The 92,853-nt window shown below is 51.7% G+C and carries 71 protein-coding genes and 1 tRNA gene; 25 read left to right on the top strand and 47 right to left on the bottom strand.

What is annotated here, in order from left to right:
• Positions 1–72 precede the first annotated feature (72 nt).
• Positions 73–384, top strand: a complete 312-nt coding sequence (locus tag IB286_RS15465; protein WP_450097557.1) for a JAB domain-containing protein — start codon at positions 73–75, stop codon at positions 382–384.
• A 307-nt stretch (positions 385–691) separates the two neighbouring features.
• Here the strand turns inward: IB286_RS15465 and IB286_RS10890 are convergent.
• From IB286_RS10890 to greB, 7 genes are all read right to left on the bottom strand, one after another.
• Positions 692–784 (bottom strand) — tRNA-Ser (locus IB286_RS10890).
• A 112-nt stretch (positions 785–896) separates the two neighbouring features.
• Entirely contained in the window at positions 897–1,079 is a 183-nt protein-coding gene (gene csrA, locus IB286_RS10885) for a carbon storage regulator CsrA (RefSeq protein WP_190765412.1), read from the bottom strand.
• Between the two features lie 82 nt (positions 1,080–1,161).
• A complete protein-coding gene (locus tag IB286_RS10880) occupies positions 1,162–2,391 on the bottom strand; it encodes an aspartate kinase (protein ID WP_190765410.1) in 1,230 nt (409 codons plus the stop codon).
• A gap of 97 nt (positions 2,392–2,488) precedes the next feature.
• Positions 2,489–5,113, bottom strand: a complete 2,625-nt coding sequence (gene alaS, locus IB286_RS10875; RefSeq protein ID WP_190765408.1) for an alanine--tRNA ligase — start codon at positions 5,111–5,113, stop codon at positions 2,489–2,491.
• 119 nt (positions 5,114–5,232) lie between these two features.
• The gene (locus IB286_RS10870; RefSeq protein WP_190765406.1) at positions 5,233–5,418 is read right to left on the bottom strand and encodes a Trm112 family protein; all 186 of its coding nucleotides are present in this window, start codon (positions 5,416–5,418) and stop codon (positions 5,233–5,235) included.
• 33 nt (positions 5,419–5,451) lie between these two features.
• On the bottom strand, positions 5,452–6,303 hold the full coding sequence (locus tag IB286_RS10865; protein ID WP_190765404.1) for a M23 family metallopeptidase: 852 nt from the start codon (positions 6,301–6,303) through the stop codon (positions 5,452–5,454).
• Between the two features lie 4 nt (positions 6,304–6,307).
• Positions 6,308–6,790, bottom strand: a complete 483-nt coding sequence (gene greB, locus IB286_RS10860) for a transcription elongation factor GreB (RefSeq protein WP_190765403.1) — start codon at positions 6,788–6,790, stop codon at positions 6,308–6,310.
• Between the two features lie 75 nt (positions 6,791–6,865).
• Here greB and IB286_RS10855 point away from each other — a divergent pair, with 75 nt between their 5' ends.
• Together IB286_RS10855 and IB286_RS10850 are read left to right on the top strand one after the other, a co-directional pair.
• Positions 6,866–7,186, top strand: a complete 321-nt coding sequence (locus tag IB286_RS10855) for a 2Fe-2S iron-sulfur cluster-binding protein (RefSeq protein ID WP_190765401.1) — start codon at positions 6,866–6,868, stop codon at positions 7,184–7,186.
• A 94-nt stretch (positions 7,187–7,280) separates the two neighbouring features.
• On the top strand, positions 7,281–8,525 hold the full coding sequence (locus tag IB286_RS10850) for an alpha/beta hydrolase (RefSeq protein ID WP_190765399.1): 1,245 nt from the start codon (positions 7,281–7,283) through the stop codon (positions 8,523–8,525).
• On the opposite strand, the gene IB286_RS10845 is transcribed toward IB286_RS10850, so the two are convergent.
• Together IB286_RS10845 and IB286_RS10840 are read right to left on the bottom strand one after the other, a co-directional pair.
• Positions 8,497–8,955 carry a DUF1134 domain-containing protein gene (locus IB286_RS10845; RefSeq protein WP_398285040.1) on the bottom strand — a complete coding sequence of 153 codons (459 nt, stop codon included), beginning with the start codon at positions 8,953–8,955 and terminating at the stop codon, positions 8,497–8,499. The genes IB286_RS10850 and IB286_RS10845 overlap by 29 nt on opposite strands.
• Before the next feature lie 165 nt (positions 8,956–9,120).
• Complete coding sequence (locus IB286_RS10840; protein WP_190765396.1) at positions 9,121–9,717, bottom strand: uracil-DNA glycosylase family protein; 597 nt, start codon at positions 9,715–9,717, stop codon at positions 9,121–9,123.
• Positions 9,718–9,881: 164 nt separating this feature from the next.
• Between IB286_RS10840 and gcvP the strand changes: the two genes are divergently transcribed.
• Complete coding sequence (gene gcvP, locus IB286_RS10835; protein WP_190765394.1) at positions 9,882–12,755, top strand: aminomethyl-transferring glycine dehydrogenase; 2,874 nt, start codon at positions 9,882–9,884, stop codon at positions 12,753–12,755.
• 51 nt (positions 12,756–12,806) lie between these two features.
• Here the strand turns inward: gcvP and rdgC are convergent, their stop codons facing one another.
• The 4 genes from rdgC to rluD all read right to left on the bottom strand — a co-directional run bounded on the left by rdgC (position 12,807) and on the right by rluD (position 18,426).
• The gene (gene rdgC / locus IB286_RS10830; RefSeq protein ID WP_190765393.1) at positions 12,807–13,733 is read right to left on the bottom strand and encodes a recombination-associated protein RdgC; all 927 of its coding nucleotides are present in this window, start codon (positions 13,731–13,733) and stop codon (positions 12,807–12,809) included.
• 171 nt (positions 13,734–13,904) lie between these two features.
• Positions 13,905–16,493, bottom strand: a complete 2,589-nt coding sequence (gene clpB / locus IB286_RS10825) for an ATP-dependent chaperone ClpB (RefSeq protein ID WP_190765391.1) — start codon at positions 16,491–16,493, stop codon at positions 13,905–13,907.
• Between the two features lie 195 nt (positions 16,494–16,688).
• Positions 16,689–17,453 carry a peptidoglycan editing factor PgeF gene (gene pgeF, locus IB286_RS10820; RefSeq protein ID WP_317889743.1) on the bottom strand — a complete coding sequence of 255 codons (765 nt, stop codon included), beginning with the start codon at positions 17,451–17,453 and terminating at the stop codon, positions 16,689–16,691.
• Between the two features lie 4 nt (positions 17,454–17,457).
• Positions 17,458–18,426 carry a 23S rRNA pseudouridine(1911/1915/1917) synthase RluD gene (gene rluD / locus IB286_RS10815; RefSeq protein ID WP_190765387.1) on the bottom strand — a complete coding sequence of 323 codons (969 nt, stop codon included), beginning with the start codon at positions 18,424–18,426 and terminating at the stop codon, positions 17,458–17,460.
• Between the two features lie 187 nt (positions 18,427–18,613).
• Here rluD and IB286_RS10810 point away from each other — a divergent pair, with 187 nt between their 5' ends.
• Entirely contained in the window at positions 18,614–19,429 is an 816-nt protein-coding gene (locus IB286_RS10810; protein WP_190765385.1) for an outer membrane protein assembly factor BamD, read from the top strand.
• Between the two features lie 147 nt (positions 19,430–19,576).
• Here the strand turns inward: IB286_RS10810 and IB286_RS10805 are convergent, their stop codons facing one another.
• The 3 genes from IB286_RS10805 to IB286_RS10795 all read right to left on the bottom strand — a co-directional run bounded on the left by IB286_RS10805 (position 19,577) and on the right by IB286_RS10795 (position 22,084).
• Positions 19,577–19,873 carry a type II toxin-antitoxin system RelE/ParE family toxin gene (locus IB286_RS10805; RefSeq protein ID WP_190765383.1) on the bottom strand — a complete coding sequence of 99 codons (297 nt, stop codon included), beginning with the start codon at positions 19,871–19,873 and terminating at the stop codon, positions 19,577–19,579.
• Complete coding sequence (locus IB286_RS10800; protein ID WP_190765381.1) at positions 19,873–20,127, bottom strand: type II toxin-antitoxin system ParD family antitoxin; 255 nt, start codon at positions 20,125–20,127, stop codon at positions 19,873–19,875. Before IB286_RS10800 ends, IB286_RS10805 begins: the two co-directional genes overlap by 1 nt.
• Before the next feature lie 328 nt (positions 20,128–20,455).
• Complete coding sequence (locus IB286_RS10795; protein ID WP_190765379.1) at positions 20,456–22,084, bottom strand: NAD+ synthase; 1,629 nt, start codon at positions 22,082–22,084, stop codon at positions 20,456–20,458.
• Positions 22,085–22,185: 101 nt separating this feature from the next.
• Between IB286_RS10795 and IB286_RS10790 the strand changes: the two genes are divergently transcribed.
• The 8 genes from IB286_RS10790 (at position 22,186) to IB286_RS10755 (ending at position 32,438) form a co-directional block, all read left to right on the top strand.
• Positions 22,186–23,781, top strand: a complete 1,596-nt coding sequence (locus IB286_RS10790; RefSeq protein ID WP_190765377.1) for a two-component system sensor histidine kinase NtrB — start codon at positions 22,186–22,188, stop codon at positions 23,779–23,781.
• An 18-nt stretch (positions 23,782–23,799) separates the two neighbouring features.
• Complete coding sequence (locus tag IB286_RS10785; protein ID WP_190765375.1) at positions 23,800–25,170, top strand: sigma-54-dependent transcriptional regulator; 1,371 nt, start codon at positions 23,800–23,802, stop codon at positions 25,168–25,170.
• A 271-nt stretch (positions 25,171–25,441) separates the two neighbouring features.
• Positions 25,442–27,466 carry an AarF/UbiB family protein gene (locus IB286_RS10780; protein WP_190765374.1) on the top strand — a complete coding sequence of 675 codons (2,025 nt, stop codon included), beginning with the start codon at positions 25,442–25,444 and terminating at the stop codon, positions 27,464–27,466.
• A gap of 55 nt (positions 27,467–27,521) precedes the next feature.
• Entirely contained in the window at positions 27,522–28,679 is a 1,158-nt protein-coding gene (locus IB286_RS10775; protein WP_190765371.1) for an iron-containing alcohol dehydrogenase, read from the top strand.
• Positions 28,680–28,707: 28 nt separating this feature from the next.
• On the top strand, positions 28,708–29,163 hold the full coding sequence (locus IB286_RS10770; protein WP_190765369.1) for an acyl-CoA thioesterase: 456 nt from the start codon (positions 28,708–28,710) through the stop codon (positions 29,161–29,163).
• 46 nt (positions 29,164–29,209) lie between these two features.
• The gene (gene nhaC, locus IB286_RS10765) at positions 29,210–30,643 is read left to right on the top strand and encodes a Na+/H+ antiporter NhaC (RefSeq protein WP_190765367.1); all 1,434 of its coding nucleotides are present in this window, start codon (positions 29,210–29,212) and stop codon (positions 30,641–30,643) included.
• A complete protein-coding gene (locus IB286_RS10760) occupies positions 30,640–31,458 on the top strand; it encodes an alpha/beta fold hydrolase (RefSeq protein ID WP_190765365.1) in 819 nt (272 codons plus the stop codon). The genes nhaC and IB286_RS10760 overlap by 4 nt, the downstream gene beginning before the upstream one ends.
• A 68-nt stretch (positions 31,459–31,526) precedes the next feature.
• Positions 31,527–32,438 carry a nuclease-related domain-containing protein gene (locus tag IB286_RS10755; protein ID WP_190765363.1) on the top strand — a complete coding sequence of 304 codons (912 nt, stop codon included), beginning with the start codon at positions 31,527–31,529 and terminating at the stop codon, positions 32,436–32,438.
• 133 nt (positions 32,439–32,571) lie between these two features.
• Here the strand turns inward: IB286_RS10755 and katG are convergent, their stop codons facing one another.
• The 11 genes from katG to cyoA form a co-directional block, all read right to left on the bottom strand.
• Positions 32,572–34,767, bottom strand: coding sequence for a catalase/peroxidase HPI (gene katG / locus IB286_RS10750; protein WP_190765361.1), 2,196 nt, complete (start codon positions 34,765–34,767; stop codon positions 32,572–32,574).
• Between the two features lie 176 nt (positions 34,768–34,943).
• Positions 34,944–36,410 (bottom strand): M20 family peptidase, encoded by a 1,467-nt coding sequence (locus tag IB286_RS10745; protein ID WP_190765359.1) that lies wholly within the window; start codon positions 36,408–36,410, stop codon positions 34,944–34,946.
• A gap of 255 nt (positions 36,411–36,665) precedes the next feature.
• A complete protein-coding gene (locus tag IB286_RS10740) occupies positions 36,666–39,185 on the bottom strand; it encodes a TonB-dependent receptor (RefSeq protein ID WP_190765357.1) in 2,520 nt (839 codons plus the stop codon).
• Positions 39,186–39,290: 105 nt separating this feature from the next.
• On the bottom strand, positions 39,291–39,806 hold the full coding sequence (locus IB286_RS10735) for a DUF1993 domain-containing protein (protein ID WP_190765356.1): 516 nt from the start codon (positions 39,804–39,806) through the stop codon (positions 39,291–39,293).
• An 82-nt stretch (positions 39,807–39,888) separates the two neighbouring features.
• Positions 39,889–40,434 carry a response regulator transcription factor gene (locus tag IB286_RS10730; protein ID WP_190765354.1) on the bottom strand — a complete coding sequence of 182 codons (546 nt, stop codon included), beginning with the start codon at positions 40,432–40,434 and terminating at the stop codon, positions 39,889–39,891.
• Positions 40,435–40,437: 3 nt separating this feature from the next.
• On the bottom strand, positions 40,438–41,772 hold the full coding sequence (locus IB286_RS10725; RefSeq protein ID WP_223826306.1) for an ATP-binding protein: 1,335 nt from the start codon (positions 41,770–41,772) through the stop codon (positions 40,438–40,440).
• A 60-nt stretch (positions 41,773–41,832) separates the two neighbouring features.
• Positions 41,833–42,588: an SURF1 family protein gene (locus IB286_RS10720; RefSeq protein ID WP_317889742.1), complete on the bottom strand. Its 756-nt coding sequence runs from the start codon at positions 42,586–42,588 to the stop codon at positions 41,833–41,835.
• A gap of 176 nt (positions 42,589–42,764) precedes the next feature.
• Entirely contained in the window at positions 42,765–43,118 is a 354-nt protein-coding gene (gene cyoD, locus IB286_RS10715) for a cytochrome o ubiquinol oxidase subunit IV (RefSeq protein WP_190765352.1), read from the bottom strand.
• Positions 43,115–43,744: a cytochrome o ubiquinol oxidase subunit III gene (cyoC, locus tag IB286_RS10710; protein ID WP_190765350.1), complete on the bottom strand. Its 630-nt coding sequence runs from the start codon at positions 43,742–43,744 to the stop codon at positions 43,115–43,117. Before cyoC ends, cyoD begins: the two co-directional genes overlap by 4 nt.
• On the bottom strand, positions 43,744–45,738 hold the full coding sequence (gene cyoB / locus IB286_RS10705; RefSeq protein ID WP_190765348.1) for a cytochrome o ubiquinol oxidase subunit I: 1,995 nt from the start codon (positions 45,736–45,738) through the stop codon (positions 43,744–43,746). The genes cyoC and cyoB overlap by 1 nt, the downstream gene beginning before the upstream one ends.
• Before the next feature lie 75 nt (positions 45,739–45,813).
• Complete coding sequence (gene cyoA / locus IB286_RS10700) at positions 45,814–46,800, bottom strand: ubiquinol oxidase subunit II (protein ID WP_190765440.1); 987 nt, start codon at positions 46,798–46,800, stop codon at positions 45,814–45,816.
• 152 nt (positions 46,801–46,952) lie between these two features.
• On the opposite strand from cyoA, the gene IB286_RS10695 reads away from it, so the two are divergent.
• Positions 46,953–48,269, top strand: a complete 1,317-nt coding sequence (locus IB286_RS10695; protein WP_223826305.1) for an MFS transporter — start codon at positions 46,953–46,955, stop codon at positions 48,267–48,269.
• 39 nt (positions 48,270–48,308) lie between these two features.
• Complete coding sequence (locus IB286_RS10690) at positions 48,309–49,268, top strand: SGNH/GDSL hydrolase family protein (RefSeq protein ID WP_190765346.1); 960 nt, start codon at positions 48,309–48,311, stop codon at positions 49,266–49,268.
• A 29-nt stretch (positions 49,269–49,297) separates the two neighbouring features.
• Here the strand turns inward: IB286_RS10690 and IB286_RS10685 are convergent, their stop codons facing one another.
• Both IB286_RS10685 and IB286_RS10680 read right to left on the bottom strand, forming a co-directional pair.
• Positions 49,298–49,954 carry a hypothetical protein gene (locus IB286_RS10685; RefSeq protein ID WP_190765344.1) on the bottom strand — a complete coding sequence of 219 codons (657 nt, stop codon included), beginning with the start codon at positions 49,952–49,954 and terminating at the stop codon, positions 49,298–49,300.
• Positions 49,955–50,018: 64 nt separating this feature from the next.
• A complete protein-coding gene (locus IB286_RS10680; protein WP_190765342.1) occupies positions 50,019–53,324 on the bottom strand; it encodes a thrombospondin type 3 repeat-containing protein in 3,306 nt (1,101 codons plus the stop codon).
• Between the two features lie 388 nt (positions 53,325–53,712).
• Between IB286_RS10680 and IB286_RS10675 the strand changes: the two genes are divergently transcribed.
• Complete coding sequence (locus IB286_RS10675) at positions 53,713–54,567, top strand: carotenoid biosynthesis protein (RefSeq protein WP_190765340.1); 855 nt, start codon at positions 53,713–53,715, stop codon at positions 54,565–54,567.
• A gap of 26 nt (positions 54,568–54,593) precedes the next feature.
• Here the strand turns inward: IB286_RS10675 and IB286_RS10670 are convergent, their stop codons facing one another.
• The 9 genes from IB286_RS10670 to IB286_RS10630 all read right to left on the bottom strand — a co-directional run bounded on the left by IB286_RS10670 (position 54,594) and on the right by IB286_RS10630 (position 63,581).
• Entirely contained in the window at positions 54,594–54,836 is a 243-nt protein-coding gene (locus tag IB286_RS10670; RefSeq protein WP_190765338.1) for a phage regulatory CII family protein, read from the bottom strand.
• A 184-nt stretch (positions 54,837–55,020) separates the two neighbouring features.
• Positions 55,021–55,713 (bottom strand): hypothetical protein, encoded by a 693-nt coding sequence (locus IB286_RS10665; protein ID WP_190765336.1) that lies wholly within the window; start codon positions 55,711–55,713, stop codon positions 55,021–55,023.
• A 24-nt stretch (positions 55,714–55,737) separates the two neighbouring features.
• Positions 55,738–56,820, bottom strand: a complete 1,083-nt coding sequence (locus IB286_RS10660; protein ID WP_190765334.1) for an ELM1/GtrOC1 family putative glycosyltransferase — start codon at positions 56,818–56,820, stop codon at positions 55,738–55,740.
• A 330-nt stretch (positions 56,821–57,150) separates the two neighbouring features.
• The gene (locus tag IB286_RS10655) at positions 57,151–58,230 is read right to left on the bottom strand and encodes a PepSY-associated TM helix domain-containing protein (protein ID WP_190765332.1); all 1,080 of its coding nucleotides are present in this window, start codon (positions 58,228–58,230) and stop codon (positions 57,151–57,153) included.
• Positions 58,230–60,359 (bottom strand): TonB-dependent receptor, encoded by a 2,130-nt coding sequence (locus tag IB286_RS10650; protein ID WP_190765330.1) that lies wholly within the window; start codon positions 60,357–60,359, stop codon positions 58,230–58,232. Before IB286_RS10650 ends, IB286_RS10655 begins: the two co-directional genes overlap by 1 nt.
• A 109-nt stretch (positions 60,360–60,468) precedes the next feature.
• Positions 60,469–61,068, bottom strand: a complete 600-nt coding sequence (locus tag IB286_RS10645) for a DUF6134 family protein (RefSeq protein WP_190765328.1) — start codon at positions 61,066–61,068, stop codon at positions 60,469–60,471.
• A gap of 98 nt (positions 61,069–61,166) precedes the next feature.
• Positions 61,167–61,967, bottom strand: coding sequence for a DUF1295 domain-containing protein (locus IB286_RS10640; RefSeq protein ID WP_190765326.1), 801 nt, complete (start codon positions 61,965–61,967; stop codon positions 61,167–61,169).
• Complete coding sequence (locus IB286_RS10635; protein ID WP_190765324.1) at positions 61,964–62,497, bottom strand: DUF2878 domain-containing protein; 534 nt, start codon at positions 62,495–62,497, stop codon at positions 61,964–61,966. The genes IB286_RS10640 and IB286_RS10635 overlap by 4 nt, the downstream gene beginning before the upstream one ends.
• Positions 62,481–63,581 (bottom strand): SAM-dependent methyltransferase, encoded by a 1,101-nt coding sequence (locus IB286_RS10630; protein WP_190765322.1) that lies wholly within the window; start codon positions 63,579–63,581, stop codon positions 62,481–62,483. Before IB286_RS10630 ends, IB286_RS10635 begins: the two co-directional genes overlap by 17 nt.
• A 223-nt stretch (positions 63,582–63,804) precedes the next feature.
• On the opposite strand from IB286_RS10630, the gene IB286_RS10625 reads away from it, so the two are divergent.
• A complete protein-coding gene (locus IB286_RS10625) occupies positions 63,805–65,139 on the top strand; it encodes an MFS transporter (protein ID WP_190765320.1) in 1,335 nt (444 codons plus the stop codon).
• A gap of 3 nt (positions 65,140–65,142) precedes the next feature.
• On the opposite strand, the gene IB286_RS10620 is transcribed toward IB286_RS10625, so the two are convergent.
• The 3 genes from IB286_RS10620 to IB286_RS10610 all read right to left on the bottom strand — a co-directional run bounded on the left by IB286_RS10620 (position 65,143) and on the right by IB286_RS10610 (position 70,489).
• On the bottom strand, positions 65,143–68,238 hold the full coding sequence (locus IB286_RS10620; protein WP_190765318.1) for an efflux RND transporter permease subunit: 3,096 nt from the start codon (positions 68,236–68,238) through the stop codon (positions 65,143–65,145).
• Positions 68,231–69,364 carry an efflux RND transporter periplasmic adaptor subunit gene (locus IB286_RS10615; protein WP_190765316.1) on the bottom strand — a complete coding sequence of 378 codons (1,134 nt, stop codon included), beginning with the start codon at positions 69,362–69,364 and terminating at the stop codon, positions 68,231–68,233. Before IB286_RS10615 ends, IB286_RS10620 begins: the two co-directional genes overlap by 8 nt.
• 105 nt (positions 69,365–69,469) lie before the next feature.
• Positions 69,470–70,489, bottom strand: a complete 1,020-nt coding sequence (locus IB286_RS10610) for an AraC family transcriptional regulator (RefSeq protein WP_190765314.1) — start codon at positions 70,487–70,489, stop codon at positions 69,470–69,472.
• Positions 70,490–70,754: 265 nt separating this feature from the next.
• On the opposite strand from IB286_RS10610, the gene IB286_RS10605 reads away from it, so the two are divergent.
• Genes IB286_RS10605 through IB286_RS10595 form a run of 3 tightly spaced genes read left to right on the top strand, consistent with a single transcriptional unit; the run spans position 70,755 to position 74,028 of the window.
• Positions 70,755–71,525, top strand: a complete 771-nt coding sequence (locus tag IB286_RS10605; protein WP_223826303.1) for a glucose 1-dehydrogenase — start codon at positions 70,755–70,757, stop codon at positions 71,523–71,525.
• Between the two features lie 39 nt (positions 71,526–71,564).
• On the top strand, positions 71,565–72,554 hold the full coding sequence (locus IB286_RS10600) for an alpha/beta hydrolase (protein ID WP_190765313.1): 990 nt from the start codon (positions 71,565–71,567) through the stop codon (positions 72,552–72,554).
• 10 nt (positions 72,555–72,564) lie between these two features.
• Positions 72,565–74,028 carry a flavin-containing monooxygenase gene (locus IB286_RS10595; RefSeq protein WP_190765311.1) on the top strand — a complete coding sequence of 488 codons (1,464 nt, stop codon included), beginning with the start codon at positions 72,565–72,567 and terminating at the stop codon, positions 74,026–74,028.
• A 125-nt stretch (positions 74,029–74,153) separates the two neighbouring features.
• Here IB286_RS10595 and IB286_RS10590 read toward each other — a convergent pair whose 3' ends face one another.
• The 4 genes from IB286_RS10590 to IB286_RS10575 form a co-directional block, all read right to left on the bottom strand.
• Positions 74,154–75,605, bottom strand: a complete 1,452-nt coding sequence (locus tag IB286_RS10590; protein WP_190765309.1) for a coniferyl aldehyde dehydrogenase — start codon at positions 75,603–75,605, stop codon at positions 74,154–74,156.
• Between the two features lie 211 nt (positions 75,606–75,816).
• Positions 75,817–76,128, bottom strand: coding sequence for a hypothetical protein (locus tag IB286_RS10585; protein WP_190765307.1), 312 nt, complete (start codon positions 76,126–76,128; stop codon positions 75,817–75,819).
• An 88-nt stretch (positions 76,129–76,216) separates the two neighbouring features.
• Positions 76,217–78,718, bottom strand: coding sequence for a TonB-dependent receptor (locus IB286_RS10580; RefSeq protein ID WP_190765305.1), 2,502 nt, complete (start codon positions 78,716–78,718; stop codon positions 76,217–76,219).
• Between the two features lie 80 nt (positions 78,719–78,798).
• Positions 78,799–79,608 (bottom strand): SDR family NAD(P)-dependent oxidoreductase, encoded by an 810-nt coding sequence (locus IB286_RS10575; RefSeq protein ID WP_190765303.1) that lies wholly within the window; start codon positions 79,606–79,608, stop codon positions 78,799–78,801.
• Positions 79,609–79,777: 169 nt separating this feature from the next.
• Here IB286_RS10575 and IB286_RS10570 point away from each other — a divergent pair, with 169 nt between their 5' ends.
• The 5 genes from IB286_RS10570 to fusA all read left to right on the top strand — a co-directional run bounded on the left by IB286_RS10570 (position 79,778) and on the right by fusA (position 89,884).
• Positions 79,778–81,898, top strand: coding sequence for a PQQ-dependent dehydrogenase, methanol/ethanol family (locus IB286_RS10570; RefSeq protein WP_190765301.1), 2,121 nt, complete (start codon positions 79,778–79,780; stop codon positions 81,896–81,898).
• A gap of 189 nt (positions 81,899–82,087) precedes the next feature.
• Complete coding sequence (locus IB286_RS10565) at positions 82,088–84,808, top strand: LuxR C-terminal-related transcriptional regulator (protein WP_190765299.1); 2,721 nt, start codon at positions 82,088–82,090, stop codon at positions 84,806–84,808.
• Between the two features lie 123 nt (positions 84,809–84,931).
• Positions 84,932–86,410: a flavin-containing monooxygenase gene (locus IB286_RS10560; RefSeq protein ID WP_190765297.1), complete on the top strand. Its 1,479-nt coding sequence runs from the start codon at positions 84,932–84,934 to the stop codon at positions 86,408–86,410.
• A 33-nt stretch (positions 86,411–86,443) separates the two neighbouring features.
• Positions 86,444–87,586 carry a DUF3047 domain-containing protein gene (locus IB286_RS15720; protein WP_190765295.1) on the top strand — a complete coding sequence of 381 codons (1,143 nt, stop codon included), beginning with the start codon at positions 86,444–86,446 and terminating at the stop codon, positions 87,584–87,586.
• Positions 87,587–87,799: 213 nt separating this feature from the next.
• Positions 87,800–89,884, top strand: a complete 2,085-nt coding sequence (fusA, locus tag IB286_RS10550; RefSeq protein ID WP_190765293.1) for an elongation factor G — start codon at positions 87,800–87,802, stop codon at positions 89,882–89,884.
• A gap of 76 nt (positions 89,885–89,960) precedes the next feature.
• On the opposite strand, the gene IB286_RS15715 is transcribed toward fusA, so the two are convergent.
• Positions 89,961–91,388 carry a DUF4384 domain-containing protein gene (locus IB286_RS15715; protein ID WP_190765291.1) on the bottom strand — a complete coding sequence of 476 codons (1,428 nt, stop codon included), beginning with the start codon at positions 91,386–91,388 and terminating at the stop codon, positions 89,961–89,963.
• Positions 91,389–91,415: 27 nt separating this feature from the next.
• Positions 91,416–92,729: a malonyl-CoA decarboxylase gene (locus IB286_RS10540; RefSeq protein WP_190765289.1), complete on the bottom strand. Its 1,314-nt coding sequence runs from the start codon at positions 92,727–92,729 to the stop codon at positions 91,416–91,418.
• Between the last annotated feature and the right edge of the window lie 124 nt (positions 92,730–92,853).

Here is a 92,853-nt window from a genome sequence, read left to right as displayed (position 1 = left end):
ACTGTCGAATCGTCGCCTTACAACGTTTCCCAAGCTGCAAATAGAGTTTTACGGCCCGAAGGCGATCTTCATATGAGTACATGGACTACCTCCAAAGTAGTCCAAGATTTTGTCCGCACCCTCGCCGGGTCAGTTTTAAATGCAAATCAACATTCGGCTGCAGTACATCCAAGAGTACTGGTTAGACGTGCCTTAGAGCACAATGCTGCCGCTATTATCTTGGCGCATAACCACCCATCTGGAGTTCTTGATCCCAGTGAGGCAGATAAGCGGATTACCAATCGCTTGAAGGAAGCTCTTCAGCTTATTGATGTAAGAACCCTAGATCACATCATTGTCACTTCTAATGGCTGCAAGTCCTTTGCCGAAGAAGGCTTGCTTTGATGGTTTACCCAGCACCTATCGGTGCTGGTGTTATTTTGTTCAATGAGGAAGTCGCCAAAATATACATAAGACGGATTATGCGAAGCACAAGTGCTTTCCGCTCCCACCGCATAATCTGATCTTATGTAAAATTTGCTCCTTGTATCATTCGGGTGAGGCATCGGCCTACTGCGCTGACGCTGCGAGGCCGGCCTCACCCTCAATCAAGGAATCAAAGGTAAAAATAAAAATGACGGTCTAATTGACGGCCTTAGCAGACCCCAGAAACAAGAAAGCCCCTGAAAATCAGGGGCTTATCTCTTTTTGATGGCGGAGAAGGAGGGATTCGAACCCTCGATGAAGCTATAAACCCCATACTCCCTTAGCAGGGGAGCGCCTTCAGCCACTCGGCCACCTCTCCGGCACTCTTGATGACCTAACATGTTGTTTCAACAACAATATGCCAAGTCTTAAAACGCGCGGCATAATACCACACTGAGCGAATAAACAAAGACCTAAGGTCAGGTTTTTGCCTATTCTTTGTCTTCAACTTTTTCGTGTTGAATGCGATCGTAGATCTCTTCACGGTGCACAGAAACGTCTTTAGGGGCGTTAACACCCAAACGCACCTGATTGCCTTTTACACCTAATACCGTAACGGTAACTTCGTCTCCGATCATCAGGGTTTCACCGATGCGACGAGTAAGTATCAACATGTGATTGCTTCTCCAAACTATGAGCGTGATGCCCTGCTCGTTGCATATCCCTGTGCACGCAGTGCGTCTTAGGCTTTACTTGTTAAGACGCAGCTTTCTGATCCAATTCGAAAGCAGCGTGGAGCGCGCGTACCGCTAACTCCAAGTATTTTTCTTCAATTACGACGGAAATTTTAATTTCAGAAGTGGTAATCAACTGAATATTAATCGACTCATCCGCCAAGGTCTTAAACATTTTGCTTGCGATACCCGCGTGTGAGCGCATACCCACACCAACCAGACTCACCTTGCAAATGCGATTATCAGTTTTGACTTCACGCGCGCCGGTTTTCTCCACCAAGTCGCGCACAATTGCCTCTGCCTTAAGCATATCACCTCGACTGACGGTAAAGGTCAGATCGGTGGTGTTATCTTCTGCAACGTTTTGAACAATAACGTCGACTTCAATATTGGCATCGCTGACCGGGCCAAGGATCTGGTAAGCCAGTCCGGGGGTATCAGGCACACCCAATACAGTAATTTTGGCTTCATCGCGAGTGAAGGCGATGCCCGAAATAGCCGGGTTTTCCATTGCTTGCTCATCCTCTAGGCTGATCAGAGTGCCGGGGCCGTCTTGGAAGGCATGCAACACTCGCAGGGGCACATTGTATTTTCCAGCAAATTCAACCGAGCGAATTTGCAAAACCTTGGAGCCAAGGCTGGCCATTTCCAGCATTTCTTCAAAGGTAATTCGGTCTAAACGGCGCGCATCTTCTACCACTCGAGGGTCGGTGGTGTATACGCCATCAACGTCAGTATAGATCTGACATTCATCCGCATTCAGTGCTGCAGCCAAAGCAACACCGGTAGTATCTGATCCGCCGCGCCCGAGCGTAGTGATATTGCCGCTTTCATCTACGCCTTGGAACCCGGCAACCACCACGACATTTCCGGCGGTGAGATCGGCACGAATGCTCTGATCATCAATCTCTTTGATCCGCGCTTTGGTGTGCGACTCATCCGTTAGAATCCGGACTTGGCTACCGGTATAAGACCGTGCGCCATAACCGAGGTCGTGCAGCGCCATACAAAGCAGCGCAATGGTGACCTGCTCACCAGTAGAAACCAATACATCCATCTCGCGTGGAGTGGGCTGGTTTTGCATGGCTTTGGCCAACTCAATCAGGCGATTGGTTTCGCCGCTCATGGCCGACACGACTACGACAACGTCATGGCCTTCATCGCGGAAGCGAGCGACTTTCTTCGCTACTTCTTTAATGCGCTCTACGCTGCCTACCGAGGTGCCGCCGAATTTTTGAACAATCAGACTCATGGTGTGCGAATCTTCACTACAAACGCCAGTTATCAAGGCCGCACATTAAACACTAGTTCGGCTGTAATGAAAATGTCTTACAGCGCTAAAACCCGCATTATTGCTGGGACTGAACGTAAGTTGCCGCACAGGCCAGTGCCTGATCGATAGCCGCAACATCTGTACCACCACCCTGGGCCATATCCGGGCGACCACCGCCTTTACCGCCCACAGCTGCCGCCGCCAGCTTCATAATGTCACCCGCCTTATAGCTGCCGGTGAGATCTTTAGTGACACCCGCTGCAAGAACGACTTTACCCTCGTCTTCGGTCGCCAGCAGTACAATACCGCTAACCAGCTTGTTTTTAAGCTGATCGAGGCTGTCGCGCAGGGCTTTGGCATCGACACCATCCACCCGTGTGGCCAGTACTTTAACGCCACCGATTTCAACAACTTCACCCAGCAGATCACGGCTACCCGCCGTTGCCAGCTTGGCTTTGAGACGATCCACTTCTTTTTGCAACTCGCGCTGACTACTAATCAGCTGAGCGAGTTTGCTATCGAAATTATCAGGAGTCGCTTTGAGGGTCGCCACAGCTTGTTGCAACAGGCCGCTATCGGCATTTACTGCATCCAGCGCGCCTTGCCCGGTTACCGCCTCAATACGGCGAACACCGGCGGCAATACCAGACTCCGCAACAATGCGCATCAAACCAATATCGCCGGTGCGTTTTGCGTGCGTACCGCCGCAAAGCTCTATAGAGAAATCACCACCCATGCTGAGAACCCGCACGGAATCGCCATACTTCTCACCGAACAACATCATGGCACCGCGCTTACGCGCGCTGTCGATATCCATTTCGGCAACTTCAACCGGCGTATTACGGCGAATCTCGGCGTTCACAATGCCCTCAATTTCGCGCAACTGAGCGGGAGTTACTGCTTCCGGCTGAGAGAAGTCGAAGCGCAGACGCTCGGCAGTAACCAGTGAACCTTTCTGACTAACATGACTGCCTAGTACTTGACGCAGAGCGGCGTGCAACAAGTGAGTCGCAGAGTGATTCAGTACCGTCGCCTGACGAATTGTGGGATCAACCTTGGCTTCAAGCTTGTCGCCTACCGCCAAAGCACCTTCAACCAACACCCCATAATGCAGGAAGTGATCACCACTCTTTTGAGTATCAGCCACTTCAAAGCGCAGGCCATTTGCCAGCAGCAAACCAGAATCGCCGGCTTGGCCGCCAGACTCGGCGTAAAAAGGCGTATCCGCCAGAATGACCGCACCGCGTTCACCGACTGACAAGCCGTCAACCACCTCGCCGTCACGCACCAAGCCGCGAACCTCGACCTCGGCGGCCAACTGGGTATAACCGCAGAATTGGGTTGAACCCTCAATATCTAGCTTCAGACCGGCATCCATTTTAAAGTTAGATGCACTGCGAGCGCGCTCGCGCTGAGCTTCCATAGCCGCTTCAAAGCCGTCCATATCCAAAGTCAGCTCTTGCTCGCGGGCAATATCCGCCGTCAGGTCAACGGGGAAACCATAGGTATCGTACAAACGGAACACGGTTTCGCCGGGAATTTGCTTGCCCTCAAGGCCAGCCAAGTCCTGTTCCAGAATTTTCATACCCTGATCAAGGGTTTTCGCGAACTGCTCTTCCTCTTGCAGCAAGGCTTTTTCAATCTGAGCCTGCAACTCGCGCAACTCGGGGTAGGCCTCGCCCATTTCCACGGCCAGCGGTGCAACCAGTTTATGGAAGAACGGCGCAGTCGCACCGAGCTTGTTACCGTGGCGTGCAGCGCGTCGAATAATACGGCGCAACACATAACCACGGCCTTCATTGCTCGGCAAAACGCCATCGGCAATCAGGAATGCACAGGAGCGAATATGGTCGGCAATGACGCGCAGCGAGCTGTTTTCCAGATCACTAACACCGAGTACCTTTGCAGTGGCACCAATCAAGGCTTGAAACAGGTCGATTTCGTAGTTGCTGTGAACGTGCTGCATAACCGCAGAAATGCGCTCAAGCCCCATACCGGTATCAACCGAAGGCGCGGGCAGTGGCTCCATGCTGCCATCGGCATCACGGTTAAACTGCATAAATACGTTGTTCCAGATTTCGATATAGCGGTCGCCGTCTTCTTCAGGGCTGCCCGGAGGGCCACCCCAAATATCGGGGCCGTGATCGTAGAAAATTTCAGTACAGGGTCCACAAGGGCCGGTATCACCCATTGACCAGAAGTTATCCGAAGCGTACTTGGCACCTTTATTATCGCCAATGCGAATCAAGCGCTCAGCGGGAATCCCCACTTCCTCATTCCAAATCTGGTAGGCCTCATCATCATCTGCATAAACAGTGACCCACAGCTTGTCTTTGGGAATAGCCAGATAGTCTGAAGAGGTCAGAAACTCCCAAGCGTAATTAATGGCTTCACGCTTGAAGTAATCGCCAAAGCTGAAGTTACCCAGCATTTCAAAGAAGGTATGGTGACGCGCGGTATAACCCACATTCTCCAGGTCATTGTGCTTGCCACCGGCGCGAACACAGCGCTGACTGCTAACCGCGCGAGTGTAAGGGCGCTTGTCCTGACCGAGGAACACATCTTTAAACTGAACCATGCCGGCATTGGTAAACAGCAGGGTCGGATCATTGCCCGGTACCAGCGAACTACTGGCCACAGGGGTGTGCCCTTTGCTTTCAAAGAAACGGATAAAGGCTTCGCGAATCGCGGCGCTTTTCATTGACCTGAATTCTCCACAACAGATTTTTACTGCCAAAACGGCGAACGCCGGGAAAGCCCCGGCGAAACTGGAAAGTATAGCGAAATGTTAGCGCCGTGTATTTAGTCAGCGCCTTGGGATTAACCGAGCTTCTCTTCCGTGGTCAGAGCGCGAGCCTCGGATTCCAGCATGACCGGAATGCCATCTCGAACGGGATAAGCCAGACCACTGGCACGACAGATCAGCTCATTAGTTTTGGGCTCGTATTCAAGGGGAGCCTTGCTGACCGGACAGACCAGAATTTCCAGCAATTTTTTATCAATCATTGTTGTTCTCTTATCTTTTAAAAACGACGAATTCTATTCTTGAGCGGCATATTCGGGCATCGGCCCAACTAATAATTCGGGATCGAGGCGCTGCCCAAACCAATTCATCCGCCAATCCAGATGCGGACCGGTGGCGCGACCACTAGCACCGACCTCGGCAATCAATTGCCCCTGCTCAATATGCTGACCTTCCTCAACCAACACCTTACTCAGATGAATAAAGGTCGAAGAAATACCCTGCCCATGATCAATAATGAGCGTCCCCCCCGAATAAAACATATCCGGATGCACCAGTGTAACCACGCCACTTTGGGGAGCCACCACCGGCGTCCCCGTGGGCTGCGCCACATCTACGCCATAGTGGGGGCGACCGGGCTGGCCATTATAGACACGCTGACTACCGAATACACCTGTCACCGGCCCCAGCAGCGGCCACTGAAAGGTTTGTAAAAAATCCTGCCGCGCTAAAAATTGCTTGCGCGCCTGCCCCACCTGCGCTGACTCACGCCGAATACGCTCCAATACCTCTGCCGGTGGCGTCACGGTTTTTTGCGGCACCCCGTTTACGCGCTGAACAGCATACTCACGCTGTTTGATCTTGAGCTGCTGCGTTTCACACTGATGTTGCCTGCACATTTCAAGCGGGACGATTGCCGCAGCATCGCGATCAAAACCCGCTGCAAACACACCATTTTCCGCCACTTTCACTGAATATGGCCCGAGTTTTACCTTGGTATCAGGCGCAACCTGCCCCCAGATCATCCCGCCCTGAATTAACTCACCGTGCAACTCAAACAACTCGACCTCGTTGGCAAAGGCCGTTAACGAGTACAACGCCCCCATAAGCACATAGAGTTTGGCGAAAAAAATAGATCTTAGGGTCATTAACTCACTGCTCCGGAGTTTTGTATTCAATACGATTGATGTACCAGATAAATTCGCCCGCCTCAGTGCGGACTACCGCCTCATCATCCACTTCCTTGCCCAATAGTGCGCGCGCCATCGGCGAATCAATCGAGATATAGTCTTTGCGATCAAAGATCTCATCGTATCCGACAACCCGAAACCGCAGTTGTTCGCCGTCGTCGTTTTCAACTTCCACCCACGCACCGAAATACACCTTACCCTCCTGTTGAGGGCTGTATTCCACTACTTTAAGGCGCTCCATAGCTTTGCGAAGGTAACGCACCCGGCGATCAATTTCTCGTAAGCGCTTCTTATTATATTGATAATCCGCGTTTTCGCTGCGATCCCCCAAGCTGGCGGCCCACGCGACTTTCTGGGTTACGTCCCGGCGCTCAATCCGCCACAGCTGATCCAGCTCCGCTTTTAACGCCACCATGCCTTCCGTGGTAATTAGATTTGCGGCCATACCTTACTCATTACGCCAAATCGCTTATTATCAACAGGCTTTTTATGACTGACAACGCCAATTAAGGATACCGCAATGCTACTCATCAATTTCATTACCCACGATGGCAACGCCTACGAAGCCGAGGTGGAGCCGGGCACAACAGTAATGGAAGCCGCGATTAATAACGGCATTGATGCCATTCTTGGCGACTGCGGCGGCGTGTGTAGCTGCGCCACCTGCCACTGCTATGTAGATGAGGCTTGGCAGAGCAAAACCGGCGAACCCAATGAAGTTGAAAAAGATATGCTCACCTGTGTTTTAGAACCACAGGACAATAGCCGGCTGGGCTGCCAGATCACCATTACCGAAGAAATGAACGGCCTCACCATTCACCTGCCAGCCTCCCAGTATTAGGGAGAGATCGCTTAAGTGCGAACTGGCTAAAACTCTATCGCTATTCTAAGCTCTACCGCTTTCGCTAGTCCGATTTGAAACAGGAGAAAATCATATGTTGCTGTTATCGCTGCTCTGGGTATGGATTGCCTGGAACGCCTACCACCCTTGGAAGGGCCGCCCGGCGTTTATGAGCATCGCCAGCTTTATTTTTGGTTTTCTCGCCGGCGAAATGGGCCTGCACCTGATCGCCACTCAGCTTGCACTGACCCTATTGATTGTTTGGTTTGGCGAACTCAGCGGGTTTACCGATGCTCTGGCCTTAACCATTTCTATGTTTAGCTGGTTGGCTTTAGGCCTGTTTTATTTCCGCGCCCAACGGGCCGAACCGATTATGGCGCAGGCAGTGAATTATGCCTTGGGGCGCTCAGCAGACAGCCCAATCTCCTTCGATGGGCTTGTAAGCTACGAGCCCGACCTGCAACGACTAAAAAACCCCTTTGCCTTTAAGCGCCCCGGCATTCAGTGCGAGCGAGACATTGTCTACCACGCTGGCGAAAGCGGTGATCTGCATCTGGATATTTATTCGCCCAAAACCCCAACCGCCAATGCCCCGGTTTTACTGCAAATTCACGGCGGCGCCTGGATTATCGGCAAGCGCGGCCAACAAGCTCAACCCTTAATTGGCCAACTGACAGAAAACGGCTGGATCTGTGTTGATGTGCAATATCGCCTTAGCCCAGCCGCCACTTTTCCCGACCACATTATCGACTGCAAACGCGCTCTGCGCTGGGTAAAAGAGCATATCCGCGAGTTTGGCGGCGACCCAGAATTTATTGTGGTAACGGGCGGCTCCGCCGGTGGCCACCTAAGCAGCCTGCTTTGCCTCAGCGCCAACTCGCCGGAATATCAGCCCGGCTTTGAAGATGCCGACACAACGGTACAAGGCTGCGTCCCGTTCTACGGTGTTTACGACTTTTTAAACAGCCAAGGTCAGCGTCAGGATTCCGGGCTTGAAGAACTAGTCGCCGACAAAGTCTTCAAGAAAACCATCAGCGAAGACGAACAGGCTTGGCAATTGGCCTCACCGCTGTTTCGGGTACGTAAAGATGCGCCACCATTTCTAATACTGCACGGCGAAGCCGATACCTTGGTGGGTGTAGAAGAAGGGCAACTGCTTTATAAAGCAATGCGGGAAACGTCAGAACAAGCTGTTGGCTATGCCGAGTTTCCCGATGCGCAACATGCGTTTGATTTAGTGATTTCGCTGCGCAGCCAGATAGTGGCGAACTATCTGACTTACTACCTCAGCGAATTACATAAGGGATTCCTTAGAAAGGAATCCACGACTTCTTCTTAGTGAAGTGCAGATAGCCAATATTCGCCCCAGTCCGCATACCCACACCGGTACGGATCGGGGCGATAATCACATTGCCACTTTGCAGGTAGTTCACACCGACACCAGCAACAAAATAAAAGCTGCCCTCAACACCGGGAAAACGCTGAAAAATTTGTTCGGGATTTTTCAGGTTATACACCAACGTAAAGGTTTTAGAGGCATTACCACCGGCATCAAAACCCACTGAGGGGCCCTGCCAAAAAATATCGCGGGCGCTACCATTGGGAAGCTGGATTTCACCTTGGCCGTAACGCACACCAATACCAATTGCCCCGGAAATTTCCTCACCGGTGATAATAGCGTTGGGCTCACCTTGGTCTTCAAACACTTTGCTTATGGCTTTGGCCAAACCTTCGCTAACATCACCAAAGAAACCTTCAGCCTTGGCCATAACTTCCTTTTGATCAAAGCTAGCGGTCGATTTTGATTCCCCATTTACGCCGTTGCTTTCCCCGGCAAACGCTCCCTGAGCAAAGGAAAGCATCATTACCAGAGCAAGAGTAAAAAGTCGCATCATCATATTCCCCGTAATTGCTATATTTATCGCTGATCGAGTTTAAGCCCGTAAGCATTTTGACACCCTATCCCGAAGCAGCGCTAGGGTTTCGACCTCGAACCACGGATTTTGTTTCAACCAGATTCGGTTGCGCGGCGAAGGGTGTGGCAACGGAAAAAAGCGCCCACTCGCATCACCAGACTCAGTAAAGGCCTTCAATCTCGGCGTTAGCTGTTTATGGTGATCGTTTAAATAATAGCGCTGGGCGTACTGGCCAATCAGCAAAACTAATTCAATCCCGGGCATACGATCCAGCAATTGAGCATGCCATTGAGGCGCACATTCCGGGCGCGGCGGCAAATCGCCGGAACGCCCCTTGCCGGGGTAGCAAAAGCCCATAGGCATAATCGCAATTCGGGGGTCGCTATAAAATTGCTCCCGATCGATCTGCAACCACTCTCGCAAGCGATCGCCAGAAGGATCATTCCACGGAATACCCGTTTCGTGCACCCGCGTGCCCGGCGCCTGACCAATAATCAGTAACCTAGCCTGCGCATTTGCCACCACTACTGGCCTTGCACCCAAGGCCAGGGCCGGCTCACAAATTGTGCAGGCAGCAACTTGTTGGAGTAAATCTGAGAGAGGAATCTGCGTCATCGATTCTCATTCCGCAAGAACACCGACATAAATACCAGCTATAGTGAACGTTCACCGAAGATATGCAATTTTTTGCCAATTTTCCCGGCTCGCCACCCAAGAAAAATGAGCGCCAATATGCTTTAATACACGCCTTTTTTTCGACCAGACGGACGCCGCTACGCATGTCTCATTCTCTGTCTCAATTCAGCTCCGAAAACGACTTTATTACCCGGCACATCGGCCCCACCGCCGAGCAGACTCAAACCATGCTCAGCAAGCTGGGCGTGCAATCAGTCGAGGAGCTAATCGGACAGACCGTGCCCGCCGCCATTCAACGTGGCCCCATGCCACTGCCCGGCGCCGTAACCGAACAGCAAGCCTTAGCTGAATTAAAAGCCATTGCCAGCAAAAACAAAATTGCGCGCTCATTTATCGGCATGGGCTATCACGACACCTTCACCCCCGGCGTTATTCAGCGCAATGTTTTGGAAAACCCCGGTTGGTATACCGCTTATACACCCTACCAACCTGAAATTGCCCAAGGTCGCCTTGAAGCCCTGCTGAACTTCCAGCAAATGGTGATTGACCTCACCGGCATGGATTTGGCCAACGCCTCGCTGTTGGATGAAGCCACCGCTGCCGCTGAAGCCATGGCCATGTGTAAGCGTCTGGTGCGTAAAAATCGCAGCAATGTATTTCTGGTGGATGAAAACTGTCACCCGCAAACCATCGCGGTTTTGCAAACCCGTGCTCGCCCTATGGATCTGGAGATTCAGGTTGGCAATGTCGCCGAACTGATCGACACCGCCGAGTGCTTTGGCGTACTGGTGCAATATCCCGGCAGCAATGGCGATGTGACCGATCTTCGCCAGCTCTGCGCCACGGCCAGCAGCCGCGATATTATGAGCGTGGTTGCCACTGACTTGCTCAGCCTGTTATTGCTGACCCCTCCGGGTGAACAAGGCGCCGACATTGTGGTGGGCTGCGCTCAGCGCTTTGGTGTACCAATGGGTTTTGGCGGCCCTCACGCGGCCTTCTTTGCCACCCGCGACAAATACAAGCGCTCGGTGCCCGGTCGCATTATCGGCGTTTCTGTAGATGCCCGTGGCAATCCCGCGCTGCGTATGGCCATGCAAACCCGCGAACAACATATTCGCCGCGAGAAAGCGACCTCCAATATTTGTACCTCTCAAGCGCTATTGGCCATCATGGCGGTGTTTTACGCTATTTATCACGGTCCCAAAGGCTTGAAGAAAATCGCTTCGCGCACCAATCGCCTAGCCGGGATTCTGGTGGCGGGTCTGCAGCAACTCGGCTACCAAACCAACAGCGCATTTTTTGACACGGTGACTGTCGCCACCGGCGATAAAACCGCAGCCATTTTTAAAGCGGCCCAAAGCCAGCTCCTCAACCTGCGCAATAACGGCCAAAGCCTGGGTATCAGTCTGGACGAAACCACCAGCGCAGCAGATATTGAAGCGCTGTGGGCGGTATTTGCCGAAGGCCAAACGCTGCCTTCTATTACTGAGATTGATGCCAAGCTGGGCGACTACCCAGGCATCCCCGCCGAGCTGCAACGCCAGAGCGAATACCTCGATCACCCGGTATTTAATCAGTACCACTCTGAAACCGAAATGCTGCGCTATATGCACCGCTTGGAGCGCAAAGATATCGCCCTCAATCACTCGATGATTGCCCTGGGCTCCTGCACCATGAAACTGAACGCCACCAGCGAGATGGTGCCAGTGACTTGGCCAGAGTTTGGCCGCATTCACCCCTTTGCCCCACGCGAGCAAATTCAGGGATATCTGCAATTGGTCGATGAGCTGGAGCAACAACTGGTTGGTTGTACCGGCTACGACAAATTCTCCATGCAGCCCAATGCCGGTTCACAGGGTGAATATGCCGGTTTGCTGGCGATTAAGCGTTATCACGAAAGCCGTGGCGACACCCAGCGCGATATCTGCTTGATTCCAAGCTCTGCCCACGGCACCAACCCCGCTTCTGCGGCCATGGCCGGAATGCGCGTGGTCATTGTTGGCTGCGACGAAAAAGGCAATGTAGATATCGAAGACCTGCGCGCCAAGGCTCAACAGCACAGCGAAGAAGTGGCCGCGCTGATGGTGACCTACCCCTCGACCCACGGTGTATTTGAAGAAGGTATTCGCGAAATCTGCGATATCACCCATCAGTTTGGTGGTCAGGTTTATATTGATGGCGCCAATATGAACGCCCTCGTTGGCTTGGCGGCGCCCGGTGAATTTGGTGCGGACGTGTCCCACCTTAACCTGCACAAAACCTTCTGTATTCCACACGGTGGCGGCGGCCCCGGCATGGGCCCCATTGGTGTTAAAGCGCACCTTGCGCCGTTCCTGCCCAGCCACCCGGTTTTACCTGTGGAAGGTCTGAGCGCCGATAACGACACCGTATCTGCAGCGACTTATGGTAGCGCCAGCATTCTGCCCATCTCGTGGATGTATATTCGCATGATGGGTGCGGAAGGCTTAAAGCAAGCCACCTCAATGGCGATTGTAAATGCCAACTACGTGGCCAAGCGCCTAAGCGACAGCTATCCCGTGCTGTACACTGGCCGCAATAACCGCGTAGCCCACGAGTGTATTATCGACCTGCGCCCACTCAAGGAAGCCAGCGGTATTTCCGAAGAAGACATTGCCAAGCGCTTGATGGACTACGGCTTCCATGCGCCGACTATGTCGTTCCCGGTTCCAGGCACGCTGATGATTGAACCCACCGAGAGTGAATCGCTGCTGGAGTTGGATCGTTTCTGTGATGCCATGATCAGCATCCGCGCAGAGATCGCCAAGGTAGAAGCCGGACAATTGCCACTGGATAACAACCCACTGGTGAATGCCCCTCACACCCAACGCGATATTGCCGATGCCAACTGGGAGCGAGCCTACTCAAAACAGGAAGCCGCCTTCCCCGCCGCTGAACTGTTTGGCAGCAAGTGCTGGCCAGCGGTTAACCGCATCGACAATGTGTACGGCGACCGCAACCTGATTTGCTCTTGCCCACCGATCAGTGCCTATCAGTAAGCTAACGCTGGGAAGCAAAAACGCACTAAGCAAAGCGCCTCATTGAGGCGCTTAAACCGCAACCTCTTCCTCTGTGCCGAGTTCCTCGCCCCCAAACGCTGACAGCAACGCGGGGATAAACTGAGCCAGCTCGGCATTCAGAATCGCAAAATCCACATCGAACTTTTCCGCAGCGGTTTCGGCTTGGCTGTCTTCGGTTTTATCGGTAATCAAATCGGCAAAACGCAGGCCGCGCACCGTAAGCTGCTCGTCGATAGTGAAATCAATGCCGCCGGTCCAACTCAACGACAGCTTTTTCACAAACATGCCGCCGTCGATATGGTTGAGGATTTCCGGCGAGCTGAGATTCTGATTTTTACATTTGATGGCGGCAGATTCATCGGCCCCATCAATCAGCTCACACTCACCACCCAGCTCAAAACTCGTGGGTGCATGGGTTTTGAGCCAGCTGGTCATGCAGTGCTGGGTCGTGTTTTTTGCCGCCAGCGGAATCACCGGCAAACTGCCGATACATTCGCGCAGCAACACCATTATTTCTTCTGCGCGTTTGTGGCTGGCGGTATCAAAAATCAGCCAGCCATTGGCCGGATCGATATAGGCAAATTGTTTGCGGGATTTAGAAAACGCGCGCGGCAGCATTTCAAAGATAATATCTTCTTTCATCTGCATGCGTTCTTTGCGGCCAACCGCGCGGTCCTCACCTTCGCGAATATCTTGCACGCGTTCTTCCAGCACATCTTTCACCGCCGCGGCCGGCAACACTTTTTCTTGCCGCTGACAGCAGAGCATAATGCAGCCATTGCTGGTATGGATCAGCTCGCCATCCTGCTTACCCAGCGGCGACACCCAGCCGATGCTCGCCATATCCTGACTGCCACAACTGACAAATGCCTTAACGGCAAGCTGCTCATTTAATTCTTCAGGGCTAAGGGAAAACGGGCGGGTAAAGCGGTAAATCAAGAGGTTTCTAAACCACATAAAGCATTTCCAACATCTTATCGGCGAGTAACAGATGGGCATTGTAGACACTGCTCAGCCGCAACGGCAGACTTGACAAACCACTTGCTGAAATTAAGCACTCACACGCATAAAAAAAGCGCCCCAGATCACTCTGAGGCGCTCACAGAAAAAACAGTGCAAAGGCTTACACTATTCCGGTGTGGCGGCCGTAAACGTGAGTTGCTCAGCGTCTACATCGGCCACGATCCGTTGCCCAGCCGAAAACTCACCACGCAACAGCTTTTGCGCCAGCGGGTTTTCAAACTGCTGCTGAATAGCCCGCTTCAGTGGTCGCGCGCCAAACACCGGATCAAATCCCACTTCTGCCAGCATGTCCATCGCCGCATCGCTGACCTCTAGTTGCAACTCGCGCTCGCGCAAACGGCGTCCGAGAATGTCCAACTGAATATTGGCAATGGCCCGCACCTGCTCTTTCGCCAGTGGTTCAAACACCACCAGTTCATCGATTCGGTTAATAAACTCGGGGCGGAAGTGACCCGACACCACATCCAGAACCGCATCGCGAATCACCGGATACTCGCTGCCCGCACGGGTCATTTCCTGAATCACATCGGAACCGAGGTTCGAGGTCATCACAATAACCGTATTACGGAAGTCCACGGTGCGACCTTGGCCATCGGTCAGACGGCCATCATCAAGCACTTGCAGCAGGATATTAAACACATCGGGATGCGCCTTCTCCACTTCATCCAACAGCAGCAGGGAATAAGGGCGGCGGCGCACCGCCTCGGTGAGATAACCGCCCTCTTCATAACCGACATAGCCCGGAGGCGCACCAATCAAACGGGCGACGGAATGCTTCTCCATAAACTCCGACATATCAATGCGCACCATGGCGTCTTCACTGTCGTACAGGAAATTCGCCAGCGCCTTACACAGCTCGGTCTTACCCACCCCGGTTGGGCCAAGAAACAGGAAGGAACCATTGGGGCGATTGGGGTCGCTCAGTCCGGCACGGCTGCGCCGCACCGCATTGGAAACCGCATCTACCGCCTCGCTCTGCCCCACAACGCGCTTGTGCAATTCCTCTTCCATTCGCAGCAATTTATCGCGTTCGCCTTCCAGCATTTTGCTGATCGGAATCCCGGTCCAGCGCGACACGACTTCGGCCACTTCTTCCTCGGAGACTTTATTGCGCAGCAATTGCATCTCGCCCTGCTCGGCGGCATCCGCCGAGGCCAGTTTTTTCTCCAAATCTGGAATTACGCCGTACTGCAGCTCAGACATACGACTCAAATCATTGGCGCGGCGCGCCACATCCAAGTCTAATTTGGCTTGTTCAAGATCACTTTTAATCTGCGCAGAACCCTGCAGCGCCGCTTTTTCTGCGCGCCAGATTTCGTCCAGATCGGCAAATTCTTTCTCGGCCTTATCAATATCCGCATTCAATTTTTCCAACTGTTTGCGAGCCGATTCATCCTCGTCTTTTTTCACCGCCTCGCGTTGAATTTTCAACTGAATCAAACGGCGCTCCAGTTTATCCATCACCTCCGGTTTGGAGTCAATTTCCATACGAATACGGCTGGCAGCCTCGTCAATCAGGTCGATGGCCTTGTCCGGCAATTGGCGATCGGTGATATAGCGCTGCGACAATTTAGTCGCCGCGATAATCGCCGAATCAGTAATATCCACGCTGTGGTGAATTTCATAGCGCTCTTTCAAGCCGCGCAGAATGGCAATGGTGTCTTCTTCCGAGGGCTCATCCACCAGTACTTTTTGAAAGCGGCGCTCAAGGGCGGCGTCTTTCTCAATGTATTGGCGATACTCATCCAAGGTGGTAGCGCCCACACAGTGCAGCTCGCCCCGCGCCAGCGCAGGCTTGAGCATATTGCCCGCATCCATCGCGCCGTCGGCCTTACCTGCACCCACCATGGTGTGCAGTTCATCAATAAACAGAATGACCCGCCCTTCCTCTTTGGCCAGCTCATTCAAAACCGATTTCAGGCGTTCTTCAAAATCACCACGGAATTTCGCGCCGGCAAGCAAGGCGCCAAGATCAAGAGACAAAACCCGCTTGTCTTTCAAACCCTCGGGCACTTCGCCATTGATAATGCGCTGGGCCAAGCCTTCCACAATCGCAGTTTTACCCACGCCGGGCTCGCCGATCAGCACCGGATTATTTTTGGTGCGGCGCTGCAATACCTGAATGGTGCGGCGGATTTCATCATCGCGACCTATCACCGGATCTAACTTGCCGGATTCAGCGCGCTCGGTCAGATCGACCGTGTATTTTTGCAGCGCTTGCCGATTTTCTTCCGCGTTAGCGTCATTCACGTTTTGTCCTCCACGAACAGCCTCAATCGCCTGCTCTAGCTGGGACTTATTCAGCCCCGCTTCGGTAAAAATTTTGCCAATATCACTGGCGGCATCCATCATGCCCAGCACCACCAGCTCACTGGAAATATAGGCATCGCCTTTTTGCTGGCCGAGCTTGTCAGCCACATTTAATACCCGTGCCAAACCCTGCGAGACATGCACATCGCCAGCAGCACCTTGTACCGTTGGCAGACGTTCTAGCGCGGTATTTAAGGCTTGTTGCAGCACCGGCATATTGGCACCCGCTTTTGCCAGCAGCGGCTTGATCGAGCCACCTTGCTGATTCAACAACGCCGCCAACATATGGCAGGATTCTATAAATTGGTGATCTTTACCCACCGCCAAGGATTGCGCCTCAGACAGGGCGTTTTGCAAAGCAGTTGTAAAACGGTCTATACGCATAATCAGTTCTCCTTTCCGGGGCACTCGTTACACACCCCGCTTCATTCACTGACTAAAAAATGGGGGCGAGTGCGCGGGTTTCAAGCCATATGATATGAATGTAGCGGAAAATACGGAGTTTGCTTTGATACTAATCAAAGCGCTGAAGTTTAGTCTTAAGAGCCAATAATGAGGACAGAAAAGATCGCGGGGGGATTAGGCGCGCAGGTAAATCAGGCTGGCCTGCCGGCCACAGACACCATCGCGGCGGTAGGAATAAAATTGGCCTGAATCAGCGAAAGTACAATATTCACCGCCACCAATCCACGCCAAACCCAAGGTACTTAACTGCGCGCGAGCCAAAGCGTATAAGTCAGCGTAATAATGAGCTTCACGACTTGGCGAGGGCGAAAAGGCGGCCTGTATTTGCGCTTTGGAAACACCTTCGAAATGATCAAGAAACTGTGCCAGCACGTCTGGCCCAACCTCAAAATGAGCAGAGGAAATCGCCGGCCCCATCCACGCCATGATGTGATCCGGTGACGCTGCAAACGCCTTAACCGTTTCCAGCAACACCCCATCACAAAGACCGCGCCAGCCGGCATGTGCCGCCGCCACTTGCCGCCCAGCCTGATCACAAAATAACACCGGCAGGCAATCTGCCGTCATCACCACACTGGCCATTCCCGGCGTAGAGCTAATCGATGCATCGGCATCTAGGGGCAGCGATATGGCCTCATTAAGAGGATGCACAACCGTACCGTGTACCTGATTCAACCAGCCAAGGGATTGCAAATTATCGCAATGCTGCAGCAGGGCTTGGCGATTTTCTGCCACGGCCACCGGCGAATCACCGACGTGATCCCCCAGATTGAAATACGCATAAGGCGCTTGGCTTGCGCCCTCAAATTCGGGCAAACCCAATCGGGTGGTCGACATAGCCACCACATTGGCCGGCGCTGGCCAGTCGGGTTTTATCACGCCGTTAATCATCCAGTGCTCGGCGCTCTTCCTCGGCCAGCACTTGCAGCAAATACTGCATATCCTCTGGCAGCGGAATTTCCCAGCTCATGGTGTCGCCAGTGCGGGGATGCTCCAGCTCCAATTTGCGCGCGTGCAGGGCTTGGCGCGGAAATTCACGCAGGGTATTTACCAATAATTCGCTGGCGCCTTTCGGCAAGCGCGGCCGCCCAGCATAGGCGGTATCGCCCACCAAAGGGTGTTTGATATAGGCCATGTGCACACGAATCTGATGGGTGCGTCCAGTTTCCAGAAAACAACGCACATGGCAGTGATTGGTAAAGCGCTTTTGCACCCGATAATGGGTAATCGCCTCTTTACCGCCGTGCTGCAGCACCGCCATCTTGGTGCGATGTTGCGCGTGACGACCAATGGGCTGATCCACCGTACCGCCGCCGGTCATAGTGCCCATCACCACTGCGTCATACTCACGATGCACTTCTCGCGCCTGCAATTGGGCAACCAATTGAGCGTGGGCCTGCAGGGTTTTGGCAACGACCATCAGGCCACTGGTGTCTTTATCTAAGCGGTGCACAATGCCGGCGCGCGGCACCGCATCAATACCGGGATAACGGCTAATCAAACCGTTCAATACCGTGCCTACCGGATTTCCCGCACCGGGATGCACCACCAGCCCCACCGGCTTATTGATGACAAGAATATCGTCATCTTCATAAATGACATCCAGCTCGACATCCTGCGCCTCAAACCGGCCTTCTGGCTGCAATTCGGCCTGCAATACCATGAGTTCACCCACGGCCACCGAATCTTTGGGGCGGCGTTGCTCCCCAGCCACGGTTAATTCACCGGATTTAATCCAGGTTTGAAGCCGGGAACGGGAAAAATCTGGAAACATTTGGCTGGCAGCTTGGTCAAACCGGCTGCCGTCCAATTCCAGAGTTACTTCAACTTGTTGCTCAATATGTTGGCTCATGAACTCACTTTTACTCATGCAGGGCGAGACGCCATGCCGATGTCGGACGTGTTGACCGCAAATGTCGGTCATCTATTAACGCACTTGTGTTTATCGGGGCCAAGTGCTGTGGTTAAATAGCAGGCCCTCGCGGGGCGCCCATTCTGGCCCAATTCGCGCGGGATTAACGCTTTTCAGGGAACAATAAATGACATTGCCTAGCAAACTTATCGCTCTACTGCTGTCGCTGCTACTGGTCGCCTGTGCTGGCCAGAAGCCCATGGACGAGCAAATGACTGAGCGCCAGATCTACGAAACCGCGCAAGACTACCTGAACAGCAAGAATTATTCACTGGCAATTCAAAACCTGCAATTGCTGGAAAGCCGCTACCCCTTCGGCCCATACGCCGAACAGGCCCAGCTGGAAATTATCTACGCCTACTACCGCAGTGGCGATAACGATGCCGCGGTTGCCGCAGCAGACCGCTTTATTCGCCTGCACCCGCAGCACAACAAAGTGGACTACGCCTACTATATGCGCGGCCTGTCCAACTACACCGAGGGCGAAGGCCTGCTAGAGCGCTTCTTCCCCACCGATATGACCACCCGCGATCCCGGCTCGGCAATTCAGTCTTTCGAAGACTTCCGCCAACTGCTGCAGCGGTTCCCCAACAGCACCTACGCGCCCGATGCCCGTGCCCGCATGGTTAACCTGCGCAACCGTCTGGCTCGCTATGAAATCAATGTGGCCAACTATTACTTCAAGCGCAAAGCCTATCTAGCCGCTGCCAACCGTGGCCGCTACGTTATTGAAAACCTGCCACAAACCGAAGCCGTACCCGATGCACTGGCAGTTATGGTGCAAGCCTATAAGCTACTGGGCATGGACGATCTGGCCGAGCAATCCCTGAGCGTGCTGCGCCAAAACTACCCCGACCACTCCGCGCTGGACAAAAAAGGTCGCTTTATCGGCTCTGGCAATTTGCTGGGTGAAGCCCCGGAATTTGATAGCCGCAAAGACTAAGAGCGGCGACTTAGCACTCACAGACACCCGGCCATGCGCCGGGTGTTTTGTTTTGGGCCATAAGCCAATAGCTAGTGAAATCAACGGAGGGCTAGATTACAGCTAATGCCCGCTTTGCGGCAGAAGAACAGATGCTCATTGAAATATCTATTCCATCAAGCGGCGGGGAGCGTCCATGTCCTCATGTAGCACCCGAACAATAAGAACATAAGAATTTTCTAATCGGTAAAATACCAAGTGGTGCTCTTGGTGGAGTTGGCGATAGCCGGGGAGAACATGACTATAATCAATACCCAATTCAGGATAGTCGATCAACTGATTGATGCCACGCTCTAGTTGATCCAAATACTTGTCCGCTTGATCAACACCCCATTCGTTACAGGTATAGAGCCAAATATCAACGAAATCGGACTCCGCCTCTGGAGTAACCTCTAGGTGAAGCACTAATCAGCAGCCTTGATACGCTTACGGCCGGCAGCTTTAATTGAGGTCATATTAAGAGGTCGCGATTTGCCACTGGCTTCCCCTTTTTTGAGCGCTTGCCTAAGCTCAAAAAGTTGCTCCTGCGCTTGCTGATCTTGCCGGATAAGGTGACGGATGTATTCACTGTCATTGCCGAAATGCCCACTATCAATCTGGCCTTTCACCCAGTTATCCTGCTGCTCAGTCAGTGTGATTGTTTTCCGATGCATGCTCATTGCGAGATCGCTCAATGCTTGATTTAAGTATGATATTATCATACTTCTCTGGCTGCTATATTACTATCTGATCTTTTACCTATGACTGCTGTGTGAATACTGCCGCCATTGGCTGCAGCGCTTTGAGCGACCGAAACTGAATGAATTGAAAAATCGCTTTATTTACGTCACCAGCGATGGAAGGTCGGCTAGATCTTGCCAGAATACAAAAATTAGAGATCAGGCCTTTAGGCAAGGCCCGAGCTGCTCGAAAAGCGCAGTTTACACAAAGTAAATGAGCATTTGAGAGCGGCGAGAACGCCGCATAAAGGCCTTAGATCAATTTTTGTCAGTCGCCAATAGGCCAACGCTGCGTAATCGGATACCGCCGATCCCGCCCAAACCCCCGCTCAGTAATCCGGGTTCCAATCGCGGCCTGCCGACGCTTGTATTCATTCAAATCTACCAGGCGCAAAACCCGGTAAACCATATCGCGGTCGAAGCCGGCGGCGATAATAGTTTCGGCGCTTTCATCGCGTTCGATATAGCGCTCGAGCACTTGATCCAAAACGCTGTAAGGCGGCAGCGAATCTTCGTCTTTTTGGCCCGGCGCCAATTCGGCTGAGGGCGGGCGATCAATAACGCGCTGGGGAATGGCTGGGCTAACGGTATTGCGGTAGCGCGACAATTCAAACACACGGGTTTTGGCAACGTCTTTGAGCACATCGAAACCACCGGCCATATCACCGTAAAGCGTGGAGTAACCAACGGCCACTTCGCTCTTATTACCGGTGGTCAGTACTAGCGCGCCTTTTTTATTGGAGATTGCCATTAGCAGTACACCGCGACAGCGGGCTTGCAGGTTTTCCTCAGTTTTATCCGCCGACAGCCCGGCAAATTCATCGGCAAGGCTGGCCATAAAGCTCTCGTAAATGGGCTCGATGGAAATGACTTGATAGCGCACACCCAGCATGGCTGCTTGAGCTTCGGCATCCTCTAAGCTCATGGACGAGGTATAGCGGAACGGCATCATGACCGCTTCTACGCGGTCGGCGCCGAGAGCATCGACGGCAATCGCGAGGGTCAGTGCTGAATCGATACCACCAGACAGGCCGAGTACCACGCTTTTAAAGCCGTTTTTGTTCACGTAATCGCGAACGCCCAGCACTAGGGTGCGGTAAATATCTTCTAGTACGGAGGGCAAATCTTCGATTTCCCCTTCATCAAAGCTGAGGGTTTTACCGTCCCAGTTTGCGGTTACGCACTGGCTGGCTTCCTGATAGGCGGGACTGCGCGACACCAATTCACCGGCGGCGGAGACCACCATTGAGGCGCCATCGAATACCAATTCATCCTGCCCACCCACCAGATTGCAATACACAATTGGCATTCCGCCCTGCCAGGCGCGCTGCGCGAGCAAGGCCTCGCGCTCTACTTGCTTACCGGCATGGAAAGGCGAGGCGCTGAGGTTCAGCATCAACTGCGCACCTTGCTTGCGGGCATCGGCGGTTGGGCCTTGCTCCCACACATCTTCACAAATACTAATCGCGGTAGGCACGCCGCAAATATCCATCACCAGACTTTCGTGGCCCGGCGTGAAATAGCGTTTTTCGTCAAATACCCGGTAATTGGGTAGGCACTGCTTATGGTATTCCTTGAGCAACTGGCCGCGATAAAACACCCCAGCGGCATTGAACAGCTCGCCATCAAGCAAGCGCGGATAGCCCAGCACCACATGACAATCGCCTACGGCGGCGCTAACACGCTTCAGTGCGCGCTCAACTCGATGCGCCAAGCTGCTGCGCAGCAGTAAATCCTCAGGCGGATAACCGGTGATTACCAATTCGGGAAACAGCACAATATGAGGCTGATGTTCGGCTACACATTCCACGAGTGCGGTGAGAACTTTGTCGGTATTACCCTCAATATCGCCCACCGTTGGGTTAAGCTGGGCCATAACGATTTTCAGGGATTGCATTGATCTACTTCCGGTGCCTGCAAAAGCTGGCTATTTTAGCATGACCAGCCATTTCCAGTAGACTTAGAAAACAAATCAGCCGAATGCACGAAGCCAGCATAATGAATAACAAAGCCCCTCTTACACCACACAGCACGGTGCTGCGTATTTACGCAATCTTCCGGCTGTTTTTGGCTTTTTCGCTGATTATGGCGTTTATGCTGGCCCGCGACCTCGCCCTGCTCGGCGCCCAGCTCCCGGAAGTTTACTCACTGGTAAACAGCGCCTATCTGGCTTTTGCTTTTATTATGCTGGTGCGTCACCTGATTCAGCGCGGCGAGAAAAGTGAAAACCAAACCTTTATCGAGCTGTTTATTGATGTCGGCTGCCTGATGCTGATGAGTTATTGCTCTAGCCGGGACGACTCCGGCTTGCCCATGCTGTTGATTGTGACCGTTAGCGCCGCTAGCGTGACCCTCTCGGCTCGACTGGCGCTGACTATTGCCGCCCTCGCCAGTATTAGTGTGATCAGCGAAACGCTGACCAATGTGCTCTACAACCAAACCAATCCACAGAATTTTGTTTTAGCTGGCTCACTGGGGATCGCCTACTTCACCACCACGGTGGTGATTCGCTACCTAAATCACCGCATCAACAAGGCCCAGATTCAGGCTGACCTGCAAGCCAGCGCGGTACGCAAACTCTCGCAAATCAACCAGCAAATTGTGCAGCGTATGCAGACCGGCATTCTGGTCATGAACCGCTCTGGCACCTTGCGCCTGTATAACGATGCTGCGGCTGAGCTTTTAAATCTGCCGGCTAAAGCGAACCCTGCCACACTGCGCGCGCCCAAAGAACTGACCGAACTCATCAACAAAGGCCAGCGCCGCTCGCACATACTTAGTATCAAAAACACTCAGGGCGAACTCCACGTCAATTGGACGCGATTGACCCAGCAGGACGGCGAGGAGGATTACCTGCTCTATTTGGAAAACCTCAGCAAAATCAGCCAGCGGGCGCAAAACCTTAAACTCGCCTCGCTGGGCCGTTTCACCGCCAGTATCGCCCACGAAATTCGCAACCCACTTGCCGCCATTAGCCATGCCGCGCAGCTGCTTGATGAAAACGAAGATCTTGGACAGCTGGATCGACGCTTTATCGCGATTATTCAAAATCATGTCGATCGCATGAATGACATCATCAAAAATATTCTTGAGTTGTCACGCGGTCGCCCGCCTGAGCCTGAAGCCCTCTCACTACAAGTCTGGCTGCAAGACTTTATCAACGACTGGCTCGCCCACCACAATAGCGATGTAGAGTTCAGCCTGAATTGGGATAAAGACCACGAGCACCCCGTTAATATCGACCCCAGCCAGTTGCATCAAGTGTTATCAAACATTACCGAGAACGGTATTCGCCATGGCAACAGCGACGGCCAAACCGCGCAGATTGGCTTTTATATCTCCAGACAAGCCATTTCAGACGCTACCATTCTAGACATTATGGATAATGGCCCCGGTATAGCGCCGGAAGATGAAGATAAAATTTTCGAGCCCTTTTACACCACCCAAGCCCAAGGCAACGGACTGGGCTTGTATTTAAGCCGCGAGCTATGTCTGGCGAATCAGATTCAAATCAGCTACCGTCGCGGGCCAGAAGGAGAAAGTTGCTTTAGACTGATCTTTGCACATCCGGATCGAGAATATTTTAGCAACTGAAGCAGAACGTTATAAAAGATGACCAATAAAACCATTCTGATTGTCGACGACGAACCCGATATTCTCGAGCTCCTGGAAGTGACTATTCTGCGCATGGGACTCGACGTACTGAAAGCGGACTCCGTCGCCACTGCCATGACACATCTAAACAGCAGTGAGCCGGTTCATCTCTGCCTGACCGATGTCCGCCTGCCCGATGGCAGCGGAATTGATATTGTAAAAAGTATTCAACAAAACCATCCGGCAACGGCCGTTGCGGTTATCACCGCTTATGGCAGTACTGAACTCGCTATTGAGGCGTTGAAATCCGGCGCTTTCGACTTTATCAACAAGCCGCTTTCCGTAGAGCAACTGCGCAATGTCGTGCGCTCCGCACTGCGGCTCGACACCGCTCCCGGCCGGGTTGATAGCAGCCAGAACACACGTTTGCTCGGCGAATCTTCCTCGATCAAAAACCTGCGCGCCCAGATTCAAAAGCTGGCCCGCAGTCAGGCACCGGTGTATATCAGCGGCGAAAGCGGCAGCGGTAAGGAAGTGGTGGCACGCCTGATTCACGCCAATGGCCCTCGGGCAGATGCGCCCTTTGTGCCAGTAAACTGTGGCGCCATTCCCAGCGAACTGGTTGAAAGTGAATTCTTCGGCCATGTAAAAGGCAGTTTTACCGGGGCGATTGATCACAAAGAAGGGCTTTTTGAAGCCGCCAATGGCGGTACCTTATTCCTCGACGAAGTTGCCGATCTACCGCTCGCCATGCAGGTCAAACTGCTGCGGGCCATTCAGGAAAAAGCGATTCGCCGCATCGGTTCCAACAAAGAAATTCCGGTCGACGTACGGCTGCTGAGCGCCACTCACCGCGATCTCAGTGAGGCCGTTGCCAAAGGGCATTTCCGCAACGACCTGTTCTACCGAATCAATGTGATTGAAGTAAAAGTCCCCGCCCTGCGCGAGCGGGCTTCAGACATTCCGCTGCTGGCCGAATTTATCCTCGGGAAAATAGCTAAAGAGTGGAATATCCCCACACCCGGCATCGACGAACAGGCAAGTTTGGCCCTGCAGCATTACCCCTTTCCCGGCAATGTCCGCGAACTGGAAAACATCATTGAGCGCGCAGCGACCCTCTGTGAACAGAATGTGATTCGCGAAGCCGACCTCTCACTGCCAGACGCCCCCGCCCTAGAACAAAGCTCCAGCCGAGCCCCGTCTGCGGGACAGTCGCTGCTACCCGCCGTGTGCGGTGATATTGAGGGCTATTTGGGCGAGCTGGAGCAGCAAATTATTCAGGAAGCACTGGAGCTAAATCGCTGGAACAAGACCGAATCAGCCAAAAGTCTCGGGCTGACCTTCCGCCAATTTCGCTACAAATTAAAGAAGTACAATATCGAAGACTAGGTCGGCGCCGCGCGCACCAAATTGGCATTTACCACTCCAACCCCGCCCCAATCAGCACGAAAAATGTGCATAGTTGGAGCAATCCACAAAACTGCCAAATCTCCCATAGCTTCCAGCGTAAATGTGTTTTAACCTAGCCCAACACAGTCCTCAGCAAGCTGACAGCCAGAGCCTCTAGCGGCCAACGCAGATCTCTCGAAAATCCAGCAAGCCACTGAAAAATAAAGATTTTAATTTTGATACCGCGCGCCACCCGGCCGGGATGTATTGAATGTTGAATCAACCATCAGCCACCAGCAGCACAGGAAATACCGTTTTGCCCAGCAACAGCAATATCAAGGAATCGACGAGCCAGGACAGGGAGTCCAGCTTTGCTAATCGCGCTCGCAATATCATCAAGAGCACCCGTGCTTTTACCCTTGGCACCACCGATATTTATCGCGCCATTACTCCCCTTGCTGAGCTGGTCAACCGCGACCAAGCCATTAGCGAAGCGGAAATGCGGGTGGCCGCCGACCGATTGTTCAATACCCTGAGTGAGCACCCGCTGGTGGGGCAATTGCGCGACATTACCAACGGCATGCGCAGCTGGAATTTACTGCCCAATGAGCAGAGCACCGAGAACCTGATCAATCTCGGCATGAAGCGCTTCTCGGCAGTAACCGCCAATATTGTTCCCACAGAAGTAACCGACGAGTTCTGGAACTTCTTTAACGAACTGGCCAGCGAACCTGAATTGAATGGTCTGGGCGAAATCGGATTGGATATCGCCCATATCATTTACAACACCTATGAACCGCTGATTGTCAGCACCCTGAATCAGCTCAAAGAAATGCGCCAGCACAATGACGAAAAAACGCGTCAGGTACTGGGCGGGGTGTACACCATTCGCGGCGACCTGTTAATTTTCCGCCGTCAGATTAAGGCCCTGCGTCACATTCGCACCTTCTTCAATATTCCTGAAGACGACTACAAGGCCCAAGCTGATTTGGTGGCCATGATGGTGCGCGAGTTCGGCCCCTTCTTTATCAAAATTGCTCAGGTCGCGGCCGCCAATACTGACTTTCTGCCCGAGGAAATTTCCGAAGCCTTGGCGGTATTCCAAGAAGATGTTGAGCCCATGAGTGCTCAAGAAGTTGAGCAGGCATTTATCGAGTGCTTCAACCAAAAACCCGAACGCCTGTACTACGACTTTGATGCCAGCAAACCGCTGAAATCAGGCTCTATCGCCTCGGTGTATTCCGCTTATCGCCCGGTGTTTGACACCGAGCAACCCGAGCGCGTTAAAACGCTGGTACCGGTATTACTCAAAGTGGGCCGCCACAATCTGGAGCGGGAATTCCTGATTGGTAAAACCGTAATCAAGCTGTTTATTTTGACCAGCCAGTATTGGGCGCCGCACACCAAGCTCACGCCCTTCCTGCATTCATGGCTGGACCAAACCGATATTTTTGTTGAAGGCTTCCGCGAAGAATTGGACTTTGAAGCCGAAGCGAAAAGCCAACAACGCTTTGCCGAGCGCGCCCGCTACTCCAGCGGCTGGTATGTCCCCGAGGTCTACCAGAGCACGCGCCGCATTATTGAGATGGAATTAATCGAGAACGCCAATAGCCTTAACAAGGCTTTTGACGGCTTGAGCAAACGCCAGTCGCGCCAACTGCGCCGCCGCACTGCTCGCAACTATCTGCACGCCATGATTCATCACCTGCTGATTAATCAGGAGTTTCACGGCGACCTGCATCAAGGCAATGTATTAGTCAAAAATAAACGTCAGCTGTACTTCATTGACTGGGGCAATTCGGTCGACATCCAAGATATCTGGCGGCCCACCGTCAATTATCTAATCGCTGTACTCAGCGGCGACGCCCAGCGCGTGACCGACAGCATTATTGAGATGTCACCCGCGCCCGCAGAAACTCGTCTACTCGAAGCTGATCTGCTAGAGATTGCTCGACAAACCTTTGCCAAATCCGGCGTTAAACCACTGGATATATTCGCGCCTTATACCCTGTATCGCGAAGGCAAAAGCGGTTTGATGAATCGCCTTGAAGTGGCCATGACACTGATTGCCAATATCAGTCGCAAAGGCATTTCCGTGAAAGGTGAATACCTGCATTTATCTCGTTCACTTACCGCTATGAGCGGCTCGTTTTTTGGGCTGTATAAAGATTTACCGCGCATGGATTTGCTCAGGGATTTGGCGCAAGTCTGGTTACAATTTCCCAGCAAAGCGGGCTTCGCTTATATTCAAGGCAATCGCCGTGAGCTGATCAGCCGATTGTCCTCTAGCGATTAAAGACCAAGCCAACACGATTCCTGCACAATAACGAACATAAAGGCGTGCAAAGGCCATGAAAAACTTTAGCTTTAATACCTGCCGCAGCATTATCAACGAAACCGGCAGCGCCCACCGCCTAGGCGATATCTGCCGCGCCCAAGGCATTTACCGGCCGCTGGTCATCACCGACCCCGGTATTAAAAAGCTCGGCCTACTGGAAATCATCGCCACCTCGCTGACCAATGCGGAATTGCCCTTTCATTGCTATGCCGATGTAGTGGCAGACCCTCCGGAAGCCATCGTGTTAGAAGCCCTAAAAGTTGCCAAAGAAGTCGGCGCCGATGGCATTATCGGCTTTGGCGGCGGCAGCTCAATGGACACCGCAAAAATCGTTGCCCTGCTGGCCGGCTCTGAACAATCCCTCAGCGAAGTGTATGGCGTTGATATGGCCAAGGGGCCGCGTCTGCCACTGATTTTGGTGCCAACCACTGCCGGCACCGGCTCAGAAGTCACGGCGGTAGCCATTGTCACCACTGGCGCCACCACGAAGATGGGCGTGGTTTCGCCCCATCTGTATCCCGATATTGCCCTGCTGGATGCCGAGCTGACCCTGGGTTTGCCGCCACGAATTACCGCCATGACTGGCATCGACGCGATGGTGCACGCCATCGAAGCGTTTACCAGCATCCACAAGAAAAACCTGATTTCCGATATGCTCGCCAAACAGGCGCTGAAATTACTGGGCGAAAATATTCTCTCGGTCTGCCAGCACGGCGACAATATTGAAGCTAGGCAGGCCATGTTGCTCGGCGCTTGTCTGGCCGGTCAGGCCTTCGCTAATGCTCCGGTTGCGGCGGTTCATGCGCTGGCCTACCCGCTGGGTGGCCACTACCATATTCCCCACGGTCTGAGTAATTCACTGGTGTTGCCTGCGGTGCTGCGCTACAACGCCAGCCACGCACATAGCGCCTATGCCGAACTAGCAGAAACAGTGATGTTTAGTGGCGATTTAGCCGGTGACAGCAAGCAGCGCTGCGAGCAGTTTATTGAATATTTTGAAGACCTCATTAATAAACTGGAATTGCCGGCACGGCTATCGCAACTGGATATTGCCGAAACCGATTTACCGATGCTGGCGCGGGATGCAATGTTGCAACAACGCCTGCTGGTCAATAATCCACGACCAATTTCAGAGCCGGATGCTCTGGCCATTTATCAGGCCTGTTATTGATTTACCCTCTATCTAAAGAGTACCGAGTATGACCCACAGCGATGAGCGCGACCTGACTCAGCGCAGCCAGTATTTTTGGTTTATGCCCATCACCACCCGCTGGATGGACAACGATATTTACGGCCACGTAAATAACGTGAATTACTATTCCTATTTCGACACCGTGGCCAACAGCTTTCTTATTCAGGAAGGTGGGCTCGATATCCACAATGGCCATCAGATTGGCTATATCGTGCATTCAGAATGTTTCTACAAACAGGCACTGGTGTTTCCGCAGGAGCTGGAAGGCGCTCTGCGCGTCAATAAACTTGGCAATAGCTCGGTGCAATACGGCTTGGCAATCTTTAAAAAAGGTGAGGATAAGGCCAGCGCCTACGGCAATTTCACCCATGTGTTTGTCGACCGCGAGACAGAAAAACCCCAGCCAATAAACGACCATTTGCGCAAGATGCTTAGCACGCTGATGGACGCCAGCGAAAACTGATTCGTCAGCACGTATCCTTCACCAGAGTCAGAACTAGAGAGCGCCTATGACCCCATCTGCCCGACCACCCGCCTCACTCTGGCTGGCACTAACGCCGCTGGCCTTACTGGTCGGACTACTGGCGCTCAATGTCGCTATTTTTGGCGACGCCGGCATAGAAGGCCCCAACCAATTTGCCTTGATTTTAGCCGGTGCCGCCGCCGCAACCATCGGCCTAACTCGCGGCGTGAGCTGGCACCAATTACAAGAAGGCATGCTAAGCGTCGTGCATGTCGCCATTACCCCGGTGCTGATGCTCTTGCTGATCGGCGCACTTTCCAGTGCGTGGACAGTGAGCGGCATTGTGCCAACGCTCATCTATTACGGCCTGCAACTGGCCGATCCCGCTTGGTTTTACGCAGCCACTGCCGTCGTCTGTGCCATCATCTCCAGCGCCGTGGGCAGTTCGTGGACCACCGCCGCCACCATCGGTGTCGCCATGATGGCCACCGGCGAAGGTTTGGGACTCGACCCTGCGATTACCGCAGGCGCCGTTATTTCCGGCGGCTATTTTGGCGACAAACTTTCACCGCTTTCCGATACCACCAACCTCGCCGCCGGGGTGTGCAATGTCGACCTGTTCAGCCATGTACGCTATATGGCATTCACCACGCTACCCTCTTTCGCCATCGCCCTGCTGATATTTCTGTTTCTTGGCTGGCAGCACAGCAATGCCTCGGAAATCAGCCAATCTGCCCAGATGCTGACCGCACTGCAAAACAGTATTTTCCTTTCTGGCTGGCTGCTGTTAGTCCCCGCTCTTATCGTCACGCTGATCATGCTGCGCCTGCCCGCACTGCCGGTAATGCTGATCGCGACCTTACTTGGCGCCTTGTGTGCGGCCCTATTCCAAACTGAGCTGATCTATCAAATTGGCGGCAGCACCGACTGGAAAGGACTCTACAAAGGCCTGATACAAAGCATTGTAAGTTCCACCGAAATCCAAACCGGCCATGCTGCCAGCACCGACCTACTGAGCCGGGGCGGTATGGCGGGCATGCTTAATACCATCTGGTTGATTCTCAGCGCCGTGGTTTTCGGTGGGCTGATGGAAGCCAGCGGTTTATTGGGGCGGATTACCGATGCACTGAAAAACTTGGCCCGCAGCCGCACCTCATTAGTCGCCACCACCGCCGGTAGTTGCGGCGTATTAAACCTGACCACTGCCGAGCAATACCTCACCCTGTTAATCGGCGGGCGCATGTATAAAGATCTCTACGATCAACATAATCTCAGCCCTCGCAATCTAAGCCGAACCTTGGAAGACTGCGGCACCGTCACCTCCGTGCTGGTTCCGTGGAATACCTGCGGCGCCTATCATGCGGTCGTGCTGAATATCGCCACACTGAGCTATCTGCCCTACTGTTTTTTCAATCTTATCAGCCCGCTGATGAGTATTTTGTATATGCGTTTCAATATAAAAATTGAGGAAAAAGCGTGAGCTTTAACACCCGCGACATTACCGTAAACGGCGTTCAACTCAACGTCATTATTGAGGGCGAAGGCGCCCCAGTGCTTTTAATTCACGGTTTTCCAGACAGCAAAGAAATATGGAAATATCAAATTCCCGCACTGGTCGAAGCCGGCTATCAAGTCATTGCGCCAGATACTCGCGGCATTGGTGACTCTCAGTTATTGCCCCACAAATCCGATTATCAGTTGGAATACTTGATTGAGGATATGCGCGCGCTGCTGGATGAACTCGGCATCGAAAAAGTCAAACTGGTGGGCCATGACTGGGGAGCGATTATTAGCTGGCAATTGGTTATGACCCACCCGGAACGCTTCGAAAGTTTTGTCGCCATGTCTGTTGGCCACCCCGCCGCTTATATGTACCGGGGCGGTTTCCGCCAAAAACTGAAAGGCTGGTATGCCATTTTCTTTCAACTTCCCACGTTGCCGGAGTGGTCTATCAAAGCCTTTAACTGGGCCATGTTGCGCGGTTTGGTTAAACACCGAGGCTCAATGGACGAAATGACCGAACGCCTCGGCCGACCCGGTCGCCTCACTGCCGGTATTAATTATTACCGCGCCAATATCCGCCGCTTGATGGGAAAAAACTGGCCGCCGATGCCGGTAGCTGTAATGGGAATTTATAGCACTGGCGACGCCTATCTCACCGAGGCGCAAATGCGCAACTCGGCTGAATTTGTTAGCAATGATTTTAGATTTGAATTGATTGCAGACACCGGCCACTGGATGCAAATCGATGCGCCGGAAAAAGTAAATCAGCTACTGCTGGATTACTTGAAATAAGCATTGCGGGAATCAAAGCTTTACCGCTTTGAATGGATTCAACACAATACAATGGACTGAACAAAAAAATGGACACTACACGTAAAGCAGCCGGCGAACAGCACGAAAAAAACATTAGTTACCAGCTAAGCCGGCGCCTACCTTCTGATACATTTAAAATATTCGACAATCTGAAACTTACCCATGACGGGTTTTCTGCCCAGATCGACCACCTTGTCCTTCATAAATACGGTTTCATCATCATAGAATCCAAAAGTATTCATGGTGAAGTGAAAGTGAATCGCGAAGAAGAATGGTCACGAAGCTATAAAGGCACTTGGTACGGCATTGGCTCACCAATCAAACAAGCTGAGCAGCAAATAGAAATATTGAAGTCGGTATTACAAGATCATGCGCCAAATCTTCTTGGGCGTTTATTGGGAATGCAAAAAGGCTTCAGAGGTCGGCAATACGACATTTTAATTGCTATATCGAGTTCTGCGATGTTTGATCGAGAATCTGCGCCCACTCACATCAATGATCGAGTCATTAAGACGGAATTTCTCGCAGACAGCATTAAATCCATTCCCGGTAAATACGCGTTTTACAAAGTAGACAGCAGCCCTTGGTTTTCCGAAAAAGAAATGAGCGCGATTACAGAGTTCTTAGCGCCAATGTGTCATCAAGATGACTCAAACGCAGAACTATCAGAGGAACCTGATAATAAGGAGCAACATAAAGTTTCCGAGGAAAATTGTGAGATTCTCTTAAAGTGCAAAAGCTGTGGCGGCGTCGAAGGGCTTATGGGCGCCTACGGAAAATTTGGTTACTACATTAAGTGTCCCTGCGGCACCAACACTTCAATGAAAATCCCATGTCCATCTTGCGCCGCAAAAGATACCAAGGTTTCAAAGCTAAAGACGCAATACACCTTAAGCTGTAAAAGCTGTACAAAAGAAGTATGTTTAGGGGATTTCCCTGCCGTAGAAACGAATTCTTAAAATGACGGGCTAGGCGCTACGAACAACAATCAAAATCAAATCGTCTTTGCTAGGCCGTAAAAAGGGGAATAAAAAACGGCCTGATTACTCAGGCCGTTTTCGTTTACTGCATTACTTCATTACTGCCAGTCGATTAGATATCAAAGCGACCGTTGTTCATAACTTTTGTCCATGCAGCAACAAAGTCATTCACAAACTTCTCTTTGCCATCGTTGGCGGCATACACTTCAGCCACCGCGCGCAGCTCTGAGTTAGAACCGAAGATCAGGTCAACGGGGGTTGCGGTCCACTTCACTTCGCCAGTGCTGCGGTCGCGGCCTTCGTACATGCCCTGAGCTTTGCTGGACTTGTTCCACGCGGTAGACATGTCGAGCAGATTCACAAAGAAATCATTGCTCAGTTTGCCTGGTTGCGCCGTGAACACACCGGCTTTATTGCCACCGGTGTTAGCATCCAGCACACGCAGGCCGCCCACCAGTGCCGTCATTTCTGGCACAGTCAGACCCAACAGATCGGCGCGATCAACCAGCTCTTCGGCAGGAGACAATCTGGCGTTGGCACCGTAGTAGTTACGGAAACCATCAGCTTTGGGCTCCAACACAGCGAATGAAGCAACATCGGTTTGCTCTTGCGTAGCGTCCGCACGACCCGGAGTAAAGGGCACTTCCACCTCGTAACCTGCATCTTTAGCCGCTTGTTCAATCGCCGCAGCGCCACCCAATACAATCAGGTCAGCGATGGAGACTTGCTTGCGACCATCGAAGTCTTGCTTAATGGATTCCAGCTTCGCCAGCACCATTTGCACTTCGGCAGGATTGTTCACCGCCCAATCTTTTTGCGGCGCAAGACGCAGGCGACCACCATTGGCACCACCGCGCATATCGCTGTCGCGGAAGCTGGCTGCAGAAGCCCAAGCCGTACGCACCAGTTGCGGCACAGTCAGACCTGACTCAAGAATTTTCGCCTTGAGTTTTTTGGCATCGCGAGCGCTGATGGTTTTGTATTCCACCGCAGGAACGGGGTCTTGCCATACCAGCAGGTCTGCAGGTACATCTGCACCGAGGTAGCGTGCGCGTGGGCCCATATCGCGGTGCGTCAGCTTAAACCAAGCGCGTGCGAAAGCTTTCTGGTATTCCTCGGGGTTCTCAAGGAAACGCTTGGTAATTTCGCCATAGCTAGGATCGTAACGCAGCGCCAAATCGGTGGTGAACATGATTGGCGTGTTCATTTTGCCTTTCACGTGAGCGTCGGGAACAAAGCTAGCTGCCTTGGTATCCTTGGGCACCCACTGGATTGCACCAGCCGGGCTGCGGCTTTTCACCCAGTCAAAGGCATACAGGTTAGATAGGTATTGAGTGGTCCACTGAGTGGGGCTTGCTGACCATGCACCTTCCAAACCAGAGGTGATGGTGTCTTCAGCATTACCCTTGCCACATTTATTGGACCAACCAAAACCTTGCTGCTCAGTTGGTGCACTGGCGGGGTCATTACCCAGACATTCTTCGGGCTTGTGCGCGCCGTGCGCTTTACCAAAGGTGTGGCCTCCGGCGATCAACGCGACGGTTTCTTCATCGTTCATCGCCATGCGACCAAAGGTCTCACGAATATCTTTCGCAGCCGCCAGTGGGTCTGGATTACCGTTAGGTCCTTCTGGATTTACATAGATCAAACCCATTTGCACTGCAGCCAGCGGACGCTCCAATTGACGATTGCCGTGGAAGCGCTTAGACGCCAACCACTGGCGCTCAGGCCCCCAGTACACATGGTCTGCTTCCCAGTCATCTTCACGACCACCGGCAAAACCGTAGGTTTCAAAACCCATATCTTCCAGCGCAACAGTACCCGCCAGAATAATCAAATCAGCCCAAGAAATGCTGCTGCCGTATTTCTGTTTAATCGGCCACAACAGGCGGCGAGCTTTGTCCAAGCTTACGTTATCGGGCCAGCTATTCAGTGGCTCAAAACGCTGTTGTCCACCATCGGCACCACCACGGCCATCCATCGTTCGGTAAGTACCGGCGCTGTGCCAAGCCATACGGATAAAGAACGGGCCATAGTGACCAAAGTCAGCCGGCCACCAATCTTGTGAGTCAGTCATCAGGGCTTTCAGATCGGCAGTCAGTGCAGCCATATCGAGCTGTTTGAAAGCCTCGGCATAGTTGTAGTCTGCTCCCATCGGGTTGGACTCTGGCGACATTTGACGCAGGGGCTGGAGATTGAGCTTTTCCGGCCACCAATCGCGATTTGACATAGTCTCGCTACTAGCCATTCCCGTCATGGGTGCTAATGCAATTGTGATTGCAGCTACCAAAGGTAGTTTCTTAAGCATTGCCGTCTCCTCCTGGTTTTATGGTTGGCTTATGCATGGGGGAGTATAGCTGTGCTGGCCAAAAGGGGGCATCGAACGTTTCTATGCACTGAATAGGCAAAAGCTATGAACGAAAAAGCCCCGGCTGGCGGGGCTTTCAGAGGGATAAAGTATTTCTCAAAGCATTGCCGAAAAAATCAAAGCTCCCCGGCACGTAAAATCAGTCGATAGTAAATATCCACCGCTTGCGCATAACTGGCAACCGAGACGCGCTCATCGGTGCCGTGAATCCCTTTCAATTCACGGGGGCCTAATTCCACTCCCATAAAGCGAAAGCTCGCATCGGAAACCTTATCAAAATGCCGGGCATCGGTCGCCGCTACCACCAATCGCGGAGTGACGATCACCGCCGGATCAACATCTTGAATCACATCTGCGAGTACCTTAAAACCCACACTATCGGTGGATGAAAGCTGAGAGGGATTGCTGCCAAAACCGTATTCCGCTACCGAAACTTGCTCATCATCAATAATCGCTTTCACTTGATCGATCACGGTCGCAATGGTTTCACCCGGCAGAATCCGAAAGTTCACCACCGCCGAAGCCGTAATCGGCAGCACATTATCTTTCACACTGCCCTGTAACATGGTCACTGCCGTAGTGGTACGCATGCCCGCATTGAGGGCCGGAATCTGTGACATGATTTTTTCAATCAAAGGCCCGAATAACCATTCATTCGCCAGCAGGACTTTCTGAAAGAAAGACAGCTCATTACCCAAAAACTGGAAAAACTCCACGGTCAGGCCCAGGTCCGCAGGAAAGGGATGATCTTCCAAGCGCTTAACCGCTCGGGCAATCACCCCCGCCGCTGAATGTCGTGGCGGCATCGAGGAATGCCCACCGTCTCCACGGGCGCTAAGCTCGAGACTGACATAGCCCTTTTCACCCGGCCCAATAAGGGCAACGCGGGCATTTAAACCGGGAATCATATCCTTGGCGATAATTCCGCCTTCATCCAATAGAAACGCCAAGCGCTCGCCGCGCGCTTCCAGAAGTTCGGCTACGGCAATAGCGCCAGCACCACCCACCTCTTCATCGTGGCCGAAGGCAAAATAAATTTTACGGGGTGGCATATACCCCTCTTGCAGCGCCCGTTCCGCCGCTTCCAGAATCCCCATCACGCCGGCCTTATCATCTGCCGTGCCACGACCCCAGATATAGCCATCTGCCACCACGCCAGCAAAGGGCGGGTAAGTCCACTCCGCTTCCGTACCGGGAATAACCGGCACCACATCCTGATGAGAAAGCAAAATTATAGGCTGGGCGGAAGCATCGCTACCTTCCCAGGTCAGCAACAAAGTATCGTCTTTAATACGTTGAGGTTTGAGCTGACTAAAAACGAGAGGAAAACGCTGCGCCAAAAACTGTTGGAAATCCGCGAAGGCCTGCCGATTTACCAGACTGAAATCCGCATTGGAAACCGTAGGAAAACGCACAGCCGACGCCAAACCCTCTGCAAGTTCATCCGCATTCCACGTGCTTGCCGCTGGCGTAGATGGCGCTGCCTTCGCGCTAGCCATAGTCTCGGGCGGCGCAAACTGCAGCGCTCGCACCACGATTACCGCCAATACAGCGACCACAGCAAGTAAGAATATTTTTTTCACGGTTTTAATATTTCTCTATCACGTGCTTATTTGAAAGCTAAGTTTTCGAGCGCATTCATACATTTTAAATCTATTGGATTAATGTCACGGACGCGTCATTAATCCAATATTTGAGGGAGACGCTGATTAACGTAACGAGTGCAGCAAGGTTGGCTGTCGCCGGCGCACAGAAAGCGGAGTTTATATGCCAATAAATGAGTATTTCGAGCACCGCCGACAGCCAAGATTGCAAACGTAGTAGTTAATCAGGCCTCCCTAGAATTTGACACTAAATTCTAAACCCGCCTCTCTAGGCGTACCCGGCACTCTATTCGCCACACCAATAACACTGGTCACGGCAATACCGCCAACAAAATAGTGATCATCTTTGAGGTTATTCACATAGGCGGTCAGCGCCATATTCTCGTTAAACTCCCAGTTCAGGCGCGCATTAAACAGTTCGTATTGAGAGATGGTTGAGCTGTCGTAGTTGCCGCTCAGGTAGTCGGTGCCGATAAAAATTTCATCGGAATAGTAGTATTGCAGTTGCGGCACAATGCGACCGAACATTGAATCCCAGTCGTAGCTCACCACCAAGCCGCGAATATTTTGTGGCACTTGCGGGAAGGCTTCATTGCTGCGATCAACAATGGCAAAGCCATCTGCGGTATTGGTGCCGAGCATATACTCTATAAAATCACCGTCGGTATAGCTGGCGTTGGCGGTAACGGTGAAGTCACCCAGCAGTGCGGTCAGTTCAAACTCAAATCCGTCTACCACGGCCTCACCGGCGTTACCGGTAAACTGCACCACTTCCGTTTGCGTTGCGCCACGCTCATATAGCGCCACTTGCAGATCGGTATAGTCCATTTGGAAAACAGCGACATTTAGGCGCAGACGTTTGTCGATAGCATCCAGTTTGAAACCGATTTCTTTGTTCAGCACAATTTCTGGCTCGAACTGCTGCAGCGTGGATTCGGTTTGAGTATTGCGCACATCTAAACCACCGGATTTAAAGCCCTTGCTTACGGTGGCATAGGCGATAAAGCTGTCTAGGCCGAATGTGTCCAACATCTCGTCAGTGGCTAGGAAATTTAGCGTCAAGTTTGGCGTGACCTGCGAGAACGTGGTGCTGCCACGCAGCGGTTCACCAAATACCAGTGGCACCTCTGCAGCGGAATAGGCCAGATACTGCGCCTGAGTAACGGGTGAATAAATGCCGTCCATCACATGAGTAACCGGCAACAAAATGGCTGGGTTCGTGCCAATCTGTGCATTCAGGCGATTGGCATATTCTTCATAGTCAGGCGTGATCAGCATGTGCTTGGCCTCGCGTTCTTCCTCGGTATAGCGCGCACCCACGGTTAACTGCAGCCACTCGCGCACATCCCAACTACCTTGAGCAAAAATCGCTGCGGTGCGGTTGGTGTAATCAGCCAGCAAGGCCGTGTTCGCCTGCACCGGCAGTACAAGTGCATTGGGAATTGGAACCGGCAAACCAAGATCAACGGCGGCGCTGGGGCCTACGGCGACCAGACCGTTATCGCCAACATCGGTGCCATCGAGAGTGTTATCCAAGGTTTCTTGCGACAGGAAAATCCCGAAGGTGTAATTCAACTTGTCATCCCAAGCCAAGCCATTGAATTTCAACTCCTGACTCATCTGCTCGCGCTGGGCCTTAGGCGGCGTTAAGCCCGCTCCGGCAAACACCTGATTGCCCGCATCGGGGCCAACTTGTACCGCGTGAATATAAGTGCCGTCCGAGTCACCACTGAGGCGGATATTATCCTGCATGGCAAAACTTGTGATGCTTTCCACATCAAAGCCCGCCAGCGGAAAACGCAAGGATAAGGCCGCCATATGATTGTCGATAGCGTAAACCGCATCTTCACCGTTTTGGCTGACTTGGAACTGGCTGGCAATACTGCTGCTGTAGTCACAGGCTTCTTCCAAGGTTGCACCATTAGCATCGCGGTAAATGCCTTGAGTCAGAATTGCGCCATTGTTTTGGAAGGCACAGTTATAGGGTGAACCGCGCTCGTCTATACGACTTAGAAAACCAAAGAAATCGACTTCCACTTCATCAGTGGCATACCACATCACCCGACTGGAAACCGCCATACGATCCTGATCAAACAGGGAGTTGCCGGCCGTGACGTTTTCAATCGAGCCATCACTGCGCTTAACATTGGCGGCAAAGCGCGCCGCAAGACTGTCGGTAATGGGCACATTGCTATCGAGTTTGACTTCTTGGCGACCAAAGCTGCCACCCGCGACTTTTACGCCAAACTCCAAGGCTTCGGGGTCGGGCTTTTTGGAGTCCACCAAAATCGCACCGCCGATATTATTTTTGCCAAACAGGGTGCCCTGCGGCCCGCGCAGAACCTGAATATTTGCCACATCAATCGCATCAAGCAACTGGGCATCTGAACGGGGCACATACACACCGTTGAGATACATGCCTACACCGGGATCAAGGCCGGGACTGCCAGAGCGCTGGCCGATACCGCGAATAAAAATGGCGGGGGCTTTGTAGTTGGTTTGCGAGAATTGCAGGCTGGGCGCCAAGGTTTCGATATCTTCGATATCGCTAATGCCCATTTGCTCGAGCATATCGGAGCCAATTGCCGATACCGCCAACGGCGTATCTTGCAGACTTTCTTCCCGGCGGCGGGCAGTGACGACAACTTCTTCCAGGGTGGCAGAGCTGCCAGATTGAGCGAAGACAGGGGCAGAGAAATTCAAGCCAGCCAAGGCCAGAATTGCCAAACTGAGTTTCGAAAACCGGGGTGCCATAATGACTCCTATTGTGATGTCGTGCCCTTATTTAATAGGACATTATGCCCAAGACCGCAAAGAGATTAATGGTCTATTCGGGCCAGACACCCCTTTTAACTGGATTTAGCCCATTTTCATAGGGCCAAGGAAATCGACCTTACCGATGGGCACACCCGCCTTGCGCAGCAGGGCGTAAACCATAGAAGTGTGGAAATAAAAATTGGGTAGGGAAAAACTCATTACAAAGTTTTCGGCGGTAAAGGGCAGTTCAACACCGGTCATTTTGAACATCATCGGATTATCAGCAAGGCCATTCACCGATTGAGGCTCAACCGCTTCCAAGGTGGTTTTGGCATCGACAATACGCTGATACAACTCATCAAAAGTCAGGGTTTCTGGAGTCGGCGGCGTAAACAAACCCTTCTCCAAGCCTTTAATACAACCCAAAGAATGGTGCACTACTGAGCGCAATTGAAAACTCAGCGGAAACATATCATCACACAGGGCATCATCTAATAACGACTCAACCGAGCGGCCATTTTCTTCACAGAAAACGCGCGCCTTATCCAGCACGCTAAGGGTACTGGTGATCAGTTGGAGATAGGTACCCACACTTGCATCGTATAGAGAAATTGCCATTTTTATATCCTCAGTTGTTATTTGAATTTCAGCACCGCCGACGACCAAGATTGCAAACGCAGTAATTAATCAGCGGCTCCATTTACTTTACTTGTTGCTTAGCTAGCTTACGGGCCAAGGTCCGCCGGTGCATTCCTAGCCGCCGCGCTGTTTCAGAAATATTGAAATCGGTTTCCGCCAAGGTTTGATGAATCCGTTCCCATTCCAAGGTTTTAATTGAAGTGGCCCGCCCGGTAATTTCCACCTCAGCATTACCATCGGCGCGCTGAAACGCCGCTTCGATATCATCGGTATTTGAGGGCTTGGCGAGATAGTGACAGGCTCCCAGTTTTACCGCCTCAACCGCCGTGGCGATACTGGCATAACCGGTAAGTACGACAATGAGCATATCCGGGTTATGTTCATGCAACGCCTGCACACAGGCCAGCCCTGAGGCATCGCCATCCAGTTTTAAATCCACCACCGCATATTCGGGCTCACATTGCGCAAGTAATTGTTTCGCACCTTCTAGGCCGGTGGCATGAAATACCTGATAGCCGCGACGTTCAAAAGAGCGTCCTAAAGTACGGGCAAACGCGGCGTCATCCTCGATCAAGATCAGCTGGCGCACTTCCGTATTGTCAGACAAAACTTATTCCTCTTTTAACTGCAGAGAGCACAGCGGTAAATGCAGGCTAACCTCGGCACCACATTCCGGCAAATTACGCACCTGCACTTTACCACCCAAGGTGCGGGTAACATTAAATACCAAAAACAAACCCAGACCACTACCCGCACGCTCTTTGGTGGATTGATAAGGCTGCCCTAGATGTTCCATTACCGATTCCGCAAATCCCGGCCCGCGATCTTTAACTTGGATCACTAAATCCTGACCGAAGCGCGACACTTCAAGACTTACCCATTCCGGCGAGGCTTCCAGTGCATTATCCAGCAGATTACAGACGGTTTGTTTTAATACCGCATCCGAGGCAATGGCCATATCGCCACCAAAGCGATTCACAAAATTCAGCGCGATCGGTTTTCGGCTGAGCTTCCACTCCGCCACCAAATCATTGAAGAAATCATTAACGGTATTCTCCGCCGAGGACTCGCCGCGCATTTCACCCGCCGACAGCAAAATACCGCTCACAATACTTTTACAGCGCTGTACCTGAGTTTGGATTTCATCAATATCTTCTGATAATTCCGGATCTGTCTTGAACGCCTCCATATGACGCCAATCACCCAGAATAACCGCGATGGTCGCCAGCGGCGTACCGAGTTCATGGGCTGCGCCCGAAGCCAGCAAACCCATACGCAGAATATGCTCTTCCTCTTCGGCCCGGCGCTGTAACTCTGCCAATTGGGCATCATGCTCACGCCGCGCCAATGTCATGCGATTAACATAGACCACCAATAACGAGGCAGTGAGCAGCAAACAGGTAAACATACCCATCACATAGTAGCTATGGGTGCCCATCTGATAGTCCAGCGGCAGTGACATCAGCGGCGAAAAATCCGCCAACCACAAGAAGCAAATACCCGCAAAGATAAGCAGCAACCACGCGTAAGCCGCCGACATTACCACCGCCGCCAAGCCAACTTGGACTACATAAAGAAACACGAAGGGATTGGTGGCACCACCGCTCAAATAAAGCTGGGCAGTTAAGGTAACCATATCGACCAATAAACCGAAAAACAGCTCGACAGCCAAAATCTTGCGGCCGGCGACCAGACTGACTTCATAAAAGGCATTGAAAACCGCCAAGCCTGCTAAGGTGGCAATCATCTGTTTTAAGGGAAGATCAACATGGAACAGAGAATGGGTGACCAGAATGGTGAGCAATTGCCCGAGCACCGCTAACCAGCGCAGTTGAACCAACTGCCGCATTTGCTTTTTCAGGGTTGCAGTACTGGTATCAGTATCCGTGTGCAGGCTTGCGGGAGCTGAAAATTGCTGCCGCACCATCCACCGAGAGTCAGCCATAAGTGACAAGCCTATTATTGTGAAGCTGAAATAAGCCGCCAGTATACAGGATCGTCGGAATCAGTCTTGAGGGGAGATAGCGCGACGGCGCTCTTCTCTCCACACCAAAAAGGCGGCGACCAGCACCATGAGCGCCAAACCATACCAGGTGAGGATATAAACCAGATGGGAGTTATGGAACTGAATTACGGTTAAGCCTCCAACGGGGCCATTACCGCCGGGACTCCCCGGCTGAGCTTTTGCCGCATCGACAAAATAAGGCGCCACAGACAAACCGTGTTGATCGGCCATAGTCAGCACATCTCGGGAAAACCAGCGATCTTGCTCCGGCTGATTTTCGCGCAATACACTGCCCACCGGCTCATTCATACGCAGCAAACCTTCCAACCGAAGCTCACCTGTAGGCGGTGCAGCAGGACTCACACCCTGCCCAATATAACCGCGATTGATATATACCGTACCACGGCGCTCGGTTTTAAACGGCGTCATCACCCAGTAGCCACTACCCAAATCCGTAGCAGCAACTACCAGAGTATCTTTACCCTGCACAAAATGTCCGGTCAGAAAAACATGAAGGTATTCGTGGGAATCGCGGGTGATCGAAACCCACTCAGATGGCAGCGGCGCAGAAACCGCTTGCGCATGCACCCGCGCATTAACGCGCTCAATCAGATCCAGCTTCCACGCCCGGCGCTCAACCTGCCAATTACCCAGTGCGATAAACGAGATAAACGCGGCCAAACCAAGCACAGCCAGCAGCCATAGAAAAACGCGATTACGTTTGGGGGGGAGAGATTGTGCTTGCTCTGTAACCACGTTAATTCCCCTTTGCAGAGAAACGGTTTTCGTTATTTTCTATGCCTCTCGGAAAACGTTATCGAGGCAGTCAATGCGAGGCAAAAGCAGGCGAAGAAGCGCAGTTTATGAATAATAAATGAGCATTCTAAGCCTACTTTTAACAAAGCATTGGCAACGCAGATCGTTTTCCTTTGTCAGGACATGCCCGGCATCATGTTAATGTTCATGTGATACATAACCCACAGCGACCCCGCCAAGGTAATGAACAACAACACGGCGGTAAACAACAGCGCCAGCATATTCCAGCCACCTTCCGACTGAAAGTTCATGTGCAGGAAGTACACCATGTGCACAACGATCTGTACGACGGCAAAGCCGAGAATCATCATGGTGGTGATGCCTTTCGAGGTAAAGACATCGCCCATTACTAACCAAAACGGAATCGCGGTTAAAAACACCGACAGCATAAAGCCGATCATGTAGCCGCTAAATGAACAGTGCGGGCCTTCTTCTTCGTGGTGATGATCGTGTTCGTGATGTTCACTCATGCCATAGACCCCATCAGATAAACAAAGGTAAATACGCCGATCCAGACCACATCCAGGAAGTGCCAGAACATCGACAGGCAATAAACGCGGCGCTTATTGGCGGTAGTTAGGCCGTGCTTGTTCAACTGCAGCAGCAGAGTGACCAGCCAGATAATACCGACACTAACGTGCAGACCGTGGGTACCGACCAAGCCAAAGAATGACGACAGGAAGGCGCTGGTTTGCGGGCCGGCGCCCACATGAATCATATGATAGAACTCATACAGTTCTACGCCGATAAAGCAGGCACCGAGAATACCGGTGATAAACAACCAGATTTGCGTACCACGCAGACGGTTTTGTTGCATTTGCAGCATGGCAAAACCATAGGTGATTGACGACAGCAGCAAGAAGCTGGTGTTGAGCGCGACCAGCGGCAGATCAAATAAATCTGCACCAGTTGGGCCGCCGGCAAAGCTTTGGCTGAGCACGCCATAGGTCGCAAACAGCGCGGCAAATACCAGGCAGTCGCTCATCAGGTACAGCCAGAAACCTAGCAATGTCCCGTTGGGCGCGTGGTGCTCGCCCATTTCCATAAATTCAAACTGGCCGTTTTCGCCAGCAGGCAATGTTGTTGAATGAGACATCAGGCAGTCACCTCACCGCGTTTTGCTTCAACAGCCGCAACTTCTTCATGGGGAATGTAGTAGTCGCGCTTATAGTTAAAAGTGTGAATGATAGTGGCGAGAATCAGCCCCACAAACGACACGCCAGCGATCAGCCACATATGCCAGATCAGGGCAAAACCAACCACGGCACTGATACCTGAAATCACCATACCTGCAGCGGTATTTTTCGGCATATGAATGGCGCGGAAACCAGTAGTCGGGCGCTTAAAGCCATTGGCTTTCATATGCCACCAAGCATCGTTGTCGTACACCTTAGGAGTAAACGCAAAGTTGTACTGAGGTGGTGGCGAAGAGGTTGACCACTCCAGCGTGCGACCATTCCACGGATCACCGGTTTCGTCGCGCAGCTCATCGCGCTTGCGCCAGCTTGCATAGTATTGATACAGACCGGTAACGATACCCACGCCGATCAATACTGCACCCACCAGCGCAATCTGGAACCAGATTTGCAGTGATGGATCATCGAACTGGCTCATTCGGCGAGTAACACCCATCAGACCCAGAACGTACAGCGGCATAAAGGCCAGATAGAAACCGACCACCCAACACCAGAACGAAATCTTGCCCCAGAACGGATCGAGTTTGTAACCGGTGATTTTGGGGTGCCAGTAGGCAATCGCTGCAAACACACCAAACACCACGCCACCGATAATGACATTGTGGAAGTGGGCAATCAGGAACAGGCTGTTGTGCAGTACGAAGTCAGCAGGCGGCACCGCCAGCAGTACACCCGTCATACCACCGATAACGAAGGTCACCATAAAGGCCACCGTCCACATCATTGGCAAGTCGAACTGGATACGACCGCGATACATGGTGAACAACCAGTTAAAGACTTTAGCGCCGGTTGGTATCGAGATAATCATGGTGGTGATACCAAAGAAGCTGTTTACCGTTGCCCCGCTACCCATGGTAAAGAAGTGGTGCAGCCAAACCATGTACGACAGGATGGTGATAACCACGGTGGCGTAAACCATTGAGGAGTAACCAAACAGACGCTTGCCGCTGTAGGTGGCGACGATCTCAGAGAACACACCAAAGATAGGCAGAATCAGGATATACACTTCTGGGTGACCCCAGATCCAGATCAGATTCACGTACATCATGGCATTGCCGCCAAGATCATTGGTGAAGAAATTAAAATCCATGTAGCGGTCGAGAGACAGCAAGGCCAACACGGCGGTCAAAACAGGGAAAGCCGCCACAATCAGCACGTTAGTACACAGCGCCGTCCAAGTGAACACCGGCATTTTCATCATGGTCATACCGGGGGCGCGCATCTTCACGATGGTCACAACAAAGTTCACCCCAGAGAGCAGCGTACCGACACCGGCTATCTGCAAGGACCAAATATAGTAATCGACCCCAACCCCCGGACTCTGCAATATTCCGGTTAACGGCGGATAAGCCAACCAGCCTGACATAGCGAATTCACCGACAAACAGTGACGCCATAATCAGCACCGCGCCGGCCGCAGTCATCCAGAAGCTGAAGTTATTCAGGAACGGGAAGGCCACATCGCGCGCGCCAATTTGCAGCGGCACAATGTAGTTCATCAAACCCACCACAAAAGGCATGGCCACAAAGAAGATCATGATGACGCCATGGGCGGTAAAAATCTGATCGTAATGATGTGGCGGCAGGTAGCCGGTGGAATCCCCAAAGGCGATGGCCTGCTGAATACGCATCATGATCGCGTCAGCAAAACCGCGCAGCAACATGACAAAGGCCAACACAATGTACATCACACCGATGCGCTTGTGGTCGATACTGGTAAACCACTCATTCCAGAGGTAGCTCCACATTCCCGCACGGGAAATAGCCACCACCAGCGCAAGACCCAGTGTTGCCGCTACCAGGAAAGTGCCGAGAATAATCGGATCGTGATACGGAATCGACTCCAGCGTGAGGCGACCGAAGATCAGCTTGACGATATCGAACTGTTCAGACATAAGATTTACCGATGCTCCGCGGATGATTTGCGAAACCGCAAGGCGGCCGCAGCATTACATTCAAAAATTGAAAACTCAGTGGCCATGATGATCTCCGGCAGGCATAGCAGCTTGCTCATGCCCGGCATGTTCACCATGACCCATCATTTGGTGGCCTTTATGGCCCTTCATCATGTCTTTCATGCAGAGCTGACCGGGATCAACACAGCGATTGAAAATTTTCTCGTACAGACCGGGCATCACATTGTTGTAGTAGTGCACCGGGTTGTATTCACTGGGTTTTTCCAGCTCTTTGTACACGCCGTAACTCAGCGACTCGCCCTCGGCTTTCACCTTGGCGCGCCACTGATCAAAATCCGCCTCGGTCATGCCGTGGAATTTAAAACGCATACCGTTAAAGCCGTGACCGGAATAGTTAGACGAGAAACCGTCGTAAACGCCCACTTCATTAATTACCGCGTGCAGTTTGGTCTCCATGCCGCCCATGGCATAAATCTGACCCGCCAGCGCCGGAATATAAAAGGCGTTCATCATCGTGGTAGAGGTGATCTTGAAGGTAATGGGGCGATCCAGCGGGGCCGCCAACTCGTTCACCACCGCCATATCGTATTCGGGGTAGAAGAATAGCCACTTCCAATCCATTGCCACAACTTCAACCACCAGCGGCTCAACGCCTTCCGGAATTGGCTTGCCTTCATCCACACGAGACAAGGGGCGGTAAGGGTCGAGCTGGTGGGTACTCACCCAAGTCAGCGCACCCAGGGCAATAATAATGGCCAGCGGCGCTGCCCAGATCACCAACTCAAGGCGAGTGGAGTGATCCCAGTCTGGCGAGTAGGTCGCTTCTTTATTAGAAGCGCGATAACGCCAAGCAAACCACAGGGTTAAGGCAATAACCGGCACCACAATCAGCAGCATTAAGATGGTGGACCACACAATCAGATCCGCCTGCTGCGAGGCAATATCACCAGAAGGCGACATCACCACCATATCGCAGCCCGACAACATTGCCGCAGCGAGTACCAGCAAGAATAGAGATTTCAGGGTTTTGGGGCGAAACATCACCAACGTCACATCCTGGTCGAAATTTGGGAGATGGGACTCTACGGCATATTCCAAGATGGGTGAATTGGACAATTTGTCCTATGGCTGGCAATGTGCAATCTGATGTAGGCTTCCGTTCCTGATTTAACTACCGTGGAAAACTGTGTCACATGGCTAATCCAAGCGCCCTGTCTAACACTAATGAAGAAATGAAAACGCCAGCTGGTCACTCACCGGTAGCACCCGGCGAAATCGCCATTGGCGTTATTATCGGTCGCGCCTCCGAACACTTCGACTTCTTCGTATTCGGCATGGCCTGTGTACTGGCCTTCCCCGGCGTATTCTTCCCCAATACCGACAGCCTCAACGCCATGCTCTACGGCTTTGCGATCTTTGCCTTGGCCTTTGTCGCACGCCCCTTTGGCACCGCCTTGTTTATGTCTATCCAGCGCCGCTGGGGACGCAGCGTTAAATTAACCGCGTCATTATTTATGCTCGGCACCGCTACCGCCGGCATCGCCTTCCTGCCCGGCTACGACAGCCTCGGCGGCACCGCGATTTTCCTGCTTGCACTATTCCGCACCATGCAGGGTTTCGCCCTCGGCGGCTCATGGGACGGCCTGCCCTCACTACTGGTATTGAACGCGCCACCAGCCAAACGCAACTGGTACGCCATGTTTGGCCAACTGGGTGCACCTATCGGCTTCCTGCTGGCCAACGCCCTGTTCTTCTACCTGATTAAAAGCACCAGCACCGAAGATTTCCAAGCATGGGCATGGCGTTATCCCTTCTTCGTGGCCTTTGCCATCAACGTGGTTGCCCTGTTCGCTCGTCTGCGTTTGGTACTGACCGAGGAATACACCCAAGCATTGGAAGAAAGCGAACTGGAACCAGTTAACACCCAAGAGCTGCTAGACAAGCAGGGACCACAGATTTTCCTCGGCGCCTTTGCCGCTATTGCCAGCTATGCGCTGTTCCATATCGTGACCATCTTCCCAATGTCGTGGATCACCCACAACAACAGCCAAGCCATGGTCGATGTACTCTCTATCCAAATGCTTGGCGGCGTTGTCGGCATTATCGCCACCATTATTTCTGGCGTGATTGCCGGCCAACTTGGCAAGCGCACCACCGTCTCGCTCATGGCGGTATTGATCGGAATGTTTGCCCTGTTCGCGCCCATGCTGATGGACGGCGGCCCAGCACTGCAAGACCTGTTTATTCTGATTGGTTTTGCCCTGCTCGGTATTTCCTACGGCCAATCTGCCGGTACCGTGACCGCCAGTTTAGAGCGCCGCTTCCGCTACGCCGGTGCTGCACTCACCTCTGACTTCGCCTGGTTGTTTGGCGCCGCATTTGCCCCACTGGTTGCCTTGGGCTTGTCTGTACAATTCGGCCTGCACGCGGTGAGCTTCTATCTATTGTCCGGCTCACTGTGTACCCTGCTGGCGTTGTACATCAACAGCCGCCTTGAAGCAGAAGGCTAGCACTCTCATAAAGAACGAAGAAATAACCAAGAAAAAGGGATGAGCGAAAAACTGGACTGGCACAAAATTCCCAGTAAACACTTCACCGTAAGTGGCTTACCCTTTTACTCAGGCGGCCCTTGGCAGCGTTTTAATCAAGCGCAGTTAGACGGGCTGCCAGAAGCGGTTATTACCCAAGCCCGCTATCCTGCGGGCGTCGTTATTCGCTTTAGCAGCGACACTCGCAACCTAAAAATCAAACTCAGCGTCCACTCCCAAGCCTGCGGTGCGGGCATTGATGTTATGGTGGATGGCGTTCTATGGCGCAGCGTACTGGTAAACCCAGATCACGATGAAGTGGAATTGTTTCGCAACGTTCCCGCCGAGCTTAAACAGATCGAACTCTACCTGCCCGGCAATCAAGCACTCAGCCCGGCGCAATTAGGTGTCGATGTAGGCTGCCAGCTTGAGGCTGCACAAGACAGAAACGACCAACTCCCAATCACCGTTTACGGCTCATCCATTGTGCAGGGCGCTGGCTCACACCTCTCCTGCATGAACTACCCAAGCATTCTTACCCGAGAACTTGGCATTGATATTAACAACTTCGGTTTTTATGGCGCCGGACGCGGCGAACCGGAAGTGCTCGAAAAAATACTCGCGCTCCCCGCCCAAGCAATTATCTTTGATCTCGGAAAATCCTTCGGCAATCAAGCGGCAGACGTTTACGGCGCTATGCTCAAACAAGCCCGCCAGAGCCACCCCGATGCCAAACTAATCTGCATCACCCCCATTTACTGCCTGCGCGAACGCTACGACGAAAAATTTCGGGCATTCAGCGATTCAATAAGACAGAAATTTTCTCAACAAGCGAACAGCATAGATGGCGTACAACTTATTGATGGCCTAACGCTTTTAGGCCCCGATGACTGGCGCTGTTTTTCAGAAGATGGACTACACCCCAACGAATGGGGTTATGCGCTGATTGCACAGCGGCTGCTTGAGCGGGTGGTGTTTTAAAACCATCCGCTCGAGAAGCTAACAGCAATTTATAAGTACGCTGAGGCCGATTTATAAAAGTCATCCAAAGTGGCACTGAGTGTTTTTCTAAAAAGGGCTTTTGGCTTTTCAGAAAGGTGCCTCAAGTGTGCTAAATCGCTCTGCTCATGTGGCACGGAATCGTTAACATTGTATGCTCGCGAAAATACTTGGCGGCCATGTTTATACAGGTCGTACTCAACCTCATAGTTCGCTGTAATATCATGGTATGACGGTGCAAAAGTGAATGTCAGCAGACTCATCAAAAAACTTTTTCCCGACTTAAAATCAGACCAAGCTGGGCCAGCTTTTTTAGTGGCCGTGATTTTAGCGACAAGTAAAAAATCCGACTTTTCATAATCCGTAGGCATTAAACCTACAGGGCCATGCTCTTCCATAAACGCTTGAATATCTTCCGTAACAAATTCCGCTAAAGGGCTTTTTTCCTGCGCATCAAAAGGCACCATGGGTAACATTTCACCATCCGAAAATAGCCCAGGCTTAGGCTGCGCATAGAAAATATCGTAGTTAACGGTTTTTCCCTGATAAGCGAGATTGCTGTACGTTGAAACGGAAGGCTCTGCAATTTGGGCGGGAGTACCGCAACCAACCAACAAAACCAACACGCTTAAACTAGCTAAAATTTTAATTTTAGAAATGAAGTTCATCTTTTACTCGTTCCTTGAAAAAGGGGCTGCAGTGTCAAACCCCGCCAGCAATGTTCCATTTACACTATTGAGAAACCAAGTCACAAAGCCCCAAGCTTAAATCTTGCAAAGTATTGCAGTTCGAGTCACAGGCATTGCCAGTCTCATCTCCATTCCAATTCTTCTGATCAGGATTAGAGACATCTGGGCAGTTATCGATTTCGTCCCCGACAGTATCGCCATCGCTGTCGGTGTCCAAGTCACTTGTTCCTTGCTGACTCTCCTGATCAGCGGTCAGACCATCGCCATCGGCATCCTCATCACAAGCATCACCAATGTTATCTTGGTCAAGATCGGATTGATCTTGATTAACGGTTTCTACGCAGTTATCAGCTTCATCACCGATGCCATCTAAGTCACTATCTTTCGACTCGGCAGGATCGGTAGGAAAAACATCATCAGCATCTGATACGCCGTCACCATCGCTGTCGGCGTTAAAGTCACTCGTTCCTTTTTCGTTCTCCTGATCAGCGGTCAAACCATCGCCGTCTGCATCATCATCACAAGCATCACCAATATCATCTTGGTCAAAATCAGATTGATCGGCGTTAGTTACTTCGGGGCAGTTATCGTTGCTTCCATACAATCCATCCCCATCGAGATCATTTGAGCGATAAATACCAACATATTCATCGGGAGTATTAACAAAGACCCCCGGCGCACCGACAATAAGACCAAAATCATTTACAGAAACATCAAAACCAAAAGCATCGTTTGCAGACGTTTCAGAGTTGATCAATTGAGAGCTATATGACCATGACAATTCTTGATCTTTTCGAAAAACGTAAACACGCCCTTCTTTGCCCTCTTTCTCAATGAACGGCGCACCAACAATAAGCAAATCTTCTGACACAGAAACACTAGCGCCAAAGCTCAATCCATATTCAGGTTCATTTGGTTGAATGATTAAGTTTTCTTGCCATTCCCCGTCAGAACTTTTTCCATAAAGGTAAACAGCCCCACTGCTAGCATGCCCGCCGCTTAACGAGTCATATCTAGGTGCTCCTATGAAAATACTCTCGCCCCAAACCTCAACATTCTTGGCATCAAACTGTCCTCTTTGGGTTGGAGTAATTTGAGCCTTATATTCCCAAGTAGAATTTTCATCCACCCTCTCAAATACGAAGACTGAATCTGGACTTATCTCTGATCTCACGGCTAGAACATTTCCATTCACTGAAACATCCTGTCCAAATTGATCTACACTCACTTCCGCCGGAGGAGAAATTGATTGAACCAAGCTCCATTCAGAGTTTTCATCCTGCTGGTAAACCTCTACAACTCCTCGATCTGATTGCAATGGGGTTTCTGAGTCAAAGAGTGGCGCACCAACAAATAACTGACTTTCATTGAAGGCAATGGACATCCCAAACCGTTCAACCTCAGAACTTCGCCGTTCTATTTCTGATTGAAAAATCCATTCACCATTTACTTCTTCAAAAATAATAACTGAGCCCGGAAAGAACCTATTCCAAGCGCCGACCGCCAAGAATTTTCCATTACTTGAAATACTTGAACCAAATTTGTCGTCTCTCGCAGCATCTGAAAGATACAGCTTTTGTAAAAAACTCCATCCCTGCTGTTCATCTTTTCTATATACATAAACTGCACCGCCTTTTATATTTTCACCGTCAACATCAACATCTGCTTCCGGCGCTCCAACAAAGGCAAAACCTGCCCCCATCTCTACTGCGTGGCCAAAATCAATTTTTGAAGCTTCATCTTCAGAAAATAAAACCGTTTGCTCAACAAAATCTGGCGCATCGCAAGCATCACCGTGCCCGTCACCATCTTCATCTAATTGCTGACTGTTGCTCACAGCTGGGCAGTTATCATCAACGTCAAAGATGCCATCACCATCAGTATCCAACTTCTCAGGGCTATCTGGATCACACGCATCCCCAAGCTCATCTCCATCAATATTTTTCTGATCGGGATTTGCCAAGTCTTTGCAATTATCCACCTCATCCCGCACACCATCATTATCGGAGTCGGTATCATCCTGTAAGTCACATTCATCACCGATTAGATCGCCATCAACATCAGATTGATCAGGATTGAAAGCAGAAGGACAATTATCAAGACCGTTAATAACGCCATCACCATCCGTGTCTCTGCCATCCTGAGAGTCGCAGGCATCACCAGTGCCATCTCCATCGACATCCGACTGATCTTCATTCGGAATGGTTTGGCAGTTATCCGACGAATCGGGAATGCCATCGGAATCTGCGTCGGCAATGTAATCCGAATCGCAGGCATCCCCGGCGCCATCCGCATCTGCATCAGCTTGATCAGGGTTTTGAACGTTTAGACAATTATCTTCTGAATCGTTAATCCCGTCTGAATCAGAATCCTGGTCGCCACTCAGTGATTCACAGGCATCACCAATATCATCAGAATCGGAGTCTGTTTGGCTTGGATTTGAAACGCTCGGGCAGTTATCGACAGCATCAGCTATACCATCGCCATCACTATCCGTATCATTTTGGCTGTCGCAGGCGTCACCAAGTCCATCGCTGTCACTATCGGCTTGATTGGTGTTTGGATGCGAGGGGCAGTTGTCTACCTCATCGCGAATAGAGTCACTATCTGAATCGGTATCGTCTTGAGAATCGCAAACATCGCCCAGTCCGTCATTATCGGTATCTAGCTGATTTGCGTTTGCTATAGAGGGGCAATTGTCGTTTTCATCACGAATGCCATCCTTGTCGGCATCCGCTGGACCATCAAATGAACCATCCGCTAGGTCCTCTTCGCTCTCTAGCAGGTGATCTTCAGCCACTTCCGGAGAAACAATATTTCTATCGTCACCATTGGCATCTTCAGCAAAATCCAAAAGCCCAGAAGATTCAAAGGTCGACTCTTCAAAGTTGAGGGTCGAGATAACTAGCGAGGCGGCTGACGTTGCGACATCTTCTGAAATTTCGATTCCGTTATCTGGATTTCTATCCGCATCCAATGTCAGCAGGAACCGCACAACATTGATAACGGCATTGCCCGTCAAGCCAATAATGTCGTTGGGGGTAACGAACTTATCACCAACAAGGGTACCTATTTCTATACCCCCTAAGGAAAACGTCACCGAGTCACCCGAGCGGTATAGAAACCCTCCATCTTGGGCTGTTGTTCCACTTTCGCCCGATGAAGTTAAAAATCGAAGACCACCTACCGGCGCATCAACAAAGTAGCCCGTCAGCGCAGGCGAATCTTCAGATGCAGAACCGCCGCCGCCACAGGCAGCCAACAAGGAGGAGAATAGAAAAACGATAGAAAAATTTTTGCGCGCAATAGGAAAAAAACGGCGCAAAGAAGCCAAACTCCAACTGTCCATAGTAATCCCTGTTTGGAGAATCTAATTTTTATAGGATCCCTCTAAATGCGAAATCCTTTCACATGAAACAGGTCGAAATTAGCAGAATAAGAAAACGTGATCAATATCACATTCTAAATAATAGGTGAAAAAAGACTCCAGATTTTGAACCCCAAATATCCCAGCGGAGCGAGCTTAACTCCGCCCATGTAAACATCAGAACAGGCGACCTATCACATCTAAATAGCGCGGCTTGCTTCATTGATCAGCAGGAAATCTGAACCAACGCGAATGATTTTCTAGGTGGCAAGCAATCCACATCCGCTTTGATTATTGTCAATTTACTTGTCATTGTTATAGGATTGGCAGTGCAATCCGAACCACAATAATCATAACCGGAGTATCCAGGATGTCTGACACCTTACGTCTCAGTCCCATGCCAAGGCTGGAAGTTTTTACCATGCGCGCCGCACTGGTCATGTGCGCATTTTCGATAATAAGTTTAGCGCTTGTGCCATTCATTGGCGCGCGTGATATGGGTACGCCAAGCACGGTCATTGGCATTCTATTTATGGTTTCGCTTTGCGTACTCCATGCCATCGCTACAGAGGGCGTAAAAAAGGCCGTCGGCTTTGTCGTCGCCGCAGCATTAATCACTTGGTTTGTTGAGTTTATTGGTTGTAATTACGGCTGGTGGTTTGGGGAGTATGAATACACCAATGCACTTGGGCCACGCATTGGCAATGTTCCGATCATGGTTGTCATTTCTTGGGAGGCGATTATTTTTCCATCAATGATGCTGGTGGATAATTTCCTCGCCCGCGACAAGCCCTTAAAAAACAGCGAGTTTTATCTCTACATCATCATCGCATCACTCGCCACCGGATTGGTCGTTACTGCATGGGACTTTATTACCGATCCGGTATCGGTTCACTTAGGCTACTGGCGCTGGGACGATGGCGGTGGTTATATGCCGGATATTGATGGAGGCATTCCATTCAGCAATTTCGGTTTAAAAGGCTGGGTTGGAGCGGTTTTTCTGATCAGCGCGCTTTACCGTGTGCTTTTCACAGATGCAAAATCTGTACATGCTCCAAGAAGAACGACCACCATATTGGCGGCAGCACTTTACACCTCGTGGCTATGCAATGCCCTGTACGGTTGCTTTATGTTTGGCTTTCACCAAGTGGCCCTAATCGGTGTTTTCGTTATGGGGCCTGTAGTGCTGTTATCATGGGGAAGGCTGTTTCTTACAAGAACTTAAATTAATCACTGAATAAATTAAGCCTTCTATATTTCTAGTTCCGCACGGATTTCTTCAATGCGAGAAAGGGTGGCCTCGTCCAAAGGACAGGCCATTGCATGGTTTAAAATATTAGCCAGCACTCGCCGCTCATCTGGATCAATAACACCGTCAGCTTTGGCTAAATCGAGTAAATAATTGAGCTCGCGGGAATCGATTTTTCCATCATTGGAAAAGCAACTTGCCGACTGCAGTGCGATAGTAAAATGCGATTTTATTTCTGTGGCCATGCCCCCTCCCAAATCCTTGAGTAGCATTAATACCCGGCAACTAATTAATGTGCAGTTACGAGAGTACTGTTAAAGCCGGAAAATTGCGAGAGCTAACTTGGAGATCGCGTTGATTGAATATGCAGGACAAGTCTACCTAAGCAAACCGCTGTCAGGCATTTAATCACCTAGAAACTCGTGGCGGTTATTCGTTCTTTATCCGCTTCTCAAGAAACTTAAGCACATTGCCTTCAGCCCAATGCGCTTTGAAGGATTTATCGGTATTGAGGTTATAAATTACGCAGTAGCGCTTATCTTTTTCATTGGCGGCATAAGAGTGCCAGGTAGCACGATCCAAGCGGGAGAAGATAAAGGCACGGTTTTGCTTCCACTCCACTTCACCCACGGGCGTTTCGTTATAGCGCCCATCGTGAATAAAGGTGCCATTATTTGACTCGGGGTTAATGTACACCACCACGCTCAGCAGCTTTTTGGGAATATCATCGTGAATCTGGTGCTTGTAGTTCGGCCCGGTAGAGATGAGGTGAAAATCCGAAAATTCGTAGTACTGGGTTTTCTTTGCCGACAATACGCCAAGGATACTTTGTAGTGCCGGAAAGTAAGCCTCGTCGATCGCTTTTAGAAATCCCTTGTCAAAAATATCTGATTTGATTTCACCGTTTTTACGCATCAGGCTGTGGGCAATTTTAACTTCGCTGCTACTCACATCGTGCTCGTGCTTTTTGATCTCATTAAATTCTTCATCTGTGAAGAAATTATCGATCACCATATGCACAAATGGAAAATGGTTCACCGTCGTTCCACAGGTGACATTCCAATGACGCGGGAATAAATGGCTGACTTCAGATATTTTGGCGTTGAATTCGTCTAGCTGCATATACAAATCTTAAATAAATTTCTGTCACGCGTTTGCAAGCACGGGGCTTGATATCCCACCGGCCACACCTCCTCTCATCGGTGGCGCAATAACCCCCAGATCAATCAGGCGGTGAAATATAGAATCTAAATGGGAGTCATAGCTTTCTACGGGAACAACGTTTTCACCGCGATAATGAGCCATTGATGAAATTGGGAGTCTATTTATCAAACCCACATTTTCCATATGGCCAACCATCTTGGCATGGGTTGGAGTTGGGTTAGCACAGGCTGGTGACACGCTGATAACAGGCTTACCCATCGCAACAGATTCAGAGAGCATACTCATGCTGTCTTCGGTGCAGAACAGTTTTTCTGCGGCACCCAGATATGCATTTAAACTGGTACTGCTGTCATCGCCATACCAAATAGCAGACTGACAAAAGCTCTCACTACAAGCCTCTTTAAGTAGTTGCTGTCCAGCATTGGAGGTTCTGCGCGAGGTACTCACCAACCAGCGGATACCGTGCTGCACGCTGAGCTTTTCTAACGCGTTGCCCAGCGCAATCCAATCTTCTTGCGAATACTCGTAACCGCCGCCATCACCGCCCACAAACAAGGCCCAGAGTCTTTGATTTCCGGCCTGTGTTTTAATCGCGGCACCTTCCGCCTCGCAAACTGCTTTATCGGTTTTGCACAGCGCAATGCGGGTCGCCACAGAATTGCTTGGCAAGGAGTCATCACCAAAGGCGGTCACATGGGCGGCCACCAGCGCATTAGGCAAGCCGTAAAGTTTGCCGTTTACGATATTGGGAACTTTCCAGAGCTGTCGCAGCGAGAGGTTTAAGGCGACCACATCGCCGCCGAAGGAAATAATAAGATTAGGCGCGCGCTCGGGCAGGCCTTCCATCACATAGCAATTAAAAAAGAATCGGCGAATCCAGCCGGACTTTTTCGTTACTAACTTTCTGATAATTTTGTTGAGCAGTTTAAACCGAGGCTTGGCTCTGAGCAGGGTCACTTCACACTCGGCAGCCCAGTTTTTTTGGATCAATTTTGCCATGCCGACTGACTGAGTCTGGTGGCCGGGCTTGCCGTCGTGTAGAACCAAAATTCTAAACTTGTTCATAAGCTCAACCTATTTTCATCAAGACATAACAGGGATCAATAACAGACTGCTCACCGCCTTAGCGCGAGTGGGCGCTATGAACACTCCCGAGTTCTCAAGGCGAACAAGTATCTGCCGAGTTTGTAACAAAGGAATGACAGGTTTATTGCGCAATGATTGCAATAAGCCAAAACCCAGAAGACAGAAGCGAACAAAAGACATCGAAATGCCGCCAAACAGCTACAAAGTAATTTCTGATGTTAGCGGCTTAAAATGAGGGTTTTATTAAGAAGCACGCCGTGACGAGGCGCGCATGAGGATGTGATTCAATTTTGCTTAAAAAGACTGCCGTTAGTGGTGGGATTTTTTGCGGAATCCCTGGCGCTCACGTTTTATGTAGTACGCGGCTCCCGTCACCGTTAGCCAAAGCAATCCAATACCCGACAATAGAATAAGCACGCGGTAAATCGCGTTCATGCCAAATCCAGAATGCAGGGGATAAAGCTGATTTAACAGCCGCCGTCCAAGCGCGCTTTCATCGGAGCGTTCACTGACACGTAAAGTTCCGTTAACCGGGCTAACCCAGACGGTGGTTCGCCCATTGAGATGCCATTCACCGTTGAGCCGAAAACGCACTTTTAGTTCTGGTTCAGCATCAAGCCCGCTTACAGTCATATAGGTCGGCCAGGCATCGGGGATTTTGGCTTGCGCCACTAAAAGCTGCTGAGAAAGACGTGCTGGTTTTACACCCGCTATCGGAAACTCATAAACCTCCGGTGGCGGCATCAAACGAAATACCAGCCCCTGCCAAACCATAATGGCGCCGGTGAGCAGCACCACGATTAAGATGGGACTGACCAGCGCGCCACTATGCCGGTGGTATTGCAGCCACTGCGAGGGTCTTATTTCCTTCGGAAGTATAAAGCGCCAGCGAAAAGCCCTGCGGCCCGGCCACCACATGATTAAACCACTCACACAGAGAAACAGGGCGAAAATCACCGCCACCAAAAGCAGCGCCTCGCCAATCTCGCCTGATAACAAGTGAACATGCAGCTCCCAAAGCCACTTCATGGCGTCTAAAAACCAGAGTCGCTCGCTGTAGGGCTCAAGATTATCGAGGGCGATTAATTTCGTGTCCGACTTTGCGCGCACTGTCCAGTAAGGCTCAATTGAATTTGGGGCTTTCAGATTAAGCGCTTCACCGTCGCCGTATTTGGCCACCACGATTTCTAAATCACGCGCCATTTCAATGGCCGAGTAGCTTTCAGGTAGCGCCACCCCCGGCGCAATAACGGCAGTAATCAGTTCCTTCTGATAACTCAGCGCAATACCTGTTATCGAGGCGACAAACAGCACCACTAACGCGCTCAATCCCGCCCAGCGGTGCCAGCGCCACAATCCGGGGGCGCGTTTTTTTCTAGCTCCAGCCATTAAAAGTTCAACTGGTAAGCGATGCCAACGCTACGGCCAATGCCTTTGAAATTCCGCAGGTTGTTCGGACTGCTTTGCGAGTAGTAAGTGAAGTAATCCTTATTAGTCAGGTTCTGCACTGAAAAGCTCACCGAACCTTGGCCTACCGCCACATCAACGCTGGCATCTACCGTGGTATAGCCATTAAAACGATTCGTCACGGCGCCACTGCTGTCTTCCACTTTGCGATCACGAAGATGATTCACCTGCAGGCGAGACTTCACACCTTCGCTCCAATTGCGATCCCAGCTTACGTTGAGACGATCCGGAGAGATATTGGTACCACCCAAATCAGAATCCACTTTGCCGTCTTGGTCTGAGTCATAACGGCCTTCAGATTGAGCGTAACGCAGGCCCATCACATCTTGCTCAGTTGCCGCCCAAGTTGCCCTGAATTCCAAGCCATCTACTTCGGTTTTTTCACGCTTAACGGTGTACACACCATCGCTGCCACGCTGCAAACGCTGACCAAAATCAGAATCTGAAATGTAATAGCTCAGTTGCATATTCACGGTGCCGTTATCGTATTCAACACCCAGCTCCGTATTCTCGGTAAGAATCGGCTTGAGATCCAAAAAGCTCTCAACGCTCAAGTTCGGCTGATTAATACCGCGCAGCACTCGGCCAACATCCGGCATGGAAAACGCTTCCGCATTGTTAGCAAAAGCGCGCCAGGTATCTGTGAACTGATAAGTTGCGCCGATGTTATAGAGGGTTTCAGAAAACTCTGGCTTACCGCCTTCAACAAACTGGCTGCCGTAACTGGCCAATGTGGTGAAATCGCCAACTTCCAATTTCGACTCTTCGTAGCGAACACCTGTAGTCACGGTGAGATTCTCAACGCCGGTATATTCCGCCTGAACAAAAGGCGCAATATTGTTGTAGCGACTTTCAGGAACCCAGGTGCGCCCGGTTTGAATCAGTGCCTGCCAGGTTTCATCTTGCAGAACATCTAGCCCGTACACCAAAGACAAAGGCAAACCCGCAACACTGGCCTTAGACAAAGTAAATTTAGCGCCGGTTTTTTCAGAGTTATTCTGCGATTGGTCTAATAGATCGGGGCCGTAAGCCGGGTCTTGAAAAGTCGCCAGTGGGGTGCTTTCTGCGCCATAGGTGGCTTCAAAATCCTGACGAAATAATTGCGCGCTCAGGCTGTGACCTAAAAAGTCGCCGTGCTGGTAATTCAGGCTAAAGGTCGACACCTTATTGCGCGCACCTTCGCCGGGCAAATCACTGCGCACTGCGCCAGAGGCTTTGCCCGTTGCAACATCGCCAGCCACAGAGGCCCACTCATTATCACTTTCAACATTGAAGTGATTGAACATAAACTCAATGCGCTGCTCACCCCAGTTGTAGCCGCTCTTCAGAAACACATCGAATTCTTCAGCGGCCATGGTGTCGCCCTGAGTATTATCAATACCAATCAGTTCGCCATCGGCATCGTAGGCCATGCCATTCTTACGGTAACCAATACTCGCCAGCACATCGGCCTGATCAATCCGGTTAGAAATACTGTAATTCACGCCGTAATCTAGGCTTTCACTTACATCTTCAGATTGAAAACCCATATCTACCCGCAGCCGTTGCTCCAGCTCATCGCTGGGGCGCTTGGTGATCAGGTTGATAATGCCGCCGGAAGCGCCCAGACCGTGAATGGCGTTAGCGCCATGTAAAACCTCAACCCGCTCCAACATAAACGGCGAAATCGTGTGGCCGTCTCTGCCACCACTGCGCAACGGGTTAGATTGGGGAATGCCGTCAATCAGATAGAGCGGCTTGCGCCCGCGCATACTTTCACCGGCACTGGTCATTTTCTGGCGAGACGGGGCAAAGCTCGGGATTAGATTACCCAGCACCGTAGACAGGTCATTCTGAATGGCCAACTGACGCTCAAGATCGAGCTGATTAATGACGGTAACCGTATTGGGAATGGTGCTCAGCGGCTTTTCGATCCGGCTGGCGGTGACGATCACTTCCTCAGCGGCTTTTTCTGGTGCCTGTTCCGCTAACTCAGCAGCGACCGATGCCGAAGAGATCAATACAAAACTGGCTCCTACCAGCCAACTTGAAAGGCTTTGCTTAAACTGCATTATCAATCCTATAAATCTTTGCGCCGAAGGAGGCGCACATTATAGGTAATGATAATTATTGTCAATTGCGTTTAATTATCAATTCTTTTGTGCGTAACCTAGCCAGGGCTTACTCACCCGCCGCTTTTCCCTTGCCCTGCTCGAGGTATTTCAGTGTACGACCGCCCGGCGCAGCCGCCGATAAAGAAACCCAACGGCCCTGCTCAAATTGCAGGCTTACCGAAATATCATCACCTTCGATTAACAGATTTTCGCTGGTGCCCTGTTTACTTTTACTAATCGCCACGGTCTCAAGCTCTCCGTTTTGGCTGTTCATCAATACGCCATCTTGCAATAAATCTGGCGACCAATAGGCAAAACTTTTTAGGCAGTCTGGCGCCTGAACTCGATCTTTCTCAGTAACAATTTCAAGGCCATTGTCGGTTTGCCCAGAGCGCACCATGAAAGCCTCACCATTGTCATCGGTGTCACTGCTAATCGCCTGCAAGCAACCATTTACCCAGCGTTCTTTGCTGTAGTGCTGATAACGGTAAACGGTAAGGCCTAAAATTTTTACGCGATAGTTAGCGCTGGATTCCAATAAATAACCATCTTCTATCGGTGTGAATTCATAGTGATGCCAGCCGATGGCTTTGTCGTTCAAGAAGGCGCGAAAATAGGCATTTTCGGGTACAAATGATTTCGATTTTGATGGGCTAGCCTCTGCCATAGCCCCTGTAATAGTCTCTGCAAAGAGCTTAGAAGAAAGAACAGATAAACAAAGGCTGAGAAAACCCCATACAACGCAACATAAAAAACGCTTAGCAATCATGATTGACGCTGCATCGAGCGCGCCAAGCGCCGCAAATCAGGAAGCAATGCCGGCGTCGACAATTGATAGGCCTCATAACCGGGACGCCGCGACTCTATTCCCGCCTCGGCGCGAGTCACCCCGGAGAACTTCATCAAGAACCAGGTCATCGCCAAGGGCGGCAATACAACCCACCACTGGCCAGAAGGTATTGCCGCGAGGAAAAGTCCCCACCAAATTACTGACTCACCAAAATAATTGGGATGCCGTGAAAAGCGCCAGAGTCCCTTATCCATAAAGGCTTTTTGCGGATTTTTCTCGCGCTTATAGCTGGCGAGCTGCCAATCGGCAATCGTCTCGTAGATAGCACCGAAACTGATCATGACCAAGCCGAGTACAGAATAAATTCCTGCCGGGCCATCAACTGTATTCACCGCAAAGAAAACACTGCCCAATAACCACGCGATCACGCCCTGAAAGATAAAGATCATCGGCAAACTAATTAGCGCATAGCCAGAAGGGTATTTGTCGCGGATTTCAGCGTAACGTCGATCCTCTTCCTCATTCCAATTTCGCGCAAAAAGAAACAGAGATAAACGCAGCGCCCAAAAACTCAAGACAATAAAGATAAGAAGCTGGATCGGGGTTTGGCTGCTTTGAATAAAGGCAACGCTTGCGCCCAACCAGAGAAACAAGGGCCAGAAAATATCGACAATGGCGGCACTTTTTCGCCACACACTTAAAGCCCAGGCGAATACAGCAAGCGCAAGGATTACCGGAAGACACCATAAATACGCTGTTAGAAGGCTATCACTCATTGCACACTTTCCGCCTTTACTGTGTTTTCAAAAGGAAACCGCGCCAAGAACTGCAACAGTGGGAATAACACTGCCCAGCCCAAACCAAGAATAAGCAGGGAGGGCCAACCCAATAATAATTCCACCGCTCCTAGTTTTTGTCCGCCGTAAAATGCCGCCGGCCCGCCAATGGCACCTAGTAAAACTGCGACCATAAATTTACCGTGCATCCACGCCAGCGAGTAATTTAAAGTCAGGGCAAACAGGGGCCACATGGTGATAATCCATAAGGGAGCGATACCGCCGCCATCACCAGCATAAGCGACCACACCCGTGAGGTTTAATGTGCTCTCCCAAACTGCGCCCAGCACTAAAGCAAATCCCGCTAGCCGCAATTCTCGACCGCGTTCACTTTGCTCAACGACCCACAGATGAATGAGCAGAGCGGCCACGCAGCACAGCGCCGACAATAGCGACATGGCTGAGCTGGCCGACAAGGCCGCGCCCAGCCAGCCAATCTGGTAGATTAAAAAATTAATGAAGTTGGTCACTGGGTTTCTCTTGCGACGCTTGTGTCTGTGCAGCATCGCTGCGCTTTTCAAACAAGTAATGGCTCACCCACCACTCTTGCCCTTCGCGGTAACCAAATAATTCCTCAACCGAGATAAAGAAAATCCGCCAGCGATTCCACCACTGTAATTTGTTTTCTTCGCCGTAGGTGTCGGCCAGAATTGGCATTAACTGCGCACGGCTGGCATCCATATTCTCCAGCCATGCGGCGGCGGTTTTTTGGTAGTGACGCCCGTCCAAGCGCCACTGCTGTGCCAAGATCAAATCGCGTTGATGCCAGTGCGGCAAATCATCTGAGGGCATCATGCCGCCTGCAAAGAAGTAGCGGCTCATCCAGTCAGATGGCCCTTTATATTCAAAAAAGTAAGGGGCATTGCGGTGCACAAAAATATGTTTGAAGAATTTTCCGCCGGGCTTGAGCCAGCTATTAATTCGCCGGTAAAGCTCCGCGTGATTACGCATATGCTCAAACATTTCTACCGACACCACCCGGTCCACACTTTGCGATGGCAGCTCAAACACATTCATATCCGCGGTGATCACGGTCAGGTTGGTTAAGCCCCGCGACGCCGCCTGCTCGTCAATAAACTGCTTTTGGGTGGATGAATTACTCACTGCGGTAATCGTTGAATTTGGGTAGTGGGCGGCCATCCATAAACTCAACGAGCCCCAGCCGCAACCCAACTCAAGAATAGCCTGACCATCCTCTAACTGAGCGCGCTCACAAACTTGCGCCAAGGCCGCTTCGCTGGCCCCATCAAGACTTTTCTCGCCTGACTCCCAATAGCAGCAACTGTATTTAAGATGCTTGCCGAGAATATGTTGAAAAAATGAGGTTGGCAGTTCGTAATGTTGCTCATTGGCTTCTTGAGTGGAAATCGCAACATCCGATTCAGCGATCTGCTTTACGAAATTGGCCTTGTCGGTAATGACGCGCTCACAATCCGAAACCCCAATTTCCCGCAAGCGATCGCCCATTAAGTGGCGAATACCGCGCCGCAGAATCCCATCGGGCACCCAGCCCCGCTCCACCGCATTAAAAACGAAAGATGATCCTGCCTGCATGATGCTGCTCCGTGAGGTTTAGATTCCTCAATACGCCACGACTTCAGCCTTGGATCACGACACAGCTCAACTGATTTTGTGATTCTGGGTCAACTTTCGATCTATCAACCCAGAACTACCAACCCGGAACTATCAACCCGAGCTCAAGCTCGTTATCATGGCAACTAATCATCATAGGTGTTTATTTATTAAAACAACATTTATAAAAACAGAGAGCACTAACATGGCAGCTAGCCCCTCCACTGATTCCCAGGAGATTCTCCACCCCAACTCACTGACGCCCATGCAATGGCTGATTCTCACGCTGGGTATGTTGGCCAGTATGATCGAGGGCTTTGATATTGTGGTGATCGCCTACGCCTCACCCGCCATCAGCGCCGATTGGGGAATCCCCGCTGAGAAAATGGGCTTGGTATTAAGTGCCGGCGTGTTCGGTATGACCTTGGGCGCTATGTTTCTATCATGGATTGCCGACCGCTACGGCCGCCGTATTGCAGTGAGCGGCTCGCTGATTATGGCCGGGCTGATGACCAGTGCCATTATGCTGTGCAGCAATGCCGTGGAGCTGATGATACTGCGCGCTGTTGCCGGGCTAGCGCTGGGCCTGCTAGTGGCATCGCTAACACCCTTGATGGGCGAGTTCAGCCCCGCCAAGCACCGCGTATTAATTATTTCTATTATGGTGGCCGGTGCCTCACTCGGCGCAGTTATTGGCGGCATGCTTACCGGCGCCCTGATCGAATCGCTGGGCTGGAAACCTATTTTTCTTTACGCCGGTTTGCTTACAGTTGTGGTGGGCGTGTTAAGTCAGATTTTTGTTCCGGAATCGATCGCCTTTACCCTAAAACGGCATCCGGCAACGGCACTGGAAAAAGTGAATCGTATTTTGGGTTTTATCGGCCAGCCGCAAGTTAATGAGCTGCCGTTTGTGAGTCAAAGCGAAACCGAAGAAAAAGCCACCGTTAATTCCCTGCTCACGCCCAACCGCCGCAATACAACCCTGCTCACTTGGGCGGCATTTTTTACCGGCTTTGTGGTGGTGTATTTCATCAGCAGTTGGATGCCACAAGTATTGAGCAATGCGGGCCTGTCTCAGCAAAAGGCCATTCAAGGCACCGCCGCGATTCCGTTCGGCTCGATTATTGGCACCATGTTGATGGGGTATTTGGCGAAGAAAATTGCCCTAAATAAATTGATTGCCGGGGGCTTTGTGCTGGGCACGATTTGTATTTTTATTGTGGGCGGCATGACCAGCGTTATTAATAGCATCCCTTATTTTGCGATCTGGATAATGCTGTTTTTAATTGGCATAACGCTGATGGGCGCATTTTCCAATTTATACAATATTGCGCTGGCGGTTTACCCCGCGCAGATTCGCAGTACCGGGCTTGGCTGGGCGGCGGGACTAGGACGAGCAGGAGCGGTAATCAGCCCCTTGCTCGCCGGTGTACTCATGGGCTTCGGCTTATCGATTCCCGTGTTGTTTATTCTGTTCGCAATCCCCGCTTTAGCGGCCGCGTTATGCACTTGGAAAGTCAGCCCGCAAGAGATGCAATAAACGCTAGCCGTAGGATACCGATGCGGCTTTATCCGCATCGTGGCCGGGATCGACTTCCGAACCACTGTGCTCCCGCGCCACAACAAGATAGAGGCAAGGCAGCACAAACAGTGTAAATAGGGTGCCGATCACCATCCCCACAACCAAGACGATACCAATACTATTTCGCGCTTCCGCCCCCGCTCCGCTCACGAGCACTAGCGGGAAATGACCCAACACCGTTGCTGCTGTGGTCATTAAAACCGGGCGCAAACGCGTTTCGGCAGCCCCTTGAATTGCCCGCAATTTACTTAGGCCTTCCGACTGTAAGTGATTGGCAAACTCGACAATCAAAATCCCGTTTTTTGCGACTAAGCCGGTGAGGGTAATAAAGCCGATTTGGGAATAAATATTCACCGTGGTCCATTCCAAAAATGGAATCAATAGCGCCCCCGCCAAGGCCAAAGGCACTGAACCCAACAACACCACTAAGGGATCGCGAAAACTGTTGAACTGGATCGCCAGCACAAAATACACAAACAGTAAGGCGATGCCGAGAATACCCACCAGCGTACTGCCCTCTTTGCGAATCTGGCGCGACTCGCCGGCGTAATCAATGCTGTAACCCGCCGGCAATATCTCCGCTGCGGCCGCTTCTAAAATCGCCAGCCCCTGTTCTTTCGTCGTACCGGGTTGCACACCGCCCATAATGCGGAAGGCATTTTTCTGCTGGAATTTACCCAGTACCCGAGGAGCAACCGCATAATCCAGTTGCGCCACGGAGGCCAGCGGCACCAAATCACCACTGGGGGTGCGCAGCAGTAAATCCATTAAGGATTCTGGATCTGCTCGATCCTTGCCCTCAACCATCGGAATCACTTGATACGCCTTGCCGTTCATATCAAAACGATTGACGTAGTTCCCGGACAACAACACCCCAAGCTGCTGACTGACCGAGGCCAAATCCATGCCCAAATCAGCAATACGCTGACGATCTAACAAAAACCGCACTTCAGGCATATCGGTTTTCAGGTCGGTGTCGACAAACATAAAGCGGCCACTCTGGTAGGCCGCCCCAATCAATTGATCCGCATACTGCTTCATTGCCATGGGGTCATTGGAAGATTGCACCACCATTTCAACGTCGAACTGTCCCGCCGATGGCAACGCAGGAAACAGCATGGGGAAAACCCGCAAGCCGGTAATACTAGAGGCGTATTGAAAAACCTCGGGCAGCAATTCGTGAACGCTCTTGTCTCGCTGATCGATGCTATCGAAAATAATGCCGCCAAATCCCGCATTGGCCCGCACCACCTGCCAGGTGTATTTCACCCCCGGCGTTTGGTGCAGAATATCAATGGCATCGTGCATATAGTCCTCGGTGTATTCCAGCGAGGCGGTCGACGGCGCATCAATGATGATATTTATCGCACTTTGATCTTCAATTGGCGCCAGCTCTTTTTGCGAGAATAAATAGAACGGCACGATTAACAGGCTGATAAATACACCGATCACCAATATTTGCCAGCGCCATTCGAGCACCCGACTCAGCAAACGCCCATAGCGAATATGCAAATCATCAAAGCGGCGATTGACCCACTGGGTCATACCACTTTCACGGCCACCCTCGGCATTGGCGTAAGCGCTCATAATTGGCGACAGGGTTAAAGCCACCACACCGGAAATCAGCACGGCGACCGAGAGGGTAAAGGCGAATTCCTTAAATAAAACACCGGTTAAACCCGAGAGAAAACCAATCGGAGCATACACTGCCGCCAAGGTAATCGTCATGCCCACAATGGGCGAAAATAATTGCCGGGAAGAGGCCAGTGCCGCCTGAGTGCGCGTTTTACCTTCACGCATATAACGAGAGACGTTTTCCACCACAACAATGGCGTCATCCACCACCAAACCCACCGCCAATACAATGGCGAGAATGGTCAGTAGGTTCAGGGAAAAACCCATCATGGTAATGGCGGCCACCGCGCCCAATAGGGAAATAGGAATGGTCACCAGTGGCACAAGCGCAGTGCGGAAAGACCCCATCAGCGCCAACACCACCACCCCAACCAGAATAATAGTTTCGGCCAGTGTGGTGAAAATTTCGCGAATCGAATCGCGCATATATAAGGTGCCATCGTAAGCCGGACGTATTTCCATGCCGTCGGGCAGCTGATTATTTAACTGGTCCAGCAGTACATAAAGTTCATCGCCAATGGCAATTTCATTAGCGCCAGGCAGAGGCCACACCGAGATATAAACCGCATCTTGCTGGCTGTAGCGGGCAATGAGTTCGCCCTCTTCCTCACCCAACTCAACCCGCGCAATATCCTTCAAACGCAGCAGGGAGCCATCCGCAGATTTACGCAAAACCAAATTCTCAAAATCCGCCTGGGTCTGCATGGTGGTATTGGTAAGCAAGTTAATACGCTGATTGGCATTTTCGCTGTGACCAATTGTGGCAATAACGTTATTTGCATTCAGCGCCGCCCGCAGTTCTGGCGCACTGATATTAAAAGCCGCCATCGCATCGGGATCGAGCCATAAACGCATGGCCGGATTGCGACCGCCCTCAAGACCGATACGTTGCACGCCATTGATAGAGGCCATTTCTGGTGTGACAAAACGCTGTAGATAATCGGTGACGGCGGCGCGGCTGAAATTCTCAGTGACGACATCCAAATAGAATAAAGCGCCGGCGCGGTCGGCTCGTTGCACGGTTACTGCCGGATCTTCAGCGCCCGCAGGGAGTTCAAAACGAATCTGGCTGAGGCGCGAATTTAATTCCGCCAAGGCATCGGCGCTGTCTTCATTCAGTTTCAGCCAGACATTTACCGTACTCATCCCCGCCAAGGTCATGGAGTCTACGTAATCCACCCCCGGCACGGTTGAGGCAACCCGCTCTATCGGATCAGTAATAAAGCCCTGTACTGTTTTTGCCGAAGCGCCAACATAGGCAGTGCTAATAACCAGCGAGGAGCTTTCAATTTGCGGGTATTCCAGCACCGGAATTTCTTTGGCGGCCTTGAGGCCAGCAATCACCAGCACCAGTGAAATCACCAAGGCCAGCACCGGGCGGGTGACAAAAATATCGGTGAGTCCCGGTTTGGCATCACTCATCGCTTGCTTCCTCGACAGGGGCCGCAGCGCTAGCTCTCACTTCTACGGTGCCATCTGGGCGTGTTCCCACATAGGCCAACATACCGTGAGCCAGTTTAAAGGCACCGCTGGTGGCTATGAGCATTCCCGCCTGTAAACCCTCTGTAACGCTAACCCACTGAGCACTTTCAGCGCCGAGTTTTACACCCTGACGCTGGGCGCGATAAGCCTTGCCTTCTTTTTCCAAACGGAAAACATAACTACCAAGTGGATCGCGCTGCACCGCCGTGGTCGGCACACGCATACCCTCACGGCTTGCCACGGACACACTGACATTAACTACCGCATTTACAGGTAATACCGCACCGTCTTGCAATTCGGCTCGGTAGTGACGATTGCGGGACATTTCAGAAAGGCCGGGACTGCGCGCAATCACCTGCGCCGAAACCTGTTGCCGAGATTCACCGGCAGGTAATTCAATAACAACCGTTTCACCCAAAGCCACCTCACCCTGACTGAGCGGCAAATTAAAATCGACCCACAGTGCGCCGTGTTCGCCAACCAATTCCACAAGTTCGGTATTGGCATCCAGATATTCACCCACTTCCAAGTGATGTAAACCCACTACCGCATCAAACGGCGCGACCAGCGTTTTCTTGTCGATGATTGCCTTCAGTTCAGTCACCGAAGCGCGCGCAATATCAAACTCCGCCTGCGCTTGATCCACATCATCCTGACTCGCTGTGCGACTTTTCAGCAAACGCTGAGCACGCTTTAGTTTGAGTTCCGCTAGTTTAGCCCGCGCCGCAGCCGCCTCTAAGCGCGCACGGTCATCGCGAATATCCAATTGCAATAGCACTTGCCCTTTTTTTACCGACTGACCCGACACCATCGCTACCGACTCAATACGCCCGGCCAGCTCAGAGCGCAGCATCAATTGTTGTGGCGTAAGCACTTCGCCGATGGTATTTACGCGCTGCTCAACCGGCTCTAACTGCACGGTCATCGCCTGCACGGTTGCAGAGGGTTCAGGAAAGGATTGACCAAAGGCAATGGCCGCTTGAATATGCTGATATTTAACGCCCGCCAATACCAGTAGCACCACCACGCAGGCAGCAAGTGTGATTAACCAGCGACGAGTATTCATGCGCACTTCCTAAAAAGAGTCGGTGTAAAAATATAAGACGTGAAGGCGCAAAGACTACACCAGCAACGATGTCATTTGTATGTTTAGGAAGAGAAGAATTAACCGTCAGTCGGCGTTGGCGCGGCGCCAGCCACTGGGTGTCTGATTACTCCAGCGCTTAAAGGCGTGAGAAAAGCTGGCGGCATCATTGTAGCCCAGCAATTCGGAAATCATATCGAGGGAAAGGCGGCTCTGGCTGAGATAATCCTTGGCCAGATCATAGCGAATATCATCGAGAATAGTGCGATAGCTGGTGCCCTCTTCCGCCAAACGGCGGCGCAGGGTTCGCACAGAAATCGCCATTTGCTCGGCTACGGTTTCCACATCGGGAAAGCTATGGCCGGGCTTGGCCAGAATTTTCTGGCGGATAGCTTCAATAAAATCGCCCTGCTTGCTTAACCGCGACAGCATTAACTGGCATTGTTGATCAAACAACTGTGACGCCTGACTGTCGCGCATGGGCAGCGCTCGGTCGAGCAATTTCACATCAAAGCTCAGGCGTGTCTCATTTTCATTAAAGCGTACCGGACACGCAAAAAAATCTTCGTAGCGACGAGCATGATTGAAACCATTGTGAGTCAAACGCACCTCGGTTAAATCAATCGTCTGCCCCAAACATTCAGACAAGGCCGCCGCGCAGCAGGCCAAATCGCGGTCCACCAACATGGATTTAAGCTTGGCCGGTATCGGGAATTTATCGCGCAAAATCAGGCTGGCGGTGTCACCCGTGATTTCAAAGCGAAAATCACAAACGGTATAAGTCAGGTCAATATAACTTTCGATAATCGCCAGCGCATGGCGAAAAGTCGGCGCACTTAACAGGGCGTAGCCAACTAAACCATATATTGGCAGAGGGTAAGCCTCGGCTAATACCAAGCCCAAACAGGGGTCTTTTGACAGCGCCAACAAGTTCTCGTTAAAGCGCAGTTCCTGCTCCCAAGTGCAGGAAGCATCGTCGCGATCTAAATCGGTCTCGGTCAGCCCGGTTCCAACCAGACACAGCTCTGCCTCAAAACCCAGCCCACGCATGGCGTTCAAACTGGGGCGAAAACCCTTGATGTGATGGGCGGTAATTCCGGCTCGCATGGCTTATTTAAACTCGGGGACTGTTAGCATTATTTATATTCGTCTCAGGCCTTGATTTTAGGCAGTGCCGGAGCCCACCGCAACACAGAAACGCCGACCATTTTTTGTTTTTAGCTGACAGGAGCGCACAAATTCCTGTCCTTTTCCCACATGGTCGAACCTCCTCCTCAGCCCTAAAGTTAGATCCCAGATTTGCTAGACCCCAACTCCAGGCAATGCTTTGGGGGGTTCGCCCCCTTTTTTAATAAGAATCAGGAGACACATCATGCGTTTACAATCCAAAACCGCGGTAGTGACCGGCGGCGGCAGCGGCATCGGCGAAGCCTGCTGTATGCGCTTTGCCGAAGAAGGCGCCAGCGTTATTGTTAGCGATATTAATATGAATGATGCCGAGCGCGTTGCTCAAGCGATCCGTAAAAACGGCGGCGATGCCAAAGCCCTGCAACTAGACGTAACCCAGCCCGAGGCCTGGACAAACCTCGCCGATAAAATTCAAGCGGATTACCCCTCGCTGGATATTCTGGTGAATAACGCCGGCATTGGTATTCCCGGCGATGTTGAAGAATGCACGCTGGAAGATTGGCGCACCACCCACGCGGTCAACACCGAAGGTGTATTTCTCGGCACCCAGATGGCCATCAAATTGATGAAAGAAACCGGTGGCTCCATCATTAATATTTCTTCAATGGAAGGCATGGTCGGCAACCCACAGCTAGCGGCCTATAACTCCAGTAAAGGCGCCGTGCGCTTATTTACCAAATCCGCCGCGCTAGATTGCTGTAACAAAGGCTATCCCGTCCGCATTAATTCCGTACACCCCGGCGTTGTTCGTACCGCCATTCTCGAAAAAGGCTTGGCAATGCTGCCAGAGGCCGAAGGTCAAGCTCTGCTGAGCAGCCTCGCTGACAAAACCCCAATGGGTCGCCTCGGCCAACCAATTGAGATCGCCAATGCCTGTCTGTTTTTGGCATCGGAAGAGTCTTCTTATATGACCGGTTCTGAACTGGTTGTCGATGGCGGCTACACCGCCCAGTAATACAAAACACTCGCAGAAATGCGGGTATTGGAGTTTCTTATGAGTCAAACACTACGACGTAATATGCTGGCCGGTGTGATCCGCTACGGCATTAAGCCCCTGCTCGGTGGTCGTCTTTCCTATCCAATGCAGCGCCGCGTTGCCACCGCCGCCACTTCAGTTTGCCTTGCCCCCAAAGGCATGAGCTATACCGAAATCAACTTGGGCGGTGTGCCCTGTGAGTCGGTCACTGTCGGTAAAACCTCTGACAATACTCTGCTATGGCTACACGGTGGCGGCTACTGTGTCGGCTCCAGCCTGACCGACCGCGCTCCTGCCGGACAGTTTTCCAAAGCCAGCAATGCGCGGGTTATTGTTCCCGATTACCGCCTTGCGCCAGAAAATCCACACCCTGCCGCGTTAGAAGATGCATTGGCAGTTTACAAAGCGCTTATTGCTGAAATGGGCGGCGCTGAGAAAGTTGTGATTGGCGGCGACTCTGCTGGTGGCGGCTTGACCCTAGCGCTGGCGGTAGCCATTCGCGATGCCGGCCTGCCACTGCCTGCGGGCATGGTGTTTTGCTCACCCTGGGTTGATCTGCGCTGCGTTCAGCAAACTTACAAAACCCGTGCCGGTGATGATCCGTGGCTGAGCCTAGATACCCTAAAAGTGTGGGCTGCGGCCTACCTTGGTGATCTGCCCGCCGACACCCCAGCCTGCTCTCCTCTATTGGCGGATCTAAACGGTTTGCCACCGGCGCTGATTCAAGTGGGCGACTGCGAAATTCTGCTGGACGACTCCATTGAGTTGAACCGCAAATTCCAAGCCTCTGGCGTGGATAGCACCCTGCATGTTTACCCAAACATGTGGCACATCTTCTTCTTGCAGGCGGGCATTCTAGAACAAGCCGATGCCGCTATTGCCGAGATTGGTCAGTTTCTGGCGGGCTGCTGGAAAAATTCGCAAGCCGCCGCCAAACCCACTAAAACCCGTACAGCAAGCCGAACTGCGACAAAAACCACGCGCGCTCGTGCTGTAAAAGCATCTTGAGGTAGCAAATATGAATAACACCAAAGAACACAAAAAAGACTTTAAAGTACTGGTTCTGGGCGCGGGTATGTCGGGCATTTTGGCCGGCATCAAGCTGAAAGAAGCCGGTATTCACAACTTCGACATTATCGAAATGGCCGACGATGTTGGCGGCACTTGGCGCGCCAACACTTACCCCGGTCTAGCCTGTGACGTTCCTGCGCACAACTACGATTATAGTTTTGAACATAACTGGAATTGGTCTGGCCTGTATGCCACCGGCCCCGAGCTGTTCGCCTACTTTAAATTCTGTGCAGAAAAATACGGCATTCGCCCACATCTGCAACTCAATACCCGCGTAGACATGATCGCCCGCAAAGACGGCAAATGGGTTGTCAGCACCAATGACGGCCAAGACCGCGTGTGCGATATAGTGATTAACTGCATGGGCGTTCTCTGCCACCCACAAATGCCAAATATCGAAGGCATTGATAGCTTTGAAGGCGACCTGTTCCACAGCGCGCGCTGGGATCACAGCGTACCGCTGGATAACAAGCGTATTGGTCTGATTGGCACCGGCTCTACTGCAGCGCAAATTGCCTCCGCTCTTGCCGAACGCTCAAAGCATTTCAGCCTGTTCCAGCGCACGGCGCAGTGGGTTATTCCAGCTTTCCATTACCACCGCTCTGGCTTGTCCAAAACCCTGCATCGCAAGCTGCCCAAATACTCAGCCTTTACCGGCCAGCTGCAGGGCAAGTTAATTGAGATGATTGGTAAAGCGGTGAGTGGCGACAGCCCTCGCACCTACGCTTTGATCAAAAAACTGTGTGAGCGCCATCTTAAAACCATTCGCGACCCAGAACTGCGCAAGACCATGACTCCGAATTTTGAAGTGGGTTGCCGCCGTTTGATCTTCTCCGACAACTTCTACAATGCCATTCAGGCTCCGCAGTCTGAAGTTGTTACCGAAGGTATTGAGCGCATTGAAGCCAAAGGGATTCGCACCAAAGATGGTCGCCTACACGAGCTGGACGTACTGGTTATGGCTACCGGCTTCCACGCTCTGAGCTACACCTACGGCTTTGACATCATCAATGAGCAAGGTGTGAAACTCTCTGAAGAATGGGCAGAAGGCAGCGAAGCACTGCGCGGCTGTGCGGTCAGCGGCTTCCCCAACTTCTTTATGCTGATTGGCCCCCGCAGCCCCATTGGTAACTTCTCGCTAACCAGCATTTCAGAGTCACAGATGAACTACATCATGCCGCTGATTAAAATGCTGAGTAAGGGCGAAGCAAAAGAGATTGATGTTAATGCCGAAGCGCAACAGCGCTACTCAGAATGGATGGACCAAGGTGTTGAAAAAACCGTTTGGGCCTCAGGCTGCACCAGCTGGTACTTGGGTAAAAACGGCAAGCCTCAGCTGTATCCTTACACGCCAGTGAGCTTCCGTTCAGCATTGAAAAAACCGGATATGGATGAGTTTGTGGTGAGCTAATTCACCGTTCCCAAAACAACAAGGGTGGCAATTGCCACCCTTTTTTTATGCCGGATTTTCGATCGCACCTGATTAATCTAGCGAGTGCCGCAAGCTTGCAAACGCGGTAATTAATCAGGTGTTTCTCAGCTTTTAAACCAAGTCATAAACTTATAAATGCTATTACCGAGCTTGCCATAAGGCGGACGCAGTAATGCCATTGGACTTAAACCTGACTGGTGGAACACGGGCCGCATTTTCGACAGCGCTATAAAGCCTTCCTTACCGTGATAATGCCCCATACCGCTGGCACCGACTCCACCGAAGGGCATATCGTGCTGTGCGCCGTGGAAAAGTGCATCGTTGACCGATACCCCACCCGACATAATGTGTTTTACAAAATAATCCACATCGGACTTTTTCTTGGAGAAGGGATAAAACGCCAGTGGCCGATCACCGGCATTCACATAGCGCACCACGTCTTCTTGCTCTTTGTACGTCATCACCATCAACAGCGGGCCAAAGCTTTCACGCTGGCGAATAATCATATCCGGAGTGGTGTTCAATACCAGATGCAAAGGCAGCTTGCGATTAACTGGATCGGCATCCTGACTTTTATTCAGTTTAATAATTTTTGCGCCTTTGGCTTCGGCATCGGCAAGCGTGTCTTGCAGGCGTTGGAAGGAGCGAGCATCAATAATCGAGGTGTAATCCGGCGACTGAATATCCGGCACATGCTTGGCAACCCAGGCTTCAGCTTCGCGAATAAAATCGTCTAACTGAGTTTCATGTACGAACAAGTAATCAACATTAATACAAATCTGACCAGCATTAAATTGCTTGATATACATAATGCGGTCAACGGCTTTTGCCAGCGGGTAATTTGGCGTAATCACCGCCGGCGACTTACCACCCAATTCCATAATCACCGGCGTTAAATTTTGCGCCGCCGCAGCCATCACTTTTTTGCCGGTTTCACCCGAACCGGTAAAGAACAGCAAATCAAAAGGAATCTTGGAAAATTCGATGCCGACATCGCCGGTTTCTTCAAAATAAACCAGTTTGTCTTCCGAGAAATAATCGCCACTAATTTTCATTAACAGGCGCGTAAAGGCGCGTGAGTTTTCCGACATTTTGACCATCGCGCGATTGCCCGCAGCAAAGGCGCTAACCAATGGCCCAAAGCTTAAAAAGCCGGGGAAATTCCACGGCACAATCACACCCACACAACCTAGCGGCTGAGGAATTACAGTATTGCTGGCACCGGGATACACTGTCCAATCAACATGGCGGCTTTGCGGCTTGGCCCATTTACCCACCTTGCTAATGGCATCATTAATCGCATCGGTGACAGAAATGATTTCCGCGAACAGCGATTCCTGCCGCGCACGACTGCCGTAGTCTTCATTTATCGCCGCGATGATCGCCTCACGATTCTCGTTCACCATATCTTTTAGGCGACGTAGATCGGCTTTGCGCTGGGCAATGGAAGGTTCCGGGTCGGCAAGATAGGCTTGTTTTTGCAGTAAGTGAGCGGCGTGCAGCATTTCAGCCGTGGGGCTCAGTGCTGTTTCTGGAGAGGCTTGGGCAACGTTCATTATCATTTTCCTGTTGTGCTTCCATTGCCGGTACGACCGTATGCTCACACTTTCGGAAAAAGAAAACGCTTAAAAGAACTGTGTTGTCTTTCTCTGAACTTCAGTACAGGCAAAGAAACATGGGTATTGAAATAAAAAGGCCGAAGCGACTCACCTCAAGGGGTGCGGCCGCCGCTTCGGCTAAAAGCAAATTAAAACTAGTAAGCTCTAATTAAGGAAGTGGCAGAGCTTCTAAGCCAGGCAACTCAAGACCCGCGCCGCTGTCGACGCCAAGCAGAGCTTCGGCAGTCAGCAGATCAGCAAGTTGAGTCGGGTCATTCAGTACATTCAGCGTCAGCAGGCTGGCCAAAGTTGGCAGCAGCGCGATGGATTCGGTGCCGGGGATTTTCGCCAATACGCCAACGGGCAGATCACCCACCAGCGGAATGTCGCGAATACCGGGAGCCAGAATTTGTGCTGAACTCAGATTGCTGAACAGGGCACTAGAAATAACCAGCGCAGCGATTTTAAGTGTGTTTTTCATGCTTATTCTCCATATATCGCATTGTTAAGAATTTAAAAAAGGGGCCACCGAAGTAGCCCCGAAGCGAATGATTCGCTGGGTATTCAAATTAGAAGTTGTAAGTGACTTCTGCACCCCAAGTACGCGGCGCGCCTTGAGAGTAGTAGTCGAAACCGAAGCTCGCTTGTAGGTTGATCGCGTAGGTGTCGTATTCCTCTTCGGTGAGGTTTTTCACCCATACGGCCGCTGACCAAGTTTCGTCATTGGCATACCAGCTCATACGAGCGTTGTAGATCCAGTACGCATCCTGACGAATAAACTCGTGACCGGCTGCATCGTTGTAAGCGCTGAACCACTGGTCATCCTGGAAGTTGGCATTGGCATTAACCGACAGGTAACCGTAGTCGTTTTTGTAAATGTCGTAGTCGAAAGACAGGCTGACATTCAATGGTGGCGCAGAGATCAGCTCATTGCCGGTCAGATCAACGGTATCGTTGTTGTCATCCAGCGTTTCGATATTGCGCAGCTCAAGCTCGGTGTATTCACTTTCGATAATACCCACGCCTAACTGAACAACCAGATCATCGGTTGCCGCCCACCATACTTCAGCTTCAAAGCCCATGATTTCAGAACCACCGGCGTTTTCGAGGAAGTTGGAGATACCCACAACGTTGATGAACTGCTGATCGGTGTACTCATAGAAGAAGAAGGCACCGTTGATACGCAGACTGTTATCCAGCAGGTCGGTTTTGAAACCCAATTCGTAGGCATCAATGTACTCTGGTGAAGCGTAAGAGGTTTCCAGCGGACGCTCGGAGTAATAGATACCACCGTTAAAGCTACCGGCGCGGTAACCCTTACTATACGAACCGTAGACCATCAACGCATCGTTAAAGCGGTAGTCCAGACCCAGCTTACCAGTGAACTCTTTCTCGGTTGCTTCCAGCTCTTTGGCACTATCCATTGTGTAAGGGCCGTCGGTGAAACCGGGCAGACCATTTTGAGTGATTTGAGTCAGGTATGGGCCGGGATCAGCTAAGAACGCCAGAATTGAATTTATGTCGCCACCTGCAACGCCCGCAGGCAGTGACAGGGGTACGAAGGCTTGGTCGTAACCGGTATTACCGGGCACAAATGTGCCGCGTGGCGTGCCGTCATAACCGAGACGGGAAATATTCAAGTAAGGCTGAGTGGATTTGTCTTCGGTGTAACGAATACCCAAGTCCATGCCGAAGTTGCCGGTAAAGTCGAAACGCATCTGGGTGTACAGTGCCGCAGAATCTTTAACCGTCTCTTGACGCTGATCCAGTACACCAAAGTCCAGAATAAATGGCGCTTGACCTGCCGCAGCGGGTTTAGCCAGCGCGGTACGGAAGTCCACCAAATCTTCAAACAAAGAGTATTTGTTGTTCAACCATGTTTCTTCTTGCGCGATATAGGCACCGGCCACAATGCTGAACATACCGCCGAAGTCAGACACAAAACGCAAATCTTGGCTGAAGGTTTGGGTGTCGGTGTGCCAGTCAATTTCCAACAGGCGCAGCGGGCTACCGTCGGTGTTGGCCAACTGGGTGTAATCCGCATCGTTGTAAGACGTTACCGACACGATCTGGAAGTTATCCGCATCGTAGCTCATGGTTAAGATAGCCAGATCGAACTCAACGTTAAGATTGCTCTCATTGTCCAGTGCGCGGTTATCTTCGGTTTGCCAGAAACTCAGGTTACGAGAGTTACGGTCATAACCGGTGTAGTCCATATAACCACTATTAGTGGGGTACGGCGCGGTTGGGTTCAGGTTCTCCATACCACGAATATCGGTGCGCGGCTCGTTGCGCGGTGGTGTGGCGTAACTGTCGTTGCGACCGCGGGTGTATTTCAGTACGGCACCAAGGCTGTCAGTAATCTGCCAGTTCAAAGCGATACGCGCAGCGAAGAAATCAGTCTGCGCCAGATCTGGGCCACCCAAGGTGTTTTCAAAGTAACCGTCATCGCGCTTGTATTTGAAAGCCACACGCGCTGCCAGGGTGTTATCAATCAGGGTACCGCCCACTGCGCCTTCGGCAGTTTCCATACCGTAGCTACCGCCGCCAACTTTGAGCTTACCCGCCCAGTCGTCACCGATTTGCGGAGTATTGGTGATGATGTTGATTGCACCACCAGTGGTGTTCTTACCGTACAGGGTACCCTGTGGGCCACGCAGTACTTCCAAACGCTCAACGTCGAAGAAGCTCATACCGTGGCTGAAGGTTGCAGGCAGGTAGGCTTCGTCGGTGTACACGCCGATCGGGCTCGCTTGGTTAGAGCTGTAGTCAGACATGCTCACGCCGCGAATAGAGAAAATGGGCTGCACTTCACCGTAGGGGCCACTGACCTGCATATTAGGCACTTGTGCACCAATATCGTTGGCACTTTCAAAGCCCAGCTTTTCCAGTGAATCAGAACCCAGACCGGTGATCGCTACCGGCGTGTCCTGCACGCTGGCAGAACGGCGCTGCGCCGTTACAACCACTTCCTCAAGTCCTTGTGCGGCAGCTTCGCTAATGCAAAAGCCGGCAATCGCGGCGGCCAGAGCAGCTTTACGCCAACTCCGTATTCCTGCTGTTGATTTCATGTGACTCCTCGCCTTACCCATTTCAAGTTATTGTTGATACAAGTTATTTTGCTGTGTTGCTTGTTATAAATTTTTTCTGCTTATCTATTCGCCATGCCGCCATCGACGGAAAGCTGAATACCGGTAACAAAAGCACTGGCATCCGAGGCCAGATACAAGGCCGCCAGCGCAATATCGCGTGGGGTGCCATTGCGACCAAGAGAGGTCATGGATTTCACCATGGCATCTGCTGATTCCTCATCGGGCATGATGCCGAGATTCACCCAGGTGTGTTTCACGTGGTCGCCCATTGGCGTTTCAATCACACCAGGGTGAATGGAATTCACGCGAATGCCGTAACCCAGGCTGCCAAATTCAGCCGCCGCATGACGGGAATAAGAAGCCACCGCGCCCTTGGTTGCGCCATAAGCACTGTGGGCAATGGTGCCAGCCAGTGCAGCAACAGAAGACAAGTTAATAATGGAACCGCCTTTACCTGCAGCGCCATCTGGCTTCATCGCTAACGCGGCGTATTTCATGCCGAGAAATACTGATTCGATATTCACCTTATTCAGGCGAGTGACCTGCTCCAGTGAATCCAGCTCGACCAGCGAGCCATCGAGAATACCGGCGTTATTAATCAGAATATCCAAGCCGCCCAATTGCTCGATGGTTTCATTCACCACTTCCTGCCAGCGGGCTTCATCGGTAACGTCTTGCTGCATTACACAGCACTCAATCCCCTGATTGAGCAACGCGGTCTGCACTTGTGTACACGCATTGAGGTCAACATCGGTTAACATGACTCGGGCGCCGGCTTCCGCCATCACGCGGGCGCACTCGGCACCAATACCTCGACCGGCACCGGTCACTAGCGCGACCTTGCCATTGAGCTGAAACTCTTTCAGCATTGGATTGGAACTCCCTTATTTTTTTAGTGTCGCCATTGTCAGGGAGTCAACCCAGAAAAACCCCTAACTGAAGTTAGGTGTTGAGGTTGGGTTTTAGGCGTAGCATTACTGCCAATAAAATATTAGGGCGTCACAATTTGCGCCACCTATATAAGAAGAGACAATTCCTATGCGACCTCTCAAGCTGACTGGCTTATATCTTGCCCTGACTATCGCGGGTCTCAGCGCCTGCGGCAAATCCGAAGCTCCCCAAGCAACCCTGCCCGCCGCTGTAGACGGCGCGCGAATTATGGCGGCCGATAAAGAGCCGGGAAACTGGATGAGCCACGGCCGCACCTACGACGAGCAGCGCTTCAGCCCGCTCAAGCAAATCACCGATGAAAACGCCGCCAAGCTGGGCTTGGACTGGTATTTCAATTTACCTACCAATCGCGGCGTGGAAGCCACCCCCATTGTGGTTGACGGCGTCATGTATGTGACCGGCTCATGGAGCATGGTGTTTGCACTGGATGCCAAGACCGGCGAAATGCTGTGGCAATACGATCCCCAAGTTCCACCCACTTGGGCCGTTAATCTGTGCTGCGACGTGGTCAACCGTGGCGTGGCCGTGTGGAAAGGCAAAGTCTATTTCGGCACCTTGGATGGCCGACTCATCGCACTAGATGCCCAAAACGGCAGCCGCCTATGGGAAGTACAAACCACCGATAAAGAGCGCCCCTACTCCATTACCGGCGCACCTCGCATCATCAAAGACAAGGTAATGATTGGTAACGGTGGTGGCGAGCTGGGCGTGCGCGGTTATATCAGCGCTTACGACACCGAAACCGGCGATATGGTTTGGCGCTTCTATACCGTACCCGGCGACCCATCCAAGCCCTTTGAACACCCAATTTTGGAAAAAGCTGCCAAAACTTGGGGCGGCGGCAAATGGTGGGAAGTTGGCGGCGGCGGCACGGTATGGGATTCCATGGCCTACGACCCCGAACTCGACCTGCTCTATTTAGGCGTTGGCAATGGTTCGCCTTGGAACCGCCAGATTCGCAGCCCAGACGGTGGCGACAACTACTTCTTATCGTCCATTCTGGCACTGCGCCCAGACACCGGTGATTACGTGTGGCACTACCAAACCACTCCCGGTGAGAGCTGGGATTACACTGCAACCCAGCACATGATTCTGGCCGACCTTAACCTCGACGGCAACATCCGCAAAGTCATTATGCAGGCGCCGAAAAACGGCTTCTTCTACGTGCTGGATCGCCTCACTGGCGAGTTTATTTCTGCCGATAAATACACCCACGCAACCTGGGCAGATCACGTTGATCAGAAAACCGGACGCCCAGTTGAAAACGAAGGCTCGCGCTACACCGATGGCAAACCCCATCTGGTTGCTCCGCACCCGCTGGGCGGCCATAACTGGCACCCCATGAGCTACAGCCCGCAAACAGGACTGGTCTATATTCCTGCCCAGGAAAACGCCATGGCGTACATGGATGATCCTAACTTCAAGTACAGCAAGAAGGGTTGGAATGTCGGCGTAAATCTCGCTGCTGCGGGCTTGCCAGAAAATGATCCTGAAATTCGCGCCGCCGTCATGCCCACTATTCGCGGCCACATTTCCGCCTGGGACCCCATTCAGAAAAAAGAAGTATGGCGAGTACAGCACCCTAATATGTGGAATGGCGGCATTCTCTCCACCGCTGGCAACCTGATTTTCCAAGGTAATGCCGACGGTGAATTGGTCGCCTACCGCGCCGACAACGGCGAGCGCCTGTGGTCGACTAATGCTTACACCGGCATTGTTGCCGCTCCTATTAGCTACTCTGTAGATGGCGAGCAATATATTGCCGTAGCCGCAGGCTGGGGTGGTGGCGGCGCAATGGCGCTGGGTGAAATCATCGCCGACGCCAAAGGTGCGGTAAATAATAGCCGGGTATTGGTATTCAAACTCAATGCCGACAAAACCTTGCCTGCCAGCGTGGTAAGTCGCGGTGAGCTGCCGACCCCACCCGCCTCGACGGCGGACGAAGCGACAATCACTCGCGGCCACGCGCTGTACATGGAAAACTGCCATATGTGTCACGGCGACCGCGCGGTATCCGCAAGCTCCGTACCGGACCTGCGCTACCTCACAGCAGAAAAACACCAAATGTGGGACGGCATCGTGCTCGGTGGCGCTCTCCAATCTAAAGGCATGATCGGCTTCTGGGATCGTCTGAGCAAAGAGCAAACCGATACGATCCACGCCTATGTGATTAAGCGCGCCAACGATCTGGTCGAAGGCAAAGACTAAGATCAGAGCCAAAGCCAAGGACGTAACTCCCTCCAATTCAGCCCGCTACTGCGGGCTGAATTTTACACTCCCATCACAACGCGTACGCCGTGGCCTTGCCTCTTGGCTGGCCTCACTATAGGCTGTAACGCTTGACCGGAGGGGAGTGTATAAAAGGGCCTCCGGCTAAATGACCCGCGCCCAGAGCCAATGTCGAAAAAAACTATAAACAGTCAGGCAATTGTAGAAACCAAACTTTTTCCCAGCGTCGGTGCAGGCAACCCGATTCGCCGGTACAACCTGCTGCCGCCCGAATCTTTCAGCAACGGTCACGCTTCTGTTTATTTATTAAAAGCTCCGGCGGGTTACGGCAAATCCACCTTGATGTCGGAAATTCACCAGTGGGCACAACACAAAGAGTTCGACGCCACATGGTTGAGCCTAGACCCAGAAGACAATGATCCCGGCAGACTGCTACGGTATTTAATTACCGCCGTTGATCGTACCCTGCCCGATTTAATTAAAGATTCCCATACCCTTAGCCAGCAGGGCTTTTTGAATATCAAAGCCACGCTGGAAGCCCTCGCCTTTGAATTGGGCAACTTAAAACGCCAACTGATTATCATCATGGATGATCTCCAGTTTATTCAATCTCCTGAAACACTGGAGATGCTGAACTGGATGATTAACTACACGCCGCCCAACTGCCAATTTGTATTGGGTAGCCGCGAAGAGCCACAACTAAAATTAGGCAAGCTGCGCGTGCGCCGTAAACTGGTTGAGCGCGATATTAAAGATTTAGCCTTCACGTTAGATCAAAGCCGCGAATTCTTAAACACGCGGCTGCCAAACCGACTGACCGAAGCTGAAATTCTAGCGCTACACCAACGCACTGAAGGCTGGCCAGCCGGTCTAGAGCTGGCGGTTATCACTCTGGAAACCCAGCCGCAAAATCACGATCTGATCGAGAAGTTCAGCGGCACGGATCAAAACGTGGTCGATTATTTGGGCGAGGTTATGCTCTCCAGCCTCGACCCGGATTTGCGTAAATTTATTTATCAAATTGCCCAGTTTGATCGGGTAAATGGCGAACTCGCTGCGCATATCAGCGATCGCAAAGACGCACCGCTGATCTTGGAACAACTGCGCATCCGCAATATGTTCTTAGTGCCACTGGACTCCACTGGCGACTGGTATCGCTTCCACCATTTTATTGCCAGCTATCTGCGTGGACGCAGCGAGGTAGAAGCCAGCGGCCTCAGCTACGACACCCTGAATAGCGGCGCAACATGGTTTTACGAGCGCGGCCACCCGGAAGAAGCCATCGCCTGCGCCACTCGCAACCAAAACTGGCAATACGCCTCAGATTGGGTGGAGGAGAATGCCGCCCAACTCAACAGCCAGAAGGGCAATATTCAAACTCTAATGCGCTGGATCGATGCCATTCCTGAAGAGTGGCTTCACCATCACCCGCAAATACGGTGTGCTTACGCCTTTGCCATGGCGTTTTATTCTGGCCGCGAAGAATCGGAACAGCAGCTCAAACTGATTGCTGAACACCGCCAAACCTTGTTAAACCAGAGCCAACCAGACACCGAACTGATTGCTGAACTGGATTGCGCGCTTACCCATTTACAAGCCACGTATTCCGCCCTTAGAGATGAAGGCGAAACCTCTTATAACTTGTCCAGCAACTGGCTGGAAAACTGGCCCAATGCCGATGCCCACAAGCGCGGCGATATGCTTACGGTAAAAGCCTTTGGCCATAAAAGCCGGGGCGAAATTGAGGAAGGCTTGCAGGTCATTGCCCAATCTCGAGAATGTGCGGAAGCCGAAAATCTGTACTTCAACCTCATGTGGAGTTACTGGATTTACTGCTTCTTGCTGTTTAAAGCCGGTCGTTATCAAGAGGCCCGCCCAATGGCGGAAAAAGCCCTGCAAATGGTGGAACAGCAACTGGGGGGCGAACGCGACTTTACCGCCTCCTGCCACACCATTCTGGCAGCGATAGCCTACGAACTGGGTGATATTGAAAAACTGGAATACCACGTGGGTATTTCCAGCGACACCTTTGATGAGTTCAGCCAGGCCGACTTTATTATTTTGAAATACCTTTCGCTGGCGCGTTTCCAATTTGCCAAAAATGATCCGGAAGCGGCGCTAACCAGTTTGCGCCAAGGGCAAGCGGTGGGCGCCGCGCAAAATTTCGAGCGGGTGCTCGTTAGTCTGGCGGCAGAAGAATGTGTTTGGCTGTGCCGACTAAACCGAATTGAAGAAGCAGAGGCGCTGCTGGCGAAACAGGGTATTCCCACCGAACAACAAAGTGGCGAAAACCTGCACCGCTTATTACTGGATAAATCCATTCGCACTGGCTCGCGGGTGCTTTTACTCAAAGACCCCAAAGCCGCCATCGCCCTACTTGAAGCCGGCATTACCACCGCAACCGATAAAGGCTTTTTGTTACGACAAGTTGAGTTACTGCTGATTACCACCATGGCCCATAAAGCCGCCAACGATAAAAAAGCCGCCAAAAAATCCTTAATCAACGCCTTGGAGATTGCTGGCCCACAGGGCTACTACCAAATTTTCATCAATGAGGCAGCGGCACTTGGCAGCCTGATCAGCGCATTAAAACCCAGCGAAGTCAGCGACAGCGCAACCGATTTGCTCAATAAATTGCAGCAAGCGCTGCGCGGTGAGCACGCCGTATCCATGTCTAGCGCCGACCGCGAACTCATTGAAAAACTCTCAAAACGCGAGCAGCAAATTCTCAAGCGCCTTGAGTCGGAGTTGAGCAATAAAGAAATTGCCGAAGCCTTATTCGTATCGGAAGGCACCCTCAAATGGCATCTCCATAATATCTACGGCAAGCTCGGCGTAAGAAACCGCCCCGGTGCCTTGGTTAAAGCACGAGAGCTTGGGTATTTGTAATTCGGACAGTGCCGTGTCCTTTTTTATTGTTTTTTTGGCCCCGATTAACAAGATGATCTAGCTGCCAATCTCTGATAATCACTGCAAAGTCTTCTTATAAAAATAAACACTGGAGCACAGCGTATGGCCCACGAAAAAAACGCCCCGCATATTGTGATTATCGGCACCGGCTTTGGCGGCTTGGGCATGGCAATTCAACTAAAAAAAGCGGGTATTCACTCTTTTACCCTACTGGAAAAAGCCGACAGCCTCGGCGGCACGTGGCGCGACAACACTTATCCCGGTGCCGCCTGCGATGTACAGTCCCATCTGTATTCGTTTTCCTTTGAGCCCAAGAGTGACTGGTCGCGCAAGTTTGGCCTGCAACCCGAAATCCGCGCCTATATGGAAAGCTGCGCCGCCAAATACGGTCTGCACGAGCACATTCAGTTTAATCAGGAAGTGCTTACCGCCACTTTCGACAAGCACACCGCCCAGTGGCAGCTCACCACCCGCAATGGCGAAAATTTCAACGCCGATGTATTAATCAGCGCGGTAGGCCAGCTCAACCAACCGGCCATGCCCAATATTCCCGGTATGGAAAAATTTCAGGGCGATAGCTTCCACTCCGCCCGCTGGAATCACGATATTGATCTCGATGGTAAATCAGTCGCCGTAGTGGGCACCGGTGCCAGCGCTATTCAGTTTGTGCCGCAGATTGTGCCCAAGGTCGCCAAGCTGAAATTATTTCAACGCTCAGGTGCCTGGGTCGCACCCAAACCCGACCGCCCTTTTACCGGGTTTGAGCAGTGGCTGTTTGAAACCTTTCCTATTTTTGATCGCCTTTATCGCACCAGTATTTATTGGAAAAACGAGATTCGTGCCATTGGTTTCACCCGCTTTGGTTTTTTGCTCGAGGCTTGGGGCTGGCAGTGCAAACGAATGATGCGCAAGCAAATTCAAGATCCGGAGAAATGCGAAAAACTGATCCCCGATTACAAGATTGGATGTAAGCGCCTACTTCTGGCCAATGACTGGTTTCCTGCGATAAACCAAAGTCATGTTGAGGTTATTACCGACGGTATTCAGGAAATCACCGAAGACGGCCTGACCACCAAAGACGGCCAACACCACCCGGTCGATGCCATTATTTATGGCACGGGGTTTAAGGCCACCGACTTTTTAACCCCGATGAAAATTACCGGACTCAATGGACTGGATTTAAATGAAGTGTGGAAGGATGGCGCCGAGGCCTACAAAGGTATTTCGGTTTCAGGCTTTCCCAACCTGTTTCTGCTCTACGGCCCCAATACCAATCTCGCCCATAGCTCGATTATTTTTATGCTGGAATCCCAAATTCGCTACGTGATGCAATGCGTACGTATGTTGCTGGCACCGGGGCTGGCCTGGATGAATGTGAAGGCCAGCAAGCAACAGGAGTTTAGCCAACAAATGCAGCAACAACTGCAACACAGCGTATGGGTGGCCGGCTGCGATTCTTGGTATATCAGCGACTCTGGCAAAGTCACCAATAACTGGCCCGGCTTTACCTTTAGCTACCGACTAATGACCGGCAAGCTCGACCTACAAGACTACGAGTTACAGCCGGCAAAAGCCGAGTAAGCCGGCCAAAAGCATCAATTAAAGGAAACCCCAGTGGCAAAAGCTCCCCTTGGTATTCGCCTTGCGCAGGCATTAGATTTGATTGGCGATCAGGGTCAAGCTCAAAACGGCGATGGCCTGCCCCAGCGCAATGCCCCTTCACCGCTCTCAGTCTTTGTTCCCTTTATTAGAAAGCGGGGCGAGCGCCGAGCCCGGCGACTGACCGAAAGTCCCAACAAGACAAGTAGCTCGAAATTTAAGGCTGAAGCCCAACTCGCACTCCCCGCAGACAATCAGTGGCACAACACCGGCGTACAACTTAACCCCGGCGACAGCGTAACCCTTGCCGCCCGTGGCCGCCTGTTTCTATCAAAACCACTTGAAGTCAGCGTGGGCGCCAAAACCTGCCTCTGGTGGCGCATTGGCGATGGCGAAATGCGGCGCTGCACCCAAGAAACACATACCCTAGTCGCCGACCAACAGGGAGAGCTGCGTCTACAAGCCGCCCTACCCGGCGCCTTCGGCACCCCGGACGGATGCACCAGCATCGATCCGCCGCCGCCCGCCATGCTGGGCGAGCTGGACATTCGCATTAGCAAAACCACCGCAGCTACTCAATCAACTATCAAGCAAAAGCCCCCACAGGGCTGGCAGTATTTGTGGCGCTTGGGCGAAGCGGATATTTTCTCCACCTGCGAACATGAAGCCGGCGCCATATGTTGTGATACCCATGGCGATGTGGGGATTTTGCAATACCCCGTCGACATGCCCTTGGACAAGCACAGCTTGCTGCGCTGGGAATGGCTGGTGGACGCCCTGCCCTCATCTCTGCCAGAACATATTCAGCCCACCCATGACTATCTCTCTATCGCGGTGGAATTTGATAACGGCTTAGACCTGACCTATATGTGGAGCAGCCAATTAGCGCCAGACACCATTTTTCAATGCCCGCTGCCGTACTGGGACAAGCGCGAAACCCACTGGGTACTGCGCAATCCCAGTAGCGACCCACTGGGACGATGGCTAGTGGAATCACGCCCGATCCAGTCCGATTACCAACAGGCGATTGGCGGCGAACTGCCAAGCAGGATTGTAAAAATCTGGTTAATTGCCAACTCCGCCTTTCAAAATGGCCACGGTAGCTGCAAATATCGAGGAATAACGGTGGGGAACCGGGAACAGCGGTTTACGCTCTAGCTAGCCCCAAGCAGAGCTGCGGTGTAAGCCCAATCCCAAATCGGGCGCAGAAATCGAAATTTACGCCAAGATTGAGCGGATACGGCCGCTGGCGGGCCATTTTTAATAAAAAATCCATTCGAAATAGCATAATTCCACAAAATAAACGAGAAAAATTTTCTCACTTCCAGTATCTTAGCGACCTATTTTCAACCCAGCTTATTAGAGAGCGCCATGACTGACTTATCCTTCTACCGCAACATCGGCATTTTCGCCCACGTTGATGCCGGCAAAACCACCACTACCGAGCGTATTTTGAAGCTGACCGGTAAAATCCACAAACTCGGTGAAGTTCACGAAGGCGAATCCACCACCGACTTCATGGAACAAGAAGCCGAGCGCGGTATTACCATTCAGTCAGCGGCCGTAACCTGTGAGTGGAAAGGCCACCGCTTCAACGTTATCGACACCCCTGGGCACGTTGACTTCACCGTTGAAGTTTACCGCTCACTGAAAGTACTGGACGGCGGTATTGGCGTATTCTGTGGTTCTGGCGGTGTTGAGCCCCAGTCAGAAACCAACTGGCGCTATGCGAACGACTCTAAAGTTTCTCGTCTGATCTTCGTTAACAAGCTGGACCGCGTAGGTGCAGACTTTATCCGCGTAACCGATCAGGTTAAGAAAGTACTGGGCGCGACTCCTCTGATTATGACTCTGCCAATTGGCCGTGAAGACGAGTTCGTGGGCGTGGTCGACCTGCTGAGCCGCAAAGCCTATGTTTGGGACGAAACCGGACAGCCTGAAAACTACGAAGAAAAAGACATTCCAGCCGATATGGTTGACGACGTTGAAACCTACCGCGAAATGCTGATCGAAACAGCGGTAGAAATGGACGACGACGTGATGATGGCCTACATGGAAGGCGAAGAGCCCTCTATGGAAGACATCAAGCGCTGCATCCGCAAAGGTACGCTGGAACTGGCGTTCTTCCCAACTTACTGTGGTTCGGCGTTCAAAAACAAAGGCATGCAGCTGCTGCTGGATGCGGTTGTTGAATACCTGCCAAGCCCAACCGAAGTTAACCCACAGCCACTGACTGACGAAGAAGGTAACCCGATTGGCGAATACGCGACCGTATCTGCCGACGAGCCTTTCCGCGCACTGGCGTTCAAAATCATGGACGACCGTTTCGGCGCCCTGACCTTCGTACGTATCTATTCAGGTAAGCTGAAAAAAGGCGACACCATTCTGAACTCTTTCACCGGCAAAACCGAGCGTATCGGTCGTATGTGTGAAATGCAGGCGGACGAACGTAACGAACTGACTAGCGCACAAGCGGGTGACATCATCGCTATTGTGGGCATGAAAAACGTACAAACCGGTCACACCCTGTGTGATGTTGACCATCCTTGTACCCTAGAAGCCATGGTGTTCCCTGAGCCCGTAATTTCTATCGCGGTTGCGCCAAAAGACAAAGGCTCTACCGAGAAGATGGGTATTGCGATTGGTAAAATGGTTGCCGAAGACCCAACCTTCCGCGTTGAAACTGACGAAGACTCAGGCGAAACCATCCTGAAAGGTATGGGTGAACTTCACCTGGATATCAAAGTCGACATCCTCAAGCGTACCTACGGTGTTGAGCTGGTTGTTGGTCAGCCTCAGGTTGCCTACCGCGAAACCATCACTCAGAAAGTTGAAGACAGCTACACCCACAAGAAGCAGTCTGGTGGTTCTGGTCAGTTCGGTAAAATCGACTACACCATTGCTCCCGGCGAGCCAAACAGCGGCTTCACCTTCACCTCAAGCGTTGTCGGCGGTAACGTTCCTAAGGAATTCTTCCCTGCGATTGAGAAAGGCTTCAAGTCTATGATGGACACCGGCCCACTTGCTGGCTTCCCTGTTCTGGACGTGGCGATTAACCTGCACGACGGTGCTTACCACGCGGTTGACTCCTCGGCGGTTGCATTCGAAATCGCGGCAAAAGGCGCGTTCCGTCAAACCATGCCTAAGGCCGGTGCACAACTGCTTGAGCCGGTGATGAAGGTTGACGTATTCAGCCCAGAAGACAATGTGGGTGACGTTATCGGTGACTTGAACCGTCGTCGCGGCATGATCTCTGGCCAAGAAGCCGGCGCCACTGGCGTTCGCGTAAAAGCTGACGTACCGCTGTCTGAAATGTTTGGCTACATCAGCACCCTGCGTACCATGACTTCTGGTCGTGGTCAGTTCTCTATGGAGTTCTCACACTATGCACCGTGCCCAGCCAACGTTGCTGAAACTGTGATTGCAAAAGAGAAAGAGAAACGCGCTGCTAAGTAATTAGCTCGCAGCTAGATCAAGCCCCGCCGGTGCTACCGACGGGGCTTTTTTTATGCCTGAACGTTTGTGCTCAGTATTATTGATAGGTTGAAAACGTCAGTACCGATTCAACCACCGGGCTGGTCTCGGCTTTGGTTTTCTTCATCTTCAAACCACGGGTCTTTTCCAAGCCTGCGGTAAGCTGTTTAAGACCACTGCCCATAACAAAATACCCGCTGGATGGATCAAAGCGATGTGCGGGCAAGCTGTTTATAGGGTCTTCTGTGGAGGCAATAATGCGGAGGCTCTCGGTGCCAAAGGGCGGCTCAATAGTGTAACTGCCCAAGGAGATCCACTTATTGGCATCATCAAAATTCACGTACTGAATAAATTGCCGGTCGCCACGGGTATCGTTGAGAGGCAGTAAATATTCGATCGCCTGCCCCTCATTAATGCTGTAGCCGACCGCGTAGAAATAGCCCGCCTTATTCATTTTAACCAGTAGTTCGACGTCCTCACCTTGCGCAAAGGCCAAATTGCGAAGGCCGCGATTGGTCGCCACGAGCACGGAAAAATCATTGGAAACGGCATAGCCCTGACGCAGCATTCGATCAAAATCAATCGTGGCCGGTTTGATTTCATAATTCGCGTAGGCACTCTTCTGCAAACGAACTAGGCGCTTATCAATCAGCGCATCCGTTTTAATATCAATAACATCGTAGGCAATATCCAAACCCGATTTGGTTTCGGTATAGCGCCCTAACAGGCGGTATTTGGCGCCCGCAGCCTCGGTGTTTTTGCCCAGCGCGGCTTGCATGGCATCCATAAAGGCCCGGCCAAACGGCGTTAGCTCTTGCGAGTCTTCAAAATACGGAGCGTGAACATCAAACTGCCCCGCTTCTAAGCCGTCTGCCAGTACCTTCACCGCCAGCTTGATAGAATTTGCTGTTGGCAGGGTATTAGCGCTCCAACTTTCAAGGCGGCGCTTGATAGGCGCAAGATTTGTCGGCGAGTTAAGCTCAAGCACCGCGCCGGCGTTTCGGACTTTGTCATAGGCCGACATTTTCACCAGCAACTGCTTGCCCAGCAGGTATTGATCTGCCGCCGCGGCAGCCTCGAAGTTTGTAAAGTGGCTCTCAATGTCGCCGGCAATACGATTCAACTCGCGCTGATACATTGGCCGGGCTTTTTCTGTATCTAACAAGGCCTTGCAGTGAAAATTCGCATCAGGGCGTTTGTCGCAATGGGTATTCACGCCCATTAACGCCACATCTGATTGCGTTAAGGATTTTGCGGAAAACTGGCTGGCACCGCGCTCAACTTCATAGACGCTTTTCGATTCAATCTGCACAAACAGTTGTTGTGCCAAATCATTTTGGGCAATGCTTACCGACGTTGCTCTATCGGCATCAATCCCCACGCCAGTAAAAAGCTCTGCATACAGCTTTGGCGCCAGCAATATATTGAGTAGTAAAAGTCCCGCAACCGCCGGCTTCAGTCCAGTATCTGGTTTTATTATCTTCACGTGCTCTCCATTTCGCTTCGTTTCCAATCAGGGCGTTTGCAGCAATTTCTGAAATGCACTCAGGGTTGCTACCTGCCCCTCATTCACATAGGCCTCGTGGTTCTGCTCTACATTCTCTAGCAAATACGCATAATTCACCAGAACACCGCAGGATTGCCGCAGGCCATTCTCTGAGCGATCGCCCAACCAGTTCAAGCGAGCAATTGCTGCACCATTGCCCAAGTGAAAGCGCGCCACTGGGTCGAGGGGTTCCGCGCCACGTTTTTCATCGTGCAGATAATGCGCACACAGGCGCATTAATAGTGGTTCTAATTGCTCCACTGCGCTCGCATCATCCATCCATGTTGGCGACTTCAGCAATTCCAGCACTTGCCGCTCAGCACCGTTCATCACCGGGCTAGAGGTTTTACTGCGCTCACCATCAAGCCAGCGCCGGAACCCCGGAATCGGTGACAGCGTGGCAAATTTCTTGAGCTGGGGGAATTCCCGCTGCAGCTCGACCACAACCTGCTTAATCAGAAAATTACCAAAGGAGATGCCTTTCAGGCCGTCTTGACAGTTGCTGATACTGTAAAAAATGGCGCTATCGAAATCGTGATCGTCCACTTCAGGCATCGGCGCTTCAAGAATTTCCTGCACATTGCCAGCAACGCCTTTCACCAAGGCAACCTGCACAAAAATGAGTGGCTCATCTTCCATTGCCGGGTGAAAGAAGGCAAAGCAGCGACGATCTGAGGCAAGCCGACGACGCAAATCGTCCCAGCCATCCATTTCATGCACCGCTTCATAGGCAATTAACTTTTCCAGAATATCGGCCGAGGTTTTCCAGCTAATTCGCTCAAGGGTGAGAAAGCCCCGGTTAAACCAGGAGATAAAGAGATTTTTCAGGCCGTCATCAATGCTGACAAACTCGGGATGATCTTTAAGTAAGGCCAACACATCTTTACGCATTTGAATCAACGTTGCCGTGCCATTAGGCGCCATATTAATCGCGCGGAACACCTTGCGCCGGGGTGGGTCTATCGCCTCGCTCAGCGCGCGGTAAGTCTCAATACTCTGGGACTGCTTAAACGCTTCTGCGCAGCGTAAAATCTCATCTGGATTCGCCCCAAACTCCCTGTGCAATTGCTGAAAGAAGGCAATGCGCTCCTCCTGATCTAGCGACTGGTATCCCCTCACCACCGCATCGGCAATGGCTGTACCCATCGCCTCGCCCTTGCTGGTGCACGCCTCATGGCAAAGTTCGATCAAAGTTCGCTGCTTGCCCTGCCGATTTTTGCCGGGCAACAGTTCGCGCCCCGCGTCTGCTATCGAACTGACCCAGTCACTGAACTTCGCCATACCCACTCCTATTTTTCTAATTCAACAATACTGTTGATATATTATGCGACAAGCCCCGCCCCTTAAAGCCCTGCAGAAAATTCGCCGACATATTCCTGCCTAGCAAGTAAAAACCTAACTTGTG

Origin of the sequence: Spongiibacter pelagi (genome assembly GCF_014705705.1) — a bacterium.
Classification (GTDB): Bacteria; Pseudomonadota; Gammaproteobacteria; order Pseudomonadales; family Spongiibacteraceae; genus Spongiibacter; species Spongiibacter pelagi.
The sequence above is the reverse complement of the archived record's forward strand: the minus strand, read 5'-3'. Positions and strand labels throughout refer to the sequence as shown.

Bases quoted from the DNA above. Each gene is read 5' to 3' on its own strand.
- IB286_RS10660 (WP_190765334.1), bottom strand. From the start codon at position 56,820: ATGAACAAGTTTAGAATTTTGGTTCTACACGACGGCAAGCCCGGCCAC.
- IB286_RS10695 (WP_223826305.1), top strand. From the start codon at position 46,953: ATGGCTAATCCAAGCGCCCTGTCTAACACTAATGAAGAAATGAAAACG.
- IB286_RS10755 (WP_190765363.1), top strand. From the start codon at position 31,527: ATGGACACTACACGTAAAGCAGCCGGCGAACAGCACGAAAAAAACATT.
- IB286_RS10780 (WP_190765374.1), top strand. From the start codon at position 25,442: ATGTTGAATCAACCATCAGCCACCAGCAGCACAGGAAATACCGTTTTG.
- IB286_RS10685 (WP_190765344.1), bottom strand. From the start codon at position 49,954: ATGAACTTCATTTCTAAAATTAAAATTTTAGCTAGTTTAAGCGTGTTG.
- IB286_RS10565 (WP_190765299.1), top strand. From the start codon at position 82,088: ATGTCGAAAAAAACTATAAACAGTCAGGCAATTGTAGAAACCAAACTT.
- rluD (WP_190765387.1), bottom strand. From the start codon at position 18,426: ATGAGCCAACATATTGAGCAACAAGTTGAAGTAACTCTGGAATTGGAC.
- greB (WP_190765403.1), bottom strand. From the start codon at position 6,790: ATGGCCGCAAATCTAATTACCACGGAAGGCATGGTGGCGTTAAAAGCG.
- IB286_RS10785 (WP_190765375.1), top strand. From the start codon at position 23,800: ATGACCAATAAAACCATTCTGATTGTCGACGACGAACCCGATATTCTC.
- IB286_RS10740 (WP_190765357.1), bottom strand. From the start codon at position 39,185: ATGGCACCCCGGTTTTCGAAACTCAGTTTGGCAATTCTGGCCTTGGCT.
- IB286_RS10625 (WP_190765320.1), top strand. From the start codon at position 63,805: ATGGCAGCTAGCCCCTCCACTGATTCCCAGGAGATTCTCCACCCCAAC.
- nhaC (WP_190765367.1), top strand. From the start codon at position 29,210: ATGACCCCATCTGCCCGACCACCCGCCTCACTCTGGCTGGCACTAACG.
- IB286_RS10605 (WP_223826303.1), top strand. From the start codon at position 70,755: ATGCGTTTACAATCCAAAACCGCGGTAGTGACCGGCGGCGGCAGCGGC.
- cyoD (WP_190765352.1), bottom strand. From the start codon at position 43,118: ATGAGTGAACATCACGAACACGATCATCACCACGAAGAAGAAGGCCCG.
- clpB (WP_190765391.1), bottom strand. From the start codon at position 16,493: ATGCGTATAGACCGTTTTACAACTGCTTTGCAAAACGCCCTGTCTGAG.
- katG (WP_190765361.1), bottom strand. From the start codon at position 34,767: ATGCTTAAGAAACTACCTTTGGTAGCTGCAATCACAATTGCATTAGCA.
- IB286_RS10595 (WP_190765311.1), top strand. From the start codon at position 72,565: ATGAATAACACCAAAGAACACAAAAAAGACTTTAAAGTACTGGTTCTG.
- IB286_RS10845 (WP_398285040.1), bottom strand. From the start codon at position 8,955: ATGGCCAAGGCTGAAGGTTTCTTTGGTGATGTTAGCGAAGGTTTGGCC.
- alaS (WP_190765408.1), bottom strand. From the start codon at position 5,113: ATGAAAAGCGCCGCGATTCGCGAAGCCTTTATCCGTTTCTTTGAAAGC.
- IB286_RS10880 (WP_190765410.1), bottom strand. From the start codon at position 2,391: ATGAGTCTGATTGTTCAAAAATTCGGCGGCACCTCGGTAGGCAGCGTA.
- IB286_RS10585 (WP_190765307.1), bottom strand. From the start codon at position 76,128: ATGAAAAACACACTTAAAATCGCTGCGCTGGTTATTTCTAGTGCCCTG.
- IB286_RS10840 (WP_190765396.1), bottom strand. From the start codon at position 9,717: ATGACGCAGATTCCTCTCTCAGATTTACTCCAACAAGTTGCTGCCTGC.
- IB286_RS10570 (WP_190765301.1), top strand. From the start codon at position 79,778: ATGCGACCTCTCAAGCTGACTGGCTTATATCTTGCCCTGACTATCGCG.
- IB286_RS10810 (WP_190765385.1), top strand. From the start codon at position 18,614: ATGACATTGCCTAGCAAACTTATCGCTCTACTGCTGTCGCTGCTACTG.
- IB286_RS10580 (WP_190765305.1), bottom strand. From the start codon at position 78,718: ATGAAATCAACAGCAGGAATACGGAGTTGGCGTAAAGCTGCTCTGGCC.
- IB286_RS10615 (WP_190765316.1), bottom strand. From the start codon at position 69,364: ATGAATACTCGTCGCTGGTTAATCACACTTGCTGCCTGCGTGGTGGTG.
- IB286_RS10590 (WP_190765309.1), bottom strand. From the start codon at position 75,605: ATGAACGTTGCCCAAGCCTCTCCAGAAACAGCACTGAGCCCCACGGCT.
- IB286_RS10655 (WP_190765332.1), bottom strand. From the start codon at position 58,230: ATGGCTGGAGCTAGAAAAAAACGCGCCCCCGGATTGTGGCGCTGGCAC.
- IB286_RS10870 (WP_190765406.1), bottom strand. From the start codon at position 5,418: ATGATTGATAAAAAATTGCTGGAAATTCTGGTCTGTCCGGTCAGCAAG.
- IB286_RS10610 (WP_190765314.1), bottom strand. From the start codon at position 70,489: ATGCGAGCCGGAATTACCGCCCATCACATCAAGGGTTTTCGCCCCAGT.
- IB286_RS10850 (WP_190765399.1), top strand. From the start codon at position 7,281: ATGTTGCTGTTATCGCTGCTCTGGGTATGGATTGCCTGGAACGCCTAC.
- gcvP (WP_190765394.1), top strand. From the start codon at position 9,882: ATGTCTCATTCTCTGTCTCAATTCAGCTCCGAAAACGACTTTATTACC.
- IB286_RS10540 (WP_190765289.1), bottom strand. From the start codon at position 92,729: ATGGCGAAGTTCAGTGACTGGGTCAGTTCGATAGCAGACGCGGGGCGC.
- IB286_RS10670 (WP_190765338.1), bottom strand. From the start codon at position 54,836: ATGGCCACAGAAATAAAATCGCATTTTACTATCGCACTGCAGTCGGCA.
- IB286_RS10640 (WP_190765326.1), bottom strand. From the start codon at position 61,967: ATGAGTGATAGCCTTCTAACAGCGTATTTATGGTGTCTTCCGGTAATC.
- fusA (WP_190765293.1), top strand. From the start codon at position 87,800: ATGACTGACTTATCCTTCTACCGCAACATCGGCATTTTCGCCCACGTT.
- IB286_RS10680 (WP_190765342.1), bottom strand. From the start codon at position 53,324: ATGGACAGTTGGAGTTTGGCTTCTTTGCGCCGTTTTTTTCCTATTGCG.
- IB286_RS10865 (WP_190765404.1), bottom strand. From the start codon at position 6,303: ATGACCCTAAGATCTATTTTTTTCGCCAAACTCTATGTGCTTATGGGG.
- IB286_RS10645 (WP_190765328.1), bottom strand. From the start codon at position 61,068: ATGGCAGAGGCTAGCCCATCAAAATCGAAATCATTTGTACCCGAAAAT.
- IB286_RS10775 (WP_190765371.1), top strand. From the start codon at position 27,522: ATGAAAAACTTTAGCTTTAATACCTGCCGCAGCATTATCAACGAAACC.
- IB286_RS10795 (WP_190765379.1), bottom strand. From the start codon at position 22,084: ATGCAATCCCTGAAAATCGTTATGGCCCAGCTTAACCCAACGGTGGGC.
- IB286_RS10790 (WP_190765377.1), top strand. From the start codon at position 22,186: ATGAATAACAAAGCCCCTCTTACACCACACAGCACGGTGCTGCGTATT.
- rdgC (WP_190765393.1), bottom strand. From the start codon at position 13,733: ATGTGGTTTAGAAACCTCTTGATTTACCGCTTTACCCGCCCGTTTTCC.
- IB286_RS10800 (WP_190765381.1), bottom strand. From the start codon at position 20,127: ATGAGCATGCATCGGAAAACAATCACACTGACTGAGCAGCAGGATAAC.
- IB286_RS10725 (WP_223826306.1), bottom strand. From the start codon at position 41,772: ATGGCTGACTCTCGGTGGATGGTGCGGCAGCAATTTTCAGCTCCCGCA.
- IB286_RS10650 (WP_190765330.1), bottom strand. From the start codon at position 60,359: ATGCAGTTTAAGCAAAGCCTTTCAAGTTGGCTGGTAGGAGCCAGTTTT.
- IB286_RS10675 (WP_190765340.1), top strand. From the start codon at position 53,713: ATGTCTGACACCTTACGTCTCAGTCCCATGCCAAGGCTGGAAGTTTTT.
- IB286_RS10600 (WP_190765313.1), top strand. From the start codon at position 71,565: ATGAGTCAAACACTACGACGTAATATGCTGGCCGGTGTGATCCGCTAC.
- IB286_RS10630 (WP_190765322.1), bottom strand. From the start codon at position 63,581: ATGCAGGCAGGATCATCTTTCGTTTTTAATGCGGTGGAGCGGGGCTGG.
- IB286_RS10735 (WP_190765356.1), bottom strand. From the start codon at position 39,806: ATGGCAATTTCTCTATACGATGCAAGTGTGGGTACCTATCTCCAACTG.
- IB286_RS10575 (WP_190765303.1), bottom strand. From the start codon at position 79,608: ATGCTGAAAGAGTTTCAGCTCAATGGCAAGGTCGCGCTAGTGACCGGT.
- IB286_RS15465 (WP_450097557.1), top strand. From the start codon at position 73: ATGAGTACATGGACTACCTCCAAAGTAGTCCAAGATTTTGTCCGCACC.
- cyoC (WP_190765350.1), bottom strand. From the start codon at position 43,744: ATGTCTCATTCAACAACATTGCCTGCTGGCGAAAACGGCCAGTTTGAA.
- IB286_RS10560 (WP_190765297.1), top strand. From the start codon at position 84,932: ATGGCCCACGAAAAAAACGCCCCGCATATTGTGATTATCGGCACCGGC.
- IB286_RS10665 (WP_190765336.1), bottom strand. From the start codon at position 55,713: ATGCAGCTAGACGAATTCAACGCCAAAATATCTGAAGTCAGCCATTTA.
- IB286_RS10855 (WP_190765401.1), top strand. From the start codon at position 6,866: ATGCTACTCATCAATTTCATTACCCACGATGGCAACGCCTACGAAGCC.
- IB286_RS10690 (WP_190765346.1), top strand. From the start codon at position 48,309: ATGAGCGAAAAACTGGACTGGCACAAAATTCCCAGTAAACACTTCACC.
- cyoB (WP_190765348.1), bottom strand. From the start codon at position 45,738: ATGTCTGAACAGTTCGATATCGTCAAGCTGATCTTCGGTCGCCTCACG.
- IB286_RS10620 (WP_190765318.1), bottom strand. From the start codon at position 68,238: ATGAGTGATGCCAAACCGGGACTCACCGATATTTTTGTCACCCGCCCG.
- IB286_RS10770 (WP_190765369.1), top strand. From the start codon at position 28,708: ATGACCCACAGCGATGAGCGCGACCTGACTCAGCGCAGCCAGTATTTT.
- csrA (WP_190765412.1), bottom strand. From the start codon at position 1,079: ATGTTGATACTTACTCGTCGCATCGGTGAAACCCTGATGATCGGAGAC.
- cyoA (WP_190765440.1), bottom strand. From the start codon at position 46,800: ATGTTTCGCCCCAAAACCCTGAAATCTCTATTCTTGCTGGTACTCGCT.